We start from the raw sequence: 107567 nt of genomic DNA, 5'->3' as shown, positions 1-107567 counted from the left end.
GGGCGCTGACCGAGATGACCGGGAAATCGACCCGCGGCATGGCGGCCACGGGAAGCTGGAAATAGGCCACCGCCCCGGCCACCACCGCCGCCACGGCCAGCAGGAAGGTCATCACCGGGCGGCGGATGCAGAGCTCGGACAGGTGCATCGGGGCGGTTCCTCGGCCAGGCGGCGGGTCAGGGCAGGCGGGCGGTCATCTCAACTGGCGGCTCAGCTCGGGCCGGCCGGCGTCCGGGCGGGCTGCGGCGCGCCACGCACCGCGACCCGGGCGCCGTCGGAGAGCAGTTGCGCGCCGTCGGTCACCACCCGGTCGCCGGCCTGCAATTCGGCCTTCACCACGGCGCGCCCCGCGACGACGCGTTGCAACTCGATCGGGCGGCGGTGCGCCTGGCTTCCGGCATCGACGACATAGACATAACGCCCGCCCTGGCTGCCGGTCAGCACCGCCTGCACCGGGATCGACAGCGCGTCCGGCTCGACGCGCGGCACCAGCACCACGTTGACGTACTGGCCGGGCCAGAGGGCGTCGTCCGGATTGGCGAAGCGGGCCTTGAGCTGCACCGTGCCGGAGGCGGTGTCCACCTGGCTGTCCACGAAGTGCAGCGCGCCCTCGACGGGCGGGTGACTGTCGCCCGGCGGATGCGCGGTGACGCGGGGCGGGCCGCCCTCGCGCATCGCCGTGCGGATCTCGGGCAACCAGCGTTCCGGCACGGCGAACTGCACCTGGATCGGGTCGGTCTGGGTGATGGTGGCGAGCGGCGCGCTGTCGCCCTGGCGGACCAGGTTGCCCTCGGTGATCGGCAGGGCGCCGAGGCGGCCGTCGATCTGGGCGCGGATGGTGGCGTAGCCGAGGGTGATGCGCGTCTGGGCAATCAGCGCCTCCCCGGCCTTCACCGTGGCCTCGGCGCTGGCGGCGTCCGCCTGGGCCTGCTCGTAGCGCTGCACGGCGGCGAAGCCCTCGCCGCGTAGGGCGCTGTAGCGGCTGGCATCGGCGCGGGCGCGGACCGCCAGGGCCTTGTCCCGGGCGAGCTGCGCTTCCTGCTGCGCCAGCAGCGCCTCGGTCATGCGCGAGTCGAGGGTGAAGAGCACATCCCCCTCCTTCACCCGCTGCCCCTCGGCGACATGCACCTGACGGATCTGCCCCTCGACGCGGCTGCGCACCGTCACCGTCGCCTCGGCGACCACATTGCCGTTGGCGGCGATCTCCAGCGGGATCGGGCCCCGCTCGACCGGGCTGACGAGGACGGGGATGGCGGGGGCCTGGGCGGCGGCGGGCGATACGGCCGCCACCCCGAGGGCGAGTGCCGCCAGGACATGGCGAAGCGCCCCACAGCGCCGCCAGGGCAGCATGAGGGGCACGCCGGCGGGAAGAGCCGGCGCAGGGCTGGGCGACCGCGATGCCTTCATGGCTATCGCCATAAAGTGTTGTCGGAGAGCGGCATAGCCACCGTTACACGGCGTTACATTAAACGTCGTGCGGCCTGCCGCAACCTGTCCTGACAAGCGGACAAAAGCCGAAAACCGCGGGCTGGAAGGCCTCTCGGCCCACCCCACGGTCACGACAGATCCGCTTGTTCCGTCCGGGACCGGGATGATCCGGCGGACGGGGAAGGCTCAGAAGCCTTCGCGCTCCAGGCGCTTGCGCTCCACCTTGCGGGCGCGGCGAACGGCCTCGGCGGCCTCGCGGGCGCGGCGCTCGGAGGGCTTCTCGTAGTGGCGGCGCAGCTTCATCTCGCGAAAGACGCCTTCGCGCTGCAGCTTCTTCTTCAGGGCCTTGAGGGCCTGGTCGATATTGTTATCCCGAACGACGACCTGCACGCTGTGCGGTCTCCTCTTTCTGGTCAGGGCCCGGCAACCAGGATTCTGGCCGACCAGGTTTGCGGATGCGAAACGCACGAAGCACCGGTCATGCCGGCGCCTTCCTGCAAGGTGGCGAGCCCCTTAGCATGTCTCCGCGCGGGAATGAAAGCCCCTTCCCGGAGTCGTCCGGCGCCCCAATTCTAGGCGGGCCCCAGCCGAGGAGAGGACGCATGGCCATCCTGAAGATCGCCCGCATGGGACATCCCGTCCTGCTGCAGGTCGCGGAGCCCGTGCCGGACCCCACCGCGCCGGAGATCGGCCGCCTGGTGCGCGACATGGCGGAGACCATGCTGGACGCCTCGGGCCTCGGCCTGGCGGCGCCCCAGGTGCACGAGCCGCTCCGTCTCTTCGTCTGGCGCAACGGCGAGAATGTCGCCGCCCTGATCAACCCGGAGATCGAGCTGCTCGGCCCGCCCGATCAGAGCGGTTGGGAGGGTTGCCTGTCGATCCCCGGCCTGCGCGGCAATGTGGAGCGCGCCGGGAAGGTCGCGTTCCGCGGCCTCGACATCGAGGGGCGGACGGTGGAGGGCGAGGCGGAGGGCCTGCTGGCGCGGGTGATGCAGCATGAGTTCGACCACCTGAACGGCATCCTCTACCCCTCCCGCATGAGCGACATGGCGCTGTTCGGCTTCACCGACGAGCTAACCCGCGCCGCCGTCCGCCAGCAGGCCGAGGCGGCGCCCGCCATGGCCGGGCCGGCACGATGAGCCTGCACCGCAGCGCCGAGCGGGACGCCGCGCTCCGCCTTCTGTTGCCGCAGGTGCCGCGTCTCGGCTGGAACGAGGCCGCGCTCCGGGTGGCCCTGCGGGATGCGGGGCAGGAGGCCGAGGCGGCGGCCTGGCTGTTCCCCGAGGGGCCGGTCGGCATGGTGGAGGCCTGGGCCGATCTGGCCGACCGCGACATGGCGGCGGCCGGCGCCGAGGCGGGGGTGGAGGGGATGCGCATTCCGCAGCGCATCCGCACCCTGCTGGCGATCCGGCTGCGCCAGCAGGCCCCGCACAAGGAGGCGGTGCGCCGGGCCCTGGCGCTGCTGGCCCTGCCCTGGAACCTCGGCGCCGCCAGCCGCATCACCGCCCGCACCGTCGATGCCGTCTGGCAGGCGGCCGGCGACGCCTCCACGGACCTCTCCTTCTACACCCGCCGCGCTACCCTGGCCGGGATCTATGCCGCCACCCTGACCTTCTGGCTGCAGGACCCCGACCCCGAGGCGACGCTCGCCTTCCTGGACCGCCGCCTGGCCGGGTTGGCGCGGATGCAGAAGCGCCGCAAGCCGGCGTGAGCCGGAGGCGCGGGGCGGGGTCGAGCGGAAAGCGGTGGACATCGGGCGGCGCGCGCGGCACAGCCCCGCCTTTGATCCACCTTGCCGCGGGATCCCCCCACGTGACCGATACTCCTTCGCCGCTTGTCGGCATCATCATGGGCAGCCGTTCGGACTGGGAGACCATGCGCCATGCCGACGAGACGCTGACGCGCCTCGGCATCGCGCATGAGTGCCGCGTGGTCTCGGCGCACCGCACGCCGCAGCGCCTCTACGACTATGCCGCCACCGCCGCCGAACGCGGCCTGCGCGTCATCATCGCGGGCGCGGGGGGCGCCGCGCACCTCCCCGGCATGGCCGCCGCCATGACCCGGCTGCCCGTGCTCGGCGTGCCGGTCGAGAGCCACGCCCTGAAGGGCATGGACAGCCTGCTCTCCATCGTCCAGATGCCGGCCGGCATTCCGGTGGGCACGCTCGCCATCGGCCGCGCCGGCGCCGTCAACGCCGCGCTGCTGGCCGCCGCCATGCTGGCCACCACCGATGCCGGGCTGGCGGAGCGGCTGGAGGCCTGGCGGGCGGAGCAGACCGCCGCCGTGGTGGAGGAGCCGGCATGAGCGGCGCCTTGGCCACGCCGCTGCCCCCCAACAGCACCATCGGCATCCTGGGCGGCGGGCAGCTCGGCCGCATGTCGGCGCTGGCCGCCGCCGAGCTGGGCTATCGCTGCCACGTCTATGCGCCGGACGCCGATTCGCCCGGAATGCAGGTCGCGGCCGCCCGCACGGTGGCGGACTACGAGGACCCGGAGGCCCTGGCCGCCTTCGCCGCCGCCGTCGATGTCGTGACCTTCGAGTTCGAGAACGTGCCCGCCCGCACGCTGGAGATCCTGGCGCCGCGAGTGCCCTGCCGCCCGGGCCGGAAGGCGCTCGCCGTCTGCCAGGACCGGCTGCAGGAGAAGGCCTTCCTGGAGCGGGCCGGCGTGCCGGTGGCGCCCTGGCGCGCGGTGCACGACCTCGCCGGGCTGGAGGCGGCGATGGCCGAGATCGGCCTGCCGGCCGTGCTGAAGACCACGCGGCTCGGCTATGACGGGCGCGGCCAGGCCGTGCTCCGCCGGCCGGAGGAGGCGGCGGAGGCCTTCGCGCGGCTCGAGCCCAGGCCGCTGATCCTGGAGGCCTTCGTCCCCTTCACCCAGGAGATCTCCGCCGTGGCGGCGCGTGGTCTGGACGGGAGCGTCGCCGTCTATGACGCGGTGGAGAATCGCCACAGCCACCACATCCTGGACCTCTCCTTCGCACCGGCCCGGGTGCCGGAGGCGGTGGCCGGACAGGCCCGGCGCCATGTCGCGGAGGTGGCCGCGGCGCTGGAGCTGGTGGGCGTGCTGGCGGTCGAGTTCTTCCTGCTGCCGGACGGCCGGCTGCTGGGCAACGAGATCGCGCCCCGGCCGCACAATTCCGGGCACTGGACCATGGATGCCTGCCAGGCCGGGCAGTTCCATCAACACATCCGGGCTGTTGCAGGAATGCCACTCGGCAGCGCCGAGCGGCATTCGGATGCGGTGATGCGCAATCTGATCGGGCCCGAAGGCATGGCCCGGCTGCCCGCGCTGCTGCCGCAGCCTGACGTTTCCGTACATCTCTATGGAAAGCAGGCCGCCCGGGCCGGCCGGAAGATGGGCCACGCCAACTGCCTCCTGCCACGCGGCAGCCTGTCCGCGCAGGATGAGGGGAAGCTGCTCGCGCGGCTGTGACCAAAAAGCCCCAGGGGTACTGTGTCTTGAAGGACACATGTGGCTGCAATCTGGTTGCAACCCGCTGTGCAGCGCTCAAGGTGATGCTAAGTCATGGTCACGCGGCGCCGGACTCGAAGGACTTCTTCGCGGATGCGCGCAGCGAGCATGCCTCTGGTGGATCGAGGAGATTTCTAATGAGCCTCAAGAAGGCGCTTCTGGCGGCGACCGTTCTGGCGCTGCCGCTCGCGGCTCAGGCGCAGACGCCGGTCACGGGTGTTTACATCGGTGCGGGTGCTGGCTGGAACCATCTGCAGGACACGGATATCGGGACCGGCGGCGTCGCCCAGGACCTGAAGGCGGAGTTCGACGAGGGCTTCGGCGGTGTTCTGAGCATCGGTTACGGCTTCGGCAACGGCCTGCGCGCCGAGATCGAGGGCAACTACCGTCAGAACGACGTCAGCAAGCTGACGCTCGGCAGCACGACCCTGCCCCGGATCGGCGGCACCGCCCGCACCTACGGCGCGATGGCCAACGTGCTGTATGACTTCAACCTCGGCCTGCCGGTCGTTCCCTATGTCGGCGGTGGCGTGGGTTATGCCTGGACCGATTATGACACCGTCCGCAGCCGCGGCCCGGGTCTGTCCAGCGTGACGACCGACGACAACGAGGGTCAGTTCGCCTATCAGGGCATCGCCGGCGCGGCCTTCCCGATCGCCGCCGTTCCCGGCCTGGCGCTGACCGCCGAGTACCGCTTCCTCGGCACGCTGCGCCCCGAGCTGAGCACCGTGACCCGCAACACCGCGGGCGCCGTGACCAGCAACCGCGACGCCAAGGTCGACAACTACAACCACTCGGTCTTCGTCGGCCTGCGCTACGCCTTCAACCAGCCGGTCCCGCCGGCCCCGGTTCCGGTCGCTCCGGCTCCCGCCGCCGCCCCGGCCCCGGCCCGCACCTATCTCGTCTTCTTCGACTGGGATCGGTACAACCTGACGGAGCGCGCCCGCCAGATCATCGCCGAGGCGGCGCAGAACGCCGGCCGCGTGCAGAGCACCCGCATCGAGGTGGCCGGCCACGCCGATCGCTCGGGCTCGCCGCAGTACAACCAGCGCCTGTCGCAGCGTCGCGCCGACGCCGTGGCGGCCGAGCTGGTCCGTCTGGGCGTGAACCGCTCCTCCATCGTCGTGCAGGCCTTCGGCGAGAGCCGCCCGCTGGTCCCGACCGCCGATGGCGTGCGCGAGCCGCAGAACCGCCGCGTCGAGATCGTGCTGCGCTAAGCAGCACGCTTCGGCCGGAACAGGAGGGGCGCCGCGAGGCGCCCCTTTTCGTTTGCGGGCATTCGTCGGCGGGCAAGACCGGGGAGGGCGCCGGGAACGACCCGCCGCCGCCCGGCGTCAGGCGATGATGTCGGGCACCAGCCGGCTTTCCAGCCAGGCGATCTCATCCTTCAGCTTCAGCTTGCGCTTCTTCAGGCGCTGGAGCTGAAGCTGGTCCAGCAAGGACAATTCCAGGCGAGCGATGACGGTGTCCAGGTCACGATGCTCGCTTCGGAGCTCGTGCAGGCGGCGGAGCAGGCTGTCGCGGTCGGCCAGGGTGAGCCTCATGAGTTGTGTTCGGTTTGAGTCGCATCCGGGCGGGAATGCGCCATATCATGTCCAGGCATGGCCGCACAGCATGCTCTGTCGTCTGTTGCGCGCGGTCGCCGCTTTACCGGCACCGCGGCCCGCTGGACGGTACGGGCGCTACGGCGGCCCTGCCTCGCGGAGGAACCGGTCGGGCAGAGGCCCGACAAGGCTCCCGGCCGGCTCCGTGAGCCCGCCAACCGATTGGAGGATCGCGTGCCGATGATGCAACAGCCCCGCTTGCGCAGCCTGCAGGAGCGTCATGCCCATCTGGAGAGGCAGATCGCCGAGGAAGGCAACAGGCCTCAACCGGATGCCGGTGCTCTTGGCCGCCTGAAACTCGCCAAACTCCGTCTGAAGGAGGAGATGCAACGGCTGCGCCCCGGCCGCTGATCGGAGCGCTGACCTGAACCGCCCCTGTGGCCGCGAGGCCACAGGGGCTTTTCCGTTCCGGCGCGCCCGGTCCGGCGGCGCGCAAGGGGTCGTGACAAATCCATGGCCAGGGGGCATGGAAGCCCGACCCGGCCCGCACCACGTGACCTCACCACGTAACCCCACTGCGGCGACGGGCGGTTGCCCGCCGTCCGGCGGAGCGACGAGGCGGGGCCGCATGGCCCGGGCCGACCTATTCCATGAACAGGAGAGATGGCACCGCATGGACGCCACGGACATTGCGCGGGTGCAGGCTTATCTGCGGCGTATTCTCGGCAGCGACAGGGTCACACTCGTGAAGCCGGCGCGGCCCGGCCTCTCGGTCGAGGTCGCCGTGCAGGATGAGGTGATCGGGACGGCGCACCGGGATGCCGAGGACGGCGAGGTCTCCTACTCGATCCACCTGACCGTGCTCGAGGAGGATCTGCCCCAGGCGCCCAAGCCGGCCGCGGCGCCGCGCCGGCGCTGAGGCCCTCTTCTGGCAAGGAGGCGCATGAAAAAGGCCGGGGCGGCGAATGCCCCGGCCTTTTTTCTTGTCCGCGGAGCTTGCCGCTCCGCCCCGGTCCAGGCGCCGGCGGCCTGTTCAGGCCGCGTCCTCGTCCTCCGGTGGCGCCATCGGGGCGGCGGGGTTGCCGCCCGCCGCCATCACCGCGGCATTCAGGTCCGATTGGCTGCACAGGCCCAGGATCACCGGATCGCGCGGCTTGATGTTGGCGCTGTTCCAGTGGGTGCGATCGCGCACCTTGGCGATGGTGTCCTTGGTGGTGCCCAGCAGCTTGCCGATCTGCGCCTCGGACAGCTGCGGGAAGTTGCGCAGCAGGAAGGCGATGGCGTCCGGACGGTCGTTGCGCTTGGAGACGGGGGTGTAGCGCGCGCCCTTGCCCCGGCTCTTCGGCGCCGGCAGCGCGCTTTCCAGCAGCCGCAGACGGGCATTCGGATCGGCCTCGACGCGGAGGATCTCCTCGCGCGTCAACTGCCCGTTCTGGATCGGATCATAGCCGACGATCCCCTGCGCGACCTCTCCATCGGCGATCGCCTGGACCTCGAGCGGATGCATGCCGACGAACTCGGCGATCTGTTCGAAGCTGAGGGAGGTCTTCTCGATCAGCCACACGGCGGTGGCCTTCGGCATCAGCGGGAGCGGCATCGGCAACCTTGTCAGTCGGTCGGGGCATGGCGGATGGGCGGGGGCAGCCCGCCGCCCACCCCGGTGGCCTTGCATATAAGGCCCGGGGGGGAGGGGGTCAAAGCCCGAGGCCATTCGCCAAGCGGAATGCGCGGAGATCACGCGGATATGCCCCCTCGTCGTGGCGTGGCCTTGCGCCGGCCGCCGGCATCCATATCGTTCCAGAAGGGAAGCAGGAGCGCGGATGATGGGTCGGAAACTGGCGGTGGTGTTCGGCGGCGCGGGCTTCATCGGGCGGCATCTGGTGCCGCGCCTGGCACGGGATGGCTATGAGTGCCGGATCGTCACCCGCAATCCGGAGGCGGTGCGGCCGCTGTCCACCCAGGGCCGGCTGGGGCAGGTGGTGCCCTGGACCGCGGATCTGCGGTCCGACGCGGCGCTGGCGCGGGCGGTGCGGGAGGCGCGGCTGGTGGTCAACCTGATCGGGATCCTGGCCGAGCGGCGCCGGGGCGATTTCCAGCGGCTGCAGGGCGAGCTGCCGGGCCGCATCGGCGCCGCGGCCCGGCAGGAGGGCGTCGCGCATCTGGTGCAGGTCTCCGCCATCGGCGCCGATCCGGGAAGCGACAGCGCCTATGCGCGCAGCAAGGCCGCCGGGGAGGCGGCGGTCCGGGCGGCCTTTCCGCAGGCGACCATCCTGCGGCCGTCCATCGTCTTCGGGCCGGAGGACCATTTCTTCAACCGCTTCGCCGCCATGGCGCGGTGGCTGCCGGCCCTGCCGGTCATCCGCGGCGGCACGCGTTTCCAGCCCGTCCATGTGGGGGATGTCGCCGAGGCCATCCTGCGGACCGCGGAAGGGGGCGCCTTCGCCGGCCGCACCTTCGAGCTGGGCGGGCCCCGGGTGGCCACCTTCCGGGAGCTGATGGGCTATGTGCTGGAAGTCACCGGCCGCTCGCGCCGCCTCCTCCCGGTCCCGGAGGGCCTGGCGCGGCTGCAGGCCAGGCTGGGCGAGCATCTGCCGGGCGCGCCGCTGACCCGCGATCAGCTCGCCCTGCTGCGGCACGACAATGTGGTCTCCCCGGAGGCAGACGGATTCGCGGCGCTGGGCCTGCGGCCGGTGGCGATGGAGGCGGTGGTGCCGGGCTACCTGGCGCCCTATCGGCCGGATGGCGGGCGGGAACGGTCTTCGACCTCATAGGGCCGAATCGGCCGTTTGTCTCGGTAATGCGATACGGTTTCGTAAAAGACCTTGGAAGTCCCGCCGAAAGAAAGACAGTATTACTGACCTTATGGCGAATTAGGACTCGCCTGAGGCGCGCGGGATATGGCAAATGTCCTGCTGTTACGCGGTGCCGCATGGCTGCCGCCCCTGCCCCTGACCGCCTTCCTGCCCGAAGGACACCGCGCCCATGGCCGAACGCATGTTGCAATTCGTGCGCCTGTCGCAACAGACTCCCGAGAAGCGCCCGGCGGAGGCGCGAAGGACCGATTTCGGCGAGATCTACCAGCGCTTCAGCGCCGAGCGGGCTGGCCAGCAGGCCAGCCGCTGCAGCCAGTGTGGCGTGCCCTTCTGCTCGATCCACTGCCCTCTCAACAACAACATCCCCGACTGGCTGAAGCTGACCGCCGAGGGGCGGCTGGAGGAGGCCTACGAGGTCTCCGCCGCCACCAACACCTTCCCCGAGATCTGCGGCCGCGTCTGTCCGCAGGACCGGCTCTGCGAGGGCAACTGCGTCATCGAGAAGGGGTTCGAGAGCGTCACCATCGGCGCGGTGGAGAAGTACATCACGGACACGGCCTGGGAGCGGGGCTGGGTGAAGCCGCCCCGGCCGGCGCGCGAGGTCGGGCATTCGGTCGGCATCATCGGTGCCGGCCCGGCCGGCCTGGCCGCCGCCGAGCGGCTGCGGCTGCGCGGCTGGAAGGTCACGGTCTACGACCGCTACGACCGCGTCGGCGGGCTGATGATCTACGGCATCCCCAACTTCAAGCTGGAGAAGGAGGTGGTGCTGCGCCGGCACGCGCAATACGCGGAAGGTGGCATCGACTTCGTGCTCAACTGCCGCGTCGGCGAGGATGTCAGCCTGGAGGAGATCCGGGGCCGGCACGACGCGGTGCTGATCGCCACCGGCGTCTATAAGGCGCGCGACATCGGCGGGCCGGGCGGCGAGCTGGACGGCATCGTGCCCGCGCTCGACTACCTTACCGCCTCCAACCGCCAGGGCCTGGGCGACAGCGTGGCGGCGTTCGAGGACGGCCGGCTGAACGCCGCCGGCAAGCGCGTCGTCGTCATCGGCGGCGGCGACACGGCGATGGACTGCGTGCGCACCGCCATCCGCCAGGGCGCGGCGAGCGTCACCTGCCTCTATCGCCGCGACAGGGCGAACATGCCGGGCTCGCTGCGCGAGGTGGCCAATGCGGAGGAGGAGGGCGTGCGCTTCGCCTGGCTCTCCGCCCCCGAGGGCTTCGTCGAGGACGAGGCCGGACGTGTCGGCGCGGTGCGGGCGGTAAGGATGCATCTCGGCCTGCCCGACGCCACCGGCCGCCAGCAGGTCGAGCCCATCCCCGGAAGCGCCTTCGACGAGCCGGCCGAGCTGGTGATCAAGGCGCTGGGCTTCGATCCGGAGGACCTGCCGACGATGTTCGGGGAGCCGGCGCTGACGGTCAGCCGCTGGGGCACGCTGGTGATCGACCGCCGGACCATGATGACCAACCTGCCGGGCGTCTTCGCCGCCGGCGACATCGTGCGCGGCGCATCGCTGGTGGTCTGGGGCATCCGGGACGGCCGGGACGTGGCCGAGCAGATCGAGAAGTACGTGCTGGCGAAGACCTCGCCGGCGATGGCTGCGGAGTGACCTCCATGGACGGTTTCGAGAACGGCGCCGCGTTCGCCGAGAGCTACGCCCGCAACGCCGCCACCCTGGCCGGCGCCGCGCATCTGGACCTGACCGAGCACGATGCCTGCGGCGTCGGCCTGGTCGCGGCGCTGGACGGCAAGCCGCGCCGCGACGTGGTGCAGTCCGGCATCGACGCGCTGAAGGCGGTCTGGCACCGCGGCGCCGTGGATGCCGACGGCAAGACCGGCGACGGCGCCGGCATCCACATCGAGATCCCTCAGGATTTCTTCGCCGAGGTCGTCGAGCGCGGCGGCGACCGGCTGCGCCCGGGCCGCATCGCGGTCGGCATGGTGTTCCTGCCGAAGACCGATCTGTCCGCCCAGGAGCGGTGCCGGCAGATCGTCGAGACCGAGATCCTGAACGCCGGCTATCATATCTATGGCTGGCGGCAGGTGCCGATCGACGTCTCCTGCATCGGCGAGAAGGCCAATGCGACGCGGCCCGAGATCGAGCAGATCCTGATCTGGGACCCGGAGCAGCGCGACGCCGCGACCTGCGAGCGGGACATGTACGTCATCCGCCGCCGCATCGAGAAGCAGGCGCTGGCGGCGCAGGTGCCGGAGCTCTATCTCTGCAGCCTCTCCTGCCGCTCGATGATCTACAAGGGCATGTTCCTGGCGGAGAACCTGACGGACTTCTATCCGGACCTGCTCGACAGCCGCTTCGTCAGCCGCTTCGCCATCTATCATCAGCGCTACTCGACCAACACCTTCCCCACCTGGCGCCTGGCGCAGCCCTTCCGCATGCTCGCGCACAACGGCGAGATCAACACCGTCCATGGCAACATCAACTGGATGAAGAGCCATGAGACGCGGCTGGCGCATCCGCTGCTCGATCCCTTCATGGAGGACATCAAGCCGGTGGTGCAGGCGGGCGGCTCCGACACCGCCACGATGGACAATGTCTTCGAGCTGCTGGTGCGCGGCGGGCGCGACGCGCCGATGGCCAAGGCCATGCTGATCCCGGAGAGCATCGGCAGCAACGCCACCATGCCCGAGGCGCATCGCGACCTCTTCCTCTACTGCAACGCGGTGATGGAGCCCTGGGACGGGCCGGCAGCGGTCTGCGCGACCGATGGCCGCTGGGTGGTCGCGGGCCTCGACCGCAACGGGCTGCGGCCCATCCGCTACAATGTCACCGTCGATGGGCTGCTGATCGTCGGCTCCGAGACCGGCATGGTGAAGGTCGCGGAGTCCGAGATCGTCGCCAAGGGCCGCGTCGGCCCCGGGCAGTGCATCGGCGTCGATCTCGACGCCGCGAAGTTCTACGCCGATGGCGCGCTGAAGGACATGCTGGCCGCGCGCCATCCCTTCGGCGAATGGGTCGGCCGCACCACCAAGATCGACGGCATCGTCCGCAACGAGGTGGACGAGACGCCGACCATCACCGGCGAGGCCCTGCGCCGCCGCCAGCTCGCCATGGGCATCACGCTGGAGGAGCTGGAGACCATCCTGCACCCGATGGCGGAGGAGGGCGCCGAGGCCATCGGCAGCATGGGCGACGACACGCCCGTCGCCGTGCTCTCCAACCACTATCGCGGCCTGCACCACTATTTCCGGCAGACCTTCAGCCAGGTCACCAACCCGCCGATCGACAGCCTGCGCGAGACGCGGGTGATGACGATCAAGACGCGGCTCGGCAATCTCGGCAATATCCTCGACGAGGACCCGACGCAGTGCGACATGCTGCAGCTGGAGAGCCCGGTGCTCTCCAATGCCGAGTTCGCCGCGATGTGCGAGTACATGGGCAGCACCGCCTGCTTCGTGGACTGCACCTTCCCCGTCGAGGAGGGCGAGAGCGGCCTGCGCCGCGCCATCGAGCGCATCCGGCATGAGGCGGAGGAGGGCGTGCGCTCCGGCTGCGCCCACGTCATCCTGACCGAGGAGAACCAGGGGCCGGAGCGGGCCGCCATCCCGATGATCCTGGCGGTCGGCGCGGTCCACACGCATCTCGTCCGGAACTCGCTCCGCACCTTCACCAGCCTCAACGTCCGCTCCGCCGAATGCATGGACGTGCATTACGTCGCCGTGCTGATCGGCGCCGGCGCCACCACGGTGAACGCCTATCTGGCGCAGGAGAGCATCGCGGACCGGCACCGGCGCGGGCTGTTCGGCGACAAGTCGCTGAAGGACTGCGTGGCCTACTACCGCAAGGCGGTGGACAAGGGCCTGCTGAAGATCATGTCCAAGATGGGCATCTCGGTGCTCTCCTCCTATCGCGGCGGCATGAACTTCGAGGCGATCGGCCTCTCGCGCGCGCTGGTCGCGGAATTCTTCCCCGGCACGCAGTCGCGGATTTCCGGCATCGGCCTGCTGGGCATCGCCCGCCGCCTGCTGGCGCTGCATGCGAAGGCCTGGGGCGGCGAGGCGGCGGTGTTGCCGGTCGGCGGCCTCTACAAGCTGCGCCGGCGCGGCGAGGCCCATGCCTTCGAGGGCAGCCTGATCCACATGCTGCAGAGCGCGGTGGAGACGGACAGCTACCAGATCTTCAAGCGCTACTCCGAGGGCGTGCGCAAGCTGCCGCCGGTGGCGTTGCGCGACCTGCTCGACTTCCGCATGACGGGGCGCAAGCCGGTGCCGATCGAGGAGGTGGAGAGCATCACCGAGATCCGCAAGCGCCTGATCGCGCCCGGGATCTCGCTCGGGGCGCTCAGCCCCGAGGCGCACGAGACCCTGTCGATCGCGATGAACCGGATCGGCGCCCGCTCGGATTCCGGCGAGGGCGGCGAGGACCCCGAGCGCGCCAGGCCCCGGCCCAATGGCGACAACGCCAACTCCGCGATCAAGCAGATCTCCTCCGGCCGCTTCGGCGTCACCGCCGAGTATCTCAACAACTGCCGCGAGATCGAGATCAAGGTGGCGCAGGGCGCGAAGCCGGGCGAGGGCGGCCAGCTTCCCGGCTTCAAGGTCACCGGGCTGATCGCGAAGCTGCGGCATTCCACGCCGGGCGTGACGCTGATCTCGCCGCCGCCGCACCACGACATCTACTCGATCGAGGATCTGGCGCAGCTCATCTACGACCTGAAGCAGATCAATCCCGATGCCACCGTCTGCGTGAAGCTGGTGGCGCGCTCCGGCATCGGCACCATCGCGGCGGGCGTGGCCAAGGCCAAGGCCGACGCGATCCTGGTCTCCGGCCATGTCGGCGGCACCGGCGCCTCGCCGGTCTCCTCGATCAAGTATGCCGGGCTGCCCTGGGAGATGGGCCTGTCCGAGACGCATCAGGTGCTGCTGCTGAACCGGCTGCGCCACCGCATTAGGCTGCGCACCGATGGCGGGCTCAAGACCGGGCGCGACGTGGTGATGGCGGCGATGCTGGGCGCCGAGGAATTCGGCATCGGCACCGCCTCCCTGGTCGCCATGGGCTGCATCATGGTGCGGCAGTGCCACAGCAACACCTGCCCCGTCGGTGTCTGCAGCCAGGACGAGGATCTGCGGAAGAAGTTCACCGGGACGCCGGAGAAGGTGATCAACCTCTTCTCCTTCATCGCCGAGGAGATCCGCGAGATCCTGGCCGGGCTCGGCTTCCGCAGGCTGGAGGATGTGGTCGGCCGCACCGACCTGCTGCAGCAGGTGAGCCGCGGCGCGGAGGATCTCGACGACCTCGACCTCAACCCGCTGCTGGTGCAGGCCGATGCCGGCCCCTATCCGCGCCACTGCACGCTGGAGGGCCGCAACGAGGTGCCGGAGACGCTCGACGCCGACATGATCCGCGATGCGCAGGCGCTGTTCGAGCGGGGCGAGAAGATGCAGCTCGCCTACAACATCCGCAACACGCACCGCGCCATCGGGACCAAGATCAGCAGCAAGATCACCCGCAAGTTCGGGATGAGCGGCCTGCAGGCGGGGCATCTGACGGTGCGCCTGCGCGGCTCGGCCGGGCAGTCGCTTGGCGCCTTCGCCGTGCGCGGGCTGAAGCTCGAGGTGCTGGGCGATGCCAACGACTATGTCGGCAAGGGGCTTTCGGGGGGCAGCATCGTCATCCGCCCGGCGCCCTCCTCGCCGCTGGTCTGGAGCGACAATGCCATCGTCGGCAACACCTGCCTCTATGGCGCGACGGCGGGTGAGCTGTTCGCGGCGGGTCAGGCGGGCGAGCGCTTCGCCGTGCGCAACTCGGGCGCCACGACGGTGGTCGAGGGCGTCGGCGCCAATGGCTGCGAGTACATGACCGGCGGCGTCGTCGTCGTGCTGGGCGCGGTGGGCGACAATTTCGGCGCCGGCTTCACCGGTGGCCAGGCTTTCGTCTATGACGCCGACGAGAGCTTCGAGAAGCGGGTCAATCCCGACACGTTGCTCTGGCGCCGCCTGGGCTCGGCGCACTGGGAAGGGGTGCTGCGCGAGCTGATCGCCCGCCATGCCGCCGAAACCGGCTCCCGCCTCGCCGCGCGGCTGCTGAACGACTGGGCGGCGGAGCGGGACCGCTTCTGGCACGTCGTGCCGAAGGAGTTCGCCAAGTACCTGCCGCGGCCGATGGAGGATGTCGCCATCGCCGCCGAGTGATGGCGGGAATGGTCATATCCCGCAACTTCCCGTGATGTTCGCCTAGCCCCCGGGGGTCGCGCATGCGATAAGCGCGGCCCCCATCACGGTCCGGCTGTTTGCATGAGAATCCTCTACCATCTTCCCCTCTCCCCCTATGCGCGCAAGGTGCGCCTCGTGTTGAGCGAGAAGCGGATTCCTTTCGAGCTGCGCATCGAGCGGGTCTGGGAGAGGCGGGAGGAGTTCCTGGCCCTGAACCCCGGCTGCACCGTGCCGGTGCTGGTGGAGGAGAACGGGCTGGTTCTGGCCGACAGCTACGCCATCTGCGAATATCTGGACGAGGCCTATCCCGACCTGCCGCTGCTGGGCCGGACCCTGGGGGAGCGGGCGGAAGTCCGGCGGCTGATCGCCTGGTTCGATGGCAAGTTCGCCCGCGAGGTCACCGACAACCTGCTCTACGAGAAGCAGATGAAGCGGCTGATGGGGCGTGGCAACCCGGATGCGGGGGCCCTGCGCGCCGGCTACGCCAACCTCAAGCCGCATCTCGACTATCTGGGCTGGCTGTCGGAGACGCGGCTCTGGCTGGCGGGCAACTTCCTCTCCCTGGCCGATCTGGCCGCGGCGGCGCATCTCTCGGCGCTCGACTATATCGGCGATCTCGACTGGTCGCTGAACGATGCCGCCAAGGACTGGTATGCGCGGGTGAAGTCCCGCCCGGCCTTCCGCCCCCTGCTGGCCGATCGTGTCAGCGGCACGAACCCGCCGCCGCATTACGCCGACCTGGACTTCTGAGGCGCCTCAGCCGCCGCCGAGATCCTGGCTGAGCCGCCGCGCCGCCGCCGCCACCGCGGCCTCCAGCGGCGCCCGCAGGGCGGCATCGCCCAGCCGGGTCGCCGTGCCGGAGAGGGTCAGGGCGCCGAGCAGCCGGCCGCCCGGGCCGCGCACCGGCGCGGCGATCGCCGCCAGTTCCGGGTCACGCTCGCCCAGGGTCACCACCAGCTCGCCCCCTTCGCCGCGCAGGACATGGCCGGCCGCGCCGCGGTCGAGCGGCAGGCGGGTGCCGGGCAGGAGCTGGTCGCGCACCAGATGCCGGCCCTCCTCCCGCAGCAGGCAGAGCCGCGCCTCGCCGTCGCGGATGTAGAAGCTGGCGCTTTCCCCCGTCCGGTCGGCCAGCGCGCGCAGCACCGGCGGCACGAAGGCGCGCAGCGGCCCTTCCGCGCCCTCGGCCATCAGCCCCAGCCGCACCAGGGCCGGGCCCAGCCGCCAGACCGCCGCCTCGCCCGGCCGGACCAGCATCCGCGCCCGTTCCAGCGAGGCCATGAGCCGCAGCAGCGTGCTCTTGTAGAGCCCGGTGCGGCGCGACAGCTCGGCCAGGGTCAGGCCCGCCTCGCCGGGGCGGAAGGCGGCGAGGATGGACAGGGCGCGATCCACCGCGCCGACCCCCTCGGCGGGGGCTTCCGGCTTGACGGCCATGCGGTCGGGGTTCCAGACTTGAAAACAGAACGATATTCTGTCCAACGGAACGACGCCATGTCAAGCCAAGCCTCCTCCGTCCGTGACCGGCCCGACGAGCCGCCGGTAGAGCTGCCCCTGGCGGAACTCCCCCTGGCCGGGCTGCGCGTGCTCGACTTCGGCCACACCGTCATGGGCCCGACCTGCGGCGTGGTGCTGGCCGATCTCGGCGCCGAGGTGATCCGCATCGAGCCGCCGGAGGGCGACCGCACCCGCCGCCTGGGCGGCTTCGGCATCGGCTTCTTCGCCACCTACAACCGCAACAAGACCAGCTTGGCGCTGGATCTGAAGGATCCGCGCGGGAAGGCCATCCTGGAGCGGCTGGTGCCGACGGCGGATGTGCTGGTGGAGAACTTCGCCCCTGGAACGATGGAGCGCCTCGGCCTGGGCTGGGAGGCGCTGCGGGCCCTCAATCCGCGCCTCGTCTACTGCGCGCTGAAGGGCTACCTGCCCGGTCCCTACGAGGATCTGCCGGCGCTCGACGAGGTGGTGCAGATGCAGGGCGGCCTCGCCCACATGACCGGCCTGCCGGGCCGGCCGCTGCGCGCCGGCACCTCGGTGGTGGACATCATGGGCGGCGTCTTTGGCGTGGTCGGCATTCTCGCGGCGCTGCGCCAGCGCGAGCGCAGCGGGCGCGGGCAGCGGGTGCAGGCCTCGCTGTTCGAGAGCGTCGCCTTCATGGTCGGGCAGCACATGGCGGCCGGCGCCATCGCCGGCGAACGCGTGCCGCCGATGACGGCGCGGCGCATCACCTGGGCGATCTATGACGTGTTCCCCGCGCAAGACGGGCAGGTCTTCGTCGGCGCCACCAGCGACCAGCACTGGCAGCGTCTCTGCGCCCAGTTCGGCCTGGAGGCGCTCGGCGCCGATCCCACGCTGGCAAGCAATGCGCAGCGCGTCGCCGGCCGGGCCCGGATCATGCCCGCGCTGGAGCGGATCTTCGCCGCCCTGCCGGTGGAGGAGGTGCTGCGCCGCTGCCGCGCCGCGCGCATCCCCTGCGCGCCCGTGGCGCATCCCGAGGATCTCTTCGAGGACCCGCAGTTGTTGTCCGGCGGAGTGATGGGCGAGACGCGCCTGGCCGAAGGCCTGACCCGGCCCCTGCCGATGACGCCGCTGCATTTCGAGGCTGCGCCGCTGGCGCTGCGGCGACAGCCGCCGGCGGTGGGCGAGGGGGCGGAGGCGCTGCTCGCCAGCCTGGGCCTCGACGAGGGCGAGCGGGCGGCGCTGCGCCGCGACGGGGTGCTGGCGCCCGCCGCCGGGGAGGCCGCGGCATGAGCTTCCCCGCCCGCATCGAGATCCGTGAGGAAGGGCCGCGCGAGGGCTTCCAGTTCGAGAAGGGCGAGATCCCGACCGACCGCAAGCTGGCGCTGATCCACGCCCTGGCGCAGACCGGGCTGAAGCGGATCCAGACCGTCTCCTTCGTCGATCCGCGCCGCGTGCCGGGCATGGCCGATGCCGAGCGGGTCTGCCAGGGGCTCCACCCGGTGCCGGGCGTGGCCTATGGCGCGCTCTGGCTGAACGCCAAGGGCTTCCTGCGCGCCCTGGTGGCGCCGAACCTGACGATCGACGGCAGCGTCTCGGTCTCCGCCTCGGAGGTCTTCGGCCGGCGCAACCAGAACCGCGACCGCGAGCAGGACCTGGCGGCCGCGGCGGCGCTGATGGCGCTCTATGCCGAGCACCGCGTGCCCTTCGCCCGCGCCACCATCATGGCGGCCTTCGGCTGCAATTTTCAGGGCGAGGTTCCCGTCAGTGCCGTGCTGGACCGCATCGCCGCCATCCTGGCCCTGGCCGGCGGGGCAGGGCTGGAGCGGCCGGTGATCTCGCTCGCCGACACCATGGCCTGGGCGACGCCCCCCTCGATCCGCCGCCTCGTCGGCGCGGTGCGCGAGAAGTGGCCGGAGCTGGAACTGTCCCTGCACCTGCACGACACGCGCGGCCTGGCCATGGTCAATGCCTGGGAGGGGATGCGGCTCGGCGTCACCCGCTTCGATGCCGCCGTGGCGGGACTCGGCGGCTGCCCCTTCGCGAAGCACGCCGGGGCCGCGGGCAATCTCTGCACCGAGGATCTGGCGCTGCTCTGCGCCGAGGCGGGCATTGAGACCGGGCTCGACCTCGAGGCCCTGGCGGAGGCCGGGCGGCTGGCCGAGACGGTGGTCGGGCACCCGCTGCCCGGGCGGGTGAAGCAGGGCGGGACGCTGCGCCGCAGCACGTGATGGCGGCGCGGTCAGGAAATGTTGTGATCCGTGCCGCAGCGCAGCATAAGGTCACGCATGCGGTCCCGTTCCGAAGTCGTATCATCGTCGCCGATCTCGCTGGCGCAGGTGCGTGAGGCCAGCGCCGAGCAGTTGGCGCGGGCCTTTTCCGGCCCGCCGGCCGAGGCGGCCCGCTGGATCGCCGCGGCCGCTCGCGCCGGCATGGTCGAGGCGCAGTTCCTCTACGGGCAGATCCTGCTGGAAGGGCGCGGTGTCCCCGAGGACCGGCGCGGCGCCCTGGGCTGGTTCCAGGTCGCGGCCGGGGCGGGGCATCTGCCGTCGCTGACCATGGTCGGCCGCTGCCACGAGCTGGGCTGGGGCACCACGGCCGATCTGCCGCGGGCGGCCACCTTCTATCGGCAGGCGGCGGAGCAGGGCTTCGACTGGGCGCAGTACAATCTCGCCACCCTCCTGGCGCGCGGCGCGGGGCTGCCGCAGGACCGGGCGGCGGCGCTGGCGTGGTTCCGCCGCGCCGCGGCGCAGGGGCACGCCAAGTCCATGACCGTGCTGGGCCGCTACCTGGAGGCCGGCTGGGCGGGCCCGCCCGACTCGGCGGCGGCGCGGGCGCTCTATGCCCGGGCGGCGGCGGCGGGCGAGTTCCGCGCCCAGTTCAACATGGGCAGCCTGGCGCTGGAGGTGGGCCAGGAAGAGGCGGCGCTGGACTGGTTCCGGCGCGCCGCCGAGACCGGCTCGCCCGGCTTCCTGGGAAGCATGGCCGAGCGGCTCCTGACCCGCCCGGAACCGGCGGTGCGCGACTTCGGCCAGAGGCTGATGGACAGATTGCGGGCGCGCTTCCCGATGCCGGGGCAGACGGCGCCCGGCGGGCCGGGGCGTGGCTGAGTTCCATCTCTTCATCGCCGTCAGCCTGGACGGCTTCATCGCCACGCCCTCCGGCGGCGTGGAATGGCTGAACGCCTTCGAGGCGGAGGATTACGGCTACGATGCCTTCTTCCAGGAGGTGGACAGCCTGGTGATGGGGCGCTTCACCTATGAGCAGATCCGCGCCGGCCGGGTCTGGCCCTATCTCGGCAAGCCCAGCCTGATCCTGACCTCGACCGCTCTTCATCCGCCGGTGCCGGAGCTGGTCGAGCCCTGGTTCGGCGGCTCGCGGGACCTGATCACCGGGCTGCGGCGCATGCCGGGCCGGGTCTGGGTGGTGGGCGGGGCCCGCACCATCCACGCCTTCCTGATGGCCGGGGCGGTGGACCGGCTGGCCGTCTTCACCATGCCGCTGATGCTGGGCAACGGCATCCGCCTGTTTCCGCCCGGGCCGCCGCCCCGGCCACTGCGGCTCCTGGAATGCCGCAGCTGGGACAATGGCAGCGTGCTCTGCCGCTACGCCACGCTGGAGGAGCCGGTCACTCCGCCGGCTTGAAGGCGGGCGGCTTGAAGGCCGGCGCCTCGGCGGCGGGTGGCACCAGGGTCACGGGCAGCCGCCGGGCCGCCCGGCCGTCGATCCAGCCGGCGATGCGCCGCCGCAGCCCGACCTCGATCAGGCGGTAGCTGAGCTCCGAGGCGATGAAGACCACCACCGGCCCGGCGACCAGGTAGAACAGGAACCAGCTCTGCATGCTGATGCCGTGCTGCCCCACCCAGCGCGCCAGGAAGGCGAAGGGAAAGAGCGCGAAGGGGTGGATCAGGTAGAGGCTGTAGCTGATGCGGCCGAGATACTGGAAGACGGGGCGGGACATCAGCCGCGCCGGGCCGCTCCCCGCATCGAGCAGGATGCCATAGACAAGGAAGCCGAGCGGCACCCCGATGCCGGAGCCGATATACTGGCTGGCATAGAAGAACAGGACGAGGCTGAGGCTCCAGACCACCCAGCCGAGGGCACGCGGCAGGCGGACCTTCACCTGCAGGAAGGCGAAGCCCATGCCGAGGACGAAGTAGAGCACGAAGGGGCTGATGAGCACCGCCAGGGCGCCGGCCAGCAGGGCGGCGCCGAGCAGCAGCGGGCGCCGACCGGACAGGCCCAGGAAGGCCAGCGCCACCAGCAGGTAGAAGCCCCATTCGTAGGTGAGGGTCCAGGAGTTCTGCTGCGCCAGGAAATGCCCGGTGATGGGCGGCAGGAAGAAGAGGTTGGCCAGGAAGGTTTCGACATACTCGCCCGCGGGCATGCCGCGGAACTCCTTGTAGCCGATCAGCGGCCCCAGGCCGAAGACCATCAGGTGCAGGGCCACGAAGAGCGGCATGATCCGCAACACCCGGTCCACCAGGAACTTCCGCGTGCTGCCGTGCCGCACCAGGCTGGCCGGGATCAGGAAGCCGCTGATGATGAAGAAGAGGTTCACGCCCTGGCCCAGTGTCGGCAGGGTGAAATCGAGCCAGGCGGGGAAGGACCAGGGCAGCATGCCAGCATGCTTGGCGATCAACCAGATATGGACGATCAGCACGGCGGCGGCGGAGATGCCGCGCAGCCCCTGGATGGCGGGGATGAAGCCGGCTCCGCGGACCGCGGCGGTGCCACGTTGCCGCAGCATGGCCAGGGCGTCTGCCACAGCTTGTCTCATTCCGCCGTCCCCTTTCCGGATGATGCCGCGAGGCCAGCGCTCGCCTTTCGCAACGGAGTGTTGCAATGCAGCAAGCCCCTGGACCTGGCCAAGCGCGAAGGCAGGGAAGGAGACCCGGCGCACCCTTTTGTGACTTACAAAAGCGCACAAACCCCGGGGTACGTCTCGGAATGCGAAGTCAGGAGCTTAAATGAGCCGGCGGGGCCTCATCCCATGGCCGGAACGGCCCGCCCCCCGGCCAGGCGGAGGATGCGCGTTGGCCTTTCCACGCCCAGAAGGCGATGCGCGATCAGGATCACGGTGCGGCCGCCCGTGGCACTCTCCAGCGTCTCCAGGAAGGCGCGCTCGGCGGCGGGATCGAGCCCGGCGGCGGCCTCGTCCAGGATGAGGATCGAGGCGGGGGAGAGCAGGACGCGGGCCAGGGCGATGCGCCGCGCCTGTCCACCGGAGAACCGCAGGCCCCCCTCGCCGCAGCGGGTGGCGAGGCCGTCCGGCAGGGCGCGCACCACATCGGCGGCCCCCGCCCGCTCCAGCGCCGACCAGAGCGCGGCCTCGTCCGCCTCCGGCGCGGCGAGGCGCAGGTTGGCGGCGATGCTGTCGTCGAACAGCCGCGCGTCCTGGGTCAGGCAGGTGATGCGGGCCCGCACGGCATCGGCGCTGAGCGTGGCGAGGTCGACGCCGCCCAGCATCAGCCGCCCCGCCTGCGGCGCCGCGAGCTTCAGGAGCAACTGCGCCAGGGTCGATTTCCCGGCACCCGAGGGGCCGAGCAGGGCCAGCCGGCCGCCCTCGGGCAGTTCGAAGCTCAGGTCCTCGAAAACGGGCGCGCGGTCCTCCGCCCAGGCGAAGCGCACGTCCTCGACCCGCAGCGCGAAGCCCTTCGGCGGGGGGGCGGGGGTGGCGGGGTCGCGCAGCGGCGGTTCGACATCGGCGGCCTCGAAGAGGCGGCGCGCGCCGGCGCCGGCGGCGGCGAGCGCGGCCCCGGCACGGGGCAGGGCGCCCAGCGGCTCGGCCGCGGCCAGCGCTAGGAACAGGCCGAGCACGGCGGCGCCGACGGCACCCGGGCCACCGGCCAGCCCATAGCCCAGCGCCCCCAGCAGCGCCGCCTGGCCGAGCAGGCTGCCGGCCGCCGCGCCCCAGGCGGAGCGCCGCGTCAGCCGCGCCTGCCGCCGCGCCAGCTCGGCCCCGGCCGCCTCCAGCCGGGCGGCGGCGCGCGGCTCGGCATTGGCGGCCAGCACATCCTCCAGGCCCAGCAGCGGGTCCACCGTGGCGGAGCGGAGCTCGCCCTGCGCCGCCGCCGCGCGGGTGGCGGCGCGGGCGGCGCCGGGCGCCAGCAGGGGCGGCAGCAGCAGGGCCAGCGCCAGCGGCAGGGCGACGACCAGCGCCAGGGCGGGCGCCATGGCGCCGAGCAGGATGGCGATGGCCAGAACCACGGCGATCGCCGCCGCGCCGGGCACCAGGGCGCGGAGATAGAGGCCGTCCAGCGCCTCGACGTCACTGACCAGCCGGCCCAGGAGGTCGCCGGCACCGCGCAGGCCGAGGCCGCCGGGCAGCCGCTCCGCCAGCCGACGGAAGAACCAGATCCGGGTATCGGCCAGGGCGCGGAAGGTGGCGGCATGCGTCACCAGCCGCTCCAGGTAGCGGGCCAGGGGGCGCAGCAGGATCAGCGGCCGCAGCAGCAGCAGGGAGCCCACGGCGGCGCCGGCCAGCACCCCCGTCCTGAGGCCCTCGGAGACGCCGCGCCCGGCCAGCGCCAGCAGCGCCACGCCGGCCAGGGCCGCCAGGGCGGCCATCGCCCCACCGGCCAGCAGCCAGCCGCGCCGGACGCGCCAGAGGCCGAGGACGCGCAGCAGGTCCTCGCGCATGGGCTGCGGGCCCGGCGGGGTGGGTCCGGGCCTCATTCGCCGGCCATCCGCGGCAGGAGGGCGCGCCCGCCCTCCAGCTCCAGCACTCGGCTGAAGCGCGCCCGCAGCGCCGGGGAATGGGTGGCGATGATGGCGGTGCGCCCGGCGCAGAGGCGGCGCAGACTCTCCAGGACCTCGGCCTCGGTGCCGGGATCGAGATGCGCGGTGGGCTCGTCCAGCAGGATCAGCGGCGCGTCGCGCAGGAAGGCGCGGGCGATGGCCACCCGCTGCGCCTGTCCGCCCGAGAGGCCGAAGCCGCCTTCGCCCACCGGCGTGTCCAGGCCCCGTGGCAGGGTGTCGGTGAAATCGGTGACGCGGGCCGCGCGGGCGGCGGCCTCGACCTCGGCCTCCGTCGCCTCCGGCCGGGCCAGGGCGATGTTGCCGCGGATGGTGTCGCGGAACAGATGCGCGCGCTGCCCGACATAGGCCGAGAGGCGGCGCAACTCGGCCGGACGCAGCGCCGTGGCGTCGCGGCCGTTCAGCGCGATCCGCCCGGTGTCCGGGCGGCGGAAGCCCATCAGCAGCCGCAACACCGACGACTTGCCGGAGCCGGAGGGGCCGGCCAGCACCAGCGCCTCGTTCGGCAGGACGCGGAAGGAGAGGTCGGCCAGCGCCGGGCCGCGCGCCGGGTCGTAGGTCAGCCCGACCTGCTCGAAGGTGAGCACCACGCTGGGCGGGATCTCGGCCAGGACCAGGCCGGGCTCCTCGGGCTGGGCGGCCAGCAGTGGGGCAAGCGCGGCGGCCGCCCCCTGGGCGGCCATGCGCTCGTGATAGGCGGCCGAGAAGGCCCGCAGCGGGGCGAAGAAGCCCGGCACCATCAGCAGGCAGAACAGCGCCGCCGTCGGGTCGGGATGGCCGCCGATCAGCAGGTTGCCGTGCCGCCAGGCGAGGCAGCCGAGCACCGCCGCGGCGATCACCTCGAGCGACAGGCCGGAGAGGAAGGCGACACGCAGCACCCGCATGGTGCGCCGGCGCAGGTCCTGCGCCGCCTCCCCGAGCGCCGCCGCCTCGGCCTCCTGGCGGCGGAACAGCACGATCTGCGGCAGGCCGCGCATGCGGTCGAGGAAGCGGCCCGAGAGGGCCTGGAGCGCGTCGAACTGACGCCGGCTGGCGAGCGCCGCGCCGATGCCGGTGAGCGCCATGCCGACCGGCACCAGCAGCCCGGCGGCGAAGAGGATGACGCCGCTCAGCGGGTCCTCCGTCGCCACGGCGCAGGCGATGGCGAGCGGGGCCAGCGCGGCCAGGATGGCGGCGGGCAGCCAGCGGGCGAAGTAGCCGTCCAGCGCCTCGATGCGGTCCACCACCAGGGCGGCGCGCTCGCCCGCCGGGCGCTCGTCGGCCGGGCCCAGCTCCAGCAGCCGGGCGAAGGCGCGGCGACGCAGCCCGGCGCGGGCGGCGGCCCCGGCGGCGGCCTGGGCGTGCTCCTGCGCCACGCCGAAGCCGGTCTGCAGCAGGGCCAGGGCGGCGGCGGCGGCCAGCTCGGACCAGCCCGCCCCGCCATATCCCAGCAGGGCGGCGAGAATGCGCGCAATGAGCCAGGCCTGGGCGATGCCGCAGGCGGTCGAGGCGAGGCCGAAGAGGATGGGGCGCGACAGGCGCGCCCGCCCGTCACGGGCAGTCGCGGCCAGCAGGGAGCGCGCCGCCTCTGCCTCGGCCGGCAGGGGCTTGGACATGGGCGGGGTTCTAGCGGGTTTTCCGGATGGCGGGAACCGCGCGCGGGCCGGCGGAGGGCTGGCGTGCCGCTTGCTTGCCCGCGGGGGCATCGCGCCGGAGAGGAGACCGCCCCGCATGCTGCCCAGCCATGGCCGCTACGACTACCACCCCTGGCCCGGCAGGCCGGCCTATGCCTGGCCCGGCGGGGCGCGGCTGGCGGTCTATCTCGGCCTGAACCTGGAGCATTTCGCCTTCGGCCAGGGGCTGGGGGCGGAGCTGGCGCCGGGCGCCAATGGCGGCGGCGGTCCGCAGCCCGACGTGCTGAACTACGCCTGGCGGGACTACGGCAACCGCGTCGGCGCCTGGCGGGTGCTGGAGCTGCTGGAGGAGCTGGACCTGCCGGCGACCGTGCTGCTGAACAGCGCGATGTACGATTACGCGCCGCAGCTCGTCGCGGCCCACCGGGCGCGAGGCGATGAGATCGCCGGGCATGGGCGGACCAACAGCGAGCGGCAGAACATGATGAACGAGGCGGCGGAGGCGCAGCTCATCGCCGAGGCCACCGCCGCCATCGCGGCGGCGGAGGGCGCCGCCCCGCGCGGCTGGCTCTCGCCCTGGATCGCCGAGAGCGCCTTCACCCCGGACCTGCTGGCCGAGGCGGGCTATCGCTACACGCTGAACTGGTGCGCCGACGACCAGCCGATCTGGCTGCGGACGCGGAGGGAGGGGCGGCTGCTCGCCATCCCCTATCCGCAGGAGGTGAACGACATCCCGTCCATCGTCGCCCGCAAGGACGGGGCCGAGCGGTTCGCCGCCATGATCGAGGCGGATTTCCTGGAGCGGCTGCGGCAGGTGCGCGACGGGCGGCCGCAGGTGATGGGCATCGCCCTGCACCCCTACCTGATCGGCCAGCCCTACCGGCTGCGGGCGCTGCGCCGGGCGCTCGCGGCCGTCGTGGCGCGGCGGGAGGAGGTCTGGATCACCACGGCCGGCGCGATCCTGGACCATGTGCTGACCCTGCCGGAGGGGACGGTTCCCTGACCCCCGGCCGGGGTCAGAGGCCGAGCTGCCGCGCCAGATCCTCCATGTCGCCGGCCACGGCCTCCCAGTCCTGCTCGGCGCGGAGGTCGGTGGTCTGGTCCGGCCCGTGCTCGGTCGGGCGGGCGATGAAGGCGGTGCACAGGCCGCAGCCCCGCGCCGCGGCCAGGTCGCCATTGTGCGCGGCGACGAGGCAGACCTGCTCCGGCCGCAGCATCAGCACCTCGGCGGTGCGCAGATACGCCTCGGGGGTGGGCTTGTAGGCCTGTGCCACCTCGGCGCCCAGGATGGCGTCCCAGGGCAGGCCGGCGCGCCTGGCCATGTCCAGCATCAGCCGGATGTTGCCGTTGGAGAGCGGGGCGATGATGAAGCGCCGCTTCAGCCGGGTGAGGCCGGCCACCGAATGGGGCCAGGGGTCGAGCCGGTGCCAGGCAAGGTTCAGCGCGTCCAGCTCGGCCGCCGGCACGCCCGCCGGATCGATGCGGAATTCCGGCAGCACGGCCTCAAGGTTCTCGCGGTGCAGGATGTCGAGCCGGGTAAAGGGGCGGCGGCCGGAGCGCACCTCCTCCATGGCCGGCGAGTAGCGGCGGCGCCAGGCATCGGCGAAGGCGGCCGGATCGGCGCCGGGGGCGTGGCGGGCCAGGAAGGGCGCCGCCTCGCGCGCCACGCCGCCGCGCCAGTCCACCACCGTGCCGAAGACGTCGAAGACCAGCGCCTGGACATCCGCGAAGGCCCGCATGGCCATCTCCCCCTCAGTGTTTGTCGCGGGCGATACCGTCGGCCACCAGGGAGCATCCAGCAATGGCCAGCAGGATGGCCAGGCCCGGCCAGAGCGCGGCCAGCGGCGCGGCGAAGACCGCCTCCTGCGCGTTGGCCAGCATATTGCCCCAGGAGGGGGTGGGCGGCTGGATGCCCAGGCCGAGGAAGCTCAGCACGCTCTCGGCCAGGATGGCGCCGGCGACGGCCAGCGCCGCGGCGACGGCGACCGGTGCGGCCAGGCCCGGCAGCACATGTCGCCAGAGCAGCCGCGCCTCGGTCACGCCCAGCGCCCGGGCGGCGCGCACATAGTCGCTGGCCAGGATGGCGAGCGCCCCGGCCCGCGCCAGCCGCGCCACCCCCACCCAGCCGAACAGCACCAGGATGAGGGTGATGCGCAGCATGTCGGTCGCCGCCGCGCCGCGCGGCAGGCCAAGCCGGGCGGGGTCGATCGCCGCCAGCAGCACCAGGATCGGCAGCGCGGGCAGCGCCAGCAGCCCGTCGGCCAGGCGCATCAGCGCGGCATCCACCCAGCCGCCGCGCCAGGCGGCGAGCAGCCCGACCGCCGTGCCGAGCAGCGCCGAGGCCAGCGCCGCCGCCAGCCCGACGGCCAGCGACACGCGGGCGCCGTGGAACAGACGCGCCAGCAGGTCGCGCCCCAGCTCGTCGGCGCCCAGAGGGTGCTCCGGGGAGGGCGGCGCGTAGCGGGCGAAGAGGTCCGGCGCGAAGGGATCCTGGCCGAGCCAGCCCGCCACCCAGGGGGCGGCCAGCGCGGCCAGCGCCAGCAGGCTCAGCAGGGCGAGGCCGGTGCGGAGCCGTGTCATTCGCCGAGCCTCGGATCGATCCAGCGCTGCGCCAGGTCGGCGGCGAGGGTGGCCAGCATGGTCACGAGCGCCACCAGCAGCAGCGCCAGCAGGGCCAGGTTGTAGTCATTGCCCATCACCGCGTCATAGAGCAGCTTGCCCATGCCGGGGCGGGCGAAGAGCGTCTCCGTCACCAGCGCGCCGGAGACCAGGGCGCCGGCGTCGAGCGCCAGCAGCGTGAGCAGGGGCACGGCGGCGTTCGGCAGGGCATGGTGCCAGAGGAGGCGCCCCTCGCCGGCGCCGCGCGCCCGCGCGCTGGTGATGAAGGGGCGCCGCAATTCGGCGGAGAGGGCGGTGGCGGCATGGCGCGCATAGGCCGCCATCTGGCCGAAGGCCAGGGTGGCGACCGGCAGGATGAGGTAGCGCAGCGGCGATTCGCCTTCCGCGGGCAGGCCCCCCGCCGGCAGCCAGCCGAGCCGCACGGCGAAGAGGATGATCAGCAGGATGCCGAGCCAGAAGCCCGGCACCGCCTGGGCCAGCAGGGCCAGCAGGTCCACCGGCCGGCGCCAGCGGGGGGAGAGCGCCGCCAGCGCGCCAAGGCCGGTGCCGGCCAGCGCCGCCAGCAGCACGGCGGCGCCGACCAGCACCAGGGTGGAGAGCAGCGCCGGCCAGAGCACCGCCACGGCCGGCTGGGCGAAGAGGCGGGAATAGCCGAACTCGCCGCGCAGCAGCCCCGCGCCCCAGGCCAGGTAGCGTTCGGTCAGCGGCTGATCCAGGCCGTGCAGCGCGCGCAGGCGCGCCACGTCCGCGGCGGTCAGGCGGGGATCGGCCATCAGCGAGAGCGAGACCGGGTCGCCCGGCATCAGCCCGATGGCGAACCAGGCGGCCAGCGAGAGCAGCAGCAGGGTCAGGGCGATCTGCGGCAGGCGCAGCGCCGCCAGCCTCAGCGCGCCCGCCATTCCGTCACCCAGAGAGAGGAATAGTTCTGGTGCCCGGTGGGCCGCACGCCGTCGAGCCAGAGCGGCCAGACATGCGCGTCCGAACGGTGCCAGAGCGGCAGGGCGGGCAGGTCGGTGGCGATGCGGCGCTGCAGCCGCGCCCAGAGCGGGCGGCGCTTCGCCGCGTCCAGCTCCAGCGGCAGGGCCTCGATCAGCGCGTCCACCCCGGCGTCGCGGTAGCCGGTGTAGTTCTGGCCGGACCAGTTGCGCTCGGCGCGCGGGATCTCGTCGGAATGGAAGGTGCTGCGCGGCACGTTCTCAGGGCTGCTGACCCAGGCGAAGAGGGCGCCGCCGGTGAAGCGGCGCCGGCTCACCGTCTCGCCGAAGAAGACGCGGGGCGGCTCGTTGCGGATCCGCGCCTCGACGCCGACGGCCTTCCACATCCCGGCCAGGATCTGCTGCACCTGCTCGCGCGAGCGGTTGCCGGCGGTGGTCATCAGCTCGAAGGCCAGGCGGTCCCCGGCGGCGTTGCGGCGGACGCCGTCCGGGCCGGGGCGCCAGCCGGCCTCTTCCAGCAGGGCGGCGGCGCGCGCCGGGTCGAAGGGCCAGGCGGGCGTGTCGGGGTCGTAGCCGGCATCGCGCGGATGCACGGCCCCGGCCGCCACCTCCTGCCGCCCGCCATAGAGGCGCGCCACGATCTGCGCCCGGTCGGCGGCGAGCAGCAGGGCCTGGCGTACCCGCCGGTCGGCCAGCAGGGGGTTGTCCAGGTTGAGGTCGATATGCTCGTAGGTGAGGCCCGGATTGTAGGCAAAGCGGAAGCGCGCGCCGGCGCGGCGCTCCAGCGCCACGACCTGCTCGAGGGGCAGCCCCAGCTCGCCCGCCACCATGTCGATCTGCCCGGCCAGCAGCTGCGCCTCCAGCGCCGCCGTGTTCTCCACCGTGCGGATGGCGATGCGGTCGAAGGCGGGGGCGGGGCCGGTCCAGTGCGCGTTGCGCTCCAGCGTCACCCCGGCGCCGGGCTGCACCGCGGCGATGCGGTAGGGGCCGTTCCAGAGCGCCGGATTGGCGGTCTCGGTCTCGTAGGCGGAGCGGGTGCGGTAGCCGGCCCTGTCGGCCTCCCAGCGCGGCCGCTCGATGCGCGCCGGCAGCGGCTGGAACTGGCCCAGGCCGGCATAGTCGAACGTCACCTTGTCGAAGCGGATGGTGAAGCGCCGGGGATCGTCGCTGCTGAACTCATAGGCGGAGCGGTAGGTCTCGGCCGGGCCGAAGCCGGTCTCGAAGGCGCGGCCGGCCTCCCAGGCGAAGCGCATGTCCTCGGCCGTGACCGGCGTGCCGTCGCCCCAGTTCAGCGCGCGCAGCTCCCAGGTGACACGGATGCCAGGCCGGCCATCCGGCGTCGTCTCCAGCACCGCCTGCCCGTTCTCCAGGCTCGGCAGCCGGGTGCAGGCGAGGCAGCCCTGCTGCCAGTCGGCGTCATAGGCGGTGACGGGGCGCAGCGCGAAGCCGAGGAGATAGGCCTTGGCCGCCATGTTCTCGATGTTGGGGTGGAAGTTGCCCGGATACTGGCTGAGGCCGATGGTCAGGCTGTCGCGGCGCGGCTGGGCGGCGGCATCCGCCAGGGTCAGGCCGGGGGCGAACAGGGCGAGGGTGGCGGCGAGGCAGTGGCGCATGGGCCGGGATGATGCCGGCTCATGCCGCGGCGCGGTAGGGCAAAACCCGGCCTATCCGAAGGCTTCCCGCAGCAGCAGCAGGTTCAGCCCCACGATCAGCGCCGTGGCCGCCCAGCCCAGGGCGAGCTGCCAGACCGGTGTGACCAGCGCGCCGAGCCGCCGGCGGTCCCCCGCGAAGAGCATCAGCGGGATGGCGGCGAAGGGCAGCTGCAGCGAGAGCACCACCTGCGAGAGCACCAGCAGCTCGGCCGTGCCGCGCTCGCCATAATGCCAGGTGACGAGCACCGCCGGCACGACGGCGATCAAGCGCGTCACCAGCCGGCGAAGCGCGGGGGGCAGGCGGATGCGCAGGAAGCCCTCCATCACCACCTGGCCGGCGATGGTGGCGGTGACGGTGGAGTTCAGCCCGCAGCAGAGCAGCGCCACGGCGAAGAAGACCGGCGCCGCCGCGCCGAGCAGCGGCGCCAGCATGGCATGCGCCTCGCCGATCTCGGCGATCCCGGTCTGTCCCCGCACATGGAAGGCGGCGGCGGCGACGATCAGGATGGCGGAGTTGATCAGCAGGGCCAGGGTCAGCGCCACGCTGCTGTCGATGCTGGCGAAGCGGATCGCCTCCCGCTTGCCGGCGAGATCCTCGCCAGCGGCGCGCGACTGCACGATGGCGGTGTGCAGGTAGAGGTTGTGCGGCATCACCGTGGCGCCGAGGATGCCGAGGGCCAGGTAGAGCTGGCGGGAATCCGCGACGATCGAGGCGGAGGGCAGGTAGCCGCGCAGCACGGCGCCCCAGTCCGGGTCGGCCAGCGCCAGCTGCGCCAGGAAGCAGAGGGCGATCAGCGCGATCAGGCCGATGACGAAGGCCTCCAGCCAGCGCACCCCCTTGTGCTGCAGCCAGAGGATCAGGAAGGTGTCGAGCACGGTCAGGATCACGCCCTCCAGCAGCGGCAGGCCGAAGAGCAGCTGCAGGGCGATGGCGGTGCCGATCACCTCGGCCAGGTCGGTGGCGCAGATCGCCAGCTCCGCCAGCAGCCAGAGCGGGATGGCGACGGCCTTCGGGAAGCGTTCGCGGCAGAGCTGGGCGAGGTCGCGCCCCGTGGCGATGCCGATGCGGGCGCAGATCGCCTGCAGCAGCATGGCCATCAGCGAGGACAGCAGGGCGACCGAGAGCAGCGTGTAGCCGAAGGCCGAGCCGCCGGCGATGGCGGTGGCCCAGTTGCCCGGATCCATGTAGCCCACCGCCACCATGTACCCCGGGCCGATGAAGGCCAGCAGGCGCCGCAGCCAGCCGGCGCCGAGCGGCACGGCCACGCTGCGGTGGATCTCGGTCAGGCTGCGCGGGGCGCCGTGCCGGTCGGTCACGGGCGGTGCGCCCGGCGCCGCCGGGAGGACCATGCGGAAAGGCGGAGCATGGCGCGCATTGAGCCTGTAGCCGGAGCTACAATCAAGCGCCCGGCTGCGATACGCGGGCCGGGGCCGCCGCGGCCTCAGCCGGCCTTGGCCTTGTAGGCCTCCGCCTCCGCCAGGCTGCCGACACCGCCGCGCGCCCGGCTCCACTCCACCGGATCCTCCAGGAAGCGCCGCACCTCCTTCAGCGCCGCCTCGGAGAAGTAGGGCCTCTCGCGGCAGACCTCGAGCACGTCCCACCAGGTGGCGAGATGCAGCAGGTTGAGGTTGATCTCCTTCAGCTTCTCCTGCCCGCCGGGGAAGACGCCGTAGAAGAAGACGACGAAGGTGTGGTCGCAGATGGCGCCGGCGTCGCGCAGCGCCTGGGCGAAGCGGATCTTGCTGGCGCCGTCCGTCGTCAGGTCCTCGACCAGCAGGGTCTGCTTGCCCTCCGGCACGTCGCCCTCGATCTGGGCGTTGCGGCCGAAGCCCTTGGGCTTCTTCCGGACATAGGACATCGGCGCCATCATCCGGTCGGCGATCCAGGCGGCGTAGGGGATGCCGGCGGTCTCGCCGCCCGTCACCGCCTCGATCGTCTCGTAGCCGATGTGGCGGCCGATCTTCTCCACCGCCAGCTCGACGATGCGGTTGCGGGCGCGGGGGAAGGAGATGATCTTGCGGCAGTCGATATAGACCGGGCTCTTCCAGCCGCTGGTGAAGGTATAGGGCTCCTCGGGCCGGAAGTTGACGGCCTTGATCTCCAGGAGGATGCGGGCGGTGGTGAGGGCCGCGTCGCGGTCCCAGTCGGAAGGGTGGGTCGAGGACATGACAGGGGCTCCTTTTGCCGCGGTTGGTAACGCCCGCCCGGCGGCGCGTCCATGACAGAAGCGAGTCGCGTCTGGGTCCTGGCCGATCCCCGCGCCGGCACCGCCGCCCAGGCGCTGGGCATGGCCGAGCGGCTCGGGCGGCCCTTCCACACCCTGCCGCTGGGCTGGGGCGCCCTGGCCCGGCTGCCGCTGCCCTGGCCGAGCCTGGCCGGGCTGTCGGCCGAGGCCCGCGCCGGGCTGGCGCCGCCCTGGCCGGGGCTGGTGTTCTCGGCCGGGCGCCGGGCGGCGCCGGTGGCGCGCTGGCTGCGCCGCCGGGGCGCGCGCACCGTCCATGCCATGCGGCCCGGCTTCGGCGCGGCCGATTTCGACCTGCTGGTGATCGGCCGGCACGACGCGCCGCGGCCGGCGCCCAACCTGTTTCCCATCCTCGGCGCCTGCCACCGCCTCAGCCCGTCACGGCTCGCCGCGGCGCGGGCCGAATGGGCCGGCTTCGCCAGCCTGCCGGCGCCGCGGGTGGCCCTGCTGCTGGGCGGCGCGGTGCGGGGGGAAGGGCTGGCCCCGGACCTCGCCGCGGAGCTGGCGCGGGCCGCGGCCGGCTTCGGCGGCAGCGTGCTGGCCACCACCTCGCGGCGCAGCGGCGCGGCCGCGGCCGGCTCGGTGGCGGCGGCCCTGGCGGCGGTGCCGCACCGGCTGCACGGCTGGGGCGCCGCCGGCGCCAACCCCTATGCCGGCATGCTGGCCTGGGCCGATGCGGTGGTGGCGACCGGCGATTCCGTCTCCATGCTGAGCGAGGCCCTGGCCACGAGCGCGCCGCTCTTCATCGCCGAGACCACCGAGGCGCCGCGCCACCGCGCCCTCTGGCGCAGCCTCTACGACTCCGGGCAGGCGCGGCGCCTCTCGCCCGGCGTGGCCTTCTTCCCGCGCGCCCCGCTGGACGAGGCGGGGCGGGTGGCGGCGGCGATCCGGGCACGCGGCTGGGCGTGATGCCTCCGGCGCCGCGGCCGCCTCAGGACCGCGCCGCCACCCGGAAGGAGATCTGCGCCACGAGGCTGGCGCCCACGAGCACGAGCGCGGCCGTCAGCGCCGGGTCGGAGCCCAGCCCGGCCAGCGAGGTGCAGAGGGCGCCGACCGCCATCTGCGCGAAGCCGAACAGGCCGGCGGCCGAGCCCGCCACCGCCGGGTTGATGCCTACCGCCTGGGTCAGCGCCAGGGGCGAGGCGGCACCGGCGCCCATGGTGAAGACGAACATGCTGCCCACGGCGAGGGGGACCGAGAGCTGCCCCAGCAGCACCCCGCCCAGCAGCAGGCCGGCGGCGGCCAGGCTCAGCAGGTTGGCGCCCACCATCAGGCGCTGCATCGGCAGGCGGGCGATGAGGCGCCCGGTCATCGCGCTGCCCACCCAGGCGCCGGCGATCAGGATGGCGAGATAGACGCCGACCTCCTCGGGCGGGCGATGCAGCTGGCCGCCGAAGATGAAGGGCGCGGAGGCGGTGAAGGCGTACATGGAGGTGGTGGCGCAGCCCCCGCCCAGGGCGAACCCCAGGAAGGCGCGCGAGCCGATCAGCCGGCGGTAGTTGCGGCCGAGCGAGGCCAGGTCCGTGTTCGCGCCACGGGCGCCGGTCTCGGGCAGGATGCGCCAGGTCAGCAGGGCCAGGGCGAGGCCGAGGGCGCAGAGCACGCCGAAGATGGCGCGCCAGCCGAGCGCGGTCGCCAGCACGCCGCCCAGGATCGGCGCCAGGCCGGGGCCCAGCAGCACCATCAGGTTCATCAGGGCGAGGCGGCGCGCGGCCTGCTCCGGCCCGGCGGTGTCGCGCACGATGGCGCGGCCCAGCACCAGCCCGGCGCAACCCCCGAGCGCCTGGGCCAGTCGCGCCAGGATCAGGCCGGTGGCGGTGGCGGAGAAGGCGGCGGCCAGCCCGGAGACGGTGTAGAGGAGAAGGCCCACCAGCAGCGTGACGCGGCGGCCGAAGCGGTCGGCGACCGGGCCATAGACCAGTTGGCCGAACGCCAGGCCGAGGATGTAGAGGCTGATCGTGGCCCGCATGGTGCCGTCGCTGGCCCGCAGCTCCGCCGCGGCGGCCGGCAGGGCGGGAATGAAGATGTGCATGGCGAGCGTGCCGCTGAGCGTGACCAGGGCCAGCAGCCAGAGCGGCGCCTGGCGCGGTGCCGCCATGCGGGCGGCGGCCTCATGCGGCGCCGGCGATCCGCCGGGCCGCCACGTCACGGCGCCGCCTCCGCGGCCAGCCTGGCGCCGATGTGGCGCAGCACGCGGTCCGCGATGACCAGTTCCGCCTCGTTGAGTCCGGCGAGCGCCGTCTCCCGCGCCGCCCGCGCCACCTGCTCCACCTGGGCGACCGTGGCGCGGCCCTGGTCGGTCAGCACCAGCACGCGGGCGCGGCGGTCGCCCTCCTCGCCGCGCCGCTCGACCAGCCCCGCCGCCTCCAGCGCATCCACCAGCCGCACCACGGAGGAGCCGTCCAGCGCGAGGGAGCGCGCGAGGTCTTTCTGCCGCATCGGCGCCTCGGCGCGGGCGATGCGCAGCAGCGGCAGCCAGGTGGCCTCGGTCAGCCCGAAGCGCTGCAGGCGGTTGTCGGCCCAGCGGCGCCACTGGCGCGCGGTCTGCGCCAGAAGGCTGCCGAAGCCCTGGCGGAGCTGCTCGGGGGAATGCGTCATGGCGGCCTCCAGGATCGCGGGCCAATAGATGGCATATCAACTATTGTGATACAATCTTCCCGCCTCCCTTGGGATCTCTCCTCGGGGTCTTTCCCCAGGGTCTTTCCTCGGGGCCGCTTGCCCGGGGGCGGAGCGGCGGCCATCCTCCGGCGCATCCGCCAACCATCGTCTGAGGATCGTCCATGTCCCGCTCCTATCGAATCGCCGTCGTGCCCGGGGATGGCATCGGCAAGGAAACCGTGCCGGAGGGGTTGCGGGTGCTGGATGCCGCGGCCCGGCGCTTCGGCTTCGAGCTGAAGCTCGATCACTACGACTGGTCCTGCGAGACCTATCAGAAGACCGGCCGCATGATGCCCGAGGACGGCATCGACCGGCTGCGGGAGAGCGACAGCGTGTTCCTGGGCGCGGTCGGCTGGCCCGGCGTGCCGGACCATGTCTCGCTCTGGGGCCTTCTGATCCCGATCCGGCGCGAATTCGACCAGTATATCAGCCTGCGTCCCTGCAAGCTGATGCCGGGCTGCAAGACGCCGCTGGCCAACCGCACACCGGCCGAGATCGACTTCTACGTGGTGCGCGAGAACACCGAGGGCGAATACTCATCCTCGGGCGGGAAGATGTTCGCCGGCACCGAGCGGGAGTTCGTGACGCAGGACGCGGTGTTCACCCGCAAGGGCGTCGACCGGGTGATGAAATACGCCTTCGAGCTGGCGCGCACCCGTCCGCGCAGGAAAGTGACCAGCGCCACCAAGTCGAACGGCATCACCTTCACCATGCCCTACTGGGACGAACGCTTCGCCGAGATGGCGAAGCAGTATCCGGACGTCACCACCGATCAGTTCCACATCGACATCCTCTGCGCGCAGTTCGTGCAGCATCCCGACTGGTTCGACGTGGTGGTCGGCTCCAACCTGTTCGGCGACATCCTCTCCGATCTCGGCCCGGCGGTGGCGGGCTCCATCGGCATCGCGCCCAGCGCCAACATCAACCCGGAGAAGGCGCATCCCTCGATGTTCGAGCCGGTGCATGGCTCGGCGCCCGACATCGCCGGCAAGCATATCTGCAATCCCATCGGCCAGATCTGGTCCGGCGCCATGATGCTGGAGCATCTGGGCGAGCCGGAAGCGGCGCGCGCCATCACCGAGTCCATCGAGAAGCTGCTGGCCGAGGGCGGCCCGCGCACCCGTGACATGGGCGGGCAGGCGGCGACCGCGGATGTCGGCAAGGCGCTGGCGGAGGCCGTCGCGGCCGCGGGCTGACCGAGAGGAACCTTGATGGTCCCGGCGGATCAGCCTATAAAACGGGCGGGATGAGTTGCGAGCGATTCTCAATTGTCTCGCAACTGCAGGAGATCGCTGATGGGCAATGACTTCAGCCACATCACCCGCCGCTGTGAGCGGGCGGTGGTGACGGCTTACAGGGAGCTGCGGGAAACCGGGAATGACGACCTGTCGTCCTTCCGGGCCTGTACGGCACTGTACCGGATCCACCACCCCGAATCCTCGGTCAGCGAGGCGCGTCGGCTGGTCTCCGAATGGATCGATCATCACGTGGTGCGGGGCGAATCCGGCCCGACCGACGGCTGCGACTGCCCCTGAGCGGCCAGGCGCGGCCTTCCGGCATCCAGGACTGACAGGCCGCCCTCCGGGCGGCCTTTTTCATCTCCATATTCCTTCATGCCATACCACGGCATCGCCAGGACCACGCCTCCGGTCGCGGCCCGGTGCCGGCGGAATTCCGCACGAGCGCGGAAAACATTGGCCTTCTCGGTGGTTATTCCCTGGCACGGCGGACTTAGAACCGCCTGGACAACAGGGAAGCCACACATGCGCATGAAGACGGCCCTCGCGCTCGTCGCCGGCCTGATGGCCGCTCCGGCGGCCATGGCCCAGACCTCTCCTCAGTCCCAGACCCCCCAGGCGCAGCCTCCGCAGGGCACGGTGGGCTCGCCCGCCGCACCGGGCGGTGGCGGCACGAGCATGCAGCAGGGGACGCCCGGCACGGCCGCGCCGCCGGCCGCCACCACGCCCCCGGCGACGACGGCGGCGCCGCGTAGCGAGGAGCGGTCCAGCCCGCCCACGACCGCCACGCCAACGGCGGGCGCCAACAGCTTCACCGAAGGCCAGGCCCGCAGCCGCCTCGAGGACGCCGGCTACACGGATGTCCAGGAACTGCGGAAGGATGACCAGGGCGTCTGGCGTGGCAGGGCGATGCGCAACGGCCAGAGAACCGATGTCGGCCTGGACTTCCAGGGCAACGTGGTGACCGGGAACGCACCCGCTCGCTGAGCACGAGGGGCGGCAAGGGCCGCCCGCGCATCTCCGTCAGGAAAGGGGACTCCCATGGCCCAGAAGACCATCACCCGGCTCTACGACACCCGCGACCACGCCCAGGCCGCGTTGCGGGACCTCGAGGCGGCCGGATTCTCGCATGACGATATCGGCATCGTCTCCAGTGACCACCGGGATGACACGACCGCCGCCACCCGTACTGCCTCCACCCATCAGGAAACCGAGGGCGAGACCAAGTCCGGGGCCGGTATCGGCGCCACCCTCGGCACGCTGGTGGGCGGCGGCGCGGGGCTCGCGGCCGGCCTCGGTGCGCTGGCGATCCCAGGGCTCGGCCCGATCGTCGCGGCCGGTGCGCTGGTGGCGGCTCTGACCGGTGCGGGTGCCGGCGCGGCGGCCGGCGGCGCCATCGGCGCGCTGACCGGCGCGGGCGTCAGCGAATCCGAGGCGCCGGTCTATGCCGAGGGCATCCGCCGGGGCGGCAGCATGGTGACGGTGCACGCGCCGGAGGAGCGGGAGGCGGAAGCCATCGCCATCCTCAATCGCCACAACCCGGTCGACATCGCCGGCCGCGAGGCCAGCTACCGCGAGAGCGGCTGGCGTGGCTACGAGGAGGACATGCCGCCGGAAGGCACCGGCCGGCCGGCGGTCAGCCCTCCGGGCGGCATCGGCGCCGCCGTGGACCCGACCGTGCCCGGCACCACGCCGTCCGACCGGCGGATCTGATACAGGCCTGCCGGGCCGAGAAACGGGGGGGCCGCGAGGCCCCCTCAGTCCGTTGCGGCGATCCCAGGGTCAGCGCCGTCCCGTATCCGGATCGAAGCGAACGTCGGGCCGGGCCAGACCGCCCGAGATTCCGACCGGCGTGCCATCGGCGCGCCAGCAGGCGGCACCCTCCAGCATGCCATCGGCATGGAAGCGGATCGCGCCCATGCCGCCGCCGATGTGCTTCACCCGCTGCACACGGTGGCCGAGAGCGGCGAGAGGTGTATCCAGTTCCGCCGCCACGTTTGGTTCCAGCTCCAGCGTATGCCCGTTCGTCCAGATGCGCGGCGCCTCCACGGCGTCCTGCAGGTCCATCCCGTGGTCGATGAGGTTGATCACGGCCTGCATGGCGGAGCCGAAGATGCGGAGGCCGCCCGGCAGGCCCAGGGCGAAGACCGGCCTGCCCTCGCGCCGGACGATGGTCGGTGCCATGGAGGTGAAGACCCGCTTGCCCGGCGCCACGGAGAGCGCCAGGCCGGGGTGCGGGTCGAAGTTGAACATGTAGTTGTTGGCGATCAGCCCGGTGCCGGGGACGGAGAAGCGGGCGCCGAACAGGCTGTTGATCGTCTGCGTGGTGGCGACGATGTTTCCCGCCGCGTCGGCCACCGTGACATGGGTCGTGTTGGGCGATTCCCGCCCGCCCGCGCCGATCGGCCGGCCGGCGGCAATGCCGGGTGACCAGTCCCGCGCCGCGTCGCGCCGCAGCAGGGCACGGCGCTCGGCCGCGTAGGCCTTGCTGGTCAGCCGCTGCACCGGCACCTCGATGAAGGCGGGGTCCGCCGTCGCGACGCCACGGTCGGCGAAGGCCAGCTTCAGCGCCTCGGCCAGCAGGTGGATGGTCGCGGTGCTGCCGGAGCCCGAGGCGGCGAGGTCGAAGCCCTCCAGCACGTTCAGCATCTGCGTCATGTGGACGCCGGAGGAGGACGGGGGCGGCGGCGCCAGGATCTCGAAGCCGCGGTAGTGGCCGATGACCGGCTGGCGCTCGACCACCGCATAGGTGTCGAGATCACCCGCGCCGATCAGGCCGCCTTCCGCCGCCATGTGCGCCACCAGCGCCCGTCCCAGCTCGCCGCCATACAGGGCCGCCGGCCCCCGCTCGCCGATCAGGCGCAGGGATTCCGCCAGCTCCGGCTGACGCAGCAGGGTTCCGGGGGCCACCGGGGCGCCATCCGGCAGGAAGGTGGCGGCGAGGCCGGGGTCGCGCGCCAGGTCGGCCGCGGCATCGCCGATGGCGCCCGTCAGATAGGCGGTGACACGAAAGCCCTCGGCGGCGGCCCGGATGGCCGGGCGGACCACCTCGGCCAGCGGCAGGCTGCCATGCTCCGCCAGCGCGCGGCACCAGCCGGCCAGCGCCCCGGGCACGCCCATCGCCAGGATGCCCACCGCGTTCGCCCGGCCCTCGGTTTCCTGATAGTCCGGCAGCCGGTCGGAGACGGGGCGGTAGAGGTCCGGCCGCGCGGCGGCGGGCGCGGTGGAGAGGCCGTCCAGCACGAGGTGGCGCTCGTCCGCCAGGCGCAGATGCGCCAGGCCGCCGCCCAGCGGCCCCACCATCATCGGCTCCACCACCGTCAGGGTGAACAGGGCGGCGATGGCGGCGTCGATGGCGTTGCCGCCGGACAGCAGCATCTCCGCGCCGGCCGCCGAGGCCACCGGATGGTTGGTCACGACCATGCCCCTGCTGGCCAGGGCAGGGCGCTTCTCGCAGGAGAAGGGGCTGCCGGCGCGCTGCCGCCAGGCCGGGCCGGTTGGACAAGGGTTCAAGGCGCTGCTCCTCCATTGCCGGAATGGCCAGCTTGCGCCGGGCAGGCGGATTGTCCAGCCGCCGCGCCGCGTGACGGAACTCTTGCCTCCGCCTTACCGTTTACAGTCCAGGACCGCGAGATGTGACCATGATGGACGGAACAGGAGGGACAGAGATGGGCCGGAATGAGGAGCCGGACGCAGAGACGATCGCCTTCGCGGGGCGGGTCTTCCAGGCCGCGCGCGAGGGCAGGGCGCACGAGCTGACGGAGGTTCTCGCTGCCGGACTTCCGCCCAATCTGTGCAATGACAAGGGCGACAGCCTGCTGATGCTGGCCTCCTACCATGGCCAGGAGGCGGTGGTGCAGACCCTGTTGCATCACGGGGCCGATGCGGACCTGCTGAACGACCGGGGCCAATCGCCCCTGACCGGCGCGGTGTTCAAGGGCTACGAGCCGATCGTGCGGCACCTCCTGCGGCATGGCGCGGCGGTCGATGGCAGCGGGCCGGACGGGCGGACACCGCTGATGGTCGCCGCCATGTTCAACCGCCTCGACATGATGCGGCTGCTCCTCGAGCACGGAGCCGATCCCGCCGCGCGGGACGCGATGGGCAACACGGCGATGGATGCGGCGCGTGCCATGGGGGCGTCGGACGCCATCGCCCTGCTGGAAGGGGGGACCGGCGCGGGCTGAGGCTCAGCGCCCCGCCCAGCGCAGGGCCGCCAGGGCCAGGGCGTCAATGGTGTCGATCAGCGGCAGGCCGATCGCGTCGGTGGGGCCGGCCTGGATGCCCAGCGGGATCTCGGTGCAGCCCAGCACCACCGCGGCGGCGCCGCGCGCCCGCAGGCGCGAGGCCATCTCGGCCAGCGGCGCATGGGCCTCGGCCGGCCGGTTGGCCTTGACCAGCGCGATGGCGGGGGAGACCAGCGCCGCCATCTCGGCGGGGTCCGGCACGATGCAGTCATAGCCCCGACCTTCCAGGCGGGACTGGTAGAGGCGCATATCCAGCGTCCCGGCCGTGCCGAGGATGCCGATGCGCCCGCCGTCGATGCCCTGCCGCGCCAGTTCGGCCGCCGCCGCGTCGACGATATGCAGGATCGGCAGGCGGGTGGCCGCCGCCAGGCCGTCGTACCAGCCATGCGCGGTGTTGCAGGGGATGGCGATGGCGCCGCAGCCCGCCGCCTCCAGGCCGCGCAGGCCGCGCAGCAGCCAGGGGAGGGGATCCTCGCCCTGGCCGAGGCGCGCCGCCGTGCGGTCAGGCACGCGGGGGTCGGACCAGAGCAGGGCCGGAAGGTGGTCCTGGTCCCGCTCCGCGGGGGTCAGCAGGGTGAGGCGGAGCATGAACTGCGCGCTGGCCAGCGGCCCCATGCCGCCCAGCACGCCGAGAAAGGGTCCCCCGAAAGGTCCCGGGGAGGAAGCGTCGCTCATAATCCCAGACCATCCGCGACCAGCTTCACGCCGGTCAGCGCCAGAAGAAGGTGGATCGACCGGTAGAAGGCCCTGTCGCTGATCCGGCCATGCAGCCAGACGCCGAGGCGGATGCCGGCGGGCGCCAGCGGCAGCAGCACCAGGCTGGTCAGCAGATTCGACAGGCCGAGCTGGCCGAGCGCCGCGTAGGGCACGAGCTTCACATAGTTCATGACGCCGAAGAAGACCACCGTGGTGGCGGCGAGCGTCCCCCGGTCCAGGCGCAGCGGATAGAGGTAGACCGCGAGCGGGGGGCCGCCGGCATGGGCGATGGTGCTGGTGAAGCCGGAGATGGTGGACCAGAAGCCGCCCTTCCAGGCATTCGGCCGGCTGGGCGGCGGCGGGCCGCGCCGCGCCAGCCAGAGGCTGCGCGCCAGGAAGACGAGCGAGATCACGCCCACCATCAGCTTGACGTGCCGGTCGCTCATGGCGCCGAAGGCCAGGGTGCCGAGCAGGATGCCGAGCAGGCCGCCGGGAATGATGGCGCGCATCTCCCGCCAGCTCCACCGGCCCCACCACGCGCGCAGGCCGGCGAGGTCCATGGCGCAGAGCACCGGCAGGCTGATGGCGGCGGCCTGCGGCGCGGGGATCAGCAGCGCCATGGCGGGGACGGAGAGATTGCCGCCGCCCGAGGCGAAGCCGCCCTTGCTGATGCCGGTGATCAGCAGGGCGGGGACGGCCAGGGCATAGAACCAGGGGTCGGTGACGAGGAGGTCCGACCAGGGCAGGGGGGCGTGAAGGGGGAAGGGCACGGGCTGACGGAACCGGACGTGGGGTGTAAGCACTAGCGCGCGATCGCCGAAGACGAAATCGCCGGAAGCGTCGATCGCGGTCTTCGTCTCCGCCTGCCCTCCCGTCCGTCGCCAAGGTAGCCCTGCTTCATGGAACACATGTCCGACCCGCTCTGGCTCGCGGGTCTTGCCGTCGCGATGGCCGTCACCGGCCTGATCTCGGGGACGCTGGCCGGCCTGCTCGGCGTCGGTGGCGGCATTGTCATCGTGCCGGTGCTGTTCAACATCCTGCCGCTCTTCGGCATCCCCGAAGCGGTGCAGATGAAGCTGGCCGTCGGCACCAGCCTCGCCACCATCATCCCGACCTCGATCATCTCGGCCCGCAAGCACTATGCCCGCGGCGCCATCGACACCGGACTGCTGAAGGCGATCTGGCCATCGATGGTGATCGGCGTCGCGCTCGGCACCGTGGCGGCGATCTGGCTGCATGGCAGCGCGCTCTCGGCGGTCTTCGCCACCATCGCGCTGCTGGTCGCGCTCAACATGGGCTTCACGGGGGTGGACTACAAAATCCGCGACGTGACGCCGCGCGGCCCGGGCCTCTGGGGCATCGGCGGCTTCATCGGCATGGTCTCGGCCATGATGGGCATCGGCGGCGGCACGGTGGGCGTGCCGATCCTCTCCATGTTCGGCACGCCGATCCGCTCGGCGGTCGCCACCTCCTCGGTCTTCGGGCTGATCATCTCCATCCCGGCGACCGTCGGCTTCATCTATGGCGGCTGGGGCGCGCACGACCTGCCGCCCTTCTCGCTCGGCTACGTCAACCTGATCGGCTTCCTGCTCATCGTGCCGAGTTCGCTGCTGGCGACGCCCTGGGGCGTGCACCTGGCGCACACCATCCCGCCGCTGATGCTCAAGCGCGCCTTTGCCATCTTCCTGGCGATCACCGCGGTGCGGATGTTCTACAGCCTGATCTTCTGAGGCACCGGCGGGGGCGGCGCCGCGGGCCCCGCCTCCTCCATCCCGAGCAGCGCGCGCAGCCGGGCCTGGCGCGGCTCCAGCAGGTCGGCCAGGCTGTGCCGGTCGAGCACGGCGAGGAAGGCCGCCAGCGCCTCGGCCAGCACCGCCTGCAACTCGCAGTTCCCGGCGATCAGGCAGGGCGTGCCGGCCTGCGCGCCCGCGCCGGGGAAGCAGGCGACCAGCGCCAGATCCTCCTCCGTCGCGCGCACCACGGCGCCAAGGCCGATCTCGCGCGCCGGGCGGGCCAGCCGCAATCCGCCGCCCCGCCCGCGCAGCGTCTCCAGGAAGCCGGCGCGGCCCAGCCCGTGCACCACCTTGGTCAGATGGTTCTCGGAGATGCGGAAGGCCTGGGCGATCTCCGGGATCGACGCCAGCCGGCCAGCCCGCAGCCCGACGAAGATGAGGGTCCGAAGCGCATAGTCGGTGTGCAGGGTCAGGCGCATGGAAAAGATATATGGGATTTACAGCTTAACTTCACGGGGCTTATAAGATGCATGTCGTATGCATCTTAAGGCCAACGCCATGCCCACCCCGCTCTCCGACTCCACCATCGCCCTGGTGAAGGCGTCCGTGCCCGCGCTGGAAGCCAAGGGGCTGGAAATCACCCGCACCATGTATGGCCGGATGTTCCAGGACCCGGCGATCCGCGACCTGTTCAACCAGTCGCACCATGGCGGGACGGGCGCGCAGCCGCGGGCGCTGGCCGCCGCCGTGCTGGCCTATGCGCAGAACATCGACAATCTCGGCGTGCTGCTGCCGGCGGTGGAGCGCATCGCGCAGAAGCACGTGGCGCTGAACATCCTGCCCGAGCACTATCCGGCGGTGGGCACGGCGCTGCTCGGCGCCATCCAGGAGGTGCTCGGCGAGGCCGCGACGCCGGAGATCATGGCCGCCTGGAGCGAGGCCTACTGGTTCCTCGCCGAGGTGCTGATCGGCCGCGAGGCGGAGGTCTACCGCGCGCAGGCCGCCGCCCGGGGCGGCTGGAACGGCTGGCGCGACTTCCGCATCGCCGAGAAGGTGCGCGAGAGCGAGGTCATCACCTCCTTCCACCTGCGCCCGGTGGATGGCGGGCCGGTGATGCGGCACCGCCCCGGCGAGTACCTGACCTTCTGGCTGAACCTTCCCGGCCATGCGCCGCTGAAGCGCAACTACAGCATCTCCGCCGCCCCGTCCGGGGAGGGCTACCGCATCTCGGTGAAGCGCGAGCCCCAGGGCGTCGTCTCCAACTGGCTGCATGACACGGCGCAGGTCGGCACCGTGCTGAAGACGGCCGCCCCGGCGGGCGACTTCGTTCTGGCGGACAGCCAGCGTCCGGCCCTCTTCCTCTCGGGCGGCGTTGGCCAGACCCCGCTGCTCAGCATGCTGGAGGACCTCCTGGCACGCCGGCCGGAGGCGCGGGCGCATTGGGTGCACGGCACGCAGAGCGGCGCCACCCACGCCTTCGGCCCGCATCTGCGGAGCCTGGCCGCGCGGCATCCCGGCCTGGCTCTCGACGTCTTCTACGAGGCGCCGCGCCCGCAGGATGTCCAGGGCCGCGATCACGACCATGCCGGCCTGCCTGACGCCGCCTGGCTGCTTGGAGAGACGGCGGCGCGCGAGGCGGAGATCTATCTCTGCGGCCCGCGCCCCTTCCTGAGGCATTTCGTCGGTGGGCTGATGCGCGCCGGCGTCCCGGCGGAGCGGCTGCATTACGAGTTCTTCGGCCCGGCGGACGAGCTTCTGGCGGCCTGAAGCGGAGCGCCGGCCCGAGCCTCTCCGGGCCGGCGAGACCCCTCCCGGCGGAGGCTCAGCGCCCGGCGAAGCCCTTTCCAGGCACGCGGTATTCCGCGCGCGGCGGGCTGAAGATATCCAGCACCCGCGCGCCGTCCGGCCCGGCGCGCATGGTGTGCGGCACGCCGCCCGGCGTGCGCCAGAAGTCGCCCTTCCGCACCGTGATCTCCTCGCCGCCCTGGATGCGCACGGCGCTCCCCTCCAGCAGCACCCCCCATTGCTCCTCGGGGTGCTGATGCATCTCGCCCGCGGCGCCCGGCGCGATGGTCACGATGGAGAGCATGGCGTGCTCGCCGGCGAAGATGCGGGTGGACAGGCCCGGCGCCAGCTCGCGCAGGATGCCGCCCTCCCCGTCGTCGAGGTTGTGGAACTCGTCTGCCTGGCTCATGGCGTGATCTTTCCTGCTGCGGAAGGAGGGGAGCGGGACCGCGCCAGGGGCGTCAGTCCGGCCGGACATTGTGGGCGCGGGCCACCTCGCCCCACACCCGGACCTGCTCCCGCACGAAGCGGCCCAGCGCCGGGCCGTCGCCGAGCACCAGCTCGGCCTGGTTCACCTCGGTGAACTGCCGCGCGATCGCGGGCTCGCGGTAGCTCTCGATCAGGGCGGCCTGGAAGCGGTCGAGGATCGGCGCCGGCACGCCCGCCGGCGCGAAGGCGCCCCACCAGGCCTCGGCCGACAGTCCCTCGAAACCCGCCTCCCGAAGCGTGGGCACAGTCCCCAGCGCGGGCAGGCGGCCTTCGCCGAGCTGCATCAGCGGCCGCAGCGTGCCGGCGGCCAGGTGCGGCGCGAGCAGGGCGGCGCTGCCGATCATGAAGTCCACATGCCCAGCCACGGCGTCATTCACCGCCAGGCCGCCGCTGCGGTAGGGCAGGTGGGTCAGCTCGACCCCCTGGCGCTGGGCCATCATCAGCATGACGAGATGACCGATTGTGCCGTTCCCCGTCGAGCCGAAGGACACGCCGCCACGCCGGGCGGCAGCGAAGACGTCGTCCATCGCGCGATACGGCTTCGCCGGCTGGCAGGCCGTGACATAGGGCGCGCGGCCGATCTGCGTGACCGGCTGGAGGTCCTTCTCCAGGTCGAAGGGCAGGTTCGGCACCAGCACGGGCATCAGGGCGTGCGAGTCGAAGGTGATCAGCCAGGAATAGCCGTCCGGCCGGCTGCGCGCGGCGGCATCGGTGCCGATGCTGCCGGCGGCGCCGCTGCGGTTCTCGATGATGATCGGCACGCCGAGGCGCTTCTGCAGGCCGGGCGCCGCCAGCCGGGCGACGGCGTCGGTGGACCCGCCGGGGGCGAAGGGGACGAAGATGCGGATCGGCTCGCTCGGCCAGCTTCCCGTGGCGGAGGCGGCGGATGACGGGGCGGGCGGCAACCCGGCGAGCGGGGCGGCGCCCAGGGCCGCGACGAGGGCGCGCCGTGTCGGCAAGGTCATGATGTCATCCTCCCTGTCCGTGCCTCTCCGGGCACGCTGCCGGCCCAGGCTGTCACCCCTCCGCGCGGGTGTCCACCGGCTTCCCGCGGGCGACCGGCCCCGCGTCCCGGGCGTTCAGGCCGAGGGCGCCGGCCCGCGCCGCAGCCCCGGCAGCAGCGGCCAGAGCACGGCGAGCACCGTCATCACCCAGAGGCCGATGGAGACGGGGGAGGCCAGCAGCACCATCGGGTCGCCATCGCTGAGCGAGAGGGCGCGGCGCAGATTGTCCTCCAGCAGCCGCCCCAGCACGAAGCCGAGGATGATCGGCACCAGCGGCACGTCCAGCTTGCGGAACAGCCAGCCGACGACGCCGAAGCCCACCGCCAGCAGCAGGTCCGCGGCCGAGTTGGAGACGACGTAGACACCCGCGAAGGAGATGCCGATCACCAGCGGATAGAGCGCCCAGGCCGGCACCATCAGCAGCCGGGCGAAAAGCCCGACCAGCGGCAGGTTCAGCACCAGCAGCATGACGTTGCCGATGTACATGCTGGCGATCAGCCCCCAGGCGACCTCGGGGCGCTGCTCGAACAGCAGCGGGCCGGGGGTGATGTTGTACATCAGCAGCGCGCCGAGCAGCACGGCGGTGGTGCCGGAACCGGGAATGCCGAGGGCCAGCATCGGCACCATGTTGCCGATCTGCGCCGCGTTGTCGGCCGTCTCCGGCGCCGCGACGCCGCGGATGTCGCCACGGCCGAAGGTGCCATCGCGCCCCTGCATCCGCTTCTCGGTCGAATAGGAGAGGGCGGCGGCGATCGAGGCACCGGCGCCGGGCAGCACGCCGATGACGAAGCCGATGCCGGTGGAGCGCAGCATGGTCGGCCCGCAGCGGCGGATCTCGGAGAGGCGGAGCCGCGCCCCCCGGCCGAGATGGCTCGCCGCCGCCGTCACCGGGCTCTCCAGCAGCAGCAGGATCTCGCTGATGGCGAAGAGGCCGATGGCCAGCACGGTGAAGTCGATGCCGCCCAGCAATTCCAGGCTGCCGAAGGTGAAGCGCTCGATGCCCGTGCCGCCGTCGATGCCGATCATGGAGAGCAGCAGGCCGAGCGAGGCGGCCGCCCAGGTCTTGGCCGCGTTGCCGGCGGCGACGGCGCCGAGCAGCGAGAGCGCGAAGGCGATCAGCGCCACGTAATCGGCCGGCGAGAAGCCGACGGCGGCGCGCGAGAGCGGCACGGAGAGGAAGGTCATCAGCACGACGGACAGCGTCGCGCCGACGAAGCTGCCGATGCCCGAGATGGCCAGCGCCGCGCTGCCCCGCCCGGCCTTGGCCATCGGGTGGCCGTCGAGCGTGGTCAGCACGGCCGCCGGCTCGCCCGGCATGTTGAGCAGGATGGCGGCGATGCGCCCGCCATAGCCGGAACCGTAATAGACGGCGGCGAGCAGGATCAGCGCGCTCTCGGGCGGCAGCTTCAGCGCGAAAACCAGCGGCAGCAGCAGGGCGATGGCGTTCAGCGGCCCGAGGCCAGGGAGCGCGCCGATGGCGGTGCCGGCGAAGCTGCCGCAGAGCGCCAGCAGCAGGTTCAGCGGTGTCAGCGCGACGGCGAAGCCACCGGCGAGCTGCGAGAAGGCATCGAGCATCCGGGAATCCCGCCTGTCAGGAACCGAGGGTCAGAAGCCAAGGGGGCCGCGCGGCAGCGGCAGATCCAGCAGGGTGTCCATCAGCAGAAACAGCGCCGGCGCCGTCACCGCCGCCGCCAGCAGGGATTGCGCCCAGTTCCCGGCGAAGGCGCGGGCGATGACCAAGCAGAGCAGCGCCGTGGCCAGGATGAAGCCGAGCGGGATCAGCAGGAAGGCATAGGCGACCATGGCGGCGATGCAGGCCAGTCCCTTCCAGGGCGGCCCGCCGGCCTCCCAGCCGAGGCCGGGGCGCAGCAGCAGCGCCAGGGCGGCGAGGCCGAGCACCATGGCGACCACGCCGGGGAAGGCCTTGGGCCCCAGCGGATCGGCGGCGAAGGGCACCTGCAACGACAGGGCGTGCCACAGCGCGCCGGCCGCGACCAGCAGCAGCGCCACGCCCAGCGACCGGTCCGGCGCCGTGGAGTGGGCCAGGGCGCGCGGCGGGTGCGGCTCCGCCGCCGGCAGGTCGGTCACTGCGAGACCAGCCCCACATCCTTCGCCAGCGCGCGGTACTCGGCGGTGCGCTTCTTGGCCAGGGCGTCGAACTCGGCGCCGGTGACGTTGTATTCGAACAGACCGGCGCCGCTGCGCGCCTCGGCATAGCGCGGATCGGCCTGCAGCTTGCGGATCGCGCCCACCCAGAAGTCATAGGCGGCGTCGGGTGCGCGGGGCGGCATGTAGAAGCCGCGGACGATGGTCCATTCGGCGTCCACGCCCTGCTCCTTCGCCGTCGGCACCGCGGCGAAGACGCCCGGCAGGCGCTCCGGCGAGAGCACGGCGAGCAGCCGGATCTCGCCCGCCTGCAACTGGCCCTGCACCTCGGAGGCATCGCCGGGAAAGACCTGGATATGGCCGCCGAGCAGCGCCGCCATCGACTGCCCGCCGCCCTCGAAGGGCACGTAGCGCAGCTTGCGCGGGTCGGCGCCCGCGGCCTTGGCGATCAGCGCGGCCTTAGTCCAGTCCTGGCTGCCGACGGCCCCGCCCGCGCCCATCGGCACGCTGCCGGGATCGGCCTTCAGCGCCGCCATCAGGTCGGCCAGCGTCCTGAGCTTGCTGTCCTTGTGCACGGCGATGACGCCGAAATCCGCGCCGATGGCGCCGATCCAGCGCACGTCGTTCTCGGTCCAGCGGCCGAAGCGGCCCTGCGCCAGATTGACCCAGGAGCCGGTGGAGACGGCGACGATGACATTCGGATCGGCGCCGCGCTGCGCGATCACCTGGTTCATCGCCACCGCGCCGATGCCGCCCGGCATGTTCTGCGTGCGGATGGCCGGGCCGACGATGCCGTACTCGTTCAGCAGCCGCGCCGTGGTGCGGCAGGTCAGGTCGAAGCCGCCGCCCGGCGCCGCCGGGGCAATGCATTCCGGGTTCTGCGGGGTGAAGCCCTGGGCACGGGCCGGGGCGGTGGCCGGCAGGGTGGCGGCCGACACGGCGAGGGCTGCCAGAAGGGCGCGGCGCAACATCAGGGGCATCTCCCGCAAGGATCTCTTGCGGGAATGCTCCGCCGCCGGCGCACTCTCGTCAAGCCGAGGCTGCCGGCGGCAGGCCCCACCTGCCTGTCCCTTGCGCAGCCTGATCAAGGCAGTGGCGGGCGGCGGACTGGCGCGGCCCGACGGGACCGGCCGGCGGGTCGTCCGGCGCTGGACGCGGGCCGGCCGGGGCGGCAGGTTCCGGCACGGGCCCGGCCGGGGTCCTGGATGGCGAGAGGGCGAGGCGAGGGCGGATGGTCAAGCTTCTGGTGAAGTCGGGTGGCGAGAAGGCGCTGGGCCACTGGCGGGAGTGCTTCCGGGCGGCCGATCCGCGGCTCGATGTGCATTTCTGGGACGATCCCGCCGTGCGGCCGGAGGAGGTCGATTACGTCGTCGTCTGGGAGCCGCAGCCGGGCCGCCTGGCGAAGCTGCCCAATCTGCGCGTCGTCTTCTCCTCGGCCGCCGGGGTCGACCACATCACCTGCGATCCCGCCTGGCCGCGCCACCTGCCGTTGGTCCGCATGGGCGGGGAGGGCACGGCGCAGCGCATGGGCGAGTATGTCGTCTGGGCCTGCCTGTCCCTGTTGCGGGAGATGCGGCACTTCGCCCTGGGCCAGGCGGTGGCGGAGTGGCGGCACAAGGAGGCGCGTTTCGATGCCTCCATGCGCCGCGTCGGCATCATGGGCCTCGGCAATCTCGGCCGCCGCGCCGCCGAGATGCTGCGCGGCGTCGGCTTCCCCGTGCAGGGCTGGTCGCGTTCGCGCAAGGATCTCCCGGGCGTGCGCAGCTTCGCCGGCGCGGCGGAACTGCCGGCCTTCCTGGCGAGCACCGACATGCTGGTCTGCCTGCTGCCCTCCACGCCGGAGACCGCCGGCCTGATCGACGCCCGCCTGCTGTCGCAACTGCCGTGCGGGGCGGAACTGGTGAATGCCGGGCGCGGCTCCCATCTGGTGGTACCCGACCTGCTGGCCGCGCTCGACAGCGGCCATCTGGCCGGGGCCGTGCTCGACGTCTTCGAGGAGGAGCCCTTGCCGCCCGCCAGCCCGCTCTGGGCGCATCCCGGAGTTACGATCACGCCACATGTCGCTTCGATGTCGAGCAGGTCGGAGCGTGCGCGCTACATTGCGGACGCCATCGCGGCCTTCGAGGCCGGGCGTCCGCTCCCCAATCTCTATGAGCCCGAGCGAGGATACTGAATGCTCCTGATCCCCCCGCCCGTCCGCCCCGATCCGGAGCACGTCCCGACCGAGCGGGAGTTGCGGGAGGATCTCGCCTGCGCCTATCGGTTGCTGGCGCATTTCGGCATGACCGACCTCGTCTACACCCATCTCTCGGTACGGGTGCCCGGCGGGCATGGCCACCAGTTCTTGGTGAATCCCTATGGCCTGCTTTTCGAGGAGGTCACCGCCTCTTCCCTCGTCATGGTCGATGCCGACGGGGTCGCGCTGCAGCGCACGACCTGGCCGGTCAATCCGGCGGGCTTCGTGATCCACTCCGCCCTGCATCGCGGCGCGCCGCGGGCGCAATGCGTGATGCACACCCATACCCTGGCCGGCATGACGGTGGCCGCCCAGGCCGGCGGCCTGCTGCCGCTCAACCAGATGAACATGGAACTGCACGACCGCGTTGCCATCCATGAATACGAAGGCATCGCGGCGATGGACAATCTGGAGGAGCGGGACCGCATCATGCGCGACATGGGCGACCGGTGTGCCATGATCATGCGCAACCATGGATTGCTGACCATCGGTCGCACCGTCGCGGAGGCGTTCTACTGGATGTACTACCTGGAGCAGTCCTGCCGCATCCAGGTCGCGGCGCAGTCCACGGGCGCGCCACTGTCCCTGCCGCCCCCGGCGGTGGTGGAGCGGGTGCGCGGACAGGCATCGGATTCCCCGGTCAAGGGATGGCTGCCCTGGCAGGCGCTGAAGCGGAAGATGGACCGCGAGCAGCCGGACTACCGGGACTGAGGCGCCGCCCCTTCCGAGACGGCACCCCGGCCCCCGCGCCTCACTTCTTCACGACGTTCCAGAACACCGGCACGGTGGTCGGCAGCAGCCCGTCCAGGTTGCTCCGCCAGGCCGACTTGGTGCGGAACTGCCCGGCATTGATGTAGGGCAGGCTCTCATAGGCCTGGGCATGCACCTGGTCGAGCAGGGCGCGGCGCTTCTCGGCATCCGGCTCCTCCCACCAGGCGCGGCGCAGCTGCTCCAGCTCCGGGTCGCAGGGCCAGCCGGTCAGGCCGCCCTCGCAGGGGCTGGCGAGGTAGAGGTTGGAGAGCGGATTGCCGGCATCCAGCGCATTGGCGATGGTGACGAAGAGGTTCCAGCCGCCCTGGGCAGGGGGCTCGCGCCGGTTGCGGCGCACGGTCACGGTCGCCCAGTCGGTGGTCTGCACATCCATGGCGAAGCCGGCGCGGCGGAACTGCTCGGCCAGCACCAGGGTGGAGTTGCTGTTCAGCGGATTGTCGGCGCCACTCAGGAAGACCACCGGGGCGTTGTCGTAGCCCGCCTCCTTCAGCAGCGCGCGGACCTTGGCCGGATCCGGATCGCGCAGGCCGCTGGCGCCGGCGGCCGTCTCCAGTGGCGTGCCGCACATGAAGTAGGCCGGGCAATAGGCGACCTGATCCTCATCGGGGATGCCCATCCCCTGCAGCACCTCCTGCTGGCTGATCGCCTGGAGCAGGGCGCGGCGCAGGCGCGGGTCGTTGAAGGGCGGCTGGCTGTGGTTGAGGCGCAGCCAGACCATGCTGCCCACCGGGTTGATCAGCCCCACCGTGACCCCGCGCGCCTTCTGCAGCAGGGGCAGCAGGTCGGGCGCCGGATGCTCGATGAAGTCGATCTCGCCATTGGTCAGCGCATTGGCCGCGACGGCGGCATCCGGCATGGCGAGCCATTCGACACGCTCGACCTGGGCGACCTTGCCGCCGGCCAGGCCATCGGCCGGCTCGGGGCGAGGCTTGTAGTTCGCGTTGCGGCGATAGACCGCGCGGTCGCCGATGCGCCAGTTCGCGAGGTCGAGGATGAAGGGGCCGGAGCCGGTCGGGTCGGTGATGGCGGTGGTGGCCGGCGTGCTGGCGATGCGCTCCGGCATGACAAAGAGCGCGCTGGCCGTCGGCCGGGCCAGCGCCTCGGTGATCAGGCCGAAGGGGCGGCTCAGCTTCAGCTCGAAGCTGCGGTCGTCGATCACCTCCAGCGAGGCGGTGGCGGCCATCAGCGCCTTGCCGACGACATCGCGCGCGCCCCAGCGGCGGATCGAGGCCACCGCGTCGGCGGCCCGCACCGGCGCGCCGTCATGGAAGGCGAGGCCGTCGCGCAGGGTGAAGCGGTGCGTCATGGCATCGGCCGAGACGACATGCTCGCCGACCATCTGCGGCCGCGCCACGCCCTGGCTGTCCATCGCGAAGAGCTGGTCATAGACCAGGAAGCCATGGTTGCGCGCGAAGGCGGCGGCCGACATCACCGGATCGATCGTCGTCATCTCGTTGCTGAGGACGACGCGCAAGGTGTCCTTCGGGGTCTGCGCCACCGCGGGAGAGGCGGCGAGCAGCACCGCCGTGGCCAGCAGCGTGGCCCGGCGCCGCAGGCCGCGGGCGAGGAATGGGATCATCGGCAAGGCGGTGCTCTCCTGCGGCCTCCGTGAGGCCATGATGGTCGCGTCTGGCGTGTCGCACAGGTCGTCGCATAGCAGGAACCGGGCCGCCAGCCAGCGTGGAAGGCCCGCAATCCGCCTGAGGAAGGCATTTCGGACCTCGGAGCGGGCCTTGTGCGAAGAAGGTATCGCAGGGCAATTGCGCCGATCCGAGGGAGTCTCGCGTATGCCCGGTGGCGTGGCGTCCCCGGCCGGGTTTTGCCTCGAATCCAGGCAGGCGCGCCGTTTGCTGCATCGCGAAGGCAAATCGACCGATTGACGGTGCCTGCGGGCATGATGACATTTCATCAACCCGAGGGGATCTGTCATGAACATCGCCACCGCACCGCTGATGAACTGCTCCGAAGAGGAATGGCAGATCCGCTGCGACCTCGCGGCGCTCTACCGCCTCGTCGCGCATTTCCGCATGACCGACTTCATCTACACCCATATCAGCGCGCGGGTTCCAGGCCCCGAGCACCACTTCCTGATCAACCGCTATGGCGTGCTCTTCGATCAGATGAAGGCCAGCGACCTGGTGAAGATCGATCTCCACGGCAATATCGTCGAGGAGGGAGCTGAGACCAAGCAGGTCAACGCGGCGGGCTTCACCATCCATTCGGCGCTGCACATGTCGCGCGATGATGCCTTCTGCGTCGTCCACACGCACACCGCCGCCGGCATCGCCGTCTCGGCGCAGAAGCAGGGGCTGCTGCCGATCAGCCAGCACGCGCTGAAGTTCTACGGCCATCTCGCCTATCACGGCTATGAGGGCATCGCGCTGGATCTCGACGAGCGCGAGCGCCTGGTCGCCGACCTCGGCACGAACAAGGCCATGATCCTTCGCAACCACGGCCTGCTGGTCGCCGGCCGCAGCATCCCCGAGGCCTTCAACCTGATCTACTACCTGGAGCGCGCCTGCCAGGCGCAGGTGGCGGCGCTCGCGGGCGGCGCCGAGCTGGTGCTGCCGCCGGAGGAGGTCCGCCTCAGGACCGCCGCGCAGTTCAACGGCGATCCGGCGCGCTCACTGGCGCATGCCGAATGGGCCTGGGGCTCGGCCTTGCAACTCATCGAAGGCAGCAAGCCGGACTGGCGCGCGTAATGGCTGATCTGCTGATCTCCGGCGGCCGCATCTTCCGTGGCCTCTCGGCCGGCTTCGCCGAGGCGATGGCGGTGAAGGACGGCCGTGTCCTCGCCATCGGCAGCCTCGATGAGGTGGCGCCGCTGGCCGGTGCCGGAACGCGCCGCATCGACCTCGGCGGGCGGGTGGCGACACCGGCGCTGAACGAGGCGCATATGCACCTCCTGCCCTATGGCCTCGGCCTGTCGCAGGTGAACCTGCGGCCGGAAGAGGTCCGCACGCTGGACGAGGTGCTGGCGCGCATCGCCGCCGCCGCGCGGAACACGCCGAAGGGCGAATGGATCCTGGGCCGCGGCTACGATCACGGCGAGCTGGATATCGGCCGGCATCCGCTCGCCGGCGAGCTGGACCGCGTGGCGCCCGATCATCCGGTCTTCATCGTGCGCACCTGCGGCCATGTCGCCGTGGCCAATAGCGCGGCGATGAAGCGGGCCGGTGTCGGCCACAACACGCCCGATCCCGAGGGTGGCGCCATCGAGCGCAAGGGCGGGCAGCTCACCGGCCTGTTCCAGGAACGGGCGATGCGCCTGATCCGCGACGTCATGCCGCCGCCCGGCGAGGCGCAGATGGTCGCCGCCATCGAGGCAGCTGGACGCGAGCTCGCGGCCCTCGGCTTCGCCTCCGCCAGCGACATGAACGTCGGCATGACCGCCGGCATGGCCGAGATCGGCGCCTATCGCCGCGCCGCGGCCGAGGGGCGGCTGATGCAGCGCATGTGGCAGGTGCTGGCCGGCAACCCCGAGGGCATCGCCCGCGCCGCCTGGGAGGAGGGGCTGCGGCCCTCGGTCTCGGTCGGCGAGCGGGCCGAGGATCTGCTGGCCTGGGGCGCGGTGAAGGTCTTCGGCGACGGCTCGGCGGGCGGGCTCACCGCCGCCTTCTTCGATCCCTATCTGGAGAGCGCCGGCGGCGGCACCGGCATCTTCTGCTTCCCCGACGCGGCGATGCAGGAGATGCTGGCGCATTACCACGCGCAGGGGTGGCAGCTCGACATCCATGCCATCGGCGACGCCGGCATCGAGCAGGTGCTGGTGGCGATGGAGCGCGCCTCCACCCCGGCGCAGCCGATCGAGGGGCGGCGCCACCGCATCGAGCACTGCGGCTTCCTCAACGCCGACCAGCGGCGGCGCATGTTGCGGCATGGCATCATCCCCATTCCGCAGCCGCTCTTCATGTACGAGTTCGGCGATCTCTACCTCCGCAACCTCGGCCGCGAGCGCACCGAGGCGGCCTATCCGATGCGCACCTGGCTGGAGGAGGGGCACCATCCGGCGGCCTCCTCGGACAGCCCGGTCTGCACGGTGAACCCGTTCCAGAACCTGTTCACCATGGTCACGCGCAAGACCAATCGCGGCACGGTGCTGGGTGCCGGGGAGTGCCTGACGCCCGAGCAGGCGATGCACTGCTACACCTGGTGCGGCGCGTATTCGCAGTTCGCCGAGAGCGAGCGCGGCACGCTGGAGCCGGGCATGCAGGCGGACATCGCCGTCTTCTCGCGCGACCTGTTCACCGTCGCGCCGGAGGACATCCTGACCACGCAGGCCGACCTGACGCTGCGCGGCGGCAAGGTTCTCTTCGACCGCCATGGCGAGGCCGCCGCGCTGGCCGGCGCCGCGGACTGACCGATGCTGCGTCACGCGCTTCAACGCCTTCTGATGGCGGTGCCGGTTCTCTTCGGCGTGCTGCTCATCGGCTTCCTTCTGATGCAGGTGGTGCCGACCGACCCGGCGACGGTGCGGGCCGGTCCCACGGCCACGGCCGAGCTGATCGCGGAGATCCGCCGCGATCTCGGCCTGGACCAGCCGCTCTACGTGCAGTTCGGCATCTATCTCTGGCGGCTGCTGCAGGGCGACTTCGGTGTCTCCATCATCAACAATGTCCCGGTGACGCAGGAGCTGGGCGCCACCATCGGCCCGACGCTCGAGCTGATGTTCGCCTCGCTCTTCTGGTCGATCCCGATCGGCATCGCGCTCGGCACCATCGGCGCCTATTGGCGCGGCTCGCTGCTCGACCGTTTCGTCACCGCCCTGTCGGTGGCGGGCGGCTCCGTGCCGGTCTTCTTCCTGGGATTGATGCTGATCTGGCTGGTTGGCTTCCAGTGGCAGCTGCTGCCCTTCACCGGGCGCGGCGGCCCGCTCTGGACCCTCGAGGGCTGGCAGGCGGTGGCGCTGCCGGCGCTGACGCTGGGCGGCGTCTTCATCGCCCCCGTGGCCCGCATGACGCGCACGGCCGTGCTTGAGGTGCTGGGCGCCGAGCATGTCCGCACCGCCCGGGCCAAGGGCCTCGGGGAGGGTGCCGTGGTGCTGCACCACGCGCTGCGCAACGCGCTGATCCCGGTGGTGACGCTGATCGGGTTGCAGATCGGCTTCCTGCTCGGCGGCGCGGTGGTGACCGAGACCGTCTTCTCCTGGCCCGGCGTCGGCCGGCTGGCGGTGGGCGCCATCCTCTCCTCCGACTTCCCGATGGCGCAGGGGACCATCATCGTGCTCTCCCTCGGCTTCATCCTGATCAATCTCCTGGTCGATGTGCTCTATGCCGCGCTCGATCCGCGCATGCGGGGGGCATGAGCATGGCGAGCGTGAACTCCACGGCCGCGGCGGCCGCCACACCGGTCGCCCCCGGCACGCCGAAGCGGCCGGGCACGTTGAGCCGGCTGCTGCGCGAGCCGGTGGCGGCGGTGTCCCTGATCGTCGCGGTGCTGCTGATCCTGGCCGCCGCGTTGGCGCCGGTGCTGGCGCCCACCGATCCCTTCGACAACGACCTGGCCTCGGCGATGACCGCACCGGGCGCGCCGGGCCTGCTGCTGGGCGCCGACAGCCAGGGGCGGGACATGATCACCCGCCTGCTCTACGGGTTGCGGGCCACGCTGCTGATGGGCGGCGCCTCGGTGCTCCTGGGCGGCGTGGCCGGCGCGATCATCGGCTTCGCCTCCGCCTACTACAGGCGGATCGACGGGCTGCTGATGCGGCTGATGGACGTGCTGCTCTCCTTCCCCGCCATCCTCTTCGGCCTCGCCATCGCGGCGATCTTCGGCCCGGGCATCCCGGCGGTGATCCTGGCGCTCTCGGTCGCCACCGTGCCGCTGATGGCGCGCATCGTGCGCGGCAACGCGCTCGTGGTGATGCGGCAGGACTACATCGAGGCGGCGCGGGCCACCGGCATGGGGGATGGGCGGCTGATCCTGCGGCATCTGGCGCCCAACTGCCTCTCGCCGATCTTCGTCTTCGCCACGCTGCGCTTCGGCCAGGTGATCCTGCTGGGCTCGGCGCTCTCCTTCCTCGGCCTCGGCGCGCAGCCGCCCGTGGCGGAGCTGGGCGCCATGGCCTCCGAAGGGCGGAGCTTCCTGTTCTTCGCGCCGCATATCGCCGTGCTGCCCTGCGTCGTGATCTTCGTCGTGGTGCTGACCTTCAACCTGCTGGGCGATGCGCTGCGCGATGCGCTCGACCCGCGCCTGCGCGTCTAGACCTCCTCGAGAAAGGGCCAAGAATGTCCAGTGTCCTCATGGCCGGCCGACGCCGCGCCGCCGCCCTGCTCGGTGGCACCATGCTCTCCCTGGCGGGGATGCTCCCCGCCGGCCAGGCCACGGCGCAGATGGCGCCGAAGGGCACGCTGGTCGTGCTGCGCGAGATCGACGCCGACCGCTACGACCCGCACCGCACCACCGCGACCGCGGCCGGCGAGGCGCTGTTCCTGCTGACCGACACGCTGGTCTCGATGGACTGGGACCAGAAGACCGTCCGCCCCGGCCTTGCCGAGAGCTGGACGGTCAGCGAGGACGGCAAGACCTACACCTTCAAGCTGAAGCAGGGCGTCAAGTTCTGCGACGGCAAGCCCTTCACGGCGAAGGACGTGGTCTACAGCATCAATCGCTGGATCGACCCGGCCACGCGCAGCCCGGTCAAGTGGCGCGCCGGACCGGTGAAGGAGGTGCGCGCGGTCGATGACCACACGGTGGAGTACGAGCTGACCGCGCCGTATAGCGAGCTGCTGCTGCAGCTGGCGCAGTACTTCGCCGGCATGGTCGACCAGGCGACGGTCGAGAAGCTCGGCGACAACTTCGGCGTGCAGGGCTTCAACGGCGTCGGCCCCTACTGCTGGGCCAGCTGGGCGCCGCGGCAGGAAATGGTGCTGACCAAGAACCCGGCCTACAACTGGGGGCCGCCGATCTACAAGAACCCCTCGCCGCAGGTGGACCGCATCTCGCTGCGTGTCATCCCGGAGGCGAACACCCGTCTGGCGGCGGTCCAGTCCGGCCAGGGCGACGTGACGCAGTGGATCCCGTACTTCGCGCTGGACGGGCTGAAGCGCATCCCGACGCTCAAGCTGGTGCAGCAGCCGAACTACTTCTACGACAACTTCGTCGGCTTCAAGGTCGACAAGCCGGTCATGAACGACCCGGTGGTGCGCCGCGCCATCAACATGGCGGTCAACAAGGAGGCCATCAACAAGGCGGTCTGGTTCGGCGCCGGCGAGGTGGCGGATGCCTACATCAACCCCAACGCGCTGGACGCCAGCGCCCAGGCGGCCAAGGCCATGCCGTCGCATGATCCCGACGCGGCACGTAAGCTGCTGGACGAGGCGGGGTGGAAGCCGGGCAGCGACGGCATCCGCGTCAAGGACGGGCAGCGGGCCAGCTTCCTGATCTACGGCATCCAGCAGACCTACAACAACGGCATGACGCAGGCGATCCAGGCGGATCTGCGCCGCATCGGCGTCGAGATGCGGATCCAGCTCTGGGATGCCACGGTGGCCTGGGGCAAGCTGGCGACGCAGGAGTTCGACGCCTTCATCATGTCCTACCCCTATGCCTCGGCGACGGACGCGCTGGCGCTCTACTTCCCGAGCACCAACACGCCGACGCCGAACCGCATGAACTGGAAGGACGAGAAGACCGACAATCTGATCAACGCGGCCAAGACCGCGCTCGAGCCGGCCGACCGCGCTCAGGCGATCGGCACGGTCCAGGAGCAACTGGCCGAAGCCAGCCCCTGGCTGCCGCTGATCCGCCAGCCGCTCTGGGTGGTCTCCGGCCCGCGGGTCGAGGGCGTGCGTCCGCACGGGATCTACGGTGTCGCCCTCTACAAGGGCCTCGACATCCGCCTGACCCGCTGAGCGAAGGAAAAGGACCGATGACCACCACCGTCATCCGCGACGCCGACCTCGTCATCGCCTGGGATGCCTCGGCGCGGCAGCACACCTACCTGACGGATGCGGAGGTGGCCTATCGCGACGGCCAGATCACCTTTGTCGGCCGTGGCTATGATGGCCCGGCCGATGAGGTGATCGACGGCCGCGGCATAATGGTCATGCCCGGCCTGGTGAACATCCACTGCCACCCCTCCTCGGAGCCGATGAACAAGGGGCTGATCGACGAGATCGGCACGCCGGGGCTCTACAATTCCTCCCTCTACGAGTATCTGCCGATCTTCCGCGCCGACGCGGAGGCCGTGCCGTCCTGCGTCCGCGTGGCGCTGTCGGAACTGCTGCTCTCCGGCGTGACCACGGTGGCCGACCTGTCCATGGCGCATCCCGGCTGGCTCGACCTGCTGGGCGAGAGCGGCATGCGGGTCTGCATCGCGCCGATGTTCCGCTCCGCCCGCTGGTTCACCCGGAACGGCCATGTCGTCGAGTATGAATGGGACGAGGCGGCCGGCGAGAAGGCGATGGGCGAGGCGCTGGGGCTGATCGAGCGCGCCGCGCAGCACCCCTCCGGCCGGCTGTTCGGCATGGTGGTGCCGGCGCAGATCGACACCTGCTCCGAGACGCTGCTGCGCGAGAGCTTCCAGGAGGCCCGGGCGCGCGGCGTGGCCTGGCAGATTCACGCGGCGCAGTCGGTGGTCGAGTTCCACGAGATCACCCGCCGCCACGGGCTGACGCCGATCGGCTGGCTGGACAGCCAGGGCCTGCTGTCGGACCGCTCGATCATCGGTCACGGCATCTTCCTCGACGACCATCCGAGCACCCGCTGGCACACCGAGAACGACCTCGACCGGCTGGCGGCCACCGGCACCACCGTGGCGCATTGCCCGACGGTCTTCGCCCGGCGCGGCATCTCGCTGCAGCATTTCGGCCGCTACCGCAAGCGCGGCGTGAACATGGGCATCGGCACCGACACCTATCCGCACAACATGCTCGACGAACTGCGGCTGGTCTCCTACATCGCGCGCACCCAGTCGGGCGATCCGCGCAGCCTCAGCTCGACGGATCTGTTCGATGCCGCCACCATCGGCGGCGCAACGGCCCTGGGACGCGAGGATATCGGCCGGCTGGCCGCGGGATGCCGCGCCGATTTCGTCATGGTCGATGTCACCCACCCGATGATGCGCCCGGCGCGCGACCCGATGCGCAGCCTGATCTACGCCGCCGGCGACCGCGCCATCCGTGCCGTGCATGTCGATGGCGAGGCGGTGGTGCGGGACGGCAAGGTTCTGACCATGGATTACGAAGGCGCCGCCGCGCATCTGCATGAGGCGCAGAAGCGGATCATTGAACGGACGCCGCGGATGGACTGGGCGCACCGTTCGGCCGAGAAGATTTCCCCTCCCACTTTCCGATGGGCCTGATGCAACCGGATCTCCTGCGAATCGAAGGCCTTCGCACCGTCTTCAAGACCTCCTCCGGCCTGGTGCGCGCGGTGGACGGGGTCGATCTCTCCGTGCCGCGCGGCCGCACCCTCGGCATCGTCGGCGAGAGCGGTTGCGGCAAGTCGATGCTCTCACTCTCCATCATGCGGCTGGTGCCGCCGCCCGGCCGGACCACGGAAGGTCGTGTGCTCCTGGAGAATCGAAACCTGCTCGATCTGTCCACCGCCGAGATGCGGCAGGTGCGCGGCGGGCAGATCGCCATGATCTTCCAGGAACCGATGACCAGCCTCAACCCGGTGCACAGCGTGGGCCGGCAGCTGGTCGAGGCGATGCGCGTGCACGCGCCGAAGGACAACGCGGCCAGCCTGAAGGAGCAGGCCATCGCCGCGCTGAAGCGTGTCCGCATCCCCTCGCCGGAGCGGCGCTTCGACGAGTATCCGCATCAGCTCTCGGGCGGCATGCGGCAGCGCGTGATGATCGCCATGGCGCTGGCCTGCCGGCCCCGCCTGCTGATCGCCGATGAGCCGACCACCGCGCTCGACGTCACGGTGCAGGCGCAGATCCTCGACCTGCTGCGCGAGTTGCAGCAGGACACCGGCATGTCGATCATCCTGATCACCCACGATCTCGGCGTCGTCGCCGAGATGGCCGACGAGGTCGCGGTGATGTATGCCGGCCGCGTCGTCGAGCGCACCGCCGCGCGCGCGCTCTTCGAGGACCCGCAGCATCCCTATACGCTGGGCCTGCTGGGGTCCGTGCCGCGCCTGGACGAGGAGCGCGAGCGGCTGCTCGCCATCGACGGCGCCGTGCCACCGCCCTTCGCCTTCCCCGAGGGCTGCCGCTTCAACCCGCGCTGCCCCTTCGCCATCGCGCCCTGCCGGACGGAGATGCCGCTGCTGCGGGAGGTCGCCCCGGGCCACGAGGTGGCCTGCCTGCGCGCGCCGGTCGAGGAGTCCCTGGCCCTGGAGACGGCGGCATGAGCGCGCTTCTCGAGGTGGATGGCCTCGCCAAGCACTATCCGGTGAAGAAGGGCCTGCTGCTGCAGAAGCAGGTCGGCGCGGTGCGGGCCGTGGACGGTGTCTCCTTCACCCTGAACCGGGGCGAGACCCTGGCGCTGGTGGGCGAATCCGGCTGCGGCAAGTCGACCACGGCGCGGCTGGTGCTGCGCCTCATCGAGCCCTCCGCCGGCCGCATCCGTTTCGACGGCCAGGACGTCACGAAGGTCGATGGCGGTGCCATGCGCGCGCTCCGGCGGCGCATGCAGATCGTGTTTCAGGACCCCTATGCCAGCCTCAATCCGCGCCTGACGGTGGGTGACGCCATCGCCGAGCCGATGGCGGTGCACGGCATTGGCAACGAGGCCAGCCGCCGCGCCAAGGTGCAGGAACTGCTCGCCCTGGTCGGGCTGCGGCCCTTCCACGCCGACCGCTATCCGCACGAATTCTCCGGCGGGCAGCGCCAGCGCATCGGCATCGCGCGCGCCCTGGCGGTGGAGCCCGACCTCGTCGTCTGCGACGAGCCGGTCTCCGCGCTGGATGTCTCGATCCAGGCGCAGGTCGTCAACCTGATGAAGGATCTGCAGGCCCGGCTCGGCCTCTCCTACCTCTTCATCGCGCACGATCTCGCCGTGGTGAAGCACATGGCCGACCGCATCGCGGTGATGTATCTCGGTGCGGTGATGGAAGTCGGCGAGAAGCGCGCCCTCTTCGCCAGGCCGCGGCATCCCTATACCCGGGCGCTGCTGGCCGCCATCCCGCACCCCGATCCGTCGCGGCGCGGCCGCGTGACGCCGCTCGGCGGCGACGTGCCGAGCCCGATGGCGGTGCCGCCGGGCTGCCGGTTCCACACCCGTTGCCCCTTCGCGCAGGATCGCTGCCGCAGCGAGGTTCCGGCGCTGCGGGATCTGCAGGGGCAGCAGGTGGCCTGCCATTTCGCGGAATCCCTGCCGGATCCCGGCCTCGACTATTCCGGCGGCCTCACCGAGGCGGCGGCGAAACGCCTCGCGCTCTACGACGCAGCGCGGCGCAAGGCGGCGGCCTGAGCCGGCGGAGGGCTCGGGTCAGCGGGATCAGGCCGGCGGCATCAGCGCCTCCAGCCTGGCCCGCATCTCCTCCGGCAGCGGTGTCGCGCGGCGTGTCGCGGCGTCGATCAGCACCACCGTGCCTTCGCCGGTCGCGGCGCAGAGCGCGCCCTGGAAGACCGCCTGGCCGGTGGTGAAGGAGGAGCGGCCGATGCCGGTGATGGCGGTGCCGATCTCGATCGGACCCAGCTCGCGCAGCTCGGCGGTGAAGTCGATGGCCATGCGGGCGATGACGAAGTAGCTCTCCGGCCCGCGGATCAACTGGTCCATCAACTCCACCCGGGCGGTTTCGAAATAGGTCGAGTAGACGGCATTGTTGACATGCCCGAGCCGGTCGGTGTCGCCGAAGCGCACGCGCTCGGCGGTCCAGAAGCCGTAGGTCGCGCGCTGCTTCAGCCGGGTGTCGTTGGGCATGGGGTCTCCCTGTGTCGCGGGGGGCGCAGCATGCGGCGCTGGCGTGGCGCTGTCAGCCCCCTGCCGGAAGGGTCCGGCCTTCCTCCAGCATGCGCAGCACCGCGCCGGCGGCGGCCTCGCTCGGCAGCCCCTCGGGCGGGCGCAACCGGTCCAGCAGGTGGCGGAAGCGGTCGCGCTGCGCGGCGGCGGCGGCGGGGTCGGTCAGCAGGCGGATCAGCGCGGCCGAGAGCAGCGCCGGCGTGCATCGTTCCTGCAGATACTCGGGCACGATCTCGGCATCGGCCAGCAGGTTGACGATGCTGACGAAGCGCACCTTCAGCAGCCGCCGCGCGATCATCGCCGAGACCGGGTTGACCCGGTAGCCCACCGCCATCGGCACGCCCGCCAGCGCCACCTCCAGCGAGGAGGTGCCCGACTTGATCAGCCCGGCCCCCTCGCTCTCCCGGGCGGCGGCGAAGGCGTCGTACTTCTCCGCGACCCCCCGGAGCAGCAGGGGGGCCGGGGACCAGCGCGCCGTCACCGCCCGCACCTCCTCCTCCACCGGCCCGGCCAGCGGCACGACGGGGCGAAGGCGCGGCACGGCCGCGGCGGTACGGGCCAGGGCCTCGCCGAAGACCGGCAGCAGCCGCCCGGTCTCGCTGCGGCGGCTGCCGGGCATGACCAGCAGGACGCGGTCCTCCGGCGAGAGCCCGTGCGCGGCGCGGAAGCGCGCCGCATCGCCCCGGTCGGCGCCCGATTCCAGGATGGAGTGGCCGACGAAGGTGACGGGGATGCCGGCCTTCTCGAAGAAGGGCGGCTCGAAGGGCAGCAGGGCGAGGATGCGGTCCACCTCGTGCGCGATGCGCTTCACCCGCCCCGGCCGCCAGGCCCAGACCTGCGGCGCGACATAATGCAGCACGGGGAAGCCCAGCGGCTTCACCCGCCGCGCCACGCGCAGGGTGAAGCCCGGACTGTCGATGGTGACGACGAGCGCCGGGCGGCGCGCCCGGATGTCGGCCACCGTCTCGTCGAGGCGCCGGGCGAGCCGGCGCAGGTTGGGCAGCACCTCCATCAGCCCCATCAGCGCCAGTTCGCGCATCGGGAAGAGGCTGGGCACGCCCTGCTCCGACATGCGCTCGCCCCCCACGCCGGCGAAGGCGAGATCCGGCCGGCGGCGGCGCAGCGCCGCGACCAGCCGGGCGCCCAGCATGTCGCCGGAGGCCTCGCCGGCGACCAGATAGACCAGCGTCACGCGAAGGCGGCCGGCGTGGCGGCGGGGAAGCGGCCCGCGGGCCAGTCGCGGTGGTTGAACACCGCCCCCTCGCGCCGCACGGTCGCGATCCGCGCCGGGTCGAGATCGGCCAGCAGCCATTGCGGCCTGTCCGGCACCCCCTCGGCGATCACGCCATCCTCCGGGAAGCCGCGGTCGATCGGGCCGAGGACGGCGGCACGGCCTCGGTTGCGGTCGAGCGCCGCCGACCATGGCGCCTCGCCCACCGTCGGGCTGACCGCGACGAAGCACTGGTTCTCCAGCGCGCGCGCGGCGGCGGAGACCCGGACCCGGTTGAAGCCGTGCGGCGTGTCGGTGCAGGAGGGGGCGAGGATCAGCCAGGCGCCGGCCTCGACCTGTGCGCGGACGTGGTCGGGGAACTCGCTGTCGTAGCAGATGGAGATGCCGATCCGGCCCCAGGGGGTGTCGAAGACGCGCGGTGGCGCGCCGGCCGTGACGCCCCAGCGCTCCGCCTCGAAGCGGGTCATGGCGTGCTTGTCCTGGAAGGCCAGGCGGCCGTCGGGCGCGATCAGGGGCGCGCGGTTGCGGACGGCGCCGTCGGCGTCGCGCTGGGGCAGGGTGCCCGGCAGCAGCCACAGGCCGGCGGCCATGGCCGCCTCGCGCATGCGGTCCAGGATCCGCGGCGCGGCCTCGACCATGGCGGCCAGCTCCTCCGCCTCCCCGGCCGGCGCCCTGCCGGCCAGGGCGGAGCCCAGCTCGACGCAGGCATATTCCGGCAGCATGGCGAGACCGGCACCCTGGTCGCGGGCCTCGGCCAGCCAGCGGTCGAGCTTGGCGCCCCAGCTCGCGACACTGTCCGGCCGCTCCACCGGATACTGCATCAGGGCGAGGCGAAGGGCGGTCATGGCAGGGGCGCTCCGGCGATCGGCTTCATCCAGAAGCTCAGCTCATGCGGGATCTCCGCCGCGCCGCCGGGCTCGCGCCACGTCATGCGGCAGGTGAGGGCGGGGTAGGGCGTGTAGCCGCGCCGGCGCCAGAAGCCGTCGAGCGGGACATAGGCGGCGGGGCGGCGCGGATCGGCCGGATCGCGTCGCACGGCGCAGAAGGTGGCGAAATCGGCGCCCAGGCGCGCGGCCTGCGCCTCGCGCAGCGCGAAGAAACGCAGCCCCGCGCCCTGGCCGCGCCAGGCGGGCAGCAGGACGCTCTCGCCGAAGTAGCAGAAGCGCGCCGGGTCGAGGCCGGCCGCCAGGAAGGTGTCGCGCACCGGCCCGTGCGTACCGGCCAGGGGTTCGCAGGTGGCGGCGCCGACCGGCTGCTCGCCGTCGAAGGCCACGATCACCGCCGCGCCGGGCGTTTCGGCATAGCCGCGCAGATACTTCGCCTCATGGGCCTCGTCGCCCTCGTAGAGATAGGGCCAGTCGCGGAAGACGGCGATGCGCAGGCGGCCGAGCTCCGGCAGCCAGGGCCGCAGATCGGCGCCATGCAGGGTCCTGAAGCGGAGGGTCGAAGGTCGCATGGCTTCCAGATAGGCCGGAAGCGCCGCCGGGTCACGTGCCGGCGGGCAGGGCGGCCAGGCCGGGCCCTCGACAAGCGGGGGGGCGCGGCTAGCCTGGGCGGAGACACGGCGAGAAGGAGAAAGCCATGCTCCCACGACGCGAGGCCCTGACGCGCGCCATCGCCCTGGCCGGGCTCGCCGGCCTGGTCCCGGCCTGCGCCGCGCCCGGGGCGGAGACGCCCGCCGGCCCGGCCGGCCCCGATCAGGAGCCGGAGAGCCTGGACTGGCGCCTGGTCCGCCTGGGGGACGAGCCGGTGGCGACGGGACCCGGGCAGCGCGAGGCCTCCCTGCATCTCGACGCCCGGACGGGGCGGGCCAGCGGATCGGGCGGCTGCAACCGCTTCACCGGCGCCTTTCGCCGCCAGGGCGGCCGGCTGACGCTCGGCCCGCTCGCCGCCACCCGCATGGCCTGCCTCGACCCGGCGGCGGGCCGGACGGAGACGCGCTTCCTGGCGGCGCTGGAGGCCACGGCCGCCTATCGTATCGCCGGACGCCGGCTGACCCTGCTGGATGCCGCCGGCGCGCCGCTCGCCGTCCTGGAGGAGGCGACGAAGCGGTAGGACGGGCCCGGCCGCCCGGGCTCGCCACCTGGGCTCGCCACCCAGGCTCCGCCTGGCTTAGAGAGAGCGCATGAAACGCCTTCGCATCACCCGCCGCCACCTGCCGCTGCTGGCCTCCGGCCTGCTTGCGGCGCCTGCCACCCTGCGCGCCGCGGAGTGGCCCGACCGGCCCCTGCGGCTGATCGTCCCCTTCACGCCGGGGGGCATCACCGACATCGCCTCCCGCCTCATGGCCGAGGCGATGAGCGGGCCGCTGGGCCGCCCGGTGGTGATCGAGAACCGCCCCGGCGCGGGGGGGAATATCGGCATGGCCGCCGCCATCCAGGCCGAGCCGGACGGCTACACCCTGTTCCACGGCACCGTCGCCACCCATGCCATCAACCCGGTCATCTATCCGGAGGCGAAGCTCGACCCGATGAAGGACCTGGCGGCGCTGGGGCTGATCGGCTCGCTGCCCAACGTGCTGCTGGTCAATCCGAAGAAGCACGATATCCGCAGCGTGGCCGAGCTGGTGGCGATGGCCCGGGCGAAGCCGGACCAGCTCACCTTCGGCTCCTTCGGCTCCGGCTCCTCCAGCCATTTCACCGCCGAGCTGCTGAACCGGCAGGCGGGGATGCGGACCATCCATGTCCCCTATCGCGGCAGCGCGCCGGCGATGACGGCGCTGATCGCGGGCGAGACCGACTTCTCCTTCGACAGCCTGCCGACCGCCGTGCCGCATATCCGCGCCGGCGCGGTCCGGGCCCTCGCCGTGACCTCCGCCCAACGCGCCGTCCAGCTGCCCGATGTGCCGACCATGCAGGAGGCCGGGGTGGCGGATTACGACTTCAGCCTGTGGATGGGCCTCTTCACCCAGTCCAGGGTGCCGGCGCCGATCCTCGCCCGGCTTCGCGACGCCATGGAGACCGGGCGCCGCGACCCGCGGCTGCGCGTGCGGCTGACCGAGCAGGGCGTCACCGTCTCCGACCTGCCGGCCGCCGAGCTGGACGCCTTCCTGGCGCGGGACGTGCCCCGGCTCAGCCAGGCGGCCCGCGACCTGGGGCTGAAGGCCGACTGAGCCGGCGAGGCCTCACTCGGCGTAGATCATCTTCCGCGTCATGCCGCCGTCGGCGATGAACTCGCCGCCGGTGACGAAGCCGGCCTCCGGCCCCACCAGCCAGGCGACGAGGCCGGCGATGTCCTCCACCCGGCCGACCCGTCCGGCCGGGTGCTGGGCATGGTCCTCGGGGCGCAGCGCCTCGCCCGACACGTCGATCCAGCCGGGGCTGACGCAGTTCACCCGCACCGCCGGGCCGAGGCTGACGGCGAGGGCATGGGTGAGCGCCATCAGCCCGCCCTTGCTGGCCGAATAGGATTCCGTATCCGGCTCGGACATGTGCGCCCGTGTCGAGGCGATGGTGACGATGCTGCCACGGCTGGCCCGCAGCAGGGGCTCGGCGGCGCGCGCCAGCAGGAAGGCGCTGGTGAGGTTGGTGTCGAGCACCTTCCGCCAGGCCTCCAGGGTGAGCTCGGCCAGCGGGCGGCGCACCATGATGCCGGCATTGCAGACCAGCGCGTCGAGGCGGCGCTCCCGCTCCGCCACGCCGTTCAGCAGGCCCGTCACCGTCGCCTCGTCGGCGACATCGGCGAGGACATGGCGGGTGCCGGCCTCGCCGGGCCGGAGATCGGCGGTGACAACCCGCCAGCCATCCCGCCGCAGGCGGGCCGCGATGCCGGCACCGATGCCATGCGCGCCGCCGCTGACCAGGGCGACGGGAGATTCCCGGTCCATGCTCATGCGTCCCTCACATCAGCGGGGCGTAGCGGGCCACCTCGGTGAAGATGTCGCGCACCGCCTCCAGCAGGCTGCGGTTCAGCTCCTGCATGTCCGCCACCTGGTCGATGCGGGGCTGCGCCCGCTCCAGCTCGGCCGGCGCCAGCAGGAGGGGAAAGAGGCCGGCGGCCCGCGTCAGGCCAATCAGCAGGGAATCATGCGGCTCCGGCACGGCGTCGTTGAAGATCACCGCCATCACCCGGCCCTTCACCTCGCGCTCCTCCTTGTCGGAGATCAGCGGATAGCGCCGCTCGGCGAAGATCCAGAGGAAGCGGCCTTCCTCCATCTTCAGGATGCCGCGCCGCACCAGGCGGTCGAAATAGGCGTCCCGGAAGCGGTCGGCATCCTTGGCCAGGGTCTCGATCCACCAGCGGCTGTCCTGCGGCTCCGCCTCGGCCTGGATGCGGCCCAGCACCTCGTCCAGCACCTCGTCGCCGAGGGGGGCTGGATTGGCGATGGTCAGCCGCGCCGGCGCCGTGCGGATGCGCTCCTGCAGCGCCAGCTCGGCCAGGATGGCGCCGACCAGGGCGTAATCCCCGGAAGGGGCGGCGCGGTCGATCAAACGCCCGGTTTCGTCGTCGAGCATGAGGAGAAGGATCTCCTCCGGCATGGTCAGGCGCATGGCGGCAACTCCGGTTCTGGCCCAGCTTACGCGAAGCTAAGGCCGGGCCGGGGACGAAAGTTGCCCGCAGGCGGCCTCGGCTGGGTGGCGACGTCAAGGGCCCGCGAGGTGACCGCCGATCCTAGGCGGGGTCCGGTCCGGCCGCCGCGCAAAAGGCGGCGAGGCCGTCCTCGATCACCCGCCGCGGCAGGCCGCGCAGGATGAAGACGAGGAGGGAGCGGCGCGGCATCCCGACGGGCCAGGCCGCCAGTGTCCTGGGCCGGTGCCAGACGGACTGCACGCCATGGATGACCACCGGCCGCTCCTGGCCCCGCAGGTCCAGGATGCCCTTGACCCGCAGAACGGCCTCGCCCCGCGTGACGCTCAGCATCTCCAGCCAGGTGGCCAGGCCCTCCCAGGGCAGGGGCTGGTCGTATTGCAGGCAGAAGCTGTGGATCTCGTCGCCATGGCGGTTGGGGTCGTGCCCGTGATGGTGGTGGCCATGCCCGTGCCCGTGCCCATGCCCGTGCCCGGCATGCTCCGCCCCGGCCCAGGCGGCGGCGTCGAGCCAGGCGCGGGGCGGAGTGGCGAGGGCAGGATCGAAGGGGCCGAGGCGAAGCAGCGCGGCGGCGTCCAGCGCGCCGTCCCGCACCGGCAGCGGCACGGCGCCGGGATTGAGCGCGCGCAGCCTCGCGCGCAGCCTGTCCAGTCCGTCTCCGGAGGCCAGCTCGGCCTTGCTGATGAGCAGCCGGTCGGCCACCGAAACCTGCCGCGCGGCCTCGGGCTGCCGCTCCAGCGTGGCCAGGCCGTTCACCGCGTCGACCAGCGTCACCACGCCATCGAGCACGAAATGCCGCTGGATGGCGGGATCGGCCATCAGCGTCTGCAGGATCGGCAGCGGATCGGCGAGGCCCGTGGTCTCGATCAGCACGCGCCGCAGCGGCGCGCCGGCTTCGGCGCGGTCCGCCAGCCGCGCCAGCGCCGCCGAGAGATCGCCGCGGATGGTGCAGCAGAGGCAGCCCGCCTGCAGCAGCACCGCCTCCCGGTCCAGCGTCTCGACCAGCAGGTGGTCCAGCCCGACTTCGCCGAACTCGTTGATCAGCACCGCGGTGCCGGCCATTTCCGGCTGGCGCAGCAGGTGGTTCAGCAGCGTGGTCTTGCCGGCGCCGAGGAAGCCGGTCAGCAGCGTGACCGGCAGGGGAAAGCGCGTCGCCTCAGCGGCCATAGAGCACCGCCGGATCGACCTCGGGCGCGCTGATCGCCACCATCTCGCCCTCGCGCAGCGCCTGGTAGAAGCAGGACCGCCGCCCGGTGTGGCAGGCGACCCCCTCCTGCTCCACGAGGGCGAGCAGGGCATCGCCGTCGCAGTCCAGCCGCAGCTCGACGAGGCGCTGGGTCTGGCCGGAACTCTCGCCCTTGCGCCAAAGCGCGTTGCGGCTGCGGCTGAAATAGACCACACGTCCGCTGGCCAGCGTCTCCTCGACCGCCTCGGCGTTCATCCAGGCCAGCATCAGCACCTCGCCGGTGTCATGCGCCTGGGCGATGGCCGGGACCAGCCCCGCCTCGTTGAAGCGGAGCGCGGCCAGGAAGCGGGCGCGGGCGGCGGAATCGGTGACCGGCATGGGGGCGGCTCCTCAGGACTGCTGCCGTTACTATATAACCTCAGACAGCAGGAGGAGAGGGCCGATGGCGACAGGGCAGGGCGGCGCGACGGAGATGAATACCGCCATGCAACGCGCCCTGGCGGCGGCCGAGGCGCGCTGCCTCCGGGCCGGGGCGCAACTGACGGAATTGCGGCGGCAGGTGCTGGCGCTGGTACTGGAGGCCGAGCAGCCGCTCGGCGCCTATGCGCTGCTGGACAGGCTGAAGGCCCAGCGCCCGGGCGCCGCGCCGCCCACCGTCTATCGCGCGCTCGATTTCCTGCTGGAGCAGGGGCTGATCCACAAGGTGGAGCGGCTGAACGCCTTCGTCGGCTGCGTCGAGGCGGAGCATGACCACGGGCACCACCAGCACCCGCCGCAGTTCCTGATCTGCCGCACCTGCGGCGCCACGGTCGAGCTCAGCGACCATGCCGTGGCGCACGCCCTGGCCGATGCGGCGCGGCGCGTCGGCTTCCAGGTGGCGAATGCGACAGTGGAGGTGGAAGGCCTCTGCGCCCGCTGCACCGAGGCGGCGCCGGCGGGGTGAGGCCCTCCGGCCTCAGTTGCCTTCCTCGCCCTTCTCGGTCCTCAGGTAGAAGAGCAGCAGCGAACGTCCGGTGACGGTGTAGGTCTCGCCGATGTCGAAGCTGTCCTCGTGGTCGGTCTCGGTGCCGAAGATATTGGTGTCGAGCAGCCGGACCCAGGCCTTGCCGTCGGCGATCGCGGGCAGGGTGAAGTCCACCGCGTCGTGATAGGCGTTCAGGACCAGCAGCAGCGTCTGGTCGTGACCGGCGACGCGGATGTTGCTCTCCTGCGCCCGCCCGTCGAAGACGCGGGCGAAGCAGCGGGTGTTGGGATCGTCCCAGTCGGCGGCGTCCATCTCCTCGCCCGAGGGCTTGTACCAGGACAGGCCCTTGACCCCGCTCGCCTCGTCGAACTCGCCCGAGAGGAAGCGCGCGCGGCGCAGCACGGGGAAGCGGTTGCGGAGCCGCGCCAGGCGGCGGGTGAAGGCGACCAGCCGCTCGCCCTTCTCGTCGAGATCCCAGTTCAGCCAGGAAATCTCGTTGTCCTGGCAATAGGCGTTGTTGTTGCCCTGCTGGGTGCGGCCGAACTCGTCGCCGGCGAGCAGCATCGGCGTGCCCTGGCTGAGGTAGAGCGTGGCCAGCATGTTGCGGATCTGCCGCTCGCGCACGGCGTTGATCTCGGGGTCGTCGGTCGGGCCCTCGACGCCGTAATTGTAGGAGTAGTTGTGCGAATGGCCGTCCCGGTTCTCCTCGCCGTTCGCCTCGTTGTGCTTCTCGTTGTAGGTGACGAGGTCGTTCAGCGTGAAGCCGTCATGCGCCGCCAGGAAGTTGATGCTGGCCCAGGGGCGGCGGCCATGATGGTTGAACAGATCGGCCGAGCCGGAGAGGCGGTTGCCGAGATCGGCGGCCTTGCCCTCCTCGCCCACCCAGAAGGCGCGCACCGTGTCGCGGTACTTGTCGTTCCATTCCGCCCAGCCGGGCGCGAAATTGCCGACCTGGTAGCCGCCGGGGCCGATGTCCCAGGGCTCGGCGATCAGCTTGACATCGGCCAGCACCGGGTCCTGCTGGCAGGCCTTGAGGAAGGCGGACTGGTCGTCGAAACCGTGCGGCTCGCGCGCCAGGATGGTGCCGAGGTCGAAGCGGAAGCCGTCGACATGCATCTCGTTCACCCAGTAGCGCAGGCTGTCCATCACCATCTGCAGCACGCGCGGATGCGACAGGTTCACCGTGTTCCCGGTGCCGGTATCGTTGATGTAGTAGCGCTTCTGGTCGGGCAGCAGGCGGTAGTAGCTGGCGTTGTCGATGCCCTTGAAGGAGAGCGTCGCGCCCCGCTCATTGCCCTCGGCCGTGTGGTTGTAGACCACGTCCATGATGACCTCGAGCCCGGCATCGTGCAGCCGGGCCACCATCTCTTTGAACTCGGCGAAGGCGAAGTCCTGGTTGCGGGCATAGCGCCGGGCCGGGGCGAAGAAGCCGATGGAGTTGTAGCCCCAGTAGTTGGTCAGGCCCTTGTCCAGCAGGTAGTCGTCGTTGATGAAGAAGTGGATCGGCAGCAGCTCGACCGCCGTCACGCCGAGCGACTTGATGTGCCGGATCATCTCCCGGCTCGACAGGGCGGAATAGGTCCCCTGGCGCTCGGGCGGGATCAGCGGGTGGCGCTTGGTGATGCCCTTGACATGGGTCTCATAGACGATGGTGCGCTCCCAGGGGATGCGCGGCCGCCGGTCGTCGCCCCAGGTGAAGGCCGGGTCCACCACGCGGCACTTCGGCATGAAGGGGGCGCTGTCGCGCTCGTCGAAGGAGAGATCCTCCGCCTCGTGCCCGATGGTGTAGCCGAACAGCGCGTGGTCCCACTTCAGCTCGCCCACGTGGGACAGGGCATAAGGATCCAGCACCAGCTTGTTGGGGTTGAAGCGGTGCCCCTGCTCGGGCTCGTAGGGCCCGTGCACGCGATAGCCGTAGATGGTGCCGGGACGCGCGTCGGGCAGGAAGCCGTGGAACACCTCGTTGGTGTATTCCGGCAGCTCGATCCGCTCCAGCTCGGTCTCCCCCTTGTCGTCGAACAGGCAGAGCTCGACCTTCGTCGCATGGGCGGAGAAGAGGGCGAAGTTCACCCCCAGCCCGGTCCAGCTCGCCCCCAGCGGATTGGGACGGCCTTCGGTGATGCGGGACTTGTTGATGGCAGGCGGCACTGTGGACCCCTCGGTGAGAGCGCGGGGTTAAGACGCGCGAGAGGCCGCGAAGTTGCCGCCCGCCCGCCGGCCGGGCGCTCCCGTCAGCGTCGCGGCAGGCTGTCGAGCCCGGCCGAGAGGTCGGCGATCAGGTCGCCCACCTCCTCGAGCCCGATGTGGAAGCGCACCGTCGGTCCTTCCAGCACGCCGAGGCTGGTCGCGGTGCGGGTGATGTAGTTGGTGGTCGGCAGCGCCAGGCTCTCATAGCCGCCCCAGGAGGCGCCGATGCCGAAGAGCTTCAGCCCGTCCACCATGGCGTCGATCTCCGCGGCGCTGTAGCGCGGCTGGAAGACCACACCGAAGAGCGAGCAGGCCCCGGTGAAGTCGCGCTGCCACAGGGCGTGCTGCGGGTGGCTGGGCAGGGCCGGATGCAGCACGCGGGCGACCTCGGGCCGGCCCTCGAACCAGCGCGCCACGGCGAGCCCCGCCTCCTGCTGGTGGCGCAGCCGCACCGCCATGGTGCGCAGCCCGCGCAGCGCCAGCCAGCAATCGTCGGGGCTGGCATAGTGGCCGATCTCGCGCGCGGCATTGGCGACGATCGCCCAGTCCGCCTCGCTGTTGACCGTGACGCTGCCCAGCAGCACGTCGGAATGACCGCCGACATACTTGGTCAGCGCCTGGATCGAGACATCGACGCCCTTGGTGAAGGGCTGGAAGTGGTGGATGCCCCAGGTGTTGTCCATCAGCACCTTGATGCCGTGGTCGTGCGCCACCGCGGCGAGCGCCGGGATGTCCTGCATCTCGAAGGTGTGGCTGCCCGGGCTCTCCGTGTAGAGAACGCGGGTCTCGGGCCGGATCAGCGCGCGCAGGTCCTCAGGCGTGATCGCCGGATCGTAATAGGTGGTCTCGATGCCGAAGCGCTTCAGCATCCCGTTCGCGATGCGCCGCGTGGGGCCGTAGACCGAATCCGGGATCAGGCAATGCTCGCCGGACTTCAGATAGGCCATCAGCGGCAGGGTGCAGGCGGCGAGGCCGGTGCCGAGGATGAGCGCGCGGCTGCCGCCCTCGATGCCGGCGATCATGTCCTCCAGGGCGTAATGCGTCGGCCCCCCGGCGGTGCCGTAGGTCATCACCTGCTCGAGCGCGCGGGCGTTCAGCGTGCCGCGCTCGGCGCAGGAGGGGTAGAGCACCGTCGAGCCCCGATGGACCGGCGGGTTGACGAAGCCATGCGCGCGGGTGCCGGCGCGGCCCTCATGCGAGAGGCGTGTGGCGAGACCGTAGGGGCGGGCCTTCGGCGGCAGGTCGTGGGGCATCAGCGGGTGGTCTCTTTGGGGGTCTCGGGCCGGGCGGCCCATTCGGTCCAGGAGCCGTCATAGACGGCCGGCTCCGGCAGGCCGGCGCGGACCAGGCCGAGCGCCAGGATGCAGGCGGTGACGCCGGTGCCGCAGGAGGTGACGAGCGGCCGGCCGCCATCCGCCCCGGCGGCGGCGAAGCGGGCGCGCAGCGCCTCGGGCGGCAGCATGGTCTGGTCGGCGGCCAGCATCTCGCTGGCCGGCACGCTGGCGGCGCCGGGCATGTGCCCGGAGGGCAGGCCGGGGCGCGGCTCGGGCGCCGTGCCGTCGAAGCGGCCCTTCGGCCGTGCATCGAGGATCAGCGCCGAGCGCTCGGCGATGGCCCGCTTCACGTCGCCGATGCCGGCGAGGCGGCGGGCGATGAGGTCGGGCCGGAAGGCCTGCGCCGGGCGGGCGCGGGCGGGGCCGCTCTCGGTCGCGCGGCCCTCGGCCAGCCATTTCGGCAGGCCGCCATCCAGCACCGCCACCTTCTCGTGCCCGAAGAGGCGCAGCAGCCACCAGCCGCGCGCCGCCGAGGCCAGCCCCTTCTGGTCGTAGAAGACGACGCGGCTGTCATTGCCGATGCCGAGGGCGCCGAACTGGCGCGCGGCGCGGCCCGGCGTCGGCGCCATGTGCGGCAGGTCGGTCTCGGGATCGGCCACGGCGTCGATGTCGAAGAAGCCGGCGCCCGGCAGATGCGCCCGCTCGAACTCGGCCAGCCCGTCCTTCGGCTCGTTCGGCAGGTACTTGGTGGCGTCGAAGACCAGGAGATCCGGCGCGCCCAGCTCGGCGGCCAGCCATTCCGTGGAAACCAGATCCTGCATGACGGTCACTCCCAGGGTCATCCTTCCAGCGTCAGATAGACACGCCGGTTCTGCCTGCCCTTGTTCTCGAGCTTGCTGACGGTGACCGGCCCGATCTCGCCGGTGCGGGCGACATGCGTGCCGCCGCAGGGCTGCAGGTCCACCGGCGCCGCCGGATCGCCGATGCAGACCAGCCGCACCCGCCCCGAGCCGCGCGGCGGCTGCACCGAGAGGGTGCGCACCAGCGAGGGATTGGCCTCCAGCTCGGCATCGCTGATCCAGCGCTCGCTCACCGCGTGGTCGGCGGCGGCCAGGGCCGTCAGCCGCTCGCTCAGCCATTCCTTCGTCGGCGGCTCCGCCAGGTCGAAATCGAGGCGCGACCTCTCCACCCCGATTTGCCCGCCGGTGACGCCGGCGCCGGGGATCAGGCTGCAGAGCAGGTGCAGGCTGGTGTGCATCCGCATCAGCCGGTGGCGGCGGCCCCAGTCCAGCGCGACGGTCACCTCGGTCCCGGGGGCGGGCAGGTCGGCGCCCTCGGCCGGCAGGTGCAGCACGGTGCCCTCAGGCCCCTTCACCGCATTGGCCACCGCCATCGTGCCGCCCGCCCAGGCGAGCCGCCCGACATCGCCCGGCTGACCGCCGCCCTGGGCATAGAACACGGTCCGGTCCAGCACGACGCCCTCCGGGCCGGCGGCGAGCACGCGGGCGGCGCAGTCCCGCGCATAGGGGGTCTCGCGGAACAGCAGTTCGGTCATCGGGCGGTCCATTCCTCGGTCAGGCGGGGCGCGTTGATCTGCAGCCACATCAGGCAGAGGGCGGCGGTGACGTTGCGGATCTCGCCGCGCGCCAGCATCGCCAGCGCCTGCTCCAGCGGCAGGACGAGGACGCGCGTCTCCTCGCCCTCGCTCTCCAGCCCGCGCGTGCCTGCGAGGCCGGGCTCCGGCAGCGGGCAGCGGCCGCAGTAGAAGTGCATGCGCTCGTCGCAGCCGCCCTGCATCAGCATGAACTCGCCGATCTTCTCGATGCGGTCGGGGGCGAAGCCGGTCTCCTCGACCACCTCGCGCCGGCCGGCCGCGGCCGGGTCCTCGCCGGCCTCCAGCAGCCCGGCGGGGCATTCGATCATCATCGGCTCCTCGCCCGCCGCCAGCGCCGGCAGGCGGAACTGCTCGATCAGCGCGACGCGCCCGCTCCAGGGGTCGTAGGGCAGCAGCACCACGCCCTGGCCGCGCCGCCACATCTCCCAGGTCAGCAGGGCGGAGGGCGTGCCGTCGGAGCGGCGATAGCGGAAGCGGACGATCTGCAGGGCGAAGCGCCCGGACCAGACAACCTCGTCGCTTTCGGGGATATAGAGCGGGTGCGCCGGCACCGGCGGCGCCTTCGGCGGTCTGGCCTTCATGCGGCGGGCAGCCTAGCCTCGCGGGGAAACGCCGTAAACACATGAGCAGCACAGCAGAACCATGCCCCGCCGGGAACCCGCCCGGCGCCGAAGCGCAACGCGGGCTGATGGCCGCCCGCCGCCGCGCCATCCTCAGCGTGCTGGGCGCGGCCGCGACCTTCGCGCTCGCCGCCGTCGCCGTGAAGGCCCTGCAGGGCGCGATCCCGGTGATGCAGGTCATCCTGTTCCGCAATCTCTTCGCCATCCCGCCGCTCTTCCTGCTGGCCATGGCCACCGCGCCGGCGGGCGGGCCGAGGGGGTTCGGGCTGCTGGCCACGCGTCGGCCCTGGTCCCATGCCCAGCGCATCTTCTATGGCTTGATCGGCATGTTCGGCAGCTTCTACGGCTACATGCACCTGCCGCTGGCCACCGTGACGGCACTCGGCTTCACCATGCCGCTCTTCCTCACCGCGCTGTCCATCCCGCTGCTCGGCGAGAAGGTGGGCTGGCGGCGCGCCAGCGCCGTGGCGGTCGGCTTCCTCGGCGTGCTGCTCATCATCCGCCCAGGCTCGGGCACGGGTCCGGGGACGGGGGAGACGGCGCTGCCGATGCTGGCCGTGCTGGCGGGGGCGGTGGCCTGGGCGCTGGCCATGATCACCATCCGCCGCATGGGGGCGAACGGGGAATCCGGGGCCACCATCGTGCTGTGGTTCGCGCTCGGCGGCACGCTGGTGGGCGGTGCCGCGGCGATACCGGGCTGGGTCTGGCCGGATGCGACGCAATGGGCCCTTCTGGCGGCGGTCGGGCTGATCTCCGCCCTGGCGCAACTGCTCATGACGGCGGCCTATCGCGGCGGCGAGACCACGCTGGTCGCGCCCTTCGAGTATTCCGGCATCCTCTGGACGATGAGCTTCGGCCTGTTCTTCTGGGGGGAGTGGCCGGTGGCGCTGGATCTGGCGGGAATCGCCGTGCTCATTGCCTCCGGCCTCTATATCTGGCACCGCGAGACCCGCGTGCTGCCCGCCGCCCGCGCCCAGGCCGCGGGGGCGGCCAACCCGCCTCAGGCCAGCCGCTTGGCGAACCAGAAACGGTCGTGACCGGCCGGCCGGCCTTCCAGCCGGCCGATCTCGGCATAGCCCAGGCCGCGGTAGAAGTCCGGCGCCTGGAAGCTGCTGCTGTGCAGGTGCACGCCGACACCACCCCGCGCCCGCGTCCAGTCCTCGGCGGCGGCCAGGAGGCGGCGGCCGATGCCCTGGCCGCGCAGCCCGGCATCGACCCAGAGCTTGTCCACATAGAGCCAGTCCAGCGCGTACTCCGCCACGAGCCCGGCCTGGACGGCGCCATCCGCGCCGCGCCAGACCAGGCAGAGAGGCGCCCGTTCCCGGGCATCGGCCCGCTCCGGCAGGGCGCCGGCGCGATGCTCGAGCAGGCCGGCCAGGACAGCCCGCTCCTCCGGCCCGCCGGGCTCGGCGATCTCCAGCCCGCTCATCCGCCGAAGCGCCCCCAGCCGGCCACCACCACCGTCAGCAGGCCCAGCGCAAGATTGGCCGTGACCAGCTTGCGGACCTTGTCGGCGGCCAGGGCGGCGGCCTCGTCACGCCTTTCGGCCAGGGCCGTCCGCATCGCCTTCCAGGGACCGAAGAAGACCGCCAGGAAGACCGCGGACATCAGCAATCCCGTCAGGTGCATGACGTGCACATGCCAGCCGGTGCCGGCGAAGCCGCCATACCAGCCGAAGAGCAGCGCATAGCCGGTGGCCAGCATGACCGGCATGGCATGCCAGACCACCAGGAAGAAGCGCCGGTGGGTGCCGGCGAGCACCTGCAGCCGCTGCGGCCCCGGCAACCCGGTCAGGCTCGGCCGCAGCGCCAGGATGGCGAAGGCCATGCCCCCCACCCAGAGCACGGCACCCAGCAGGTGCAGCACGTAGATCAGCGTCATTCCCGTCATCATCGTCCCTTCCCGTCCCGCTCCTGCGCGGCGCGCAGGACGGCGCGGGTCACCGCCCGCGCCTCCGTGGCCGCCGTACCACGGGGCGCCGCCTCCGCCACCCCCAGCCCCTGGGCGAAGGCGCTGGCGAAGGCGGTCCGGTTGCCCAGCGCGGGCTCCAGCAGCGGCAGGCCGCGGGCCCGGATCTGGGCGATGACCTCATCCCGCAGCCGGCCGCTGGACGGCACCCGGTTGAGCACCAGCAGGGCGCGCCGGCCCTCCGCGGCGGCGAGGTCGAGCGTGCCCTGCATGGCCCAGAGGTCGGCCGGCGAGGGCTGCAGCGGCACCAGGACCAGATCCGCCGCGCGCATGGCGATCCGGGCATCGGTGTCGGCATGCGGCGGCGTGTCCAGGATCAGAACCTCGCTCTCCGCCTTCATCCGGTCGAGCGTCGCCGGCACGCGCCAGCCGGACGGCGCCTCGAAGGCCAGCGGCGCCGCCTCGGCGCGGCCCTGGCGCTCCTGGTGCCAGCGGGCCAGGCTCTGCTGCGGATCGGTGTCGAGCAGCGCCACCCGGGCGCCTTCCCGCGCCAGGGTGGTGGCCAGCGTCGCCGCCAGGGTGGACTTCCCGGCACCGCCCTTGCGCTGCGCGACCGTCACCACGAAGGCCATGGCGTGATTCCCCTCACTGTGCCGCCGCCATCCTGCCCGCGATGCGGCCCGGCGGCCAGCGATCCGCCGCCGCCGAAAGCGGGGCGCCGGCATGGACGCGGTGCCCGCGGCACCCCACACTTCGGGCGAACCGTTTGGAGGCTTGCGGCAATGACGATCGAGGACGTGACCCCCCGGGCCAGCTACGAGGCCCTGCACGACGATCCGGAGGCCATGCTGGTGGATGTGCGGACCGACGCGGAATGGACCTTCGTCGGGCTGGCCGACCTGTCGGAGGCAGGGAAGCAGCCGGTGCTGATCCCCTGGCAGCTCTATCCGTCGATGCAGGTCAACACCGCCTTCGCCGAGCATCTGCGCAAGGCCGGGCTGACGCCGCTGAACAAGCTCTACTTCCTCTGCCGCTCGGGGGCCCGCAGCCTGGCCGCTGCGCAGGCGGCCCGGGCGGCCGGCTTCGCCCAGTCCTTCAACGTCGCGGACGGCTTCGAGGGGCCACCGGATGCCGAGGGTCATCGCGGCATGGTGGCGGGCTGGAAGGCGGAGGGCCTGCCCTGGCGCCAGCGTTGAGCCACCCGCGCCGACGTCATGCCAGTTTCACCCCCGGCACCCGCGCTTCCGCCTAGCTTCCGCACCTGAGCTATGCCGCCGCCAGGGCGGAAGAGGAAGAGAGGCCATGGATACGATACCGGGTGTCGGTGAACACGTGCTGGAAGGGCTGGAGGCCGCGCCCGGGCCCGCAGCCCTGCATGCGGTGCTGGCGCGGCTGATGACGGCGCTGGAGGAAGAGGCCTCCGCCACCGGCGAGGCCTGGGCCCTGTCCGGCCCGCGCGCGGAGGTCATTCCGGGGGCGCGAAACCTGGCCCGCTACCTGGCGCTGCGCCGGCGTGATCTGCGGCCGTTGCAGCGGGCGTTGATGCCGCTCGGCCTGTCCTCGCTGGGCCGGCTGGAGAGCCGGGTGGTGCCGAGCCTGCAGGCGGTGCGGGCGACGCTCGCCGTGCTTGCCGGCCTGCCGCAGCCCACCCGGCCGAGCATTGAGGACTTCTTCGCCGGGGAGAAGGCGCTCGCCCGGCACACCGCGCAGATCCTGGGTGAGGCCACGCCGCAGCGCCCGGTCGGCCTGCTCGTCACCTGCCCCTCCGAAGCGGCCGAGGCGCCCGACTTCCTGCTGGCCCTGGCGCGGCGCGGGGTGGAGGCAGTGCGCATCAACTGCGCGCATGACGACGCGGCCGCCTGGCTCCGCATGATCGGCCACGTGCGCAACGCTGAGGCGGTGACCGGACATCGGATGCGGGTGCTGATGGATCTGGCCGGCCCCAAGATCCGCACCGGGGTGCTGCGCCTGCCGAAGGAGGACAGGCGCGTGCGGCTCGGCGCGCTACTGGCCGTCGTCCCGCCCGGCGGGCTGGACGACCTGCCGCTGGACTTCACCGACTTCGCCGCCGAGTGCAGCCTCGCCGAGGCGGTCGGCATGGTCGAGCCCGGCCAGCGGGTGTTCGTCGATGACGGCAAGATCGGCGCCGTGGTGGAGCGGACCGAGCCCTGGGGGCTGGTCGCCCGCGTCACCCATGTGCCGGAGGACGGGGCGAAGCTGAAGGAGGAGAAGGGGCTCAATTTCCCAGATACCGCGCTGCGCTGCGCCGCCCTGAGCGCCAAGGACCATGAGGACCTCGACGTCGTCGCCCGCCATGCGGACGGTATCGGCTATTCCTTCGTGCAGTCGGGCGAGGATGTGCGCCTGCTGCAGCAGGAGCTGGCGGCGCGGCGCCCGGAGGACTGGCGCACCCTCTCGCTGGTACTCAAGGTGGAGACGACGCGAGCCGTCCGGGCCCTGCCGGAGATCGTGATGCGGGCCGCGGCGCAGCAGCCGACGGCGATCATGATCGCGCGCGGCGATCTTGCCGTGGAGATCGGCTTCGAGCGGATGGCCGAAATGCAGGAGGAGATCCTCTGGCTCGGCGAGGCGGCGCATATCCCGGTGATCTGGGCGACGCAGGTGCTGGAGAGCCTGGTGAAGAACGGCAAGCCGGTGCGCGGGGAGATGACCGACGCTGCCATGGCGGCGCGGGCGGAATGCATCATGCTGAACAAGGGGCCGCATCTCTTCGCGGCGATCGACGCGCTCGACGTCCTGCTGCGCCGCATGGGCGAGCATCAGCGCAAGAAGACCCCGCAGCTCCGCCGCCTGACCAGCTGGTAAGAAGCGGAGCCGCGGGAGGGTCAGTGCCCCCGGGCCTTGCGGGTCTCGGCGGCCTTGCGGGCGCTGGCTGAGCGCTCCGCCGCGGGACGCTCGGCCGAGGCCTTGCCGCCCAGCTCGCCGCCACGATGCGAGGCGGCGTTGCTGTCGGTATGCCCCCGGCCGGAGCCGCTTTTCTTTCCGCCGCCCTCGTCCTTGTTCACCGTGGCCCAGGCACGGCGCTCGGCCTCCTCCTCGGGGACGCCACGCGCCTCGTAGCTTTCCTCGATGTGCTCGGCCTTGCGCTTCTGCTTGTCGGTATAGGCGGATTTGTCGCCGCGCGGCATGACGTCTGCCCTCCTTGCCTGTCGCATCCGGAGGAGAAACGCGCCAGCGGCGGCGGGTTTGCCTCAGCCGCAGTCGGGCGTGTGCTCGGTCGGGTCGTATCCCGGCAGGCCCGGCACGCCATAGCCGGGGAAGACCACGTTCTCGGCATCCTCCGGACCGGGCTTCACGCCGAACCACTTCTCCGACAGCCCCGCCACGGTGCCGTCCTTCTTCAGGCATTCTAGGGCGTTCTCGACCGACTTGCGCAGCTCCGCATTGTCCTTGCGGAAGGGTGCCGCCCAGTGGGCGCGGGTCTCCTTGATGGTGAAGTCGGGGACCAGCAGGGGCGCGCGGGTGGCCGCGTAGCGGATGGTGGTGTTCCCGCCCAGCGTGGCGAAGACGCGGCCGGCGATCACTGCCTGAACCGCATCGGGCTGGCTGTCGAAGGTCTGCACGGTGAAGCCGTACTTCGCCGCGTTGGCCTGCGCCCAGGAGTCATAGGCCGAGCCCTTGTTCACCGCGATGGCCTTGCCCCGCACATCGTCGAGCGAGGTGATCGGCGCCGTGCCCTTGCGGATGCCGAACTGGTACTCGGTGTAGAGGTAGCCCTCGGTGAAGAGCAGGTTCTCCGCCCGCTCCGGCGTGACCGTGACCGGGGCGGCGAGGAAATCGTAGCGCCCGGCGTTCAGCGCCGGCACCAGGCCGGAGAAGCTGGCGCTGTCGATGGTGATGGGACGGCCCATCTTCTTGGCCACCGCCGTGAAGAGATCCACGTTGAAGCCCTGCACCCCGCCATCGAGCTTGGGAAAGGCATGCGGCGCGAAGGTGCCGTCCACCGCCGTGCGCAGGGGCTGCTGCGCCTGGGCGGTGCCGGCGAGGAAGGGCGCCGCCAGGAGGAGGGCGAAGGTGAAGGAACGCATAGACGGGTGATCTCCCTGTTGGATCGGTGGTCCGGCCCGGTGGCCCACCGGCCCCGGCCCGCGGGGGATGAGTCCGCGGGCGGGGCCGGCAGGCATGTGCGAAAGCCGGCGTTTGCAAGAAGCATGCAACAGGGAGGAGGGCGAAGGAATGTCCCTTGGAATGTCCCTTGGGCGAAGCGTCAGGCCGCCGCGGCGAATTCCGGGTAAAGACCCAGCAGCCCCGCCTCGGAGGCCTCGCAGCGGCCGCGCTCGGTGATCAGGCCGGTGACCAGGCGCGCCGGCGTCACGTCGAAGGCGGGATTGGCGCCGGCGCTGCCGGGGGCGGCGGTCCGCACCGTCTCGATCCGCCCGTCCCAGGTCTGGCCGGTGGTCTCCAGCACCTCGCGCGCGTCGCGCTCCTCGATCGGGATTTCCCGCAGCCCGTCGCGCACCGCCATGTCCAGGGTGGAATGGGGCAGCGCCACCCAAAAGGGCACCTCGTTGTCGCGGGCCGCCAGCGCCTTCAGATAGGTGCCGATCTTGTTGGCGACATCGCCCTGCCGGGTAACCCGGTCGGTGCCCACCAGGACGATGTCCACCTCGCCATGCTGCATCAGGTGGCCGCCGGCATTGTCGGCGATGACGGTGTGCGGCACGCCATGCCGGCCCAGCTCCCAGGCGGTCAGCGCCGAGCCCTGGTTGCGCGGCCGGGTCTCGTCCACCCAGACATGCACCGGCAGACCGGCATCATGCGCCTGATAGACCACCGAGAGCGCCGTGCCGTAGTCCACGGTGGCGATCCAGCCGGTGTTGCAATGGGTCAGCACATGGACCGGCCTGCCCGGTCTGCGGGCGGCGATCGCCTGCAACAGGGGCAGGCCATGCTGGCCGATGCGGCGGCAGGTCTCGACATCATCCTCGGCGATGGCGGCGGCGGCGGCATAGGCGGCATCGGCCCGCCGGGGGGCGGGCAGCGGCCGCAGCGCCTCCAGCATGCGGGCCAGGGCCCAGCGCAGGTTGATGGCCGTGGGACGCGTCCGGCCCAGCATGGCGGCGGCCCCCTCCAGCCCGGTGTCCGAGGCATCGCGCCGCAGCGCCAGCGCCAGCCCATAGGCCGCGACCGCCCCGATCAGCGGCGCGCCGCGTACCTGCATGGTCTTGATCGCCTGCGCCACCTGCTTCTCGTCGGTCAGGCGCAGGATCTCCACCGCCCAGGGCAGCCGGGTCTGGTCGAGGATGCGGATCGACCAGCCATCCTCGGGATCCACCCAGACACTGCGATAGGGGACGCCGTCGATCTTCATCAGGCTGCACTCCGTGCGTGGTGGCCGCGCGCGCGGGCGGGTTCGGTGCGGCATATAAGGGGTTCCGGCCCGCCCGCGGCATGCGGCCTCCAGGGACCAGCCCCGTCCGGCGGTCGGACCCCCGATTGGACCCCTGGGGGTCAGATCCTCTGGTGCAGCGCGCAGACCAGGGTGAAGAGGCGCCGCGAGGTCTCGAAATCCAGCGTGACGCGCCCATCAAGCCGCTCGCGCAGCAGCTCGGCGCCTTCGTTGTGCAGGCCGCGGCGGCCCATGTCGATGGCCTGGATGCGGGCCTCCGAACCGCCCTCGGTCACCGCCTGCTCATGGCTCGCCACCACCATGTGGTAATCCTTGATCAGCCGGCGGAAGGGGCCGAGGGCCAGGGCGATGAGGCGCAGCGGCGTCTCCGCGGCATCGCGGATGTCCAGGATCAGCCGCCCGTCGCGCACCTCGAGGTGCAGCACGTAGGGGCCCGGCGGCAGGCCGGCCGGATCGAAGCTGTTCCCCGCCAGCAGATCCATGACGGCCTGGGAGCGGTCGGCCTCGGCGTAGGGATTGGGCAGCGGCGCGTTGTCCGGCAGCGTGATGCTGGCCAGGCGCTGGTCAGCCATGGCCCGTGCCGGGTCTCACGGCGCTGCGCGCGGGGGCTGAGGCGGAGGCGGGGGGCAGGGGCTCCGCCCGCGAATCCCGCGGCCCCTCGCCATCGATGCCGAGGCGCAGCATCCAGCCCACCACCGCGCCCTTGATGGGCGGCAGCAGCGCCATGCAGACCAGGGTGAACAGCGGCAGCCAGACGGCCATGTGCAGCCACATCGGCGGCTCCCAGGCACGCTCCACCAGGAAGATGAAGGGCACCAGCAGGTGGCCGACGAGGAAGATGGTGAAGTAGGGCGGCGCGTCGTCCGCCCGCAGCCGGCCGAGGGCGGCCCCGCAATGGGAGCAGGCCGGGACGACCCGGAGATAGCTCTGGAAGACCTTCCCCTGGCCGCAGGCCGGGCAACGGTTCATCGCGCCGCGCAGCAGCATGGTGGTCATGGGCGGAAGGGCGGCCGGGCCAGGGCTCGCGCGATCGGGTTCCCAGCGTCGGGTCTGATGATCCATCGAGGTGTTCCTGGCTTGTCGTTCTTCAGCACCGCCGCATGCGGCGGGAATTCCGTGTGCACTGCAGTATCGGCCCGGGGAGCCCCGGCGATCAAGCACGACCTGCCGCCCCGTGTCCTGGCACCTTGTCTCCGGCATCTTGTTTCCGGCGACGAGGAGCCGGATGTTACGCAGATGGGCCATCGCATCCTCGTCATCAACCCGAACAGCTCGGAAAGCTGCACCCGCGGCATCGCCGAGAGCCTGCGGCCGCTGGTCATGCCCGGCGCGCCGCCCTTTGAGACCGTGTCGCTTCCCGGAGGGCCGCCGGCCATCGTGAACTGGCGCGACTGGTACGCGGTGGCGGAGCCGCTCTGCCGCCTGGTCGAGGCCGAGCCGGCCGCCGCCTATATCATCGCCTGCGTCTCGGACCCCGGGCTCGAGGCGGTCCGCATGACGACCGCCCGGCCGGTGTTCGGCCCGTTCCGCAGCGCCGTGGCCAGCGCCCTGGCGCGGGCCGAGCGCTTCGGCGTCATCGCCTTCGTCGATGCCTCGAAGGCCCGGCAGCGGCGGGCGCTCCAGGCCATGGGGGCGGAGGACCGGCTGGCCGCCAGCATCGCCCTCAACCTGCCGATGGAGACGCTGACCGAACCCTTGGCGGCCCGGCAGGCGCTCTGCGATACCGCGCGCCGGCTAATCGACTCCGGGGCCGAGGCGGTGATCCTGGGCTGCGCCGGCATGGCGGGACACCGGGCCGCGGTGGAGGCGGCGGTCGGCGTGCCGGTGATCGAGCCATGCCAGGCGGCCGCCATGCAGGCCCTGCTGGCGGTGGCGGCCTAGCGCGGGGCCAGCTCCTGCTCCACCAGGCTGGCCCAGAAGGCGATGCCGGAGGGCAGGATGGCATCGTTGAAGTCATAGCGGGGGTGGTGGGTGCCGAAGTTCTCCCGGCCCTCCGCCACCTGGCCCAGCCGGATGAAGCAGCCGGGCACGGCCTGGGCCATATAGGCGAAGTCCTCGCCGCCCATGGTCGGCGGCCGCTCGCGCACCAGGCGCTCCTCCCCCGCCAGGGCGGCGGCGGCGAGGCGGGCGCGCTCCACCGGGCCGTCGCTGTTCACCACCGGCGGATAGCCGCGCACATAGGTGATCTCGGCGCGCACGCCGTGCGCGGCGGCGGTGGCGGCGATCACCTCCCGGAGCTGCCGCTCGACCGCGTCGCGCGTCTCGGGCAGCAGGGTGCGTACGGTGCCGGTGACGGTCACCTCCTCCGGGATCACGTTGCGCGCCGAGCCGCCATGGATCGTGCAGAGCGAGACCACGGCGGAATCCAGCGGGTTGGTATGGCGGCTGACCACCGTCTGCGCGGCCACGATGACATGGGCGGCGGCGACCACGGGATCGATCGCCAGATGCGGCCGGGCGGCGTGGCCGCCCTTGCCGAGGAGGCGGATGTCGATCGAATCCGCCGCCGCGTTGGTGGTGCCGCGGGTGATGACGAAGGTGCCGGCCGGGGTACCGGAATCATTGTGGATGCCGAAGACGGCGTCGCAGGGGAAGCGGGCGAAGAGGCCCTCCTTCACCATCACCTCGCCCCCGCCGCCATCCTCCTCGGCGGGCTGGAAGATGAAATGCACCGTGCCCTCGAAGTCGCGCGTCCCGGCCAGGTACTTCGCGGCGCCGAGCAGCATCGAGGTATGCCCGTCATGGCCGCAGGCATGCATCCGGCCCGCCACGGTGGAGGCATGGGGCAGGCCGGTGATCTCCTGCATCGGCAGCGCATCCATGTCGGCGCGCAGCCCGATGGCGCGGCCGGCATTGGCACCTGCCGCGCCCCCGTGCCGGCCGCGCAGCGTGCCGACCAGCCCGGTGCCGGCGATGCCCCGCGTCACCTCGATGCCCCAGGAGGCCAGCTTCTCGGCCACCAGCGCGCTGGTGCGGTGCTCCTCGAAGGCCAGCTCGGGGTGGGCGTGGATGTCGCGCCGCCACCCCGTGGCCTCGGCGGCGATGGCGGTGACGAGGGGATCGGTTTCATTCGGCATCGGCAGGCTCCGCGATCAACAGGGGAGGGGGAAGCTGGCGCCACCCGTCGCAGGACCGTCATAGGGCAGGATCCGCCGGGGACAAGGCGCCGGCGATCCCTCCCCGCGATCAATCATCATCGTCATCATCCCCGCGATCGCCGCGCCGGCGCCGGCCGCGGCGATCGTCGTCGTCGTCATCGTCGTCGTCGCGGTCGCGGCGGCGATCGTCCCGCCCGCGCCGGTCATCATCGTCGTCGTCGCGCGAGCCCCGGGCCTCGCGGCCGGGCCAGGGACGCCGCCGGCCATCATCATCATCATCGTCATCCGCCCGGGCCAGGGCAGGGGATAGCAGCAGCGCGGTCAGCAGGCCGGCGCCGAGGCGGCGGCGGGTCGTGGAATGGGACATGGTCACCTCCTGCCACGAAGACTGGCCGCCAGGTCTGGCGAGGATGCGGCGGCGCCCGCCCGGATTCCGCCCCGATTGGCGCGACCCGGGCGGCGTGGTCCGCGTGCTATTCCGCCGCCCGCGCCGCCGGCCGCCATTCCGCCGGCGGCTCGCTGCCCACCTGGTCCAGGATGCGGCCATAGGCCTCCGGACGGCGGTGGGCGGCGAAGTTGAAGATGGTGGTGCGCCCCAGGGTGCACTGATCGAGATTGCAATCGGCCACGATCAGCTCGTCGTCCCAGGTCGTCGCCTGGGCGATGATCTCCCCCTGCGGATTGACGATGATGGAATGGCCGAACAGCTCGTTGCCGTCCTCCACGCCCGCCTTGGCGACACCGGCGGCGAAGCAGGCATTCTGGTAGCAGCCGGCGCGGATCGAGAGATGGCTGTGCTCGACGCGCAGGTGATGCGCCTCGAAGCCGCGCGCATCCTGGTTGATGGAGGGGGTGTTGTAGCCCAGCATCACCAGCTCGACCTGCTGCAGGCCGAGCACCCGCCAAGCTTCCGGCCAGCGCCGGTCGTTGCAGATCAGCATGCCGATGTTCACCGGGCCGGCCTGGCCGATCGGGGCGCGGACCACCGGGAAGCCCAGGTTGCCCACCTCGAAGTAGCGCTTCTCCAGGTGCTGGACCTTGCGCTTCGGGTCGAAGTCCCGGTGTCCGGGCAGATGCACCTTGCGGTACTTCAGCACCACCTCGCCCGAGGGATGCACGTAGACGGCGGTGTTGAAGTGCCGCTTGCGCACCGCACCGGTCTCGTCCGCCTCGTGGGCGATCTCGGCGAAGCCCAGGTGGAAGCCGATGTTGAACCGCCGCGCCGCCTCGAACAGCGGCGCCGTCTCGTTCGAGGGCAGCGCCTGCTCGTACCAGTGGTCGGCGGCGTTGATGTCCTCCTCGTACCAGCGCGGGAAGAAGGTGGTCAGCGCCAGCTCGGGGAAGACGACAACCTCGGCGCCGCGCTGATGCGCGCGCTCCATCAGCCGCACCATGCGGCCGACGGCGACGTCGCGCCCCTCGGACTTCTGGATCGGGCCGAGCTGCGCGGCGGCAAGGGTGAGGAGGCGGGGCATGCGATCGGATCTCCGGTCAGTTGGTGGCGGGCGGCAGCGGGTCGAGGAAATCGGCGCCGTAATCCTCCTGGACCTCGGCGACGGCCTGCATGAAGGCGCTGTCCCAGGCATCCTCCAGGGCGTCCATGAGCGCCTCGGCGGCGGCCGCGCTCTTCAGCATGGCCACGCGCTCGCGGCCGGCGATCCAGACGGCGAAGCTGCCATCCTTCTCCTCGCGGATCTCAAACATCCTCAGGCTCCTCTCTCGGGCCTCTCGGGCGGGGGCACAGGCGGCGGTGCGGTGTCGGGCGCGGGCTCGCGCGGGGTCAGCAGGCCGTAAGCCAGGCGGCCGGCCAGCACGGCGACGAGGCCGCCGCCGAGCGCCAGCGGCAGGCTGGTCCCCGGGCCGGTGAACCAGATCCAGAGGGCGAAGGCCCCGAGGGCGACCAGCGCGACGGCGGCGCCGCGCATCAGAGCGGCACGCTCTCGCGATGCTGGCGCGGCAGGAACCGGCCCTGGCCGGGCCTGGCCGAGACCGTCGTCCCGTCCCAGATGCGGGTGCCGCGCAGATAGGTGGCGGCGACGCGGACCTTCATCGGCCGGCCATGATAGGGCGACCAGCGGGCGTCCTCGCGGTCCTGGATGGAGGCCTCGTCGAAGGTGAACTCGCCCTCCTCCAGCACGGCGAAATCGGCGTCCGCCCCGAGCCGGATGGCGCCCTTGCGCGGCGCCAGGCCGTGGTGGCGGGCGGTGTTCTCGGCGCAGTACCGCGCCATCAGGGTCAGGGGCAGGCCGCGCTCGAGCAGCAGCGTCGCCATCAGCGGCGCGAAGGACTGCATGCCGGTCAGCCCGGCGCCGCAGGCGAAGATGTCGTCGCCGAGCTTCCTCGCGCGCGGCCAGGGGGCGTGGTCGGTCGAGACATAGGCGATCCGCCCGTCGATCAGCGCCGCCCACATGCGCTCCACCTCGGCCGCCGTGCGGAAGGGCGGGTTGCACTTGCCGAAGCCCTTGAGGCGGACGAGATCCTCCTCGGTCATGCAGAGATACTGGATGCAGGCCTCGCCGCTGGCGCGACCGCCCATCCCGCGGAAGGCGGCGGCGATCTCGAAGCCGCGGGCGTGCATGATCGGATCGACCCGGCCGCTCGCCCGCGCCTCGGCGGTCAGCCGCTCCACCAGCTCCTGGTCCTCGTTGTGGACGGCGACCATCAGGCCGGTCTTCGCGATCTCGCGGAAGGCGGCGGTCATGGTCGGGTGGTCGATGCGCGGAAAGCGCACCGCGTCGTACTCGTAGGTGGACAGCTTGAAGGCCGAGGCGCCGGCCTCGGCCAGCCCGGCGATCGCATCCACCCCGCCTTCCTTGCGGATGGTCCCGTAGAGGGCGACATCGACATGCGACAGGGCGTTCACCGCCTCGACCTTCTCGCGGAAGATCGCGGCGTCGGTCACGGCGCGCGGCACGTCATAAGGCATGTCGCAGACCGTGGTGACGCCGCCGGCGGCGGCCGACATCGTCGCGCCCTCGATGCCGGGCCAGCCGATGGCGCTGCCGGTGTGCATGTGCCCGTCCACCAGGCCGGGCAGGATGAAGCGGCCGGAGTGATCCTCGACGGCCCGGGCCGGCGGCAGCTCGCCCTCGCCGATGGCGGCGATGCTCTCCCCGCGGACGGCGACATAGCCATCCCGCAGGATACCGTCGGGCAGAACGAGGTCACCGCGCAGCACACGGTCATAGGGAAGAGGCATCATATCGGGTCCGGAAAGCGATCAGGGCGACGAGACTAGTCCCGCCGCCCCGTTGCCCTCAACCCGTCCCGGCCGATCGGCGCGCGCAGGCGCCCCTCAGGGCGAGAGGACCATGCAGGGACCGCGCATGGCCTTGCAGGTGCGCTGCGCGTGGCCGGAGGACAGTCCGGTGACCCGTGCGCGCCAGAACAGCTTGCCATCGACACGCACCCGCTCCACCACCACCGTGCCGCCCTGCCGCGCGGCGCGGGCGGCCGCCTGGCGCGCGGTGGACTGGCTGGCGAAGGCGCCGACCTGCACGGCCCAGCGGCCGCTGACAGAGGACCGCGCCGGCGCCGGGGCGCGCTGCGCCGCGGGCCGGCTGGACGGGCGGGGCACGGCGCGCGCCACCGGCGCGGCGAGGGCGGCGGCCTGCGCCGTGCCGACCAGCCTCGGGCCGCCGGTCCGCCCGGCCATCAGCATGTCGGGCGCGCTCCGTCCGCGCTCGGAGAAGCCGCGGTCGAGCAGGGCCATGACGTGGTCGTCGCGCTCGCGGCTGCTGGCGCCGCCGAAGACCACGGCGACGAGCCGCGTGCCGCCGCGTTCCGCGCTGGCCGCGAGATTGAAGCCGCTGGCGCGGATATAGCCGGTCTTCAGCCCGTCGGCGCCGTCATACTCGGCGACGACGCGGTTGTGGCTGCGGATGGTCTGGCCGCCCCAGGTGAAGCTGCGTGCGCTGAAGTAGGCATAGCGCTGCGGGAAGTGGCGGATCAGCGCGCGGCTCAGGATGGCGATGTCGCGCGCCGTCGTCACCTGGTTGGCGTCGGGCAGGCCGGAGGCATTTCGGAAGCTGGTGCTGCGCATGCCGAGCGCGCGCGCCTGGCGGGTCATCATGCGGCCGAACTGCACCTCGCTGCTGCCCGAGAGATGCTCGCCCAGTGCCGCCGCCACATCGTTGGCGGACTTGGTGACCAGCGCCAGGATGGCGTCGCGCACCGTGATGCTGCTGCCCGGCTTCAGTCCGAGCTTCGAAGGTTCCTGCCCCGCCGCGTGACGGGAGACGCGGATCCGCGTGCCGGCGGAAAGCCGGCCCTGCTCCATGGCCTCGAACACCATGTAGAGGGTCATCATCTTGGTCAGCGAGGCGGGATAGCGCGGCTCGTCGGCGTTGATGGCGAAGATCTCCTCGCCGGTCGCCACGTCCATCACCATGGAGGCGTAGCGGCTGCCGCCGATCTGCGCCTGTGCCGGCGCCGTCCAGGCGGCGGGCAGAAGCGCCGCCAGCAGCAGTCCCGCGGAGAGGGCGGATCGGCCTCTCCTCGCTCTGTCCAGAACATGTCGCAGCCACGCGCCCTGCCGCGCGGTCATGCCCCTTTCCGCCATGGCGTCAGTCCCCCCGTTCCATGCCGAGCCCCGTGGGGCCCGTCATGCATCCCCAGCGCCCGCCTGGCGTGCCCGGGCGGACCAACACCGGCGCCGCAACCGCCCACGGACTTCCGAAGAAGACACGGGCGGCTCCCCAGCGGCGCCAGGTTGCGCGCAGCATGGCGAGGTCGCGCATGAGAAGAAAGCGCTTATGGTCTGATCCAGCACGAAAATTACTTTTTGTTGCTCACACTCCCGTCAGTTCGTAAGGCGCGGTGAGACATGCCGGACGTGCCGCTCGACGCAGGGACGCGCCGTCTCCATCCCGCGCATCGGCGCCGCGACGGACGCGCTGCTTCCGGCGCGCCGCTTCCGGCGTCAGGCCGATGCGCGCGAGGATCGGAGCGGCGGGCGCGTCTTGTCGACGTGTCCCGGCGTGGTCCGGTCGATGGACGCCATGAGCCCGTGCACCGGAGAAAGCTGCGGCCCGCGCATCGCCTCTCACACCGCGCCGGTGACGGAGCGCCGCGCCGCGCGGCATCGCCGTACCCCGCCGCGCGGCATCACCACACCCTGCCGCGCGGCATCACCGCGCCCTGCCGCGCGGTATCACCGCGACGCGTCGGAAGGGGCGTCGTGACAGGCACGGCGCGCGGTTCGGCGATTTCCAAACTCTGTAGGTGAGAGCGCCATCTTCGGGAGCGGTGTCGCTTTCCGGCCACGCGGGAGGCGCGTCTGAATCCCGGCGGCTGGAAATTTGCAACGAGATGCAACGGATTTCGTTGACAAGCCGATTGCGCGTGAAGATAGCGTGTTTCGCGCGCGCACCGGTTGGGCGCGATTCGCGGCGCCGCTGTCAGAGGAAGCCGACGGATCGGGAGGAAGCGATGCGCCGCGGTTCGGAAGGACATCGGGATGAGGCAAGCCGGCGCTGCCCGCGTATCCCGCGGCGATCGCCGGCGGGGAAGCGGTGGGTGTCAAACGGCTCGCGCCCTCATGGCCGTCATTGACGAATGATGGGCGCATGCTCTCGGAAGAGCGCAAGAAAAGAAGCTATCCGATGTGGAACAGCGGACATCGCTTCCCATCGCGGCCTGAACTCTGGGTAAGGAGATCCAGCACATGACCGACGAGACCGAAACCGGCCGCCCGCGCGCGCAAGCGATGGCGGTGGCCACCACCCGCCGCAGCAGCGGCACCACGCGCAAGGCGGCCACGACGCGCGGCGCGGCGAGCAAGACAGCCGCGAAGAGCTCCGGCACGGGCAAGAGCGGCAGCGGCGCGGCCAAGAAGGCGACGCCGGCCAAGAAGGCCACCTCCAGCCGGACGGCGACGGCGCGCAAGCCGGCCGCCGCCCCGAAGAAGGCGACCACGACCCGGAAGGCCACGGCAACGAAGACGGCGGCCGCGACGAAGAAGGCGGCTCCGGCCCGGAAGGCGGCCTCGTCCCGGACCACGGCGGCCCGGACCGCGACGGCGGCGCGCAAGGCGGCTGCCCCGAAGAAGGCCGCCACGACGCGGCGGGCGACGACGAAGACGGCGGCGAAGCCGGCCCGCGCGACGGCGAAGGCGACGGCGACGAAGGCCGCGACAACGAGGAAGGCCGCCCCGGCCCGCAAGACCGCGGCCGCGACGCGCCGCGGCACGACGACCGCCACGGCGCGCAAGGCGTCGGCCAAGCCCGCCGCCAAGGCGCCCGCGCGGAAGACCGCCGCGACGACCCGCGCCCCTGCCCGCAAGACGGCGACGCGCGCCGCCGCCACGCCGCGGAAGGCCGCGCCGGCCAAGCGGACCACGACCCGCGCGACGACGAAGACCGCGGCGAAGACGAGCACGCGCACCACCACCCGGACGGCGGCGGCCCGCAAGGCCCCGGCGAAGACGACGACCGCCCGGAAGGCTCCGGCGGCCACTGCGCGCAAGTCGGCGCCGAAGAGCGGCGGAACCGCGCGCACCGCCTCGGCGCGCAAGACCGCGGCCCAGCCGGCGGCGACCAGCCGCAAGGTCGCGCCCGTGAAGCGGCCCGCGACGCGCAAGGTGGCGGCGCAGGACTCGCCGACGGCCGCCGCGCGGTCTGATGCCGCCAGGCGTGGCGCGGAGACGCGGGCGCGCAAGAAAGCCGAGGCGGCCGCCCTGGCCGCCGCCGCGCCCGAGGCGCCTCCGGCGCCCGAGCCGGTACCGGACATGCCGGCGCCGCAGGTGGTGGACGGCTCCGCGGCCGAGTAGTTCGGCGGGCGATGCCGTGAAGGACAAGGCCGCCGCGAGGCGGCCTTTTTCATTCCGGCGGCTTTGCGGCATCTGGCGTCCGGCCTACCTTGCGCCGGGCCGCTGGGGCCGCCGCGCGAAGGGAACGCCATGACCGATAACATCCGCCGCATCCTGTATCTGAGCCATGCGCCGGAGGCCGTTTATGCCATGTGGCGCGCCCGGCTGCCGGAAGGCTGCGAACTGATCACCCTCTCGGCGAACGACGATGCCGAGCGGCTGGAGAAGCTGCCCCTGGCGGATGTGGTGATCGTGGCGCCCGCCGTGCTGCGGCCGGAGTGGGTAGAGAAGGCGCCACGGCTGAAGCTGGTCCAGCATCAGGGTGTCGGCTGGCAGGGCGAGACGCCGATCCCGCAGCTCCGCGAACGCGGCATCCGGCTGGCGATCAATCCCTCCGGCACCGCCGAGGTGGTCAGCGAGCACGCCCTGGCGCTGATGCTGGCCTGCCTGCGGCACATCCCGCGCACGGACGCGGCGATGCGGCGCGGCGACTGGCTGGGCACCGCGCTGCGGCCGGTGTCGCGCAACCTGCGCGGCCGTACCGTCGGCATCGTCGGCATGGGGCGCATCGGCTCGGCGGTGGCGGCGCTGCTGCAGCCCTTCCGCGTCCGTGGCCTCTACGTCGATCCCTATGAGAAGCTGCCGGAGGGGCTCGAGCTGGCGCTGAACTTCCGCCGCGTCGAGATGGAGGAGCTGCTGCGGGAAGCGGAGGTCGTCACCCTGCACCTGCCGGCCACGGCGGAGACGCATCACCTGTTCAATGACGCCGCGTTCCAGGCCATGCGGCGCGACGCGGTGCTGGTGAACTGCGCGCGCGGCGCCGTGGTGGACGAGGCCGCGCTGGCCCGCGCCCTGTCCGGCGGGCTGATCCGTGCCGCCGGCGTCGATGTCTTCGAGCCGGAGCCGCCGCGCCCGGACAATCCGCTGCTCGGCCTCGAGAACGTCGTGCTCACACCGCATGTCGCCGCCGGCACGCTGGACGCCATGCAGGCCAAGGTGGACGGGGCCATGGCCAATATCGCCCGCTTCGTGCGGGGCGAGGCGCTGCAGGACGAGATCGACCTCGGCGCCACCGGCTGAGCGAGCCGGGGGCCGTGCGGATCAAGGTCCTCGTCAATGCCGGCGGGGGGTCCGTGCGGGGTCGGGACCTGCGCGCCGAGATCGCCGCCGTCTTCGCCGCCCATGGTGTCGCCGCCGATGTCGAGCAGCTCGGCGGCGATGCTCTCGCCGCTGCCGCGCGCGCGGCGCTGGCGGAGGGGTATGAGGCGGTGGTGGCCGGCGGCGGCGACGGGACCGTTAGCGCCGTGGCCGGCGTGCTGGCGGGGGGCGAGGTTCCGCTCGGCGTGCTGCCGCTCGGCACGCTCAACCACTTCGCGCGCGACCTCGGCCTGCCGGCGGACTGGCGGCAGGCGGCCGCGCAGCTCGCCCGCGGCCAAGTGCGGCGGATCGACGTGGCCGAGGTGAACGGCCGCGTCTTCATCAACAATTCCTCGGTCGGCCTCTATGCCGACATGGTGTCGGAGCGGGACCGCGAGCGGCGGCGGCGCGGCTGGCGCAAGGGGCCGGCCATGCTGCTGGCCTGCCTGCGCATCCTGCGCCGCTTCGGCCTGCGGCGGCTGACGGTGCGGGCCGCGGGCCGCCGCGAGCGGGTGAAGACGCCGCTCGTCTTCATTGGCAACAACGACTACGAAACCAGCCTGCCCCGCCCCGGACGCCGCGTGGCGCTGGATCGCGGCCATCTCTGCCTCTGCGTCACGCGGCACGGCAGCCGGCTGTCCCTGCTGCGGCTGGCGCTGCGCGCGGCCTTCGGCCGGCTGCGCGAGGAGCGGGACTTCGAGATGCGCGCGGTGGAGACGGCGGAGATCCACGCTCGCGCGCCGCTGCTGCGTGTGTCGCTGGATGGCGAGGTGGCGATGCTGCGCACGCCGCTGCGCTACCGCATCCGGCCGGGCGCCCTGCGGGTCCTGGCGGCTGATCCGCCACCGGCCTGAGGCGTCAGGCGAAGGCTTTCAGGAACAGGTCCCGCGCGCCGGACTGGCCCGGGGCCAGCGCCAGCCACGGCCCGTCCGGCTCGGCCCGCGCCCAGGGCAGCCCGGCCTCGATCTGAGGCCCGACGCGCAGGCTGTCGATGCCGAGCCGCCGGAGCACCGTCGCCGCGGTGTCTTCTCCCGACACCAGCAGCCGGCCCACGCCCCGCGCCACCAGCAACGCCGCGATGCGCGCCAGCGCCTCCCCGACCAGAGCGTCCGCCGCCTCCTGCCCCAGCCTCGCCCGCAGCGCCGCGACCTTCCCGGCCGGGGCGGAGGTGGCGATGACGACGGGCCGCTCCTCCGAGAGCCTGTCCCGCATCCAGCTCTCGGCCTCGGCGGCGAGGGCGGCGGAGTCCGGCATCGCCAGCACATCCAGCTCCAGCACCGGAAGATGCAGCCGGGCGAGGCCGATCTGCGCCAGCGCCGCGCGGGAGCAGGAGCCGGCGAGCACCGCCATGGCGCCGCGCGGCGGCGGCAGGGCCCCGGCGTCCGGCCGGTCGGGCAACAGGCCGCCGGCGCGGAAATTCTCCGGCAGGCCCATGGCGAGCCCGGTGCTTCCCACGATCAGCGCGTGGTCGGTGCAGGCGGCGCCGAGATCGCGCAGATGCGCCTCGGTCAGCGCATCGGCGATGGCGTAGCGGCGCCCACCCTCGCGCATCTGCGTGATGGCGCGCCGGATGGCGGGCGGACCCTGCTCGACCACCGCGAAGGGCAACAGGCCGACGCCACCCTCCGTCTGCCGCGACAGCAGGCGCGGCAGGTTGGCGTCCCGCATGGGTGTCCGCGGATGATGCGCCATGCCGCTCTCGCTGAGCAGCGCGCCGCCGAGGAAGAGATGGCCCTGGAAGACGCTGCCGCCCTGGGCGGGGAAGGCGGGGCAGACGACGGCGAAGCCGGATTGCAGCCGCCGCAGCAGCGCATCCGCCACCGGCCCGATATTGCCCGCCTCGGTGCTGTCGAAGGCGGGGCCGCAGCGGAGGAAGATCTGCCGCGCCCCGCCGGCCAGCAGGGCCTCGCAGGCCGCCAGGCTGGCGGCCACGGCCTCGGCCGCCGGCGCCGTGCGCGACCGCAGCGCGATGACGGCGGCATCCGCCTCCGGCAGGGGGCCGTGCGGCACGCCGATCCGCTGCACGGTGGTCATGCCCTGGGCCACCAGCATGGCGGCCAGATCGGTCGCGCCCGTGAGGTCATCCGCGATGCAGCCGAGCAGCGGCATGGGTCGGTCCTTCCTCGATGCTCTATGCAGGGCCCTGGACGGACGGCAGGGCCAGCAGGTCGCGATGGCCGATCCGCGCGGACAGGCGCCCACGCCCGGCCTGGGCGAGGCGCGCCACCGCCCAGCCGCGCAGGCGGGGCGCCAGGGCCTGGGGCAGGGCGGCCTCGGCCGCCAGGGCGTGACCCTCGGCCAGGGCGGCCGCCAGGGCCGGCGTGCCGGCGCCGATGCGCCAGGGGCTGGCGGCGGTGGTCACGGTGAAGCCGCGGGCGCGGAAGGCGGCGGCGAGGACGGCGGGGGCCGCGGCCCCCAGCGCCGAGCCGCCGAAGCCCTTGTCGCGCCGCTGGTCGCGCCGGTAGCCGCGCGCCACCAGCCGGTCGTCGGGGTGGGGCGGCAGGAAGGCCTCGCGGCCGTCCACGTTGAGCGCCGCGTAGAAGGGCAGGCGCAGCGCTGCTGCCATGGCCTCGACCCAGCGCCGCGAGACCAGGTCGCAGAGCGCCGAGCAGACCACGGCGTCGGCCTTGTACGGGGGCAGGCCAGAGGGGCCGGCGGCGAGGTCGGCGACCACCGCCTCGATGCGCCACGCGCCGCCGGGCGCGTGGATCAGCAGGGTGCGCCGCGCCGGCCAGGAGGTGGCCCAGCCGAGGCGGATGGCGCGCGCCTCGGTGTCGGCGAAGGCCCGTTGCAACAGGGCGGCATCGGCATCGACCAGCGTCCAGGACTGCGCCCGGCCGAGCCGCGGGGCGAGCCAGCGCAGCAGCGAGCCGCTGCCCGCGCCGAGTTCGAGCAGCCGGGGCCTGGCGGGCAGGGCGGCGTCGAGCGCCCGGACCAGGCGGGGGTCGCGGGCGCGGGCGTCGAAGGGCTCGCGCAGGGCCAGCCAGTCGGCGTCGAAGGTGTCAGGCATGGGCCGGCGCCGCTCCGCTCATCCGCGCGCCATCCCGATCTCGGCCAGGAAGGCATCCGCCCGGTCCGGCCAGCGTGGCAGGCGCTGCCCCGCCCGCCAGGCGGCCTCGGCCATCTCCGCGCGCAGCCGCGGGTCGAAGATCGGCCGCCGCATCGCCCGCGAGAGGGAGGCGATGTCGCCCGGCGCCACCACCACCCCGGCATCGCGCGGCACCACATCGGCGATGGCCCCGCCGGCGGTGACGGCCAGGGGCAGACCACGCGCCAGCGCCTCGGCGGCGGCCATGCCGTAGCCCTCCCAGTGCGTCGCCAGGGCGAAGAGGTCCGCCCCGGCATAGAGCGCCTCCAGCGCGTCCGGCGGCACCTCGCCGGCGAAGGTCACGCGCCGCGCGATGTTCAGCTCCTCGGCCAGGGCGGCGAGGCCCTTCGCGTGCACTGGGTCGCGCGGGGCGCCGGCGATGGTCAGGCGCCAGTCCAGGTCGGGCAGCAGGCCGAGGGCGCGGAGCAGGACGTCATGCCCCTTGCGCGGCACCAGCACGCCGACCGAGAGGATGGCGCAGCCCGCGCCGCCCGAGCCGGTGGCGCGCGGCGCGGGGTCGGTGCCCGGCTCGACCACGCCGATGCGCGCCGGATCGGCGCCGAATTCCACCGCCAGCCGGTCGGCGGTCAGGCGCGAGGTGGCCACGAGCCGGGCGAGGCCGGGAAACAGCGCCTGCTCGCGCTGCCGCAGCTCCTCGGCCTCCTCCTCGGAGAAGCCGGGCTCGATGGCGGTGGGGTGATGGATCAGGCCGAGCGCGCGGCGCTCCTCCAGCTCCCCGGCGAAGGGGGCGAAGGCGGGCAGGCCGAGGCCGTCGATGATCAGGGCGCTGTCCTCCGGCACGGCGTCCAGCGCGGCGCGGGCGGCCTCCTGCGCCGCCGTGTCCGGCAGCGGGTGGCGGCCGGCCAGCTCCACGATCTCCACCCGATAGCCGCGGGCGCGGAAGCCCTCCACCAGCCGGCGGTCATAGCCGTAGCCGCCGGAGACGGTGCTGAAGGGGCCGGGGACGAGCAGCGCGATGTCCATGGCGGTCAGATCGCCGCCTCATAGGCCGCCCAGGCCAGCGGGCTCTCGCGCAGCAACACCCGGATCGCCTCCACGCCACGGCCGCTCTCGCCCAGCCGGCCCTCGCGCACCGCCTCGGCCAGGGCGCCGTGGATGTGCAGGCAGAGGAACTCGGTGCTGGTGTTCTGGCCCGCGAAGGCCGGCACGGTGTCCAGGTTGCGGTAGTCGATGTCATCCAGGATGCGGCGCAGCTCGACCCGCGCGGCGGCGATGTCCACCAGGAGGTTGGCCCGGTCCAGCCGCGCCGCGCGGAACTCGGCCTCGACCACGAAGGTGGCGCCGTGCACGCGCTGGGCCGGGCCGAACGCCTCGCCCTGGAAGCTGTGCGCGACCATGATGTGGTCGGCGACCGTCAGGCTGAACATCGCGGGGGTCACTCCTCGTAGGTGACGACGGGGCAGAGCGGCGCGGGCGTGCCGGCCGCCGGATCGAGCAGGGCGCCCATGCGGGCCGGCAGCGCGGCGAAGGGCACCGCCGGCCCGGCCAGGATGTCCAGCGCCGGATCCTCCAGCAGCACCAGCGCCAGCGCCATCCGCTCGGCATGGCTGCGGCGGCCGCGCATGGCGGGCGCGACGGCACCGACCTGGGTGGAGCGCAGGGTCAGGCGGCGCGCATGGAAGGCCTCGCCGAGCGGCAGGGAAACCGGCCGGTCGCCGTACCAGGAGGCCTCGAGGATGCGGCCCTCGAAGGCGGCGCAACGGAGCGCCTGCCGCAGCCCTTCGGGATCGGCCGAGGCATGCACGAGCAGCTCCTGATCTTCCGGCGCCTCCCCAGGGGTGGCGAAGCGGGCGCCCAGCGCCTCGGCGGCGGCGCGGCGCGCGCTGTCGCGGTCCACCACCGTGACGGCCGTGCCGGGGATGCGGGCCAGCAGCCAGGCCGCGAGCAGCCCGACCACCCCGGCGCCGATGACGAGGATGCGCTCGCCGGGCAGCGCCGCGGCGTCCCAGGCGATGTTGAGCGCGGTTTCCAGATTGGCGCCGAGCACGGCGCGCCGGTCCGGCACGGCCTCCGGCACCGGCACGCAGAGGGCGGCCGGGGCGTTGAAGCGGTCCTGGTGCGGATGCAGGCAGAAGACGCGGCGCCCGGCCCAGCCTTCCGATCCGCCCGCGGCCTCCGCCTCGACGCGGGCGACGGCGGCATAGCCGTACTTGACCGGGAAGGGGAAGTCGCCGCCCTGCAGCGGAGCCCGCATCGCCGCGCGCTGGCTGTCCGGCACGCCGCCGCGCCAGACCAGCCGCTCGGTCCCGCGCGAGATGCCGCTCGCCAGCATCCGCAGCCGGAGCTGGCCGGCGGCGGGGGGCGGCAGGACCTCCTCGCGCAGCTCGCCCCGGCCCGGCGCGACGGTCCAGAAGGCCCTCGCCATCATGGGGCGGAGCAGACCGCCGGCCGGGCGCGGCCGAGCACGATGTCGAAGAGCATGTCCTGGCCCAGCCGGTGCACGGTCCAGTCGAAGCGCAGCCCGTCGGCGATGCGCGCCGCCTCCGGCAGGGTGAAGGCGGGAATGCCGGAACCCAGCAGCACCGGCGCCACCGTGACATGCAGCCGGTCGAGGCAGCCGGCGGCGAGGAAGCGGGAGACGGTCAGCCCGCCGCCCTCGACGAAGATGCGCGTCAGGCCACGTTCGGCCAGGCGGGGCAGGAGGGCGCAGAGGTCGAGCCCGCCGATCGCGGCGCGCGGCAGGCGCAGCAATTCGGCGCTGCCATGGTGGTCGGGGCCGGGGGCGTCCTGGGCGCAGGCCAGCAGGGTCGGCGGCCCGCCGGGCGCGAAGAGCGTGTGGCCGGTTCCGAGGCGCCGCTCGGTGTCCAGCACGACGCGCACCGGATGGGGGCCGGTCACCTCCCGCGTCGTGAGGCGGGGATTGTCGTGCTTGACGGTGCCGGCGCCGATCACCACGGCATGGCAGAGGGCGCGCAGCCGGTGCGTGTGCAGGATGTCGGCCCGGCCGCCGATCCACTGGCTGGAGCCGGAGGCGGTCGCGATCCGCCCGTCCAGCGTCTGGGCCAGGCGGCCAAGCACCATGCAGCCATCGGGTCCCGGGGGCTGGAACAGCGGCGCGAGGAGATCGGTCAGCGGCGAGGCGGGAAGCGGCGCGGTGTCGTTGTCCCGCCGGCGCAGCAGGGCCTGCCAAAGGGGATCCTGGGCGGGGGAGTCGGATACGGCATCCATCTGCGTGTCTCTATGCCGCAGCGGAGGGAAGGTTGCCAGTGCGGGGGTCGCGCCGGCGCGGCGGTCTCCATTTCTTGTGGAGAACGAACGTGCCGCCGCGTCCTATCCTGCGATCCCCTCAGGGAGACAGGGCCATGATCCGAATCCTTCTGCTGCCGGCCCTTCTGGCGGCGCTCGCCCTGCCGGGGGGCGAGGCGCGGGCCCAGGGAGAGACACCGCGGCAGACGTCGCAGCAGACGCGGATGAGCGAGTGCAACGCCGGCGCCGGCGTCCGGAAGCTGGAGGGGCCGGAGCGCCGCCAGTTCATGAGCGACTGCCTGGCCGGGCGGGTGCCGCCGGCCCCGGCGGAGGCCGGTGGCGGCTCCTCCGCCCAGGCGGCGCAGCGTCAGCGCATGAGCGACTGCAACGCGACGGCCGGCACGCGCAAGCTCACCGGTCCGGCGCGCCAGGAATTCATGAAGTCCTGCCTGTCGGGCGGCTGAGGGGCGGCTCAGGCCGGCAGGATGCCGCGCCGCGCATCGGCCTGGCGCAGCCAGGCGGCGAGGGGAAGGGCGAGCAGGACCATCCAGAGCTTGCCGAGCATCTGACCCGGCAGGAAGCCGAGGTCGCCGAAGGCGATCCAGAGGAAGAAGACGCTGTCCACCACCAGCCCGACCAGCCCCGAGGCGAGCACGGCCAGGACGAAGCGCCGCCGCTGCAGCGGGGTGTAGACGGCGAGGTCGGCCGTCTCGCTGACCAGGAAGGCGACGGCCGAGGCCATCACCAGGGCGGGCGGCGCCAGCAGGGCGGAGAGGGCGGTGCCGGCGAGGATCGCCATCCAGGCGAAGCCCAGCCCCAGCCGGCGCTGCACCACGTCCCGCAGCACGAGCGCGAGGCCGATCATCAGCACGCCGGAGGGCGCCATCACGCCGGGGGCGACGGGGATGAGGCAGGGGCCCTGCGGCACGCAGACGGTGCCGGCATGGCCGATCAGCCAGTTGGCGGCGGGGATGGTGAGCCCGAAGGCGACAAGGGCCAGCAGGCCCTCCAGGCGAGGTCCGGTCATTCCTGCGAGTTTTCCCAAGGGGTGGGGCGGGAGCATCCGCGCTGATGGCTCAGCGGGCGGAGCGATACGCCATCCAGCCCCGGGCGCGCAAGTCGCAGGCCGGGCACTGGCCGCAGCCATGGCCCCAGTCATGCCGAAGGCCCCGCTCGCCGCGGTAGCAGGTGTGGGTCTGCTCGACGATCGCGGCCACCAGCTCCGGCCCGCCCAGCGCCTCCGCCAGCCGCCAGGTCTCGGCCTTGTCGAGCCACATCAGCGGCGTGTGCAGCACGAAGCGGCTGGCCATGCCGAGGTTGAGCGCCACCTGCAGCGCCTTGAGGGTGTCGTCGCGGCAGTCGGGATAGCCGGAGTAGTCCGTCTCGCACATGCCGCCGACGATGTGGCGCAGGCCGCGGCGATAGGCCAGCGCGGCGGCGAAGGTGAGGAAGACGATGTTGCGGCCGGGCACGAAGGTGTTCGGCAGGCCGTTCTCCTGCATGGCGATCTCGGTCTCCCGCGTCAGCGCGGTGTCGGAGACGGCGCCGAGCGCATCGAGCGAGAGGGTGTGGTCCGGCCCGAGCCGCGCCTGCCATTCGGGCTTCAGCCCCGCACGGAAGACCGCGCGGCACTCCAGCTCGACGCGGTGCCGCTGCCCGTAGTCGAAGCCCAGCGTCTCCACGACCGGGAACCGCTCCAGCGCCCAGGCCAGGCAGGTGGCGGAATCCTGCCCGCCGCTGAACAGCACCAGCGCCCCTTCGCTCATCCGTCCGCCCTTCCCATCATGCCGCCCCTTGTGTGGCGCGGGGCGCGGGGTGGAGGCAAGGCCCGTGGACGGAGGCGTGGAGGGAAGGAAGTCAGAAGGGGAAGAAGGAGCGCCGCCCCGCGCGCTCGCCGCGCACCACCAGCCGGGCGCGGTCGGCCGCGAACTGCCGGCGCGCCTGCAGGCCGGGCAGGGCGATGCCATGCTCCCGGCACCAGCCGAAGAACTCTGTCGGCCGCATGGCGATGCGGATGACGCGGTAGCCCTGGCCCTCGGCGCGGCGGACGTCCCGATGCGCGCCCTCGCGCCAGTCCTCGTAGCTGTCGCTCATATCCGGCATGGCCTCGCGGAACTGCTCGAAGGTCGCCGCGTCATACCAGGCAAAGCCCATCACAGGCTTCTCGCTCATCCACCGCTCCCACCATCCGTGCCGCGGGTGGCAGGATGGGACAGGCGGGTTAAGGAACCGCTAGCCCATGTCCCGATTCGCGCGGCAGGCGGGCAAAGGCCCAGCGCGCCGCGTCGGCGACCACCGGTGCCGGATCGCCGCACAGCGCGCCGGCCACGGGCCGCAGCGATGCCTCGCCGGAATTGCCGATGGCGATCAGCACGTTGCGGACGAAGCGGTCGCGCCCGATGCGCTTGATCGGCGAGCCGCTGAAGAGCGCGCGGAAGCCGGTGTCGTCCAGGGCCGCGAGTTCCGCCAGGCGCGGCGCCGTCAGGTCCGCGCGCGGCATCAGCCCCGGCTCGCGCGCGCCCCGGGCGAACTTGTTCCAGGGACAGACCGCCAGGCAATCGTCGCAGCCATAGATGCGGTTGCCCATCGCCGCGCGGAACTCCTCCGGGATCGGCCCCTTGTGCTCGATCGTCAGGTAGGAGATGCAGCGCCGCGCATCGAGCCGGTAGGGGCCGAGGAAGGCGTCGGTGGGACAGGCGGCGAGGCAGCGCGTGCAGCGGCCGCAATGATCCACCTCGGCGCCGGAGGGCGCCAGGTCGAGGGTGGTGTAGATCTCGCCCAGGAACAGCCAGGAGCCGAATTCGCGGCTGACCAGGTTGCTGTGCTTGCCCTGCCATCCGAGCCCGGCCTGCTGCGCCAGCGGCTTCTCGGCGACCGGCGCGGTGTCCACGAACACCTTGAGCGTGCTGTCGCGCCAGCGCTCGACCATCCAGCGCGCCAGCGCCTTCAGCCGCTTCTTGACGATGTCGTGGTAGTCGCGGTTGCGCGCATAGACGCTGATCGCCGCGCGGTCGCGCTGCTCCAGGATGCCGAGCGGATCCTCCTCCGGCCCGTAGTTCAGGCCGAGGGCGATGACGGAGACCGCCTCGGGCCAGAGCGCCTGCGGATGAGCGCGCTGCTCGGCGCGCTCGGCCAGCCAGCCCATCTCGCCCTGCAGGCCGGCGGCGAGGAAGTCGTTCAGGCGCTGCCGCACCTCGGGGCCGAGATGGGCCGGGGCGAAGCCCACGGCGTCGAAGCCGAGGCGCAACGCCTCGTCGCGGATCTCCGCCGCGCGGCCTTCCGGCGTCGTGGCGACGGAGGGCGCCCTACCCCCGGCCACGATAGCCGGGCACGTCCTGCGGCGGGATCCAGACCCCGCCGGGCGCCTCGCCCGTCTGCCAGAAGACGTCGATCGGGATGCCGCCGCGCGGATACCAGTAGCCGCCGATGCGCAGCCAGGCCGGCTCCAGCACCTCGGCGAGCTTCAGGCCGATGCCCACCGTGCAGGCCTCGTGGAAGGCGCCGTGGTTGCGGAAGCTGGTGAGGTAGAGCTTCAGGCTCTTGCTCTCCACCAGCCAGGCGCCGGGGATGTAGTCGATGACGAGGTGGGCGAAGTCCGGCTGGCCGGTGATCGGGCAGAGCGAGGTGAATTCCGGCGCGGTGAAGCGCACGCAATAGGCGGTGCCGGGATGCGGGTTGGGCACGCGCTCCAGCACCGCCTCCTCGGGCGATGACGGCTGCCGCGTCGCCTGCCCCAGCATGGTCAGGCCGGACACGTCGTGAGAGGTTGTCATGCGGCGGTCTCCTCGCTGCTGCGGCGCCAGCCGGCCTCGATGGCCGCGGCCTCGCCCTCGAAGCGGCCGGCCAGGATGGCCTCGCGCAGCCGCTGCATCAGCCGCTGATAGTAGCGGATATTGTGCCAGGTGAGCAGGATCGGTCCCAGCATCTCCCCGGCCTTGAACAGGTGCTGGAGATAGCCGCGTGAATGCCGCGCGCAGGCCGGGCAGTCGCACTCGGCGTCGAGCGGGGCGAGGTCGTCGGCATGGCGGGCATTGCGCATGTTGAGCACGCCGGCGCTGGTATAGGCGCGGCCGGTGCGGCCCGAGCGGGTCGGGATGACGCAGTCGAACATGTCCACCCCGCGCCGCACTGCGCCGATGATGTCGGAGGGCGTGCCGACGCCCATCAGGTAGCGCGGATGCGTCTCCGGCAGCATGCCGGCGCAGAAATCCAGCGTGCGGAACATCGCCTCCTGGCCCTCGCCGACCGCGAGCCCGCCGATCGCATAGCCCTCGAAGCCGATGCCGGTCAGCGCCCGGCTGCTCTCGGCGCGCAGATCCTCGAAGATGCTGCCCTGCTGGATGCCGAACAGGCCGTAGCCGGGGCGCGGCGTGAAGGCGGCGCGGGAGCGCGCGGCCCAGTCCATCGACAGCCGCATCGACTGCGCGGCGACCTCGTGCGTGGCCGGGAAGGGGGTGCATTCGTCGAAGCACATGGTGATGTCGGCATCGAGCAGATGCTGGATCTCGATGCTGCGCTCCGGCGTCACCCGGAAGCGCTCGCCATTGATGTGGCTCTGGAAGGTGACGCCGTCGCGGTCGAGCTTGCGCAACTGCGACAGCGACATGACCTGGAAGCCGCCGGAATCGGTCAGGATCGGCCCGTCCCAGTCCATCATCCGGTGCAGGCCGCCCAGCCGCGCGACGCGCTCCGCCCCCGGCCGCAGCATCAGGTGATAGGTGTTGCCGAGCACGATCCGCGCGCCCGTGGCGCGCACGGCATCGGCCGTCATGCCCTTCACCGTGCCGGCGGTGCCGACCGGCATGAAGACGGGGGTCGGCACCTCGCCATGGGCGGTGTGCAGCGTGCCGGCACGCGCCTTGCCGTCCTGGCATTGGCAGTTCCAGCGGAGTGTCATGGAGCGGCATCCTCCCGGAACAGCAGGCTGGCGTCGCCATAGGAGTAGAAGCGGTAGCGCTCAGCGATGGCATGGGCATAGGCGTCGCGCATCCGCGCCTGGCCCGCGAAGGCCGAGACCAGCATGAACAGGCTCGATCTCGGCAGGTGGAAGTTGGTCAGCAGCAGGTCGGCCGAGCGGAAGACATGGCCCGGCAGCAGGAAGATGTCGGTCAGGCCCTGGAAGGGATGGACGATGCCCTCGCGGTCCACCGCGCTCTCCAGCAGCCGCAGCGCCGTGGTGCCGATGGCGACGATGCGCCCGCCCCGCGCGCGGGCCTCGTTGATCGCCGCCGCCGCCCCGGGCGGGATCTGCCCCCATTCGGCGTGCAGCCGGTGCTCGCGCGGGTTCCCGGCGCGGATCGGCAGGAAGGTGCCGGCGCCGACATGCAGCGTCAGCGCCGCCTGGCCGACGCCGCGCGCCGCCAGGGCTTCCAGCAGGGCCGGGGTGAAGTGCAGGCTGGCGGTGGGCGCGGCGACGGCGCCGGGCCGCTCGGCGAAGATCGGCTGGTAATCCTCCCGATCCTCCGGCCGTGGCCCGTCCGGCCGGGCGATATAGGGAGGCAGCGGGATCTCGCCGGCCCTCTCCAGCGCGGCGGCGAGCAGCCCCTGGTCCGGCCCGAAGTCGATCAGCACCGCGCCGCCCTCCTGGCGCTCGACCACACGCGGCGCCAGCTCCGGCGCGCCCTCGATGGCGAGGATGTCGCCCGGGCGCAGCTTCCTCGCGTTGCGCACCAGGGCGTGCCAGAGGCCCCCGGCCTCGGCCCGGTTCAGCATGATCTCGAGCCGCGCCTCGCCGCGCCGGGCGCGCAGCCTGGCCGGGATGACACGCGTGTCGTTCACCACCAGCAGGTCGCCGGGGCGCAACCAGCCGGGCAGGTCGCGCAC

General features: G+C 72.3%; 114 protein-coding genes (1 of these 114 running past the window's edge). 45 read left to right on the top strand and 69 right to left on the bottom strand.

Annotated elements, in window-relative coordinates:
• The 3 genes from ACF3NH_RS00570 to rpsU all read right to left on the bottom strand — a co-directional run.
• Positions 1-148: the beginning of an efflux RND transporter permease subunit gene (locus ACF3NH_RS00570; protein ID WP_198364442.1), read on the bottom strand. 2942 nt of this gene lie to the left of the window's left edge; 148 of the gene's 3090 nt are visible here — the first part of the coding sequence; its start codon is at positions 146-148; the stop codon falls past the left edge of the window.
• A 62-nt stretch (positions 149-210) separates the two neighbouring features.
• Positions 211-1350, bottom strand: coding sequence for an efflux RND transporter periplasmic adaptor subunit (locus ACF3NH_RS00565; RefSeq protein ID WP_422924692.1), 1140 nt, complete (start codon positions 1348-1350; stop codon positions 211-213).
• A 264-nt stretch (positions 1351-1614) separates the two neighbouring features.
• Positions 1615-1818, bottom strand: coding sequence for a 30S ribosomal protein S21 (gene rpsU, locus ACF3NH_RS00560; protein ID WP_007006360.1), 204 nt, complete (start codon positions 1816-1818; stop codon positions 1615-1617).
• 212 nt (positions 1819-2030) lie between these two features.
• Here rpsU and def point away from each other — a divergent pair, with 212 nt between their 5' ends.
• From def to ACF3NH_RS00535, 5 genes are all read left to right on the top strand, one after another.
• Positions 2031-2567 (top strand): peptide deformylase, encoded by a 537-nt coding sequence (gene def / locus ACF3NH_RS00555; RefSeq protein WP_422921481.1) that lies wholly within the window; start codon positions 2031-2033, stop codon positions 2565-2567.
• A complete protein-coding gene (locus ACF3NH_RS00550) occupies positions 2564-3139 on the top strand; it encodes a COQ9 family protein (RefSeq protein WP_422921480.1) in 576 nt (191 codons plus the stop codon). Before def ends, ACF3NH_RS00550 begins: the two co-directional genes overlap by 4 nt.
• A gap of 137 nt (positions 3140-3276) precedes the next feature.
• Positions 3277-3732, top strand: coding sequence for a 5-(carboxyamino)imidazole ribonucleotide mutase (purE, locus tag ACF3NH_RS00545; protein WP_198364980.1), 456 nt, complete (start codon positions 3277-3279; stop codon positions 3730-3732).
• Positions 3729-4862: a 5-(carboxyamino)imidazole ribonucleotide synthase gene (locus tag ACF3NH_RS00540; RefSeq protein WP_422921479.1), complete on the top strand. Its 1134-nt coding sequence runs from the start codon at positions 3729-3731 to the stop codon at positions 4860-4862. The genes purE and ACF3NH_RS00540 overlap by 4 nt, the downstream gene beginning before the upstream one ends.
• A gap of 176 nt (positions 4863-5038) precedes the next feature.
• Entirely contained in the window at positions 5039-6118 is a 1080-nt protein-coding gene (locus tag ACF3NH_RS00535) for an OmpA family protein (protein ID WP_422921478.1), read from the top strand.
• Positions 6119-6235: 117 nt separating this feature from the next.
• Here ACF3NH_RS00535 and ACF3NH_RS00530 read toward each other — a convergent pair whose 3' ends face one another.
• Positions 6236-6445, bottom strand: a complete 210-nt coding sequence (locus tag ACF3NH_RS00530) for a DUF465 domain-containing protein (RefSeq protein WP_198364447.1) — start codon at positions 6443-6445, stop codon at positions 6236-6238.
• Between the two features lie 240 nt (positions 6446-6685).
• Here ACF3NH_RS00530 and ACF3NH_RS00525 point away from each other — a divergent pair, with 240 nt between their 5' ends.
• On the top strand, positions 6686-6856 hold the full coding sequence (locus tag ACF3NH_RS00525; RefSeq protein WP_198364448.1) for a YdcH family protein: 171 nt from the start codon (positions 6686-6688) through the stop codon (positions 6854-6856).
• A gap of 262 nt (positions 6857-7118) precedes the next feature.
• Complete coding sequence (locus tag ACF3NH_RS00520) at positions 7119-7364, top strand: DUF3126 family protein (RefSeq protein ID WP_198364449.1); 246 nt, start codon at positions 7119-7121, stop codon at positions 7362-7364.
• Between the two features lie 114 nt (positions 7365-7478).
• Here ACF3NH_RS00520 and ACF3NH_RS00515 read toward each other — a convergent pair whose 3' ends face one another.
• Complete coding sequence (locus tag ACF3NH_RS00515; protein WP_198364450.1) at positions 7479-8042, bottom strand: DUF1013 domain-containing protein; 564 nt, start codon at positions 8040-8042, stop codon at positions 7479-7481.
• Between the two features lie 223 nt (positions 8043-8265).
• On the opposite strand from ACF3NH_RS00515, the gene ACF3NH_RS00510 reads away from it, so the two are divergent.
• The 4 genes from ACF3NH_RS00510 (at position 8266) to fzlA (ending at position 16182) form a co-directional block, all read left to right on the top strand.
• A complete protein-coding gene (locus tag ACF3NH_RS00510; protein ID WP_422921476.1) occupies positions 8266-9216 on the top strand; it encodes a complex I NDUFA9 subunit family protein in 951 nt (316 codons plus the stop codon).
• 211 nt (positions 9217-9427) lie between these two features.
• Positions 9428-10870, top strand: coding sequence for an NAD(P)-dependent oxidoreductase (locus tag ACF3NH_RS00505; protein ID WP_198364452.1), 1443 nt, complete (start codon positions 9428-9430; stop codon positions 10868-10870).
• A 5-nt stretch (positions 10871-10875) separates the two neighbouring features.
• On the top strand, positions 10876-15411 hold the full coding sequence (gltB, locus tag ACF3NH_RS00500; protein WP_422921475.1) for a glutamate synthase large subunit: 4536 nt from the start codon (positions 10876-10878) through the stop codon (positions 15409-15411).
• 102 nt (positions 15412-15513) lie between these two features.
• Positions 15514-16182, top strand: coding sequence for an FtsZ-binding protein FzlA (fzlA, locus tag ACF3NH_RS00495; RefSeq protein WP_422921474.1), 669 nt, complete (start codon positions 15514-15516; stop codon positions 16180-16182).
• A gap of 6 nt (positions 16183-16188) precedes the next feature.
• Here the strand turns inward: fzlA and ACF3NH_RS00490 are convergent, their stop codons facing one another.
• Positions 16189-16863, bottom strand: coding sequence for an IclR family transcriptional regulator (locus tag ACF3NH_RS00490; protein WP_422921473.1), 675 nt, complete (start codon positions 16861-16863; stop codon positions 16189-16191).
• Between the two features lie 57 nt (positions 16864-16920).
• Between ACF3NH_RS00490 and ACF3NH_RS00485 the strand changes: the two genes are divergently transcribed.
• From ACF3NH_RS00485 to ACF3NH_RS00470, 4 genes are read left to right on the top strand one after another with little or no spacing between them, the layout of a single operon-like run.
• Positions 16921-18177: a CaiB/BaiF CoA transferase family protein gene (locus tag ACF3NH_RS00485; protein WP_422921472.1), complete on the top strand. Its 1257-nt coding sequence runs from the start codon at positions 16921-16923 to the stop codon at positions 18175-18177.
• A complete protein-coding gene (locus ACF3NH_RS00480; RefSeq protein ID WP_422921471.1) occupies positions 18174-19115 on the top strand; it encodes a hydroxymethylglutaryl-CoA lyase in 942 nt (313 codons plus the stop codon). The genes ACF3NH_RS00485 and ACF3NH_RS00480 overlap by 4 nt, the downstream gene beginning before the upstream one ends.
• Before the next feature lie 57 nt (positions 19116-19172).
• Positions 19173-19994 carry a tetratricopeptide repeat protein gene (locus tag ACF3NH_RS00475; RefSeq protein ID WP_422921470.1) on the top strand — a complete coding sequence of 274 codons (822 nt, stop codon included), beginning with the start codon at positions 19173-19175 and terminating at the stop codon, positions 19992-19994.
• Positions 19987-20529: a dihydrofolate reductase family protein gene (locus tag ACF3NH_RS00470; RefSeq protein ID WP_198364459.1), complete on the top strand. Its 543-nt coding sequence runs from the start codon at positions 19987-19989 to the stop codon at positions 20527-20529. The genes ACF3NH_RS00475 and ACF3NH_RS00470 overlap by 8 nt, the downstream gene beginning before the upstream one ends.
• On the opposite strand, the gene ACF3NH_RS00465 is transcribed toward ACF3NH_RS00470, so the two are convergent.
• The 3 genes from ACF3NH_RS00465 to cydD form a co-directional block, all read right to left on the bottom strand.
• Entirely contained in the window at positions 20513-21652 is a 1140-nt protein-coding gene (locus tag ACF3NH_RS00465) for an acyltransferase family protein (protein WP_422921469.1), read from the bottom strand. The genes ACF3NH_RS00470 and ACF3NH_RS00465 overlap by 17 nt on opposite strands.
• 218 nt (positions 21653-21870) lie before the next feature.
• On the bottom strand, positions 21871-23562 hold the full coding sequence (gene cydC / locus ACF3NH_RS00460; protein WP_422921468.1) for a thiol reductant ABC exporter subunit CydC: 1692 nt from the start codon (positions 23560-23562) through the stop codon (positions 21871-21873).
• Positions 23559-25238 (bottom strand): thiol reductant ABC exporter subunit CydD, encoded by a 1680-nt coding sequence (gene cydD, locus ACF3NH_RS00455; RefSeq protein WP_422921467.1) that lies wholly within the window; start codon positions 25236-25238, stop codon positions 23559-23561. The genes cydC and cydD overlap by 4 nt, the downstream gene beginning before the upstream one ends.
• Positions 25239-25353: 115 nt before the next feature.
• Between cydD and ACF3NH_RS00450 the strand changes: the two genes are divergently transcribed.
• On the top strand, positions 25354-26259 hold the full coding sequence (locus ACF3NH_RS00450) for a polysaccharide deacetylase family protein (protein ID WP_422921466.1): 906 nt from the start codon (positions 25354-25356) through the stop codon (positions 26257-26259).
• A gap of 13 nt (positions 26260-26272) precedes the next feature.
• On the opposite strand, the gene ACF3NH_RS00445 is transcribed toward ACF3NH_RS00450, so the two are convergent.
• The 6 genes from ACF3NH_RS00445 to ACF3NH_RS00420 all read right to left on the bottom strand — a co-directional run bounded on the left by ACF3NH_RS00445 (position 26273) and on the right by ACF3NH_RS00420 (position 32630).
• A complete protein-coding gene (locus ACF3NH_RS00445; protein ID WP_422921465.1) occupies positions 26273-26995 on the bottom strand; it encodes a haloacid dehalogenase type II in 723 nt (240 codons plus the stop codon).
• A 13-nt stretch (positions 26996-27008) separates the two neighbouring features.
• Positions 27009-27836: an ABC transporter permease gene (locus tag ACF3NH_RS00440; RefSeq protein WP_422921464.1), complete on the bottom strand. Its 828-nt coding sequence runs from the start codon at positions 27834-27836 to the stop codon at positions 27009-27011.
• A complete protein-coding gene (locus ACF3NH_RS00435) occupies positions 27833-28774 on the bottom strand; it encodes an ABC transporter permease (protein WP_422921463.1) in 942 nt (313 codons plus the stop codon). Before ACF3NH_RS00435 ends, ACF3NH_RS00440 begins: the two co-directional genes overlap by 4 nt.
• A complete protein-coding gene (locus tag ACF3NH_RS00430; protein ID WP_422921462.1) occupies positions 28759-30423 on the bottom strand; it encodes a peptide ABC transporter substrate-binding protein in 1665 nt (554 codons plus the stop codon). The genes ACF3NH_RS00435 and ACF3NH_RS00430 overlap by 16 nt, the downstream gene beginning before the upstream one ends.
• A 51-nt stretch (positions 30424-30474) precedes the next feature.
• On the bottom strand, positions 30475-31812 hold the full coding sequence (locus ACF3NH_RS00425) for an Nramp family divalent metal transporter (RefSeq protein ID WP_198364467.1): 1338 nt from the start codon (positions 31810-31812) through the stop codon (positions 30475-30477).
• A 92-nt stretch (positions 31813-31904) separates the two neighbouring features.
• Complete coding sequence (locus tag ACF3NH_RS00420; RefSeq protein ID WP_198364468.1) at positions 31905-32630, bottom strand: orotate phosphoribosyltransferase; 726 nt, start codon at positions 32628-32630, stop codon at positions 31905-31907.
• Between the two features lie 51 nt (positions 32631-32681).
• Between ACF3NH_RS00420 and ACF3NH_RS00415 the strand changes: the two genes are divergently transcribed.
• A complete protein-coding gene (locus ACF3NH_RS00415; RefSeq protein WP_422921461.1) occupies positions 32682-33614 on the top strand; it encodes a mitochondrial fission ELM1 family protein in 933 nt (310 codons plus the stop codon).
• 22 nt (positions 33615-33636) lie between these two features.
• Here ACF3NH_RS00415 and ACF3NH_RS00410 read toward each other — a convergent pair whose 3' ends face one another.
• Together ACF3NH_RS00410 and ACF3NH_RS00405 are read right to left on the bottom strand one after the other, a co-directional pair.
• Positions 33637-34854, bottom strand: coding sequence for a Bcr/CflA family efflux MFS transporter (locus ACF3NH_RS00410; protein WP_422921460.1), 1218 nt, complete (start codon positions 34852-34854; stop codon positions 33637-33639).
• A complete protein-coding gene (locus tag ACF3NH_RS00405; protein ID WP_422921459.1) occupies positions 34851-35303 on the bottom strand; it encodes a MarR family winged helix-turn-helix transcriptional regulator in 453 nt (150 codons plus the stop codon). Before ACF3NH_RS00405 ends, ACF3NH_RS00410 begins: the two co-directional genes overlap by 4 nt.
• Before the next feature lie 182 nt (positions 35304-35485).
• On the opposite strand from ACF3NH_RS00405, the gene ACF3NH_RS00400 reads away from it, so the two are divergent.
• From ACF3NH_RS00400 to ACF3NH_RS00385, 4 genes are all read left to right on the top strand, one after another.
• A complete protein-coding gene (locus ACF3NH_RS00400) occupies positions 35486-36559 on the top strand; it encodes a tartrate dehydrogenase (protein ID WP_422921458.1) in 1074 nt (357 codons plus the stop codon).
• Positions 36560-36658: 99 nt separating this feature from the next.
• The gene (locus tag ACF3NH_RS00395; protein ID WP_198364473.1) at positions 36659-36898 is read left to right on the top strand and encodes a hypothetical protein; all 240 of its coding nucleotides are present in this window, start codon (positions 36659-36661) and stop codon (positions 36896-36898) included.
• A 228-nt stretch (positions 36899-37126) separates the two neighbouring features.
• On the top strand, positions 37127-37588 hold the full coding sequence (locus ACF3NH_RS00390; RefSeq protein ID WP_198364474.1) for a PepSY domain-containing protein: 462 nt from the start codon (positions 37127-37129) through the stop codon (positions 37586-37588).
• 54 nt (positions 37589-37642) lie between these two features.
• Positions 37643-38314: a general stress protein gene (locus tag ACF3NH_RS00385; protein ID WP_198364475.1), complete on the top strand. Its 672-nt coding sequence runs from the start codon at positions 37643-37645 to the stop codon at positions 38312-38314.
• Between the two features lie 69 nt (positions 38315-38383).
• Here the strand turns inward: ACF3NH_RS00385 and ggt are convergent, their stop codons facing one another.
• A complete protein-coding gene (gene ggt, locus ACF3NH_RS00380) occupies positions 38384-40114 on the bottom strand; it encodes a gamma-glutamyltransferase (protein WP_422921457.1) in 1731 nt (576 codons plus the stop codon).
• Positions 40115-40269: 155 nt separating this feature from the next.
• Here ggt and ACF3NH_RS00375 point away from each other — a divergent pair, with 155 nt between their 5' ends.
• A complete protein-coding gene (locus ACF3NH_RS00375) occupies positions 40270-40788 on the top strand; it encodes an ankyrin repeat domain-containing protein (protein ID WP_198364476.1) in 519 nt (172 codons plus the stop codon).
• A gap of 3 nt (positions 40789-40791) precedes the next feature.
• Here ACF3NH_RS00375 and cuyB read toward each other — a convergent pair whose 3' ends face one another.
• Positions 40792-41523 carry a cysteate racemase gene (gene cuyB / locus ACF3NH_RS00370; RefSeq protein ID WP_198364477.1) on the bottom strand — a complete coding sequence of 244 codons (732 nt, stop codon included), beginning with the start codon at positions 41521-41523 and terminating at the stop codon, positions 40792-40794.
• Positions 41520-42314 carry a sulfite exporter TauE/SafE family protein gene (locus ACF3NH_RS00365; protein WP_370591904.1) on the bottom strand — a complete coding sequence of 265 codons (795 nt, stop codon included), beginning with the start codon at positions 42312-42314 and terminating at the stop codon, positions 41520-41522. The genes cuyB and ACF3NH_RS00365 overlap by 4 nt, the downstream gene beginning before the upstream one ends.
• Positions 42315-42443: 129 nt before the next feature.
• On the opposite strand from ACF3NH_RS00365, the gene ACF3NH_RS00360 reads away from it, so the two are divergent.
• The gene (locus tag ACF3NH_RS00360; protein WP_198364478.1) at positions 42444-43274 is read left to right on the top strand and encodes a sulfite exporter TauE/SafE family protein; all 831 of its coding nucleotides are present in this window, start codon (positions 42444-42446) and stop codon (positions 43272-43274) included.
• Here the strand turns inward: ACF3NH_RS00360 and ACF3NH_RS00355 are convergent.
• A complete protein-coding gene (locus ACF3NH_RS00355; RefSeq protein WP_422921456.1) occupies positions 43256-43756 on the bottom strand; it encodes an Rrf2 family transcriptional regulator in 501 nt (166 codons plus the stop codon). The genes ACF3NH_RS00360 and ACF3NH_RS00355 overlap by 19 nt on opposite strands.
• 79 nt (positions 43757-43835) lie before the next feature.
• On the opposite strand from ACF3NH_RS00355, the gene hmpA reads away from it, so the two are divergent.
• Complete coding sequence (hmpA, locus tag ACF3NH_RS00350; protein ID WP_422921455.1) at positions 43836-45044, top strand: NO-inducible flavohemoprotein; 1209 nt, start codon at positions 43836-43838, stop codon at positions 45042-45044.
• Positions 45045-45099: 55 nt separating this feature from the next.
• On the opposite strand, the gene ACF3NH_RS00345 is transcribed toward hmpA, so the two are convergent.
• The 5 genes from ACF3NH_RS00345 to ACF3NH_RS00325 form a co-directional block, all read right to left on the bottom strand.
• Positions 45100-45471, bottom strand: coding sequence for a cupin domain-containing protein (locus tag ACF3NH_RS00345; RefSeq protein ID WP_422921454.1), 372 nt, complete (start codon positions 45469-45471; stop codon positions 45100-45102).
• 52 nt (positions 45472-45523) lie between these two features.
• Positions 45524-46516: a tripartite tricarboxylate transporter substrate-binding protein gene (locus ACF3NH_RS00340; RefSeq protein WP_422921453.1), complete on the bottom strand. Its 993-nt coding sequence runs from the start codon at positions 46514-46516 to the stop codon at positions 45524-45526.
• Between the two features lie 114 nt (positions 46517-46630).
• Positions 46631-48130 carry a tripartite tricarboxylate transporter permease gene (locus ACF3NH_RS00335; protein ID WP_198364480.1) on the bottom strand — a complete coding sequence of 500 codons (1500 nt, stop codon included), beginning with the start codon at positions 48128-48130 and terminating at the stop codon, positions 46631-46633.
• Between the two features lie 30 nt (positions 48131-48160).
• A complete protein-coding gene (locus ACF3NH_RS00330; RefSeq protein ID WP_422921452.1) occupies positions 48161-48643 on the bottom strand; it encodes a tripartite tricarboxylate transporter TctB family protein in 483 nt (160 codons plus the stop codon).
• Entirely contained in the window at positions 48640-49641 is a 1002-nt protein-coding gene (locus ACF3NH_RS00325; RefSeq protein WP_422921451.1) for a tripartite tricarboxylate transporter substrate binding protein, read from the bottom strand. The genes ACF3NH_RS00330 and ACF3NH_RS00325 overlap by 4 nt, the downstream gene beginning before the upstream one ends.
• Positions 49642-49892: 251 nt before the next feature.
• Between ACF3NH_RS00325 and ACF3NH_RS00320 the strand changes: the two genes are divergently transcribed.
• Together ACF3NH_RS00320 and ACF3NH_RS00315 are read left to right on the top strand one after the other, a co-directional pair.
• Positions 49893-50834, top strand: coding sequence for a 2-hydroxyacid dehydrogenase (locus ACF3NH_RS00320; RefSeq protein ID WP_422921450.1), 942 nt, complete (start codon positions 49893-49895; stop codon positions 50832-50834).
• Complete coding sequence (locus tag ACF3NH_RS00315; protein ID WP_422921449.1) at positions 50835-51608, top strand: class II aldolase/adducin family protein; 774 nt, start codon at positions 50835-50837, stop codon at positions 51606-51608.
• A gap of 40 nt (positions 51609-51648) precedes the next feature.
• Here ACF3NH_RS00315 and ACF3NH_RS00310 read toward each other — a convergent pair whose 3' ends face one another.
• Positions 51649-53247, bottom strand: a complete 1599-nt coding sequence (locus tag ACF3NH_RS00310) for an ABC transporter substrate-binding protein (protein ID WP_198364984.1) — start codon at positions 53245-53247, stop codon at positions 51649-51651.
• 349 nt (positions 53248-53596) lie between these two features.
• Between ACF3NH_RS00310 and ACF3NH_RS00305 the strand changes: the two genes are divergently transcribed.
• Genes ACF3NH_RS00305 through ACF3NH_RS00270 form a run of 8 tightly spaced genes read left to right on the top strand, consistent with a single transcriptional unit; the run spans position 53597 to position 63031 of the window.
• Entirely contained in the window at positions 53597-54370 is a 774-nt protein-coding gene (locus tag ACF3NH_RS00305; protein ID WP_198364485.1) for a class II aldolase/adducin family protein, read from the top strand.
• On the top strand, positions 54370-56028 hold the full coding sequence (locus ACF3NH_RS00300) for an amidohydrolase (protein WP_198364486.1): 1659 nt from the start codon (positions 54370-54372) through the stop codon (positions 56026-56028). The genes ACF3NH_RS00305 and ACF3NH_RS00300 overlap by 1 nt, the downstream gene beginning before the upstream one ends.
• A 3-nt stretch (positions 56029-56031) precedes the next feature.
• Positions 56032-56973: an ABC transporter permease gene (locus tag ACF3NH_RS00295; RefSeq protein WP_198364487.1), complete on the top strand. Its 942-nt coding sequence runs from the start codon at positions 56032-56034 to the stop codon at positions 56971-56973.
• Positions 56970-57869 (top strand): ABC transporter permease, encoded by a 900-nt coding sequence (locus ACF3NH_RS00290; protein ID WP_422921448.1) that lies wholly within the window; start codon positions 56970-56972, stop codon positions 57867-57869. Before ACF3NH_RS00295 ends, ACF3NH_RS00290 begins: the two co-directional genes overlap by 4 nt.
• A 23-nt stretch (positions 57870-57892) precedes the next feature.
• Positions 57893-59518, top strand: a complete 1626-nt coding sequence (locus ACF3NH_RS00285; protein WP_232476784.1) for an ABC transporter substrate-binding protein — start codon at positions 57893-57895, stop codon at positions 59516-59518.
• Between the two features lie 17 nt (positions 59519-59535).
• The gene (locus tag ACF3NH_RS00280) at positions 59536-60969 is read left to right on the top strand and encodes an amidohydrolase family protein (RefSeq protein WP_422921447.1); all 1434 of its coding nucleotides are present in this window, start codon (positions 59536-59538) and stop codon (positions 60967-60969) included.
• Positions 60969-61970 carry an ABC transporter ATP-binding protein gene (locus ACF3NH_RS00275; protein WP_422921446.1) on the top strand — a complete coding sequence of 334 codons (1002 nt, stop codon included), beginning with the start codon at positions 60969-60971 and terminating at the stop codon, positions 61968-61970. Before ACF3NH_RS00280 ends, ACF3NH_RS00275 begins: the two co-directional genes overlap by 1 nt.
• Complete coding sequence (locus tag ACF3NH_RS00270; RefSeq protein WP_198364491.1) at positions 61967-63031, top strand: ABC transporter ATP-binding protein; 1065 nt, start codon at positions 61967-61969, stop codon at positions 63029-63031. Before ACF3NH_RS00275 ends, ACF3NH_RS00270 begins: the two co-directional genes overlap by 4 nt.
• 27 nt (positions 63032-63058) lie before the next feature.
• Here the strand turns inward: ACF3NH_RS00270 and ACF3NH_RS00265 are convergent, their stop codons facing one another.
• The 4 genes from ACF3NH_RS00265 to ACF3NH_RS00250 are packed head-to-tail and all read right to left on the bottom strand — an operon-like array spanning position 63059 to position 66210.
• On the bottom strand, positions 63059-63484 hold the full coding sequence (locus ACF3NH_RS00265) for an acyl-CoA thioesterase (protein ID WP_198364492.1): 426 nt from the start codon (positions 63482-63484) through the stop codon (positions 63059-63061).
• Positions 63485-63536: 52 nt separating this feature from the next.
• Entirely contained in the window at positions 63537-64715 is a 1179-nt protein-coding gene (gene lpxB, locus ACF3NH_RS00260; protein WP_422921445.1) for a lipid-A-disaccharide synthase, read from the bottom strand.
• Positions 64712-65599, bottom strand: coding sequence for a carbon-nitrogen hydrolase family protein (locus tag ACF3NH_RS00255; RefSeq protein ID WP_422921444.1), 888 nt, complete (start codon positions 65597-65599; stop codon positions 64712-64714). The genes lpxB and ACF3NH_RS00255 overlap by 4 nt, the downstream gene beginning before the upstream one ends.
• Positions 65596-66210, bottom strand: a complete 615-nt coding sequence (locus tag ACF3NH_RS00250) for a GNAT family N-acetyltransferase (RefSeq protein WP_198364495.1) — start codon at positions 66208-66210, stop codon at positions 65596-65598. Before ACF3NH_RS00250 ends, ACF3NH_RS00255 begins: the two co-directional genes overlap by 4 nt.
• Before the next feature lie 125 nt (positions 66211-66335).
• Between ACF3NH_RS00250 and ACF3NH_RS00245 the strand changes: the two genes are divergently transcribed.
• On the top strand, positions 66336-66809 hold the full coding sequence (locus ACF3NH_RS00245; RefSeq protein WP_422921443.1) for an META domain-containing protein: 474 nt from the start codon (positions 66336-66338) through the stop codon (positions 66807-66809).
• A 70-nt stretch (positions 66810-66879) separates the two neighbouring features.
• Complete coding sequence (locus ACF3NH_RS00240) at positions 66880-67866, top strand: Bug family tripartite tricarboxylate transporter substrate binding protein (RefSeq protein ID WP_198364497.1); 987 nt, start codon at positions 66880-66882, stop codon at positions 67864-67866.
• 12 nt (positions 67867-67878) lie between these two features.
• Here the strand turns inward: ACF3NH_RS00240 and ACF3NH_RS00235 are convergent, their stop codons facing one another.
• From ACF3NH_RS00235 to hisI, 4 genes are all read right to left on the bottom strand, one after another.
• Positions 67879-68586 carry an SDR family oxidoreductase gene (locus ACF3NH_RS00235; protein WP_422921442.1) on the bottom strand — a complete coding sequence of 236 codons (708 nt, stop codon included), beginning with the start codon at positions 68584-68586 and terminating at the stop codon, positions 67879-67881.
• Between the two features lie 7 nt (positions 68587-68593).
• Entirely contained in the window at positions 68594-69244 is a 651-nt protein-coding gene (locus ACF3NH_RS00230) for a GOLPH3/VPS74 family protein (RefSeq protein WP_198364499.1), read from the bottom strand.
• Positions 69245-69365: 121 nt separating this feature from the next.
• Positions 69366-70448, bottom strand: a complete 1083-nt coding sequence (locus tag ACF3NH_RS00225) for a CobW family GTP-binding protein (protein WP_422921441.1) — start codon at positions 70446-70448, stop codon at positions 69366-69368.
• Positions 70438-70845, bottom strand: a complete 408-nt coding sequence (hisI, locus tag ACF3NH_RS00220; protein WP_198364501.1) for a phosphoribosyl-AMP cyclohydrolase — start codon at positions 70843-70845, stop codon at positions 70438-70440. Before hisI ends, ACF3NH_RS00225 begins: the two co-directional genes overlap by 11 nt.
• A 64-nt stretch (positions 70846-70909) precedes the next feature.
• Here hisI and ACF3NH_RS00215 point away from each other — a divergent pair, with 64 nt between their 5' ends.
• On the top strand, positions 70910-71410 hold the full coding sequence (locus tag ACF3NH_RS00215) for a Fur family transcriptional regulator (protein WP_198364502.1): 501 nt from the start codon (positions 70910-70912) through the stop codon (positions 71408-71410).
• A 12-nt stretch (positions 71411-71422) separates the two neighbouring features.
• On the opposite strand, the gene glgX is transcribed toward ACF3NH_RS00215, so the two are convergent.
• The 5 genes from glgX to ACF3NH_RS00190 form a co-directional block, all read right to left on the bottom strand.
• Positions 71423-73579: a glycogen debranching protein GlgX gene (gene glgX / locus ACF3NH_RS00210; RefSeq protein WP_198364503.1), complete on the bottom strand. Its 2157-nt coding sequence runs from the start codon at positions 73577-73579 to the stop codon at positions 71423-71425.
• 83 nt (positions 73580-73662) lie between these two features.
• Positions 73663-74871, bottom strand: coding sequence for a cystathionine beta-lyase (metC, locus tag ACF3NH_RS00205; protein ID WP_198364504.1), 1209 nt, complete (start codon positions 74869-74871; stop codon positions 73663-73665).
• Positions 74871-75713, bottom strand: a complete 843-nt coding sequence (locus ACF3NH_RS00200) for a sulfurtransferase (protein ID WP_422924689.1) — start codon at positions 75711-75713, stop codon at positions 74871-74873. Before ACF3NH_RS00200 ends, metC begins: the two co-directional genes overlap by 1 nt.
• A gap of 17 nt (positions 75714-75730) precedes the next feature.
• Positions 75731-76447, bottom strand: coding sequence for an alanyl-tRNA editing protein (locus ACF3NH_RS00195; protein WP_422921440.1), 717 nt, complete (start codon positions 76445-76447; stop codon positions 75731-75733).
• The gene (locus tag ACF3NH_RS00190; protein WP_422921439.1) at positions 76444-77088 is read right to left on the bottom strand and encodes an NUDIX domain-containing protein; all 645 of its coding nucleotides are present in this window, start codon (positions 77086-77088) and stop codon (positions 76444-76446) included. The genes ACF3NH_RS00195 and ACF3NH_RS00190 overlap by 4 nt, the downstream gene beginning before the upstream one ends.
• Before the next feature lie 41 nt (positions 77089-77129).
• Between ACF3NH_RS00190 and ACF3NH_RS00185 the strand changes: the two genes are divergently transcribed.
• Complete coding sequence (locus ACF3NH_RS00185; protein ID WP_422921438.1) at positions 77130-78164, top strand: DMT family transporter; 1035 nt, start codon at positions 77130-77132, stop codon at positions 78162-78164.
• Here the strand turns inward: ACF3NH_RS00185 and ACF3NH_RS00180 are convergent.
• From ACF3NH_RS00180 to parA, 3 genes are read right to left on the bottom strand one after another with little or no spacing between them, the layout of a single operon-like run.
• A complete protein-coding gene (locus ACF3NH_RS00180; protein ID WP_198364508.1) occupies positions 78128-78556 on the bottom strand; it encodes a GNAT family N-acetyltransferase in 429 nt (142 codons plus the stop codon). The genes ACF3NH_RS00185 and ACF3NH_RS00180 overlap by 37 nt on opposite strands.
• Positions 78553-79008: a CopD family protein gene (locus ACF3NH_RS00175; protein WP_422921437.1), complete on the bottom strand. Its 456-nt coding sequence runs from the start codon at positions 79006-79008 to the stop codon at positions 78553-78555. Before ACF3NH_RS00175 ends, ACF3NH_RS00180 begins: the two co-directional genes overlap by 4 nt.
• 8 nt (positions 79009-79016) lie before the next feature.
• Entirely contained in the window at positions 79017-79667 is a 651-nt protein-coding gene (gene parA, locus ACF3NH_RS00170) for a ParA family partition ATPase (RefSeq protein WP_198364509.1), read from the bottom strand.
• 150 nt (positions 79668-79817) lie between these two features.
• Between parA and ACF3NH_RS00165 the strand changes: the two genes are divergently transcribed.
• On the top strand, positions 79818-80231 hold the full coding sequence (locus ACF3NH_RS00165; protein ID WP_198364510.1) for a rhodanese-like domain-containing protein: 414 nt from the start codon (positions 79818-79820) through the stop codon (positions 80229-80231).
• 106 nt (positions 80232-80337) lie between these two features.
• Positions 80338-81861: a pyruvate kinase gene (locus ACF3NH_RS00160; RefSeq protein WP_422921436.1), complete on the top strand. Its 1524-nt coding sequence runs from the start codon at positions 80338-80340 to the stop codon at positions 81859-81861.
• A 20-nt stretch (positions 81862-81881) separates the two neighbouring features.
• Here ACF3NH_RS00160 and ACF3NH_RS00155 read toward each other — a convergent pair whose 3' ends face one another.
• The 5 genes from ACF3NH_RS00155 to ACF3NH_RS00135 all read right to left on the bottom strand — a co-directional run bounded on the left by ACF3NH_RS00155 (position 81882) and on the right by ACF3NH_RS00135 (position 85468).
• Entirely contained in the window at positions 81882-82184 is a 303-nt protein-coding gene (locus ACF3NH_RS00155) for a plasmid stabilization protein (RefSeq protein ID WP_422921435.1), read from the bottom strand.
• 63 nt (positions 82185-82247) lie between these two features.
• The gene (locus tag ACF3NH_RS00150; RefSeq protein WP_422921434.1) at positions 82248-83084 is read right to left on the bottom strand and encodes a transporter substrate-binding domain-containing protein; all 837 of its coding nucleotides are present in this window, start codon (positions 83082-83084) and stop codon (positions 82248-82250) included.
• Between the two features lie 179 nt (positions 83085-83263).
• Positions 83264-84367: an S-methyl-5-thioribose-1-phosphate isomerase gene (mtnA, locus tag ACF3NH_RS00145; protein WP_198364513.1), complete on the bottom strand. Its 1104-nt coding sequence runs from the start codon at positions 84365-84367 to the stop codon at positions 83264-83266.
• Between the two features lie 140 nt (positions 84368-84507).
• Positions 84508-84978: a UPF0262 family protein gene (locus tag ACF3NH_RS00140; RefSeq protein WP_422921433.1), complete on the bottom strand. Its 471-nt coding sequence runs from the start codon at positions 84976-84978 to the stop codon at positions 84508-84510.
• Entirely contained in the window at positions 84971-85468 is a 498-nt protein-coding gene (locus ACF3NH_RS00135; RefSeq protein WP_232476787.1) for a DUF983 domain-containing protein, read from the bottom strand. The genes ACF3NH_RS00140 and ACF3NH_RS00135 overlap by 8 nt, the downstream gene beginning before the upstream one ends.
• Before the next feature lie 174 nt (positions 85469-85642).
• Here ACF3NH_RS00135 and ACF3NH_RS00130 point away from each other — a divergent pair, with 174 nt between their 5' ends.
• Positions 85643-86287, top strand: a complete 645-nt coding sequence (locus ACF3NH_RS00130; protein ID WP_422921432.1) for an aspartate/glutamate racemase family protein — start codon at positions 85643-85645, stop codon at positions 86285-86287.
• On the opposite strand, the gene ACF3NH_RS00125 is transcribed toward ACF3NH_RS00130, so the two are convergent.
• From ACF3NH_RS00125 to ACF3NH_RS00090, 8 genes are all read right to left on the bottom strand, one after another.
• Positions 86284-87483, bottom strand: a complete 1200-nt coding sequence (locus ACF3NH_RS00125) for a M20 aminoacylase family protein (protein WP_198364516.1) — start codon at positions 87481-87483, stop codon at positions 86284-86286. The two genes, ACF3NH_RS00130 and ACF3NH_RS00125, sit on opposite strands and share 4 nt — an antisense overlap.
• A 109-nt stretch (positions 87484-87592) precedes the next feature.
• Positions 87593-87871 carry a hypothetical protein gene (locus tag ACF3NH_RS00120; RefSeq protein WP_422921431.1) on the bottom strand — a complete coding sequence of 93 codons (279 nt, stop codon included), beginning with the start codon at positions 87869-87871 and terminating at the stop codon, positions 87593-87595.
• 106 nt (positions 87872-87977) lie between these two features.
• Positions 87978-88979 (bottom strand): N-carbamoyl-D-amino-acid hydrolase, encoded by a 1002-nt coding sequence (locus tag ACF3NH_RS00115; RefSeq protein ID WP_198364518.1) that lies wholly within the window; start codon positions 88977-88979, stop codon positions 87978-87980.
• A gap of 16 nt (positions 88980-88995) precedes the next feature.
• A complete protein-coding gene (locus ACF3NH_RS00110) occupies positions 88996-89208 on the bottom strand; it encodes a hypothetical protein (protein WP_198364519.1) in 213 nt (70 codons plus the stop codon).
• 2 nt (positions 89209-89210) lie between these two features.
• The gene (locus ACF3NH_RS00105; protein ID WP_198364520.1) at positions 89211-89429 is read right to left on the bottom strand and encodes a hypothetical protein; all 219 of its coding nucleotides are present in this window, start codon (positions 89427-89429) and stop codon (positions 89211-89213) included.
• A complete protein-coding gene (locus tag ACF3NH_RS00100) occupies positions 89429-90706 on the bottom strand; it encodes a dihydroorotase (protein WP_422921430.1) in 1278 nt (425 codons plus the stop codon). The genes ACF3NH_RS00105 and ACF3NH_RS00100 overlap by 1 nt, the downstream gene beginning before the upstream one ends.
• 93 nt (positions 90707-90799) lie before the next feature.
• Positions 90800-92050 (bottom strand): D-alanyl-D-alanine carboxypeptidase family protein, encoded by a 1251-nt coding sequence (locus tag ACF3NH_RS00095; protein ID WP_198364521.1) that lies wholly within the window; start codon positions 92048-92050, stop codon positions 90800-90802.
• Between the two features lie 974 nt (positions 92051-93024).
• A complete protein-coding gene (locus tag ACF3NH_RS00090; protein WP_422921429.1) occupies positions 93025-94050 on the bottom strand; it encodes a hypothetical protein in 1026 nt (341 codons plus the stop codon).
• 10 nt (positions 94051-94060) lie between these two features.
• Between ACF3NH_RS00090 and ACF3NH_RS00085 the strand changes: the two genes are divergently transcribed.
• The 3 genes from ACF3NH_RS00085 to ACF3NH_RS00075 all read left to right on the top strand — a co-directional run bounded on the left by ACF3NH_RS00085 (position 94061) and on the right by ACF3NH_RS00075 (position 96303).
• Positions 94061-94273, top strand: a complete 213-nt coding sequence (locus tag ACF3NH_RS00085; RefSeq protein WP_422921428.1) for a hypothetical protein — start codon at positions 94061-94063, stop codon at positions 94271-94273.
• A gap of 129 nt (positions 94274-94402) precedes the next feature.
• Positions 94403-95392, top strand: a complete 990-nt coding sequence (locus tag ACF3NH_RS00080) for a 2-hydroxyacid dehydrogenase (RefSeq protein WP_422921427.1) — start codon at positions 94403-94405, stop codon at positions 95390-95392.
• A 14-nt stretch (positions 95393-95406) separates the two neighbouring features.
• Positions 95407-96303, top strand: coding sequence for a diacylglycerol/lipid kinase family protein (locus tag ACF3NH_RS00075; RefSeq protein ID WP_422921426.1), 897 nt, complete (start codon positions 95407-95409; stop codon positions 96301-96303).
• Positions 96304-96307: 4 nt separating this feature from the next.
• On the opposite strand, the gene otnK is transcribed toward ACF3NH_RS00075, so the two are convergent.
• From otnK to ACF3NH_RS00045, 6 genes are read right to left on the bottom strand one after another with little or no spacing between them, the layout of a single operon-like run.
• Positions 96308-97558 (bottom strand): 3-oxo-tetronate kinase, encoded by a 1251-nt coding sequence (gene otnK / locus ACF3NH_RS00070; protein ID WP_422921425.1) that lies wholly within the window; start codon positions 97556-97558, stop codon positions 96308-96310.
• Between the two features lie 22 nt (positions 97559-97580).
• Positions 97581-98459 (bottom strand): methyltransferase domain-containing protein, encoded by an 879-nt coding sequence (locus tag ACF3NH_RS00065; protein ID WP_422921424.1) that lies wholly within the window; start codon positions 98457-98459, stop codon positions 97581-97583.
• 18 nt (positions 98460-98477) lie between these two features.
• The gene (locus ACF3NH_RS00060; RefSeq protein ID WP_422921423.1) at positions 98478-99521 is read right to left on the bottom strand and encodes a glycosyltransferase family 4 protein; all 1044 of its coding nucleotides are present in this window, start codon (positions 99519-99521) and stop codon (positions 98478-98480) included.
• Positions 99522-99526: 5 nt separating this feature from the next.
• Positions 99527-99925, bottom strand: a complete 399-nt coding sequence (locus ACF3NH_RS00055; protein WP_422921422.1) for a 6-pyruvoyl trahydropterin synthase family protein — start codon at positions 99923-99925, stop codon at positions 99527-99529.
• 8 nt (positions 99926-99933) lie between these two features.
• The gene (locus tag ACF3NH_RS00050) at positions 99934-100926 is read right to left on the bottom strand and encodes a zinc-dependent alcohol dehydrogenase (protein ID WP_422921421.1); all 993 of its coding nucleotides are present in this window, start codon (positions 100924-100926) and stop codon (positions 99934-99936) included.
• Positions 100923-101726, bottom strand: coding sequence for a RibD family protein (locus tag ACF3NH_RS00045; protein WP_422921420.1), 804 nt, complete (start codon positions 101724-101726; stop codon positions 100923-100925). Before ACF3NH_RS00045 ends, ACF3NH_RS00050 begins: the two co-directional genes overlap by 4 nt.
• Before the next feature lie 134 nt (positions 101727-101860).
• On the opposite strand from ACF3NH_RS00045, the gene ACF3NH_RS00040 reads away from it, so the two are divergent.
• Positions 101861-102208, top strand: a complete 348-nt coding sequence (locus ACF3NH_RS00040) for a PsiF family protein (RefSeq protein ID WP_422921419.1) — start codon at positions 101861-101863, stop codon at positions 102206-102208.
• An 8-nt stretch (positions 102209-102216) separates the two neighbouring features.
• On the opposite strand, the gene ACF3NH_RS00035 is transcribed toward ACF3NH_RS00040, so the two are convergent.
• The 7 genes from ACF3NH_RS00035 to queA all read right to left on the bottom strand — a co-directional run.
• Positions 102217-102771, bottom strand: coding sequence for a VUT family protein (locus ACF3NH_RS00035; protein WP_198364532.1), 555 nt, complete (start codon positions 102769-102771; stop codon positions 102217-102219).
• Between the two features lie 49 nt (positions 102772-102820).
• Positions 102821-103510, bottom strand: a complete 690-nt coding sequence (queC, locus tag ACF3NH_RS00030) for a 7-cyano-7-deazaguanine synthase QueC (RefSeq protein WP_198364533.1) — start codon at positions 103508-103510, stop codon at positions 102821-102823.
• Between the two features lie 91 nt (positions 103511-103601).
• Positions 103602-103916, bottom strand: a complete 315-nt coding sequence (locus ACF3NH_RS00025; protein WP_198364534.1) for a hypothetical protein — start codon at positions 103914-103916, stop codon at positions 103602-103604.
• Between the two features lie 49 nt (positions 103917-103965).
• Positions 103966-105066, bottom strand: coding sequence for a tRNA epoxyqueuosine(34) reductase QueG (queG, locus tag ACF3NH_RS00020; RefSeq protein WP_422924687.1), 1101 nt, complete (start codon positions 105064-105066; stop codon positions 103966-103968).
• Positions 105050-105517: a preQ(1) synthase gene (gene queF, locus ACF3NH_RS00015; protein WP_198364536.1), complete on the bottom strand. Its 468-nt coding sequence runs from the start codon at positions 105515-105517 to the stop codon at positions 105050-105052. Before queF ends, queG begins: the two co-directional genes overlap by 17 nt.
• Entirely contained in the window at positions 105514-106641 is a 1128-nt protein-coding gene (gene tgt / locus ACF3NH_RS00010; protein ID WP_422921417.1) for a tRNA guanosine(34) transglycosylase Tgt, read from the bottom strand. The genes queF and tgt overlap by 4 nt, the downstream gene beginning before the upstream one ends.
• A partial coding sequence (queA, locus tag ACF3NH_RS00005; RefSeq protein WP_422921416.1) for a tRNA preQ1(34) S-adenosylmethionine ribosyltransferase-isomerase QueA occupies positions 106638-107567 on the bottom strand: 930 nt, incomplete at its 5' end. The genes tgt and queA, both read right to left, overlap by 4 nt.

The sequence above is a fragment of the Pseudoroseomonas sp. WGS1072 genome, from assembly GCF_049340465.1.
In the GTDB taxonomy this organism is placed as follows: domain Bacteria; phylum Pseudomonadota; class Alphaproteobacteria; order Acetobacterales; family Acetobacteraceae; genus Pseudoroseomonas.
This window is presented reverse-complemented; position numbering and strand designations above follow the sequence as displayed.

Coding starts and splice junctions, on each gene's coding strand:
- ACF3NH_RS00395 (WP_198364473.1), top strand. CDS start 36,659: ATGGGCAATGACTTCAGCCACATCACCCGCCGCTGTGAGCGGGCGGTG.
- ACF3NH_RS00435 (WP_422921463.1), bottom strand. CDS start 28,774: ATGGCGGGCGCGCTGAGGCTGGCGGCGCTGCGCCTGCCGCAGATCGCC.
- ACF3NH_RS00290 (WP_422921448.1), top strand. CDS start 56,970: ATGAGCATGGCGAGCGTGAACTCCACGGCCGCGGCGGCCGCCACACCG.
- ACF3NH_RS00215 (WP_198364502.1), top strand. CDS start 70,910: ATGGCGACAGGGCAGGGCGGCGCGACGGAGATGAATACCGCCATGCAA.
- ACF3NH_RS00430 (WP_422921462.1), bottom strand. CDS start 30,423: ATGCGCCACTGCCTCGCCGCCACCCTCGCCCTGTTCGCCCCCGGCCTG.
- ACF3NH_RS00200 (WP_422924689.1), bottom strand. CDS start 75,713: ATGCAGGATCTGGTTTCCACGGAATGGCTGGCCGCCGAGCTGGGCGCG.
- otnK (WP_422921425.1), bottom strand. CDS start 97,558: ATGCCGCTGCTCGGCTGCATCGCGGATGACCTCACGGGCGCGACCGAT.
- ACF3NH_RS00180 (WP_198364508.1), bottom strand. CDS start 78,556: ATGAGCGGGCTGGAGATCGCCGAGCCCGGCGGGCCGGAGGAGCGGGCT.
- ACF3NH_RS00335 (WP_198364480.1), bottom strand. CDS start 48,130: ATGCTCGATGCCTTCTCGCAGCTCGCCGGTGGCTTCGCCGTCGCGCTG.
- hmpA (WP_422921455.1), top strand. CDS start 43,836: ATGCCCACCCCGCTCTCCGACTCCACCATCGCCCTGGTGAAGGCGTCC.
- ACF3NH_RS00275 (WP_422921446.1), top strand. CDS start 60,969: ATGCAACCGGATCTCCTGCGAATCGAAGGCCTTCGCACCGTCTTCAAG.
- cydC (WP_422921468.1), bottom strand. CDS start 23,562: ATGAGGCCCGGACCCACCCCGCCGGGCCCGCAGCCCATGCGCGAGGAC.
- ACF3NH_RS00520 (WP_198364449.1), top strand. CDS start 7,119: ATGGACGCCACGGACATTGCGCGGGTGCAGGCTTATCTGCGGCGTATT.
- ACF3NH_RS00160 (WP_422921436.1), top strand. CDS start 80,338: ATGGATACGATACCGGGTGTCGGTGAACACGTGCTGGAAGGGCTGGAG.
- ACF3NH_RS00110 (WP_198364519.1), bottom strand. CDS start 89,208: ATGTTTGAGATCCGCGAGGAGAAGGATGGCAGCTTCGCCGTCTGGATC.
- ACF3NH_RS00185 (WP_422921438.1), top strand. CDS start 77,130: ATGAGCAGCACAGCAGAACCATGCCCCGCCGGGAACCCGCCCGGCGCC.
- ACF3NH_RS00120 (WP_422921431.1), bottom strand. CDS start 87,871: ATGTCCCATTCCACGACCCGCCGCCGCCTCGGCGCCGGCCTGCTGACC.
- ACF3NH_RS00225 (WP_422921441.1), bottom strand. CDS start 70,448: ATGGCCGCTGAGGCGACGCGCTTTCCCCTGCCGGTCACGCTGCTGACC.
- def (WP_422921481.1), top strand. CDS start 2,031: ATGGCCATCCTGAAGATCGCCCGCATGGGACATCCCGTCCTGCTGCAG.
- ACF3NH_RS00025 (WP_198364534.1), bottom strand. CDS start 103,916: ATGAGCGAGAAGCCTGTGATGGGCTTTGCCTGGTATGACGCGGCGACC.
- ACF3NH_RS00035 (WP_198364532.1), bottom strand. CDS start 102,771: ATGACCGGACCTCGCCTGGAGGGCCTGCTGGCCCTTGTCGCCTTCGGG.
- ACF3NH_RS00540 (WP_422921479.1), top strand. CDS start 3,729: ATGAGCGGCGCCTTGGCCACGCCGCTGCCCCCCAACAGCACCATCGGC.
- ACF3NH_RS00060 (WP_422921423.1), bottom strand. CDS start 99,521: ATGGACATCGCGCTGCTCGTCCCCGGCCCCTTCAGCACCGTCTCCGGC.
- ACF3NH_RS00400 (WP_422921458.1), top strand. CDS start 35,486: ATGTCCCGCTCCTATCGAATCGCCGTCGTGCCCGGGGATGGCATCGGC.
- ACF3NH_RS00235 (WP_422921442.1), bottom strand. CDS start 68,586: ATGAGCATGGACCGGGAATCTCCCGTCGCCCTGGTCAGCGGCGGCGCG.
- queC (WP_198364533.1), bottom strand. CDS start 103,510: ATGAGCGAAGGGGCGCTGGTGCTGTTCAGCGGCGGGCAGGATTCCGCC.
- ACF3NH_RS00390 (WP_198364474.1), top strand. CDS start 37,127: ATGCGCATGAAGACGGCCCTCGCGCTCGTCGCCGGCCTGATGGCCGCT.
- ACF3NH_RS00140 (WP_422921433.1), bottom strand. CDS start 84,978: ATGGCTGACCAGCGCCTGGCCAGCATCACGCTGCCGGACAACGCGCCG.
- ACF3NH_RS00080 (WP_422921427.1), top strand. CDS start 94,403: ATGACCGATAACATCCGCCGCATCCTGTATCTGAGCCATGCGCCGGAG.
- ACF3NH_RS00445 (WP_422921465.1), bottom strand. CDS start 26,995: ATGCGGGCCTTCGCGGATGTCCAGGCGCTGGTCTTCGACGTCTTCGGC.
- ACF3NH_RS00255 (WP_422921444.1), bottom strand. CDS start 65,599: ATGACCGCCCTTCGCCTCGCCCTGATGCAGTATCCGGTGGAGCGGCCG.
- ACF3NH_RS00240 (WP_198364497.1), top strand. CDS start 66,880: ATGAAACGCCTTCGCATCACCCGCCGCCACCTGCCGCTGCTGGCCTCC.
- ACF3NH_RS00270 (WP_198364491.1), top strand. CDS start 61,967: ATGAGCGCGCTTCTCGAGGTGGATGGCCTCGCCAAGCACTATCCGGTG.
- metC (WP_198364504.1), bottom strand. CDS start 74,871: ATGCCCCACGACCTGCCGCCGAAGGCCCGCCCCTACGGTCTCGCCACA.
- ACF3NH_RS00525 (WP_198364448.1), top strand. CDS start 6,686: ATGATGCAACAGCCCCGCTTGCGCAGCCTGCAGGAGCGTCATGCCCAT.
- ACF3NH_RS00510 (WP_422921476.1), top strand. CDS start 8,266: ATGATGGGTCGGAAACTGGCGGTGGTGTTCGGCGGCGCGGGCTTCATC.
- ACF3NH_RS00125 (WP_198364516.1), bottom strand. CDS start 87,483: ATGCCGAATGAAACCGATCCCCTCGTCACCGCCATCGCCGCCGAGGCC.
- ACF3NH_RS00530 (WP_198364447.1), bottom strand. CDS start 6,445: ATGAGGCTCACCCTGGCCGACCGCGACAGCCTGCTCCGCCGCCTGCAC.
- ACF3NH_RS00165 (WP_198364510.1), top strand. CDS start 79,818: ATGACGATCGAGGACGTGACCCCCCGGGCCAGCTACGAGGCCCTGCAC.
- ACF3NH_RS00050 (WP_422921421.1), bottom strand. CDS start 100,926: ATGATGGCGAGGGCCTTCTGGACCGTCGCGCCGGGCCGGGGCGAGCTG.
- ACF3NH_RS00505 (WP_198364452.1), top strand. CDS start 9,428: ATGGCCGAACGCATGTTGCAATTCGTGCGCCTGTCGCAACAGACTCCC.
- fzlA (WP_422921474.1), top strand. CDS start 15,514: ATGAGAATCCTCTACCATCTTCCCCTCTCCCCCTATGCGCGCAAGGTG.
- ACF3NH_RS00265 (WP_198364492.1), bottom strand. CDS start 63,484: ATGCCCAACGACACCCGGCTGAAGCAGCGCGCGACCTACGGCTTCTGG.
- ACF3NH_RS00535 (WP_422921478.1), top strand. CDS start 5,039: ATGAGCCTCAAGAAGGCGCTTCTGGCGGCGACCGTTCTGGCGCTGCCG.
- ACF3NH_RS00065 (WP_422921424.1), bottom strand. CDS start 98,459: ATGCCTGACACCTTCGACGCCGACTGGCTGGCCCTGCGCGAGCCCTTC.
- cydD (WP_422921467.1), bottom strand. CDS start 25,238: ATGTCCAAGCCCCTGCCGGCCGAGGCAGAGGCGGCGCGCTCCCTGCTG.
- ACF3NH_RS00440 (WP_422921464.1), bottom strand. CDS start 27,836: ATGACACGGCTCCGCACCGGCCTCGCCCTGCTGAGCCTGCTGGCGCTG.
- ACF3NH_RS00040 (WP_422921419.1), top strand. CDS start 101,861: ATGATCCGAATCCTTCTGCTGCCGGCCCTTCTGGCGGCGCTCGCCCTG.
- ACF3NH_RS00195 (WP_422921440.1), bottom strand. CDS start 76,447: ATGACCGAACTGCTGTTCCGCGAGACCCCCTATGCGCGGGACTGCGCC.
- tgt (WP_422921417.1), bottom strand. CDS start 106,641: ATGACACTCCGCTGGAACTGCCAATGCCAGGACGGCAAGGCGCGTGCC.
- ACF3NH_RS00295 (WP_198364487.1), top strand. CDS start 56,032: ATGCTGCGTCACGCGCTTCAACGCCTTCTGATGGCGGTGCCGGTTCTC.
- ACF3NH_RS00550 (WP_422921480.1), top strand. CDS start 2,564: ATGAGCCTGCACCGCAGCGCCGAGCGGGACGCCGCGCTCCGCCTTCTG.
- ACF3NH_RS00425 (WP_198364467.1), bottom strand. CDS start 31,812: ATGGTCCTCCCGGCGGCGCCGGGCGCACCGCCCGTGACCGACCGGCAC.
- ACF3NH_RS00565 (WP_422924692.1), bottom strand. CDS start 1,350: ATGCTGCCCTGGCGGCGCTGTGGGGCGCTTCGCCATGTCCTGGCGGCA.
- ACF3NH_RS00115 (WP_198364518.1), bottom strand. CDS start 88,979: ATGCCCCGCCTCCTCACCCTTGCCGCCGCGCAGCTCGGCCCGATCCAG.
- ACF3NH_RS00130 (WP_422921432.1), top strand. CDS start 85,643: ATGGGCCATCGCATCCTCGTCATCAACCCGAACAGCTCGGAAAGCTGC.
- ACF3NH_RS00315 (WP_422921449.1), top strand. CDS start 50,835: ATGCTCCTGATCCCCCCGCCCGTCCGCCCCGATCCGGAGCACGTCCCG.
- gltB (WP_422921475.1), top strand. CDS start 10,876: ATGGACGGTTTCGAGAACGGCGCCGCGTTCGCCGAGAGCTACGCCCGC.
- ACF3NH_RS00095 (WP_198364521.1), bottom strand. CDS start 92,050: ATGACCGCGCGGCAGGGCGCGTGGCTGCGACATGTTCTGGACAGAGCG.
- ACF3NH_RS00045 (WP_422921420.1), bottom strand. CDS start 101,726: ATGGATGCCGTATCCGACTCCCCCGCCCAGGATCCCCTTTGGCAGGCC.
- hisI (WP_198364501.1), bottom strand. CDS start 70,845: ATGCCGGTCACCGATTCCGCCGCCCGCGCCCGCTTCCTGGCCGCGCTC.
- mtnA (WP_198364513.1), bottom strand. CDS start 84,367: ATGAAGATCGACGGCGTCCCCTATCGCAGTGTCTGGGTGGATCCCGAG.
- ACF3NH_RS00280 (WP_422921447.1), top strand. CDS start 59,536: ATGACCACCACCGTCATCCGCGACGCCGACCTCGTCATCGCCTGGGAT.
- ACF3NH_RS00375 (WP_198364476.1), top strand. CDS start 40,270: ATGGGCCGGAATGAGGAGCCGGACGCAGAGACGATCGCCTTCGCGGGG.
- ACF3NH_RS00485 (WP_422921472.1), top strand. CDS start 16,921: ATGTCAAGCCAAGCCTCCTCCGTCCGTGACCGGCCCGACGAGCCGCCG.
- ACF3NH_RS00450 (WP_422921466.1), top strand. CDS start 25,354: ATGCTGCCCAGCCATGGCCGCTACGACTACCACCCCTGGCCCGGCAGG.
- ACF3NH_RS00305 (WP_198364485.1), top strand. CDS start 53,597: ATGAACATCGCCACCGCACCGCTGATGAACTGCTCCGAAGAGGAATGG.
- ACF3NH_RS00345 (WP_422921454.1), bottom strand. CDS start 45,471: ATGAGCCAGGCAGACGAGTTCCACAACCTCGACGACGGGGAGGGCGGC.
- ACF3NH_RS00360 (WP_198364478.1), top strand. CDS start 42,444: ATGGAACACATGTCCGACCCGCTCTGGCTCGCGGGTCTTGCCGTCGCG.
- ACF3NH_RS00250 (WP_198364495.1), bottom strand. CDS start 66,210: ATGCGACCTTCGACCCTCCGCTTCAGGACCCTGCATGGCGCCGATCTG.
- ACF3NH_RS00385 (WP_198364475.1), top strand. CDS start 37,643: ATGGCCCAGAAGACCATCACCCGGCTCTACGACACCCGCGACCACGCC.
- ACF3NH_RS00415 (WP_422921461.1), top strand. CDS start 32,682: ATGACAGAAGCGAGTCGCGTCTGGGTCCTGGCCGATCCCCGCGCCGGC.
- parA (WP_198364509.1), bottom strand. CDS start 79,667: ATGGCCTTCGTGGTGACGGTCGCGCAGCGCAAGGGCGGTGCCGGGAAG.
- ACF3NH_RS00310 (WP_198364984.1), bottom strand. CDS start 53,247: ATGATCCCATTCCTCGCCCGCGGCCTGCGGCGCCGGGCCACGCTGCTG.
- ACF3NH_RS00300 (WP_198364486.1), top strand. CDS start 54,370: ATGGCTGATCTGCTGATCTCCGGCGGCCGCATCTTCCGTGGCCTCTCG.
- ACF3NH_RS00150 (WP_422921434.1), bottom strand. CDS start 83,084: ATGCGTTCCTTCACCTTCGCCCTCCTCCTGGCGGCGCCCTTCCTCGCC.
- ACF3NH_RS00285 (WP_232476784.1), top strand. CDS start 57,893: ATGTCCAGTGTCCTCATGGCCGGCCGACGCCGCGCCGCCGCCCTGCTC.
- ACF3NH_RS00340 (WP_422921453.1), bottom strand. CDS start 46,516: ATGACCTTGCCGACACGGCGCGCCCTCGTCGCGGCCCTGGGCGCCGCC.
- ACF3NH_RS00355 (WP_422921456.1), bottom strand. CDS start 43,756: ATGCGCCTGACCCTGCACACCGACTATGCGCTTCGGACCCTCATCTTC.
- cuyB (WP_198364477.1), bottom strand. CDS start 41,523: ATGAGCGACGCTTCCTCCCCGGGACCTTTCGGGGGACCCTTTCTCGGC.
- queF (WP_198364536.1), bottom strand. CDS start 105,517: ATGACAACCTCTCACGACGTGTCCGGCCTGACCATGCTGGGGCAGGCG.
- ACF3NH_RS00155 (WP_422921435.1), bottom strand. CDS start 82,184: ATGCCGCGCGGCGACAAATCCGCCTATACCGACAAGCAGAAGCGCAAG.
- ACF3NH_RS00135 (WP_232476787.1), bottom strand. CDS start 85,468: ATGGATCATCAGACCCGACGCTGGGAACCCGATCGCGCGAGCCCTGGC.
- ACF3NH_RS00175 (WP_422921437.1), bottom strand. CDS start 79,008: ATGACGCTGATCTACGTGCTGCACCTGCTGGGTGCCGTGCTCTGGGTG.
- ACF3NH_RS00320 (WP_422921450.1), top strand. CDS start 49,893: ATGGTCAAGCTTCTGGTGAAGTCGGGTGGCGAGAAGGCGCTGGGCCAC.
- ACF3NH_RS00325 (WP_422921451.1), bottom strand. CDS start 49,641: ATGCCCCTGATGTTGCGCCGCGCCCTTCTGGCAGCCCTCGCCGTGTCG.
- ACF3NH_RS00230 (WP_198364499.1), bottom strand. CDS start 69,244: ATGCGCCTGACCATGCCGGAGGAGATCCTTCTCCTCATGCTCGACGAC.
- ACF3NH_RS00100 (WP_422921430.1), bottom strand. CDS start 90,706: ATGATGCCTCTTCCCTATGACCGTGTGCTGCGCGGTGACCTCGTTCTG.
- ACF3NH_RS00490 (WP_422921473.1), bottom strand. CDS start 16,863: ATGGCCGTCAAGCCGGAAGCCCCCGCCGAGGGGGTCGGCGCGGTGGAT.
- ACF3NH_RS00420 (WP_198364468.1), bottom strand. CDS start 32,630: ATGTCCTCGACCCACCCTTCCGACTGGGACCGCGACGCGGCCCTCACC.
- ACF3NH_RS00190 (WP_422921439.1), bottom strand. CDS start 77,088: ATGAAGGCCAGACCGCCGAAGGCGCCGCCGGTGCCGGCGCACCCGCTC.
- ACF3NH_RS00480 (WP_422921471.1), top strand. CDS start 18,174: ATGAGCTTCCCCGCCCGCATCGAGATCCGTGAGGAAGGGCCGCGCGAG.
- ACF3NH_RS00055 (WP_422921422.1), bottom strand. CDS start 99,925: ATGTTCAGCCTGACGGTCGCCGACCACATCATGGTCGCGCACAGCTTC.
- ACF3NH_RS00475 (WP_422921470.1), top strand. CDS start 19,173: ATGCGGTCCCGTTCCGAAGTCGTATCATCGTCGCCGATCTCGCTGGCG.
- ACF3NH_RS00245 (WP_422921443.1), top strand. CDS start 66,336: ATGCTCCCACGACGCGAGGCCCTGACGCGCGCCATCGCCCTGGCCGGG.
- ACF3NH_RS00105 (WP_198364520.1), bottom strand. CDS start 89,429: ATGCGCGGCGCCGCCGTCGCGCTGGTCGCCCTCGGGGCCTTCGCCCTC.
- purE (WP_198364980.1), top strand. CDS start 3,277: ATGGGCAGCCGTTCGGACTGGGAGACCATGCGCCATGCCGACGAGACG.
- ACF3NH_RS00405 (WP_422921459.1), bottom strand. CDS start 35,303: ATGACGCATTCCCCCGAGCAGCTCCGCCAGGGCTTCGGCAGCCTTCTG.
- ACF3NH_RS00515 (WP_198364450.1), bottom strand. CDS start 8,042: ATGCCGCTCCCGCTGATGCCGAAGGCCACCGCCGTGTGGCTGATCGAG.